Annotated in this window: 103 protein-coding genes (1 of these 103 only partly in view); 59 read left to right on the top strand and 44 right to left on the bottom strand. The window is 62.1% G+C overall.

Going from position 1 to position 104,620, the window contains the following annotated elements; translation table 11 throughout:
• From NKJ37_RS08540 to NKJ37_RS08550, 3 genes are all read right to left on the bottom strand, one after another.
• On the bottom strand, nucleotides 1–1,224 hold the 5' portion of the coding sequence (locus NKJ37_RS08540) for a CmpA/NrtA family ABC transporter substrate-binding protein (protein ID WP_031212563.1). It extends 15 nt beyond the left edge of the window; only the first 1,224 of its 1,239 coding nucleotides appear in the window; its start codon is at nucleotides 1,222–1,224; its stop codon lies beyond the left edge, outside the window.
• Between the two features lie 2 nt (nucleotides 1,225–1,226).
• Nucleotides 1,227–1,829: an ANTAR domain-containing response regulator gene (locus NKJ37_RS08545; protein ID WP_013530455.1), complete on the bottom strand. Its 603-nt coding sequence runs from the start codon at nucleotides 1,827–1,829 to the stop codon at nucleotides 1,227–1,229.
• 82 nt (nucleotides 1,830–1,911) lie between these two features.
• Nucleotides 1,912–3,981: an oxidoreductase gene (locus tag NKJ37_RS08550; RefSeq protein ID WP_023809421.1), complete on the bottom strand. Its 2,070-nt coding sequence runs from the start codon at nucleotides 3,979–3,981 to the stop codon at nucleotides 1,912–1,914.
• 279 nt (nucleotides 3,982–4,260) lie between these two features.
• On the opposite strand from NKJ37_RS08550, the gene argE reads away from it, so the two are divergent.
• Complete coding sequence (argE, locus tag NKJ37_RS08555) at nucleotides 4,261–5,421, top strand: acetylornithine deacetylase (protein ID WP_023809422.1); 1,161 nt, start codon at nucleotides 4,261–4,263, stop codon at nucleotides 5,419–5,421.
• 6 nt (nucleotides 5,422–5,427) lie between these two features.
• On the opposite strand, the gene NKJ37_RS08560 is transcribed toward argE, so the two are convergent.
• The 9 genes from NKJ37_RS08560 to NKJ37_RS08600 form a co-directional block, all read right to left on the bottom strand.
• Entirely contained in the window at nucleotides 5,428–6,384 is a 957-nt protein-coding gene (locus NKJ37_RS08560; protein WP_023809423.1) for a LysR family transcriptional regulator, read from the bottom strand.
• 151 nt (nucleotides 6,385–6,535) lie between these two features.
• A complete protein-coding gene (locus tag NKJ37_RS08565) occupies nucleotides 6,536–8,026 on the bottom strand; it encodes an aldehyde dehydrogenase (RefSeq protein ID WP_352773630.1) in 1,491 nt (496 codons plus the stop codon).
• A gap of 20 nt (nucleotides 8,027–8,046) precedes the next feature.
• Nucleotides 8,047–8,721 carry a DUF1028 domain-containing protein gene (locus tag NKJ37_RS08570; protein WP_023809425.1) on the bottom strand — a complete coding sequence of 225 codons (675 nt, stop codon included), beginning with the start codon at nucleotides 8,719–8,721 and terminating at the stop codon, nucleotides 8,047–8,049.
• 5 nt (nucleotides 8,722–8,726) lie between these two features.
• Entirely contained in the window at nucleotides 8,727–9,143 is a 417-nt protein-coding gene (locus NKJ37_RS08575; protein WP_023809426.1) for a RidA family protein, read from the bottom strand.
• A 42-nt stretch (nucleotides 9,144–9,185) separates the two neighbouring features.
• Entirely contained in the window at nucleotides 9,186–10,460 is a 1,275-nt protein-coding gene (locus NKJ37_RS08580) for a flavin-containing monooxygenase (RefSeq protein WP_023809427.1), read from the bottom strand.
• 203 nt (nucleotides 10,461–10,663) lie between these two features.
• Nucleotides 10,664–11,365, bottom strand: a complete 702-nt coding sequence (locus NKJ37_RS08585) for an ABC transporter ATP-binding protein (RefSeq protein ID WP_023809428.1) — start codon at nucleotides 11,363–11,365, stop codon at nucleotides 10,664–10,666.
• Nucleotides 11,358–12,143 carry an ABC transporter ATP-binding protein gene (locus tag NKJ37_RS08590; RefSeq protein WP_031212566.1) on the bottom strand — a complete coding sequence of 262 codons (786 nt, stop codon included), beginning with the start codon at nucleotides 12,141–12,143 and terminating at the stop codon, nucleotides 11,358–11,360. The genes NKJ37_RS08585 and NKJ37_RS08590 overlap by 8 nt, the downstream gene beginning before the upstream one ends.
• Entirely contained in the window at nucleotides 12,140–13,315 is a 1,176-nt protein-coding gene (locus tag NKJ37_RS08595; protein WP_023809430.1) for a branched-chain amino acid ABC transporter permease, read from the bottom strand. The genes NKJ37_RS08590 and NKJ37_RS08595 overlap by 4 nt, the downstream gene beginning before the upstream one ends.
• 1 nt (nucleotide 13,316) lies before the next feature.
• Nucleotides 13,317–14,234, bottom strand: a complete 918-nt coding sequence (locus tag NKJ37_RS08600; protein ID WP_023809431.1) for a branched-chain amino acid ABC transporter permease — start codon at nucleotides 14,232–14,234, stop codon at nucleotides 13,317–13,319.
• A 193-nt stretch (nucleotides 14,235–14,427) separates the two neighbouring features.
• On the opposite strand from NKJ37_RS08600, the gene NKJ37_RS08605 reads away from it, so the two are divergent.
• The 6 genes from NKJ37_RS08605 (at nucleotide 14,428) to NKJ37_RS08630 (ending at nucleotide 21,221) form a co-directional block, all read left to right on the top strand.
• Nucleotides 14,428–15,558, top strand: coding sequence for a branched-chain amino acid ABC transporter substrate-binding protein (locus NKJ37_RS08605; RefSeq protein WP_023809432.1), 1,131 nt, complete (start codon nucleotides 14,428–14,430; stop codon nucleotides 15,556–15,558).
• Between the two features lie 84 nt (nucleotides 15,559–15,642).
• Nucleotides 15,643–16,737 carry an ABC transporter ATP-binding protein gene (locus NKJ37_RS08610; RefSeq protein WP_352721134.1) on the top strand — a complete coding sequence of 365 codons (1,095 nt, stop codon included), beginning with the start codon at nucleotides 15,643–15,645 and terminating at the stop codon, nucleotides 16,735–16,737.
• The gene (locus tag NKJ37_RS08615) at nucleotides 16,734–17,633 is read left to right on the top strand and encodes an ABC transporter permease (RefSeq protein WP_352773635.1); all 900 of its coding nucleotides are present in this window, start codon (nucleotides 16,734–16,736) and stop codon (nucleotides 17,631–17,633) included. The genes NKJ37_RS08610 and NKJ37_RS08615 overlap by 4 nt, the downstream gene beginning before the upstream one ends.
• Nucleotides 17,630–18,418 carry an ABC transporter permease gene (locus NKJ37_RS08620; protein WP_352610896.1) on the top strand — a complete coding sequence of 263 codons (789 nt, stop codon included), beginning with the start codon at nucleotides 17,630–17,632 and terminating at the stop codon, nucleotides 18,416–18,418. The genes NKJ37_RS08615 and NKJ37_RS08620 overlap by 4 nt, the downstream gene beginning before the upstream one ends.
• A gap of 104 nt (nucleotides 18,419–18,522) precedes the next feature.
• The gene (locus NKJ37_RS08625) at nucleotides 18,523–19,554 is read left to right on the top strand and encodes an extracellular solute-binding protein (protein ID WP_352610898.1); all 1,032 of its coding nucleotides are present in this window, start codon (nucleotides 18,523–18,525) and stop codon (nucleotides 19,552–19,554) included.
• 56 nt (nucleotides 19,555–19,610) lie between these two features.
• Complete coding sequence (locus NKJ37_RS08630; RefSeq protein ID WP_352773638.1) at nucleotides 19,611–21,221, top strand: GMC family oxidoreductase; 1,611 nt, start codon at nucleotides 19,611–19,613, stop codon at nucleotides 21,219–21,221.
• A gap of 146 nt (nucleotides 21,222–21,367) precedes the next feature.
• Here NKJ37_RS08630 and NKJ37_RS08635 read toward each other — a convergent pair whose 3' ends face one another.
• Nucleotides 21,368–21,655, bottom strand: coding sequence for a hypothetical protein (locus NKJ37_RS08635; protein WP_352773641.1), 288 nt, complete (start codon nucleotides 21,653–21,655; stop codon nucleotides 21,368–21,370).
• Between the two features lie 215 nt (nucleotides 21,656–21,870).
• Between NKJ37_RS08635 and NKJ37_RS08640 the strand changes: the two genes are divergently transcribed.
• The gene (locus NKJ37_RS08640) at nucleotides 21,871–22,998 is read left to right on the top strand and encodes an NAD(P)/FAD-dependent oxidoreductase (protein WP_128303908.1); all 1,128 of its coding nucleotides are present in this window, start codon (nucleotides 21,871–21,873) and stop codon (nucleotides 22,996–22,998) included.
• Here NKJ37_RS08640 and NKJ37_RS08645 read toward each other — a convergent pair.
• The 6 genes from NKJ37_RS08645 to NKJ37_RS08670 form a co-directional block, all read right to left on the bottom strand.
• On the bottom strand, nucleotides 22,988–23,809 hold the full coding sequence (locus NKJ37_RS08645; protein ID WP_023809440.1) for a carbohydrate ABC transporter permease: 822 nt from the start codon (nucleotides 23,807–23,809) through the stop codon (nucleotides 22,988–22,990). The two genes, NKJ37_RS08640 and NKJ37_RS08645, sit on opposite strands and share 11 nt — an antisense overlap.
• Before the next feature lie 2 nt (nucleotides 23,810–23,811).
• Entirely contained in the window at nucleotides 23,812–24,678 is an 867-nt protein-coding gene (locus NKJ37_RS08650; RefSeq protein ID WP_023809441.1) for a carbohydrate ABC transporter permease, read from the bottom strand.
• A gap of 56 nt (nucleotides 24,679–24,734) precedes the next feature.
• A complete protein-coding gene (locus NKJ37_RS08655) occupies nucleotides 24,735–26,030 on the bottom strand; it encodes an ABC transporter substrate-binding protein (RefSeq protein ID WP_352610902.1) in 1,296 nt (431 codons plus the stop codon).
• 82 nt (nucleotides 26,031–26,112) lie between these two features.
• A complete protein-coding gene (locus NKJ37_RS08660; RefSeq protein WP_502901985.1) occupies nucleotides 26,113–27,627 on the bottom strand; it encodes a putative N-acetylmannosamine-6-phosphate 2-epimerase in 1,515 nt (504 codons plus the stop codon).
• A gap of 131 nt (nucleotides 27,628–27,758) precedes the next feature.
• A complete protein-coding gene (locus tag NKJ37_RS08665) occupies nucleotides 27,759–28,508 on the bottom strand; it encodes a GntR family transcriptional regulator (RefSeq protein WP_352610905.1) in 750 nt (249 codons plus the stop codon).
• Between the two features lie 129 nt (nucleotides 28,509–28,637).
• Nucleotides 28,638–29,423 (bottom strand): IclR family transcriptional regulator, encoded by a 786-nt coding sequence (locus NKJ37_RS08670; protein ID WP_352441979.1) that lies wholly within the window; start codon nucleotides 29,421–29,423, stop codon nucleotides 28,638–28,640.
• 95 nt (nucleotides 29,424–29,518) lie between these two features.
• On the opposite strand from NKJ37_RS08670, the gene NKJ37_RS08675 reads away from it, so the two are divergent.
• The 8 genes from NKJ37_RS08675 to NKJ37_RS08710 all read left to right on the top strand — a co-directional run bounded on the left by NKJ37_RS08675 (nucleotide 29,519) and on the right by NKJ37_RS08710 (nucleotide 39,737).
• Complete coding sequence (locus NKJ37_RS08675; RefSeq protein WP_352441978.1) at nucleotides 29,519–30,622, top strand: succinylglutamate desuccinylase/aspartoacylase family protein; 1,104 nt, start codon at nucleotides 29,519–29,521, stop codon at nucleotides 30,620–30,622.
• Nucleotides 30,612–31,550 carry a threonine ammonia-lyase gene (locus NKJ37_RS08680; RefSeq protein WP_352631312.1) on the top strand — a complete coding sequence of 313 codons (939 nt, stop codon included), beginning with the start codon at nucleotides 30,612–30,614 and terminating at the stop codon, nucleotides 31,548–31,550. The genes NKJ37_RS08675 and NKJ37_RS08680 overlap by 11 nt, the downstream gene beginning before the upstream one ends.
• A 159-nt stretch (nucleotides 31,551–31,709) precedes the next feature.
• Nucleotides 31,710–32,729: a sugar ABC transporter substrate-binding protein gene (locus NKJ37_RS08685; RefSeq protein ID WP_352773647.1), complete on the top strand. Its 1,020-nt coding sequence runs from the start codon at nucleotides 31,710–31,712 to the stop codon at nucleotides 32,727–32,729.
• A 116-nt stretch (nucleotides 32,730–32,845) separates the two neighbouring features.
• Nucleotides 32,846–35,389, top strand: a complete 2,544-nt coding sequence (locus NKJ37_RS08690; RefSeq protein WP_352773650.1) for an ATP-binding cassette domain-containing protein — start codon at nucleotides 32,846–32,848, stop codon at nucleotides 35,387–35,389.
• 11 nt (nucleotides 35,390–35,400) lie between these two features.
• Complete coding sequence (locus NKJ37_RS08695) at nucleotides 35,401–36,423, top strand: Gfo/Idh/MocA family protein (RefSeq protein ID WP_352773653.1); 1,023 nt, start codon at nucleotides 35,401–35,403, stop codon at nucleotides 36,421–36,423.
• 10 nt (nucleotides 36,424–36,433) lie between these two features.
• Entirely contained in the window at nucleotides 36,434–37,408 is a 975-nt protein-coding gene (locus tag NKJ37_RS08700) for an ABC transporter permease (RefSeq protein WP_352773656.1), read from the top strand.
• Nucleotides 37,405–38,211 (top strand): creatininase family protein, encoded by an 807-nt coding sequence (locus tag NKJ37_RS08705; RefSeq protein WP_352773659.1) that lies wholly within the window; start codon nucleotides 37,405–37,407, stop codon nucleotides 38,209–38,211. The genes NKJ37_RS08700 and NKJ37_RS08705 overlap by 4 nt, the downstream gene beginning before the upstream one ends.
• A complete protein-coding gene (locus NKJ37_RS08710) occupies nucleotides 38,211–39,737 on the top strand; it encodes an aldehyde dehydrogenase family protein (RefSeq protein ID WP_352773662.1) in 1,527 nt (508 codons plus the stop codon). The genes NKJ37_RS08705 and NKJ37_RS08710 overlap by 1 nt, the downstream gene beginning before the upstream one ends.
• Nucleotides 39,738–39,804: 67 nt before the next feature.
• Here NKJ37_RS08710 and NKJ37_RS08715 read toward each other — a convergent pair whose 3' ends face one another.
• A complete protein-coding gene (locus tag NKJ37_RS08715; RefSeq protein WP_352773665.1) occupies nucleotides 39,805–41,367 on the bottom strand; it encodes a GMC family oxidoreductase in 1,563 nt (520 codons plus the stop codon).
• Nucleotides 41,368–41,805: 438 nt separating this feature from the next.
• Here NKJ37_RS08715 and NKJ37_RS08720 point away from each other — a divergent pair, with 438 nt between their 5' ends.
• From NKJ37_RS08720 to NKJ37_RS08730, 3 genes are all read left to right on the top strand, one after another.
• Nucleotides 41,806–42,324 carry a YciE/YciF ferroxidase family protein gene (locus tag NKJ37_RS08720; RefSeq protein WP_013530428.1) on the top strand — a complete coding sequence of 173 codons (519 nt, stop codon included), beginning with the start codon at nucleotides 41,806–41,808 and terminating at the stop codon, nucleotides 42,322–42,324.
• Nucleotides 42,325–42,461: 137 nt separating this feature from the next.
• A complete protein-coding gene (locus tag NKJ37_RS08725) occupies nucleotides 42,462–43,310 on the top strand; it encodes a GNAT family N-acetyltransferase (protein WP_352773667.1) in 849 nt (282 codons plus the stop codon).
• A 352-nt stretch (nucleotides 43,311–43,662) separates the two neighbouring features.
• Nucleotides 43,663–43,989: a hypothetical protein gene (locus NKJ37_RS08730; protein ID WP_023809457.1), complete on the top strand. Its 327-nt coding sequence runs from the start codon at nucleotides 43,663–43,665 to the stop codon at nucleotides 43,987–43,989.
• A 31-nt stretch (nucleotides 43,990–44,020) separates the two neighbouring features.
• On the opposite strand, the gene NKJ37_RS08735 is transcribed toward NKJ37_RS08730, so the two are convergent.
• From NKJ37_RS08735 to NKJ37_RS08770, 8 genes are all read right to left on the bottom strand, one after another.
• Complete coding sequence (locus NKJ37_RS08735; protein WP_352551568.1) at nucleotides 44,021–44,353, bottom strand: hypothetical protein; 333 nt, start codon at nucleotides 44,351–44,353, stop codon at nucleotides 44,021–44,023.
• 2 nt (nucleotides 44,354–44,355) lie between these two features.
• Entirely contained in the window at nucleotides 44,356–44,715 is a 360-nt protein-coding gene (locus NKJ37_RS08740; RefSeq protein ID WP_352773670.1) for a hypothetical protein, read from the bottom strand.
• On the bottom strand, nucleotides 44,715–45,935 hold the full coding sequence (locus NKJ37_RS08745; protein WP_023809459.1) for an NRAMP family divalent metal transporter: 1,221 nt from the start codon (nucleotides 45,933–45,935) through the stop codon (nucleotides 44,715–44,717). The genes NKJ37_RS08740 and NKJ37_RS08745 overlap by 1 nt, the downstream gene beginning before the upstream one ends.
• Nucleotides 45,932–46,387 (bottom strand): hypothetical protein, encoded by a 456-nt coding sequence (locus tag NKJ37_RS08750; protein WP_352551570.1) that lies wholly within the window; start codon nucleotides 46,385–46,387, stop codon nucleotides 45,932–45,934. The genes NKJ37_RS08745 and NKJ37_RS08750 overlap by 4 nt, the downstream gene beginning before the upstream one ends.
• A 157-nt stretch (nucleotides 46,388–46,544) precedes the next feature.
• The gene (locus NKJ37_RS08755) at nucleotides 46,545–46,775 is read right to left on the bottom strand and encodes a hypothetical protein (RefSeq protein WP_031212583.1); all 231 of its coding nucleotides are present in this window, start codon (nucleotides 46,773–46,775) and stop codon (nucleotides 46,545–46,547) included.
• 84 nt (nucleotides 46,776–46,859) lie between these two features.
• Nucleotides 46,860–47,078, bottom strand: coding sequence for a hypothetical protein (locus NKJ37_RS08760; protein ID WP_352441966.1), 219 nt, complete (start codon nucleotides 47,076–47,078; stop codon nucleotides 46,860–46,862).
• Between the two features lie 4 nt (nucleotides 47,079–47,082).
• On the bottom strand, nucleotides 47,083–47,301 hold the full coding sequence (locus NKJ37_RS08765) for a hypothetical protein (protein ID WP_127255009.1): 219 nt from the start codon (nucleotides 47,299–47,301) through the stop codon (nucleotides 47,083–47,085).
• Nucleotides 47,298–47,564: a hypothetical protein gene (locus tag NKJ37_RS08770; RefSeq protein WP_023809464.1), complete on the bottom strand. Its 267-nt coding sequence runs from the start codon at nucleotides 47,562–47,564 to the stop codon at nucleotides 47,298–47,300. The genes NKJ37_RS08765 and NKJ37_RS08770 overlap by 4 nt, the downstream gene beginning before the upstream one ends.
• 330 nt (nucleotides 47,565–47,894) lie before the next feature.
• Here NKJ37_RS08770 and NKJ37_RS08775 point away from each other — a divergent pair, with 330 nt between their 5' ends.
• Nucleotides 47,895–48,680, top strand: a complete 786-nt coding sequence (locus NKJ37_RS08775; RefSeq protein WP_127292248.1) for an SDR family NAD(P)-dependent oxidoreductase — start codon at nucleotides 47,895–47,897, stop codon at nucleotides 48,678–48,680.
• A 76-nt stretch (nucleotides 48,681–48,756) separates the two neighbouring features.
• Nucleotides 48,757–49,935: a zinc-dependent alcohol dehydrogenase gene (locus NKJ37_RS08780; protein WP_023809466.1), complete on the top strand. Its 1,179-nt coding sequence runs from the start codon at nucleotides 48,757–48,759 to the stop codon at nucleotides 49,933–49,935.
• 427 nt (nucleotides 49,936–50,362) lie between these two features.
• Here NKJ37_RS08780 and NKJ37_RS08785 read toward each other — a convergent pair whose 3' ends face one another.
• Nucleotides 50,363–50,743 carry a response regulator gene (locus NKJ37_RS08785; RefSeq protein WP_023809467.1) on the bottom strand — a complete coding sequence of 127 codons (381 nt, stop codon included), beginning with the start codon at nucleotides 50,741–50,743 and terminating at the stop codon, nucleotides 50,363–50,365.
• Nucleotides 50,740–53,850 (bottom strand): CheR family methyltransferase, encoded by a 3,111-nt coding sequence (locus tag NKJ37_RS08790; RefSeq protein ID WP_352773673.1) that lies wholly within the window; start codon nucleotides 53,848–53,850, stop codon nucleotides 50,740–50,742. Before NKJ37_RS08790 ends, NKJ37_RS08785 begins: the two co-directional genes overlap by 4 nt.
• 332 nt (nucleotides 53,851–54,182) lie before the next feature.
• Between NKJ37_RS08790 and NKJ37_RS08795 the strand changes: the two genes are divergently transcribed.
• Nucleotides 54,183–54,776 (top strand): response regulator, encoded by a 594-nt coding sequence (locus NKJ37_RS08795; protein ID WP_023809469.1) that lies wholly within the window; start codon nucleotides 54,183–54,185, stop codon nucleotides 54,774–54,776.
• A 106-nt stretch (nucleotides 54,777–54,882) separates the two neighbouring features.
• On the opposite strand, the gene NKJ37_RS08800 is transcribed toward NKJ37_RS08795, so the two are convergent.
• On the bottom strand, nucleotides 54,883–55,155 hold the full coding sequence (locus tag NKJ37_RS08800; protein ID WP_023809470.1) for a hypothetical protein: 273 nt from the start codon (nucleotides 55,153–55,155) through the stop codon (nucleotides 54,883–54,885).
• A gap of 212 nt (nucleotides 55,156–55,367) precedes the next feature.
• Between NKJ37_RS08800 and NKJ37_RS08805 the strand changes: the two genes are divergently transcribed.
• The 9 genes from NKJ37_RS08805 (at nucleotide 55,368) to NKJ37_RS08845 (ending at nucleotide 64,592) form a co-directional block, all read left to right on the top strand.
• Nucleotides 55,368–56,474, top strand: coding sequence for an NAD-dependent epimerase/dehydratase family protein (locus tag NKJ37_RS08805; protein WP_352773675.1), 1,107 nt, complete (start codon nucleotides 55,368–55,370; stop codon nucleotides 56,472–56,474).
• Nucleotides 56,471–57,544 (top strand): NAD-dependent epimerase/dehydratase family protein, encoded by a 1,074-nt coding sequence (locus tag NKJ37_RS08810; protein WP_352773677.1) that lies wholly within the window; start codon nucleotides 56,471–56,473, stop codon nucleotides 57,542–57,544. Before NKJ37_RS08805 ends, NKJ37_RS08810 begins: the two co-directional genes overlap by 4 nt.
• Nucleotides 57,541–58,833, top strand: a complete 1,293-nt coding sequence (locus NKJ37_RS08815; RefSeq protein WP_352773679.1) for a TIGR04295 family B12-binding domain-containing radical SAM protein — start codon at nucleotides 57,541–57,543, stop codon at nucleotides 58,831–58,833. Before NKJ37_RS08810 ends, NKJ37_RS08815 begins: the two co-directional genes overlap by 4 nt.
• Nucleotides 58,818–59,918 carry a glycosyltransferase family 4 protein gene (locus tag NKJ37_RS08820; RefSeq protein WP_352773681.1) on the top strand — a complete coding sequence of 367 codons (1,101 nt, stop codon included), beginning with the start codon at nucleotides 58,818–58,820 and terminating at the stop codon, nucleotides 59,916–59,918. Before NKJ37_RS08815 ends, NKJ37_RS08820 begins: the two co-directional genes overlap by 16 nt.
• 2 nt (nucleotides 59,919–59,920) lie before the next feature.
• Nucleotides 59,921–61,051 (top strand): CgeB family protein, encoded by a 1,131-nt coding sequence (locus tag NKJ37_RS08825; protein WP_023809475.1) that lies wholly within the window; start codon nucleotides 59,921–59,923, stop codon nucleotides 61,049–61,051.
• Nucleotides 61,048–62,142, top strand: coding sequence for a CgeB family protein (locus NKJ37_RS08830; RefSeq protein ID WP_352773683.1), 1,095 nt, complete (start codon nucleotides 61,048–61,050; stop codon nucleotides 62,140–62,142). Before NKJ37_RS08825 ends, NKJ37_RS08830 begins: the two co-directional genes overlap by 4 nt.
• Complete coding sequence (locus NKJ37_RS08835; protein ID WP_352773685.1) at nucleotides 62,139–63,242, top strand: CgeB family protein; 1,104 nt, start codon at nucleotides 62,139–62,141, stop codon at nucleotides 63,240–63,242. Before NKJ37_RS08830 ends, NKJ37_RS08835 begins: the two co-directional genes overlap by 4 nt.
• Nucleotides 63,243–63,265: 23 nt before the next feature.
• Nucleotides 63,266–64,312 (top strand): UDP-glucuronic acid decarboxylase family protein, encoded by a 1,047-nt coding sequence (locus tag NKJ37_RS08840; protein ID WP_352773687.1) that lies wholly within the window; start codon nucleotides 63,266–63,268, stop codon nucleotides 64,310–64,312.
• Between the two features lie 94 nt (nucleotides 64,313–64,406).
• Complete coding sequence (locus NKJ37_RS08845) at nucleotides 64,407–64,592, top strand: hypothetical protein (protein WP_352441956.1); 186 nt, start codon at nucleotides 64,407–64,409, stop codon at nucleotides 64,590–64,592.
• Nucleotides 64,593–64,601: 9 nt separating this feature from the next.
• Here the strand turns inward: NKJ37_RS08845 and NKJ37_RS08850 are convergent, their stop codons facing one another.
• Nucleotides 64,602–66,344 (bottom strand): hypothetical protein, encoded by a 1,743-nt coding sequence (locus tag NKJ37_RS08850; protein ID WP_352773689.1) that lies wholly within the window; start codon nucleotides 66,342–66,344, stop codon nucleotides 64,602–64,604.
• 156 nt (nucleotides 66,345–66,500) lie between these two features.
• Between NKJ37_RS08850 and NKJ37_RS08855 the strand changes: the two genes are divergently transcribed.
• The 11 genes from NKJ37_RS08855 to NKJ37_RS08905 all read left to right on the top strand — a co-directional run bounded on the left by NKJ37_RS08855 (nucleotide 66,501) and on the right by NKJ37_RS08905 (nucleotide 75,495).
• Nucleotides 66,501–67,604: an inositol-3-phosphate synthase gene (locus NKJ37_RS08855; RefSeq protein ID WP_127292207.1), complete on the top strand. Its 1,104-nt coding sequence runs from the start codon at nucleotides 66,501–66,503 to the stop codon at nucleotides 67,602–67,604.
• Nucleotides 67,601–68,197, top strand: a complete 597-nt coding sequence (locus NKJ37_RS08860) for a histidine phosphatase family protein (protein ID WP_352773691.1) — start codon at nucleotides 67,601–67,603, stop codon at nucleotides 68,195–68,197. The genes NKJ37_RS08855 and NKJ37_RS08860 overlap by 4 nt, the downstream gene beginning before the upstream one ends.
• 14 nt (nucleotides 68,198–68,211) lie before the next feature.
• On the top strand, nucleotides 68,212–69,312 hold the full coding sequence (locus NKJ37_RS08865) for a CgeB family protein (protein WP_352773693.1): 1,101 nt from the start codon (nucleotides 68,212–68,214) through the stop codon (nucleotides 69,310–69,312).
• On the top strand, nucleotides 69,312–70,115 hold the full coding sequence (locus NKJ37_RS08870) for a sugar phosphate nucleotidyltransferase (protein ID WP_023809483.1): 804 nt from the start codon (nucleotides 69,312–69,314) through the stop codon (nucleotides 70,113–70,115). Before NKJ37_RS08865 ends, NKJ37_RS08870 begins: the two co-directional genes overlap by 1 nt.
• Nucleotides 70,116–70,117: 2 nt before the next feature.
• Nucleotides 70,118–70,879, top strand: coding sequence for a TIGR04290 family methyltransferase (locus NKJ37_RS08875; RefSeq protein WP_352773695.1), 762 nt, complete (start codon nucleotides 70,118–70,120; stop codon nucleotides 70,877–70,879).
• Nucleotides 70,872–71,804, top strand: a complete 933-nt coding sequence (locus NKJ37_RS08880; RefSeq protein WP_352773697.1) for a glycoside hydrolase 5 family protein — start codon at nucleotides 70,872–70,874, stop codon at nucleotides 71,802–71,804. Before NKJ37_RS08875 ends, NKJ37_RS08880 begins: the two co-directional genes overlap by 8 nt.
• A gap of 6 nt (nucleotides 71,805–71,810) precedes the next feature.
• On the top strand, nucleotides 71,811–72,959 hold the full coding sequence (locus NKJ37_RS08885; RefSeq protein WP_352773699.1) for a glycosyltransferase: 1,149 nt from the start codon (nucleotides 71,811–71,813) through the stop codon (nucleotides 72,957–72,959).
• Nucleotides 72,956–73,942 carry a GNAT family N-acetyltransferase gene (locus NKJ37_RS08890; RefSeq protein ID WP_352441954.1) on the top strand — a complete coding sequence of 329 codons (987 nt, stop codon included), beginning with the start codon at nucleotides 72,956–72,958 and terminating at the stop codon, nucleotides 73,940–73,942. Before NKJ37_RS08885 ends, NKJ37_RS08890 begins: the two co-directional genes overlap by 4 nt.
• Nucleotides 73,943–73,945: 3 nt before the next feature.
• Entirely contained in the window at nucleotides 73,946–74,860 is a 915-nt protein-coding gene (locus tag NKJ37_RS08895) for a class I SAM-dependent methyltransferase (RefSeq protein WP_352721182.1), read from the top strand.
• A gap of 81 nt (nucleotides 74,861–74,941) precedes the next feature.
• Nucleotides 74,942–75,157 (top strand): hypothetical protein, encoded by a 216-nt coding sequence (locus NKJ37_RS08900; protein ID WP_352773701.1) that lies wholly within the window; start codon nucleotides 74,942–74,944, stop codon nucleotides 75,155–75,157.
• Nucleotides 75,158–75,318: 161 nt separating this feature from the next.
• Nucleotides 75,319–75,495: a hypothetical protein gene (locus NKJ37_RS08905; protein WP_023809490.1), complete on the top strand. Its 177-nt coding sequence runs from the start codon at nucleotides 75,319–75,321 to the stop codon at nucleotides 75,493–75,495.
• Here NKJ37_RS08905 and NKJ37_RS08910 read toward each other — a convergent pair whose 3' ends face one another.
• On the bottom strand, nucleotides 75,496–76,059 hold the full coding sequence (locus NKJ37_RS08910; protein WP_023809491.1) for a sigma-70 family RNA polymerase sigma factor: 564 nt from the start codon (nucleotides 76,057–76,059) through the stop codon (nucleotides 75,496–75,498).
• Between the two features lie 291 nt (nucleotides 76,060–76,350).
• Between NKJ37_RS08910 and katE the strand changes: the two genes are divergently transcribed.
• A complete protein-coding gene (katE, locus tag NKJ37_RS08915; RefSeq protein ID WP_023809492.1) occupies nucleotides 76,351–78,462 on the top strand; it encodes a catalase in 2,112 nt (703 codons plus the stop codon).
• Nucleotides 78,463–78,534: 72 nt separating this feature from the next.
• Here katE and NKJ37_RS08920 read toward each other — a convergent pair whose 3' ends face one another.
• From NKJ37_RS08920 to NKJ37_RS08930, 3 genes are all read right to left on the bottom strand, one after another.
• Complete coding sequence (locus NKJ37_RS08920; protein ID WP_023809493.1) at nucleotides 78,535–79,029, bottom strand: hypothetical protein; 495 nt, start codon at nucleotides 79,027–79,029, stop codon at nucleotides 78,535–78,537.
• A gap of 87 nt (nucleotides 79,030–79,116) precedes the next feature.
• Nucleotides 79,117–80,496: an Nramp family divalent metal transporter gene (locus tag NKJ37_RS08925; RefSeq protein WP_348625573.1), complete on the bottom strand. Its 1,380-nt coding sequence runs from the start codon at nucleotides 80,494–80,496 to the stop codon at nucleotides 79,117–79,119.
• Nucleotides 80,497–80,743: 247 nt separating this feature from the next.
• Nucleotides 80,744–81,334 carry a LysE family translocator gene (locus NKJ37_RS08930; protein WP_050592649.1) on the bottom strand — a complete coding sequence of 197 codons (591 nt, stop codon included), beginning with the start codon at nucleotides 81,332–81,334 and terminating at the stop codon, nucleotides 80,744–80,746.
• A gap of 224 nt (nucleotides 81,335–81,558) precedes the next feature.
• Between NKJ37_RS08930 and NKJ37_RS08935 the strand changes: the two genes are divergently transcribed.
• The 8 genes from NKJ37_RS08935 (at nucleotide 81,559) to NKJ37_RS08970 (ending at nucleotide 90,996) form a co-directional block, all read left to right on the top strand.
• Nucleotides 81,559–82,569, top strand: a complete 1,011-nt coding sequence (locus NKJ37_RS08935) for an ATP-dependent DNA ligase (RefSeq protein ID WP_023809496.1) — start codon at nucleotides 81,559–81,561, stop codon at nucleotides 82,567–82,569.
• Between the two features lie 106 nt (nucleotides 82,570–82,675).
• The gene (locus NKJ37_RS08940; RefSeq protein ID WP_128303876.1) at nucleotides 82,676–84,430 is read left to right on the top strand and encodes a thiamine pyrophosphate-dependent enzyme; all 1,755 of its coding nucleotides are present in this window, start codon (nucleotides 82,676–82,678) and stop codon (nucleotides 84,428–84,430) included.
• A 95-nt stretch (nucleotides 84,431–84,525) separates the two neighbouring features.
• Nucleotides 84,526–85,407 (top strand): cytochrome c oxidase assembly protein, encoded by an 882-nt coding sequence (locus tag NKJ37_RS08945; RefSeq protein WP_352773703.1) that lies wholly within the window; start codon nucleotides 84,526–84,528, stop codon nucleotides 85,405–85,407.
• Between the two features lie 248 nt (nucleotides 85,408–85,655).
• On the top strand, nucleotides 85,656–86,636 hold the full coding sequence (gene coxB, locus NKJ37_RS08950) for a cytochrome c oxidase subunit II (protein ID WP_050592651.1): 981 nt from the start codon (nucleotides 85,656–85,658) through the stop codon (nucleotides 86,634–86,636).
• Complete coding sequence (gene ctaD, locus NKJ37_RS08955) at nucleotides 86,633–88,573, top strand: cytochrome c oxidase subunit I (protein WP_050592652.1); 1,941 nt, start codon at nucleotides 86,633–86,635, stop codon at nucleotides 88,571–88,573. Before coxB ends, ctaD begins: the two co-directional genes overlap by 4 nt.
• Entirely contained in the window at nucleotides 88,570–89,172 is a 603-nt protein-coding gene (locus NKJ37_RS08960) for a cytochrome c oxidase subunit 3 (protein ID WP_023809500.1), read from the top strand. The genes ctaD and NKJ37_RS08960 overlap by 4 nt, the downstream gene beginning before the upstream one ends.
• 1 nt (nucleotide 89,173) lies before the next feature.
• Complete coding sequence (locus NKJ37_RS08965) at nucleotides 89,174–89,515, top strand: hypothetical protein (protein ID WP_352441943.1); 342 nt, start codon at nucleotides 89,174–89,176, stop codon at nucleotides 89,513–89,515.
• 236 nt (nucleotides 89,516–89,751) lie between these two features.
• On the top strand, nucleotides 89,752–90,996 hold the full coding sequence (locus NKJ37_RS08970) for a c-type cytochrome (protein WP_352773705.1): 1,245 nt from the start codon (nucleotides 89,752–89,754) through the stop codon (nucleotides 90,994–90,996).
• Here the strand turns inward: NKJ37_RS08970 and NKJ37_RS08975 are convergent.
• Complete coding sequence (locus NKJ37_RS08975) at nucleotides 90,968–91,393, bottom strand: c-type cytochrome (protein WP_128303875.1); 426 nt, start codon at nucleotides 91,391–91,393, stop codon at nucleotides 90,968–90,970. The two genes, NKJ37_RS08970 and NKJ37_RS08975, sit on opposite strands and share 29 nt — an antisense overlap.
• Between NKJ37_RS08975 and NKJ37_RS08980 the strand changes: the two genes are divergently transcribed.
• Nucleotides 91,320–91,901, top strand: a complete 582-nt coding sequence (locus NKJ37_RS08980) for a hypothetical protein (protein WP_352773713.1) — start codon at nucleotides 91,320–91,322, stop codon at nucleotides 91,899–91,901. The two genes, NKJ37_RS08975 and NKJ37_RS08980, sit on opposite strands and share 74 nt — an antisense overlap.
• Nucleotides 91,902–92,327: 426 nt before the next feature.
• Here the strand turns inward: NKJ37_RS08980 and NKJ37_RS08985 are convergent, their stop codons facing one another.
• Nucleotides 92,328–92,531, bottom strand: coding sequence for a CsbD family protein (locus NKJ37_RS08985; protein ID WP_023809505.1), 204 nt, complete (start codon nucleotides 92,529–92,531; stop codon nucleotides 92,328–92,330).
• A 63-nt stretch (nucleotides 92,532–92,594) separates the two neighbouring features.
• Between NKJ37_RS08985 and NKJ37_RS08990 the strand changes: the two genes are divergently transcribed.
• On the top strand, nucleotides 92,595–93,020 hold the full coding sequence (locus NKJ37_RS08990) for a Rossmann-fold NAD(P)-binding domain-containing protein (protein WP_352610931.1): 426 nt from the start codon (nucleotides 92,595–92,597) through the stop codon (nucleotides 93,018–93,020).
• Between the two features lie 127 nt (nucleotides 93,021–93,147).
• On the opposite strand, the gene NKJ37_RS08995 is transcribed toward NKJ37_RS08990, so the two are convergent.
• From NKJ37_RS08995 to NKJ37_RS09020, 6 genes are all read right to left on the bottom strand, one after another.
• Entirely contained in the window at nucleotides 93,148–93,876 is a 729-nt protein-coding gene (locus tag NKJ37_RS08995; RefSeq protein WP_023809507.1) for an ABC transporter ATP-binding protein, read from the bottom strand.
• Nucleotides 93,876–94,640, bottom strand: coding sequence for an ABC transporter ATP-binding protein (locus NKJ37_RS09000; protein WP_352753467.1), 765 nt, complete (start codon nucleotides 94,638–94,640; stop codon nucleotides 93,876–93,878). Before NKJ37_RS09000 ends, NKJ37_RS08995 begins: the two co-directional genes overlap by 1 nt.
• Nucleotides 94,641–94,642: 2 nt before the next feature.
• Nucleotides 94,643–95,602 carry a branched-chain amino acid ABC transporter permease gene (locus NKJ37_RS09005; RefSeq protein WP_245273097.1) on the bottom strand — a complete coding sequence of 320 codons (960 nt, stop codon included), beginning with the start codon at nucleotides 95,600–95,602 and terminating at the stop codon, nucleotides 94,643–94,645.
• The gene (locus tag NKJ37_RS09010) at nucleotides 95,602–96,513 is read right to left on the bottom strand and encodes a branched-chain amino acid ABC transporter permease (protein ID WP_023809510.1); all 912 of its coding nucleotides are present in this window, start codon (nucleotides 96,511–96,513) and stop codon (nucleotides 95,602–95,604) included. Before NKJ37_RS09010 ends, NKJ37_RS09005 begins: the two co-directional genes overlap by 1 nt.
• A gap of 118 nt (nucleotides 96,514–96,631) precedes the next feature.
• Entirely contained in the window at nucleotides 96,632–97,750 is a 1,119-nt protein-coding gene (locus NKJ37_RS09015) for a branched-chain amino acid ABC transporter substrate-binding protein (RefSeq protein WP_245273099.1), read from the bottom strand.
• A gap of 147 nt (nucleotides 97,751–97,897) precedes the next feature.
• Nucleotides 97,898–98,533 carry an RraA family protein gene (locus NKJ37_RS09020; protein WP_023809512.1) on the bottom strand — a complete coding sequence of 212 codons (636 nt, stop codon included), beginning with the start codon at nucleotides 98,531–98,533 and terminating at the stop codon, nucleotides 97,898–97,900.
• A 238-nt stretch (nucleotides 98,534–98,771) separates the two neighbouring features.
• On the opposite strand from NKJ37_RS09020, the gene NKJ37_RS09025 reads away from it, so the two are divergent.
• From NKJ37_RS09025 to NKJ37_RS09050, 6 genes are read left to right on the top strand one after another with little or no spacing between them, the layout of a single operon-like run.
• Nucleotides 98,772–99,548 (top strand): SDR family NAD(P)-dependent oxidoreductase, encoded by a 777-nt coding sequence (locus NKJ37_RS09025; protein ID WP_023809514.1) that lies wholly within the window; start codon nucleotides 98,772–98,774, stop codon nucleotides 99,546–99,548.
• 6 nt (nucleotides 99,549–99,554) lie between these two features.
• Nucleotides 99,555–100,217 (top strand): 5-oxoprolinase subunit PxpB, encoded by a 663-nt coding sequence (pxpB, locus tag NKJ37_RS09030; RefSeq protein ID WP_352441939.1) that lies wholly within the window; start codon nucleotides 99,555–99,557, stop codon nucleotides 100,215–100,217.
• Nucleotides 100,214–101,194, top strand: a complete 981-nt coding sequence (locus NKJ37_RS09035) for a 5-oxoprolinase subunit C family protein (protein WP_023809516.1) — start codon at nucleotides 100,214–100,216, stop codon at nucleotides 101,192–101,194. Before pxpB ends, NKJ37_RS09035 begins: the two co-directional genes overlap by 4 nt.
• Entirely contained in the window at nucleotides 101,191–102,354 is a 1,164-nt protein-coding gene (locus NKJ37_RS09040; protein ID WP_023809517.1) for an epoxide hydrolase family protein, read from the top strand. The genes NKJ37_RS09035 and NKJ37_RS09040 overlap by 4 nt, the downstream gene beginning before the upstream one ends.
• 38 nt (nucleotides 102,355–102,392) lie before the next feature.
• Nucleotides 102,393–103,424, top strand: a complete 1,032-nt coding sequence (locus NKJ37_RS09045; protein WP_023809518.1) for an Ldh family oxidoreductase — start codon at nucleotides 102,393–102,395, stop codon at nucleotides 103,422–103,424.
• Between the two features lie 42 nt (nucleotides 103,425–103,466).
• Nucleotides 103,467–104,492 carry a proline racemase family protein gene (locus NKJ37_RS09050; protein ID WP_023809519.1) on the top strand — a complete coding sequence of 342 codons (1,026 nt, stop codon included), beginning with the start codon at nucleotides 103,467–103,469 and terminating at the stop codon, nucleotides 104,490–104,492.
• Nucleotides 104,493–104,620 lie beyond the last annotated feature (128 nt).

Here is a 104,620-nt window from a genome sequence, read left to right on the forward strand (position 1 = left end):
AGCCGATTTCTGGCCGGTAATGTACGCGTCGACCTCGTCCGGATCGAAGATCTGGCCGTCGAAGAAACCGTCCGGACCGAGCACAAGGCCGGCGCCTGTCGCGCCGACCGCGGTTGCAACTTGGAGCGCGCCCTCGACCTTCGAATTGGCGCCGGGAAGTGCGATGCCGAGCGGCTTCAGCGCCGAACGATAGAGATCGGGACGATAGCAATCCCGCGCGATGGCGAGGTTTTCAGGCGTATGCGCCACATGCCCCCAACGCACCATCTGCGTGTAGAACCACAGCGCATGGCTCTTCCACGGAAAGTTCGCCGCCTTGTCGAAGGGGAGGAAGAAGTCGTCGATGCTCCGCTCCGCGCCGCCGCCCAGTCGGAGATGGCCGGTCAGGATCGGCATCTGCACGGCCGGCGGCAGGCCGAGAAAGCCGGCCTGCGCCATGACGGCAGCCAATTCGCCATGGTTGGCCGGATCCTGGCACCAGCGTGCCGAGTGATGCAGCGCGCGCAGCAGCGCCGCCAAGGCCTCGGGGTTTTCGTCTGCCCAGGCCTTGCGCACGCCGATCACCTTCTCCGGGCTGTTACGCCATATCCGCGCCTTGACGGTGACGATATGCCCGGTGCCGGCGGCAACCGCAGCACTGTTCCAGGGTTCGCCTACGCAGTAGCCGTCGATGCGGCCGGCGGCCAGTGCATCGGCCATGAAGGGCGGCGGCACGATGACGATCTCGATTTCGCGCGTCGGATCGATGCCGCAGGCGGCGAGCCAATAGCGCAATTCGTAATTGTGCCCGGAATGCGGATGCACCACGGCGAAGCGCAGCGGGTCGCCACCGGCCGCAGCGCGCTCGCGAATGAGCGCGCGCAGCGCCGCACCGGCGCGCGCGGGGTCGAGATCGGCTTCGGCGCTGTGCGCCACCATTCCGGCCCACACAGTGTTGGAGACGGTGACGCAATTGCCTCCGAGTCCGAGCGAGAACGGCACGATGGTTTCCGAAGCGAGCGGCGTCAGCCCGAGATTGCAGGCGAGCGGCATCGGTCCCAGCATATGCGCCAGATGGAAGTGACCGATGGCGATGCGGTCGCGGATGTTAGCCCAGGACGTCTCGCGGTGCAGGGTGAGGTCGATGCCTTCTCGTGCGGCAAAGCCAAGCTCACCGGCCGCGACCAGCACGGCGCTGTCGAAAAGCGGCATGAAGCCAGCGGTGATCTGGTGCGCGGCGTCCATGCTCATTCGTCCTCCGCCGGTCCCAGCAACCCGGCGGCAGTCACCAGGCTCTGGGCGATGTCGCCGATCTTGCGGTTCTGGTTCATCGCCGTCTTGCGCAGCAGCGTGTAGGCGGCCTCTTCGGAGAGGCCGCGCGACTTCATCAATATGCCCTTGGCACGATCGATCACCTTACGGCTCTCGAGCTCGCCGCGAACCTCTTCCAGTTCGCGCGCCATGCGCGAAAAAGCGTTGAAGCGGCTGACCGCCATGTCGAGAATGGGTTTGACGCGCTCTTGCCGCAGACCGTCGACGACATAGGCCGAAACGCCGGCATCGACCGCCGCCTCGATCGAGGCCTGGTCCGAGCGGTCGACGAACATGGCGATCGGCCGTTTTACGGCACGCGAAAGCTGGAACATGTTTTCCAGCATGTCGCGATTCGGGTTTTCGAGATCGATGACGATGACATCGGGCTCGATCTCGGCGATCCGCCGCGCAATGCCGGTCACATCATGGATGACGGTGACCCGCTCATGGCCGGCCTCGCGCAACCCCGCCTCGATGATCGCGGCGCGGATGCGGTTTTCGTCGATCACCAGGACGGCGAGTGCGGTTCGAACCATGCCTGCATTGTGACCAAGCGAAGGAATTGTGCAATGCGGTATGGTTGAACAACCCGAGATTCGCTAACCGCGCCGCAGGCGCCTAATCCGCCGCCAGCGCCGTGACCTCGCGGCGGAAGGGCAGTGCGTCGCCGATATCGGCTTCGTCCAGCTCGCGCGCGAAGCGGTGGCCGGCGTAGGTTGCCCAGGCGATCGGACCCGGCGCCTCGGCATCGCCGATGATTTTGATCGAGCGGATGCCGCTGTCGGCCCACTCGTCGCGCCGCGCCTTCAGCTCGTGCCAGACGCTATCGTCCTGCTGGCGCGATGTCACCAGCACTACTGCGTCCACGGCGATGTCAAATTGGCTGCCCGTATAGGCGCAGGCCGTGGCAACACCGCCCGGTACGATGCGCGTCACGATCCGGTTCAACACGATCTCGACGCCGAGTTCGGCCAGCCGGCGGTGGATGGCGCCCTGCTCCAGCGTGTTGCGGGTCCAGTCGGACACATAGGCGGACGGCGTCACCAGCGTCACCTTCGCGCCCTGGCGCGCCATCAGCTCGGCCAAAACGCCGCCCATGTAATAGTGATCGTCATCGAACAGCACGACAGTGCCGGTCGGCACATTGCCGCCCATCAGATCGTCCGGCGTATAGACCGGCATGGCCGGGTCCGCCGGCATCGGCACGACATGCGCGCGCGCCACGCCGTCACGGCGCCATGTCGAGCCGGTGGCAAGCGCAATGTTCTGAAAGCCGAAGTCCAGTATCTCCTGCGCCGACAATCGGCTTTCGAAATAGACATCGACATTGGACATCTGGCTGATCTGGTACTGGCGGTAGTCGCGCACGCGTCCCCATGCCGAGAGACCGGGCAAGCGGCATTCGCGCGCCACGCGGCCGCCGAGCTCGGTGCCGGCTTCGGCGATGGCCACCTGATAGCCGCGCAGGCCGAGCGCACGCGCCGCCTCCAGCCCGGCCGGGCCGGCGCCGACGATCAGCACGCTGTCGCTATCGCCCTTGGCCTGCATGCGTTCGGGATGCCAGCCCTTGCGCCATTCCTCCATGAAGGTCGGGTTCTGCGTGCAGCGCGAGATCGACATGGTCATGTCGCCGGTGATGCAGATGTTGCAGCCGATGCATTCGCGAATGTCCTCGATTCGCCCCTCCTCCACCTTCTTCGGCAGGAAGGGATCGGCGATCGATGGCCGCGCGCAGCCGATGAAATCCAGCGTGCCGGACTTGATCATCTTCACCATCACATCCGGCGAGGTGAAGCGACCGACGCCGACGACCGGCTTCGAGGTCAGTTTCTTGATGCCGGACACCAGGCTCTCCTGCGCGCCCTCCTCCTTGAACCGCGACGGCCCCGAACAATCCTCCCAGGCGCCATGTGCCAGGTCCCAGAGGTCTGGCAGGTCGGCGTGCATCTCGATCATGTCGCGCACTTCGGAGTTGGCGAAGCCAAGCTCGCCGATCATCTCGTCCAGCGACAGCCGCAGCGTCAGGCCGCAAGTGCCGCCGATGGCATCCCTGCCCTCTTCGATCAACTCACGCATCAACCGCGAGCGGTTTTCCAGCGAGCCGCCATATTCGTCGCTGCGCTGGTTGGTGGCGGTGGACAGGAAGTGCTGGATGATGCCGAAGCCATGCGCGCCGTAGAGGCAGACCAGGTCGAAGCCCGCAAGCCTGGCACGCTTGAATGCATTGCGGTGCCAGCGGCGCAGGTCGCGTATATCTTGCTTGTCCATGGCGCGCGCCTGAACCGGATCGTTGGTGAAGGTACGGATCGGCAAGGCCGACGGCCCGCGCGGCACTTCCTTGGTGTAGAGGTTGGGACCGTTGATGCCTGAATAGGCCAGCTGGATACCGGCCAGCGCGCCATGCTGGTGCATGGCCTTGGCCATCTTCGCCAGTGCCGGGATATCGGCATCGTCCCACAGCCTGAGCTCGATGAAGGGCGTGATCTCCGAAGTATGGTGCATCTCGGTCTGCTCGGTGAAGATGACGCCCCAGCCGCCTTCCGACTTGATGCGGCGCATCTCGGCTGCGGCCGAAGGGTCGCGGTAGCCGCCGCCATTGCAATGCGGAACCTGGTAGAAGCGGTTCTTGGCGGTCACCGGACCGATCTTCACGGGCTCGAACAGAATGTCGTAGCGCGGATCGCGCATGGAACGTGCCTTCCTGCCAGCGTCGCCTTGCACATGCCCGATCATGGTTTCGAGCCAAGGTGCAAGCCGGCCAGCCCAGTGGGTTGATGCCGTGAGACCATTCATAAATTGCGACAAGCGCCGGGAAACAACAGATTTCTTCTGTGCCGGTTAGGACGCGCCTAATCGATCAGCACTGCCTGGATTAGCATCCGCTGAATCCCGGCTGAGCCAAATGCGACTTCAAGGCCGCGGCCGCGCGATGCTAGAAGTGCCGACGGCCAATGAGACACAAGACGCATGGACAGCATCCAGATCCTTGAAAAACTGATCGCGTTCCCGACGGTGAGCCGCGATTCGAACCTCGCCCTCGTCGGCTACGTGGCGGAGCTGCTGGACGCGCATGGCATTGCCAGCCAGATCATCCACAGCGAGGACGGCCACAAGGCCAACCTCTTTGCCACCATCGGACCGGCCGACGCTTCCGGCATCATGCTGTCCGGTCACACCGACGTCGTCCCCGTCGACGGCCAAGCCTGGACGCTGCCGCCCTTCGAGATGACGAGCCGAGACGGCAAGCTTTACGGACGTGGCACAGCCGACATGAAGGGTTTTGTGGCCTGCGCGCTCGCGGCGTGCCTGAAAGCCTCGAAAATGACGCTGCGCACGCCGCTGCATTTGGCACTCTCCTACGACGAGGAGATCGGCTGCATTGGTGTGCGCAGCCTGATCGACATGCTGCAAGCAGCCCCGCAGCGGCCCTTGCTGTGCATCGTCGGCGAGCCCACCGATATGCAGGTGGCGACGGGCCACAAGGGCAAGCTTGCCGCACGCGCGCTCTGCAAAGGCCGCGAAGGCCATTCGGCGCTGGCCCCGTTGGCGCTCAATGCCATCCATCTCGGCTGCGACTTCGTCGCCGCCTTGCGCCGCGAGCAGGATCGGCTGGTGCGCGATGGCGCCCGCGACGGCGACTACGACATTGCCTACACGACCGTCCATGTCGGCAAGATCAACGCCGGCGTGGCGCTGAACATCGTGCCGAACCTCTGCCAGGTCGACTTCGAGATCCGCAATGTCGCGGCCGACGATCCGCACGAGATTCTCGACCGTCTGCGCAAGGAGGCTGCTCATATTGCATCCGAAGCCTCGGCCACCGCCCCCGAGGCGGCGATCGACATAGACATCACCAACACCTATCCCGGCCTGGACACGCCGGCCAGTTCGCAAGCCGTCGCTTTCATCAAATCGCTGACCGGCGCCAACAACACCATCAAGGTTGCCTACGGTACGGAGGGCGGCCTGTTCAGCCGCGATCTCGGCACGCCGACGGTCGTGTGCGGACCGGGATCGATGGCGCAGGGACACAAGCCGGATGAGTTCGTCAGCGTCGAGCAGATGCGCCGCTGCGACGGCATGCTGGAAAAATTGCTGCAGCGGCTTGCCGACCAGCAGTTGGCTTAACCGGGGCTACTTCTGTGGAAGTGCTGCCTGGCCGACAGCCCGCTCGGCGCCGAACACGCCTTGCTCGACGACGAAATGCCGGCAGTGGTCGATGAACGCCTGGACGGTTTGCGTGCGGTGTTCGGAACTGGGCAAGGCGACGCCCATGGTCAGCGGCCGCAGATCGCCGTCCAACGGCACGAAGACCAGCGGCTTGCCGTCCGGCGCCAGCGTGTTGAGCGGCCGCATATTGGCGATGCCGTAGCCGAAGCCGTTGGCCACCATGGAACGCATGACGGCGATGTCGCCGGTGCGCTCGGCAATGTTGGGGCGGATCCCGCGCTGGTGGAATGCAGAAAGGAAATACTCGCGGCTGAACGGCAGGTCGAGCAGCACCATCGGCTCATCGGCCAATTCCTCCGTCGTGATCGACGCCTTTGCCGCGAAGCGATGCCCCGCCGGCAGCATGACATAGGCCGGCACCAGCATCAGCGGCTCGAAGGTCATGTCCTGCGACAGTTCGAGATCGTAGGTCAGTGCAAGATCGATTTCACCGCGCTGCAGCATCTCGAGCAATTGCCCCTGATTGCGCTCGAACTGGCGCACGCGCACATCGGGATAGGCGCGCTCGAACCGCATGCGCAGCGCCGGCAGCACGATCTGCGCAAACGTCAGCAGGCATCCTACCGCCAGCGGACCACGCACCTTTTCGGCAAAGTCGCCGGCGACGTCGTGCAAGGCGTCGGCATCGTTGAGCAGCCGGGCGGCTTCCTTGAGGAAGACGCGGCCGCCGGCCGTGAGCGAGAGACCGTGCGAATGCTTGCGGACAAAAAGCTGGACGCCGAACTCGGTTTCCAGTTGGGCGATGGAAGCCGAAATCGACGGCGGCGAGACATTGACCTGTTCGGCCGCCTTGGCGATGGAGCCGGCTTCGCCCACGGCGACGAAATATTCCAGCTGTCTGAGCGTGAAGCGTAGCGGCATGGCTGGCTATGTTGCCGGTTTGAGGGCTTCGATCAAGCCTAATGCATGTCGCGCAAAAGTGGCCCCGGTTTTGCGCAAACGACATGCATAGAGCAAAGGCCTAAAGCGCATCGCGTGAATCCGTTCAATCGCGATGCGCTTTAGGCGCCCATCAGTACTTGATCCATGTCGTTTTGAGCGCGGTGTATTTGTCGAGCGCATGCAGCGACAGGTCGCGGCCGAAGCCGGATTGCTTGAAACCGCCGAACGGCGTCATCGGGCTCAGCGCGTCGACCGTGTTGACGGAAACCGTGCCGGCATGCAGCCGGCCCGCGATACGATGCGCGCGCGACAGGCTGTCGGTCCACAGCGATGCGGCCAGCCCATAAGGGCTGTCATTGGCGATGCGGATCGCGTCGGCCTCGTCGTCGAAGGCGATGACCGAAAGCACCGGCCCGAAGATCTCGTCGCGGGCAATCGGATCGGCAGGCGCGACATCGTCGAAGATGGTCGGCTGGACAAAGCTGCCGCGCCCGTTGACCGTGACCAGGTCGCCGCCCGCGACCAGGCGCGCGGTTTTCTTGCCGGCCTCGACGAAGCGCATGACGTTGGCGGCGTGGCGACTATCGACCATCGCGCCCATTTTCGAAGCCGGATCGAGCGGATCGCCGGGCTGCGTGACCGCCGCACGTTGCACCAGTTTCTCCACCAGAGCATCCTTGATGCCGCGCTGGACGAGCAGGCGTGAATTGGCGGAACAGACCTCGCCCTGGTTGAAGAAGATGCCGAAGGCCGCCATGTCGGCTGCCGCGTCGAGATCGCCGCAATCGGCAAAAATGAGGTTCGGGCTCTTGCCACCGGTCTCCAGCCAGACCTGCTTCATGTTCGACTGGCCGGAATACTGCAGGAACATCTTGCCCACGGCGGTCGAACCGGTGAAGGCGAGGCAATCCACATCCATATGGCGGCCAAGCGCCTGGCCGGCGGTTTCGCCAAGGCCGGGCACGACATTGAGCACGCCTGCAGGCAGGCCCGCTTCCATTGCCAGTTCCGCCAGAAGCAGGGCCGACAAAGGCGACTGCTCGGCGGGTTTGAGCACCACCGAATTGCCTGCCGCCAGTGCCGGCGCGCATTTCCACGTCGCCATGTCGAGTGGGAAATTCCAAGGCACCACCGCGCCGACCACGCCAAGCGGTTCGCGCCGCACCAGCACCAGATCACCTTCGCCGGCCGGCGCCACTTCGCCATAGATCTTGTCGATGGCCTCGCCATACCATTGAAAGATCGCTGCCGAGCCGGGGACGTCGACCGCGGCCGCATCCCTGACCAGTTTGCCCATGTCGAGCGATTCCAGCAGGGCCAGTTCATGCAGGTTTTCGCGCAGCAATTGCGCCAGCCGCAGCAGAACCTCCTTACGGTGCGCCGGGCTGGTCCGCGACCAGACGCCGGTATTGAAGCTGCGCCGCGCTGCGGCAACCGCCAGATCGATGTCTTCCTCACCGCAGGACGCCACTTCGGCCAGCACCTCGCCAGTTGCCGGATTGACGCTGGCGAAGGTCCGGCCCGAACGCGCCGCAACCGTCTTGCCGTCGATGAACGCCTTGTCGCGAAAACGGATCGCGGACGCCTTGCCGATCCAGTCCTTGTGGCTGAGCTCGCTCATCGCAGGTGACCCTGTCTTGACTATTCGTCTCCCGGCACGCCGTAGCTCGGCGCATCGGATGGGTTTATGGCGCGGGTCACATAGGCATCGAGCTGCGGCTTGTAGAGTTCCCACAGCGTCGCCAGCTGCTCGATCGGGCAGTCATCGGTCCAGTCACAGCGCAAATCGGCGACCGGCCACGCAACCTCGCGCACCAGCTTCATGCCGGCGGAATGGACAGGACCAGCCTCGCCGCCCGCTTTGAGCGCGGCGCGCATGGTCCCGATGAGGCGGTCGCCGAGATGCCCCTCGGACGCCAGGAAGGCCTCGACCATGGCTTGCGGAACGCCGTCATGGGCCAGCATGTTGCCGCCGCAGGCGACATTTTCCGCACGCGCCTCCGCCCAGATGCCAAGAGCTTTGGGACCCGAATGGATCGCGGTCGTCCCGGCGGCGTCGACAGCCAGCACCTGCCGGTATTCGGGATAGGCGCCGGTGCGCTTCAATATGGCAATCGCCTCGGCGGCCGAAGCGCCGCGCGCCAGCAATTCGAGACCTCGCAGCCCCAGCGTCGGATCGGTGACGTTCTGGCTGGCAATGGCGCCGGCACCAGCCTGCGCATAGGCGCAGCGCGCGGCGACAGCAGGCGACGAGGAGGATACTGCGACTCCGAACATGCCGGTGTGGCTGCACCGCGCGACAATGGAAAAGGTCATCGCCGTCAGTCCGGGATAACTGCGGTGCCGTCGATCTCGACCAGCCAGTCCGGCCGCGCCAAGGCCTGCACGACAAGGCCGGTCGAAACCGGATGCACGCCTTTGATGTACTCGCCCATGGTGCGGTAGACGGCCTCGCGATGGCGCACATCGGTGATGTAGACCACCACCTTGACCAGGTGCTCCATGGTGCCGCCGCACTCCTCGATCAGCTGGCGGATGTTCTGCATGACCTTGTGCGTCTGCTCGACCGGATCATGGCTGTCGATATTCTTGGCCGTGTCGAGATCCTGCGGACACTGGCCGCGCAGGTAGACGGTCCTGCCGCCCCGCGTAACGACCGCCTGGCACAGATCATTGTCGAGTTTCTGCTCGGGATAGGTGTCCTTGGTGTTGAACTTGCGAATTCTTGTATGCGCCATCTTGGTCTCCGTCAGTCAGGCTCGAGGTCGGGACGTCCGTTTCTATGCTACCCTGGTCTCGCGCTTTGCGGACGCATGGTAGGCCAGGTACTTGCGCTGCGTGGAGATATGGTCTGCCACATGCTGTGCGTCGTGCCAGACGCCCCAGATGAAGCTCGACCCCCGCCGCGATTGCCACGGCAGGCCCAGGAAATAGATCCCCGGCTCGGTCGACACGCCGCGCTGGTGCTTCGGCTTGCCCTTTTCGTCAAACACATCGACTTTCAGCCAGTTGTAATCGACGGTGAATCCCGTTGCCCAGATGATCGAACCTATCCCGGCTTCCGCCAGGTTCAGCTCGAGAATGGGATCAGTCATGCATCGAGGGTCCGGTCCGATCTCGCGGGCCGCGGGCTCCTCGGGAAGGTCGAGGCCGTTGCGAGCGACATAGGCGTCGGCCTCGTCCAGCACCGACATGTAGTTCGCATCGCCGCGCGCGATATTTTTAGCCAGATCCGGAGCGAAGGTCATGACCCCTTCCTTGTAGGATTCCGTCCGGCCAACCAGCGTCATCCCTTGCGCGGCAAGACGCCGGAAGTCGATCGTCTGGCCGCCCCGCGCGCCGCTCACCGCGATGGTGACGTGTTCGGTGCCAGGCGCCGGCGCTTGGGCGTCCCATTTGCCCAAAACCCCCAGCCACCAGCAGAAGTCACGCTCGCGATAGGCCCGCGGCGGCCGATCATGCGGCCCGACCGAGAGGTAGACGCGCCGTCCCGCGCGCTGGAGTTCGTCGGCGATCTGCACCCCCGAGGACCCGGAGCCGACCACCAGCACCGCACCTTCGGGCAACTGGCCCGGATTGCGATAGGCGCTGGAATGGATCTGCATCGCTCCGGCATCCCCGGGGACAACCGCCGGAATGACCGGATGCTGGAAAGCCCCGGTAGCGGCAACCACGCTCCTGGCCTCGATCACGCCATCCGAGGTTTCGACCCGGAAGCCGGGACGGCCGACAAGCCTTTCCACGCTCCTGACCTCCACGCCGCAGCGGATGGGGGCAGCGATCATGCCGGCGTAAGCGACAAAATAGTCGGCGACCTTCTCCTTGCCGACAAAGGCGTCGGGACCGGCGTCCGGAAATTCCATGCCGGGAAAACGATCATGCCAGGCGGGACCATTGGCAACCAGCGAGTCCCATCTTTCGGTACGCCAGCGTTCGGCGATGCGGCTCCGCTCGAGCACGAGATGCGGCACCCCGCACTTGCTCAGATGCTCGCTCATGGCCAGCCCCGCCTGGCCGCCGCCAACAACAAGCGTGTCTACCGTTTCGACTGGCATTTAAGCGGCCCTTTCTGGCTCTCCCCGGGAGTGTCTGCGCATGCGGCGGAGATCTGATCGTTGGTTTACTGGAGGCACCGGGCAGCGAAAATTATGATTTCATGTGGCAGTGGTTAGCTTGTCCCTAAATGCCGGGAAGCATGGCCGAAGATGTGGAGCGCGGGGCGTGGATCATCACCGTCGAGACAGAAGAAACGGACGGCTCAGAGATAAAGGCTTCTGGCCGCCTTGGACGATAGCAACTCCTTTGCCGGCCCCTCCTGGGCGACCTTACCCTTGACCAGCACATAGCCGCGATCGGCGATGCCCAGCCCCATTTCGGCATTCTGTTCGATCAACAGGATGGTCGTGCCTTGGCGATGGATCTCCCTTGTAATCTCGAAATACTCGCCGATGAGTTTTGGCGAGAGACCGAGCGACGGCTCGTCCATGATCACCAGTCTGGGTTCGCCGATCAGGGCGCGCGCCAGCGCCACCATCGCCTGTTCGCCGCCGGACAGCGTGCCGGCGACTTGGCGCAAACGCTCATGGATGCGCGGGAACAGCTTGCACATCTTGTCCAGTTGCACCGCGAAATTGGGTCCCCTGCCCGACACCGCGTCATAGCCCAGGCGCAAATTCTCCATCACGGTCAGGCCGGGGAACAGCCGGCGCCCTTCAGGAATGAGGCCGACGCCGAGCGACGCGAGGTTTTCCGTGCCGAGCGTCGCCATGTCCCTGCCCATCACCTCGACCTTGCCGCGCTGCGCCCGCACGACGCCGCAGACGGTCATGAAGGTTGTCGTCTTGCCGGCGCCGTTCGGCCCCAGCAGGCAGACCAGTTCGCCGGGACGCACGCTCATCGCCACGCCGCGCAGCATCGGCACCGCGCCATAGGAAGTATCGACATCCCTGAGCTCAAGCATGGGCGACCGCCTTCCCGAGATAGGCTTCCTGGACGCGCGGCTCAGCGCGCACCGCCGCGAAGTCGCCCTCGGCGATCTTGCTGCCATAGTCGATGCAGGTGACATGCTGCGGGAACGCTTCGACCACCCGCATGTCGTGCTCGATCAGGATCACCGACAGAGCAGGGTTTTGTACGCGCAGCCGCGTGATGTCGGCCACCAGTGCGTCGGTTTCCATGTCGTCCATGCCGACCGAAGGTTCGTCGAGCAGCAAGAGCTTGGGCTGTGATGCGAGCGCGCGGGCAATTTCCAGCCGCCGCCTGTCGGCTTGGGCCAGCGTGCCCGCTGGCCGGTAGCGTTGTTCGAACAGGTCGCCGGAGCCGAGCTTGAGCAGGGTTTCGGCCTTTTCCACGCAGGCCGCCATCTCACGGCGCGACGCGCCGGGCCGAAACAGCGCGGTCAGCACGCCGGTCCTGGTGCGGGTGTGCATGCCGATGATTACGTTGTCGAGGACGCTGAGGTCGGAGAACAGACGCGACGACTGGAATGTGCGGGCGATGCCGCGGTCGACAACTTCGTAGGACGGGCGGTCGGTGATCTCGGCGCCGTCGAAGGTCACGCGACCGGAGGTTGGCCGGTAGACGCCGGTCACGACATTGAACAGCGTCGACTTGCCGGCGCCGTTCGGGCCGATGACGGCGAGCACCGCGCCCTTGTCGATCGACAGGCTGACATCGTTGAGCGCGACCAGGCCGCCGAAGCGCATCGTCAAATTCTCGACCTTGAGAAGCGCGCTCACGGCTCGCCTCCGTAGCGCCGCATGCGTTGCGGGAACAGACCTTGCGGCCGGATCATCAGGAAGCCGATGATGACGACGCCGAAGAACAGCAGGCGGTAGTCGGCGAACGCGCGCAATTTCTCCGGCAGGATGGTCAGCAGGAACGCACCGACGATGACACCGAAAATATTGTCCATGCCGCCGACGATGACCATGGTCATGATGGTGACGGAGACCAGGAAGGTGAAATTGTCGGGAGAAATGTAGGACACGTAGAAGGCGTAGATCGTGCCGGCAAAAGCGGCGAGAAAGGCATCGACCGCGAAGGCCAGCACCTTGAACCACGCCACGTTGATGCCTTGCGCCTTGGCGGCGATCTCGTCGGCGCGCAGCGCGTTCCAGGCCAACCCGATGCGCGAGCCGTGCAGCCGGTGCGCGGTGACGATGGCGACGACGACCAATGCAGCCGACAGATAATAGAAGTTCGCCTGGCTCGGCAGCTTCCAGCCGAAGATCACCAGCGGATCGGCAAAGGAATGGCCGAACAGGCTGGGCGCCGGAATGCCTACCAGTCCGTTCGGTCCGCCGGTCCAACTGAAATTGTTCAGCAATTGCTGGACCACGACACCGAAGGCGATGGTGACAAGCGCCAGATAAGTGTCGCGCGTGCGCATCGACGGGATGCCGATGATGAAACCGAACAAGGTCGCGGCCAGTGCCGCGACCGGCAACGTCAGCCAGAAGCTGACGCCGAAATTGATCGCCAGCAGCGCCGACACGTAGGCGCCGATGCCGTAGGAAGCGCCGGTGGCGAAGTTCGGGATGTTGGCGCTGCCGAGCTGGAAATTGAGCGCCAGCGCCAGCACGGCATAGAGCTCGGCGACGATCAGCAGATGAAGGATATAGGTGTTCGAACCGACGAAGAACGGAAAGGCCAGGACGATGACGGCCGCAGTGATCATCGCCACGAGCGGAACCCGGGCAAAGCTCGCCAACGCATAGTCGGCGATCCACGGCAGCCTCTCCAGCAGATAGAAACCGAGGCCGAGCAAGGCCAGCAGGCCGACTACCTGCCAGCCGCCGTCGACTCTGAGGATGAGGTACAGGAACGCTGCCCCGATGATTTGCGAGGCGATGGCGAAGACCGTGGCCGCAGCTATGCCCGGCACGTCGGGTGAAGCACGACCCTGCATGCTAGACTTTCTCCATGACGGTGCGCCCAAGCAGGCCGGCGGGGCGGAAGATGAGCACGGCGATGACCAGCAGGAAGACGAAGACCAGCCGGTAGGAAGCGCCGTCCGGCACGAATGTCTGCGCCAGCACTTCGATGCCGGCAATGATCAGTCCGCCCAATATGGCGCCCGGCATCGAGCCGAGGCCGCCGATCACCGCGGCTGAAAAGCCGAGCAGGCCGGCCATGACGCCGAAGTCGAACCGTGTCACGCCGGCATAGCTTGCGAACAAAAGTCCGGCGATGGCGCCGATAGCCGAGGCAATGAAGAATGTCGCACGGAAGACGCGTGCATCGCGGATGCCCATCATGCGCGCTACGACCCGGTCCTCCGAGGCCGCCCGGATGCGCAGTCCGAGCGGGGTCATGCGCAGGAAGACAAACAGCATGGCAACCAGCGCGACGGTCAGCACCACCACCAGCAGCGCGAACCAACTGATGGCAACGCCGGAGATTTCGAAAGCCATGCCCGACACCAGGCGCGGGAAGGCATGCGGGTTCGATCCCTGCGGATAGAGATGGCGGATCAGCTCGCGGATGACGATGCCGAGCGCCACCGTCGCCACCAGCGCCATCATGGCGGGCGCATCGCGGAAGCGCCTGATGACCACCTTGTCGAGCAGGACGCCGATTAAACCGACGGCGAGCACGGCGACCGGAACCGCAAGCACCAGCCAGGCGGGCCCCGAGGCGCCAAGAGCGGTCGCCAGCGCCTGGGCAAGCGCCAGCGTGATGAACGGCGCCGTCATCGCGACATCGCCATGCGAGAAATGAATGACGTTCAAGACACCGAAGATCAGGCTGAATCCGATCGCCAGCAAGGCATAGATGCAGCCAAGGGTTATCCAGTTCACCAGTTGCTGGACAAGCAGTTCCGCCATGCGGTCCGTCTCTCGATTGAAGCCGACAGGTATCAACCGCCATCCCGGGCGGACAGAACGAATCTCCGAACTCACGAGTCACAATTTCCGAATTTCGTCACTGAATACGCGCCCGTACACTGATGATCAGCCGACGATCACGATCGGCCGGGTCGCTACGACGGCGGCAGATAATTCTGTTTGAGGTGGAACCATGCAAAACAGGCGCAGTGCGCTTATCCGCGTATCGTCAATTCTGGCCGGCTCTCTGTTTGCCATCGCCCTGGGCGCCGCCCAGGCGCAGGCCGACCAGATCAAGCTCGGCTTCATCGGGCCGCTCTCCGGCGGCAACGCCCAGCAGGGCCTCGGCGCCCGCAACGGCTTCCTGCTCGCCATCGAGCAGGCCAATGCCAGCGGCTACCCGCACCAGGTGGAAGGCGTCGTGCTCGATGACGCCTCCGATCCGGCCGTCGGCGTTTCGGCGGCGCAGAAGCTGGTCAACGATCCCGCAATGGTCGCGGCAACGGGGCATTGGAACAGCTCGGTCGCGCTGGCGACGATCCCGGTCTTCAACCGCTCGCAGATGCCGTTCATCGTCTGGGGCGCGGTCAGCCCGAAGATCACCGAACAGAACTTCCCGAACGTGACCCGCGTGACGCCGACGCTGGTCAACGAGAACAAGCCGCTGGCCGAAGCCATCGCCAAGCAAGGCAAGATCAAGAAGATCGCCATCATCTCCGACACCACCGACTACGGTGCGGCCAACACCAAATGGTTCGGCGATTTCTTCAAGGCGGCCGGCGGCGAGGTCGTTTCTTCGGATGCCGCGGCTGTCGGCACGACCGATTTCCGCGCCATGCTGACTACCGCGAAGGCAGCGTCGCCCGACGCGGTCTATTTCGGCGGCGTCGTCACCGAAGCAGCGCTGGTGCGCAGCCAGATGGCCGACCTCGGCATGGGCAATCTGCCGATGTACGGAATTTCAGGCATCTACGACCCGAAATTCATCGAGATCGCGGGAGCTGCAGCCGAGGGCACCATCGCCGGAACTCCGGCCGTCCAGTCGAACCCCAAGCTCGAGGAATTCAACAAGGCCTATGAAACCAAGGCTTATCCCGATCCTGCCGGCTCCTATGCGAAATATGCCTACGAGGCGACGCAGATCCTGCTTCAGGTCATCAAGGAAAAAGGCCTCGACGACAAGGAAGCGCTGAGCAAGGCCATTCGTGACATCCACCACGACGGCATTCTGGGAGACGTCTCGTTCGATGCCAACGGACAGACCAACATGGCCATCGACATCGACATGTTCGTCGTTCGCAGCGGCAAATGGGAGAAGATGTAACTACCTGATCGACGCCGCCCGTTCTCGTGGCGCGGCGTCGATCACCGCCGAGCTCGCAAAAAGTCCTGACCGGAGCGCCTGACCATGAATGACGAGGCCGGCAACGGCGCACCTCGAAAGGCCGTCGAGATCAAGGGCGTCTCCAAGGTGTTCGGCACCTATCAGGCGCTGAAGCCTGTTTCCTTCGACATCTACGACAACGAGTTCTTCACGCTGCTCGGCCCGAGCGGCTGCGGCAAGACCACCCTGCTGCGCATGATCGCCGGTTTCGAGCGGCCGACGGCGGGGCAGATTTTCCTGCACGGCTCGGACATACAGGGACTTCCCCCTCATAAGCGGCGGGTCAACACCGTCTTCCAGAGCTACGCCCTGTTTCCGCATATGAGCGTCGAACAGAACATCGGCTTCGGGCTCGAAAACCTCGGCTGGTCAAAGGACCGCCGCGATACGCGCGTCGCCGATATGCTTCGTCTCGTCCATATGGAGGCCTTTGCCGGGCGCAAGCCGCAGCAATTGTCGGGCGGCCAGCGCCAGCGCGTCGCGCTCGCCCGCGCTCTGGCGCCGGAACCGGAAGTGCTGCTGCTCGACGAACCGCTCTCGGCACTCGACCTGAAGCTGCGCCAGGCCATGCGCGACGAACTGCGCATCCTGCAGCGCAAGACCGGCATCACCTTCGTCTTCGTCACCCACGACCAGGAAGAAGCGCTCGACATGTCGGATCGCATCTGCGTTCTCGGCGATGGCGAGATCCAGCAGCTTGGCACACCCGCGGCGATCTACGAGGAGCCGTCGAACCGCTTCGTCGCCGATTTCATCGGCGAGACCAACTTCCTCGATGCTGACGTGATTGCCGTGGACGGCGAGCAGGCAACCGTGAAAACGCAGCTCGGCATGACCTTGACGGCCTCTCACAAGAAAGCGGTCGCCGGGCAGAAGGCCTTCATCTCGATACGTCCGGAGAAAATCAGCCTGCCCGCCCAGGACAACCCGATCGCTATCGACGGCACGATCATGAGCACCAACTATCTCGGCGGCTACACATACTATCTGATTGAAGCGGGCGGCACCAAGCTGCGCATCTCCAAGCGCAACAGCGTCAGCCGCGGCCAGATGTTCGAAATCGGGCAATCGGTAAAAGTTGGCTTTGCCGCCGAATCCGTGCGGATCCTCGGCGCATGAAGGCACCCACAAAAACTCCTGACTGGAATGTCCTCGGCCTGCTGCCGGCCCATCTCATTATGCTGCTGACGCTGATCATCCCGATCGGTATCATCATCGTGGTGTCGTTCTCGACGCGCGGACCTTACGGCGGGTTCGAATATGTGTTCACCACCGCGCCCTACAAGCAGCTGCTGTTCAACGAAGGCTGGACCGGCGAGCTGGAGTTCAATCCGCAATATCTCATCGTCGTTGCCAGGACGCTGGTCCTGTCGGCCGTGACAACATCGATCTGCCTGCTTCTGAGCTTCCCGGTCGCCTATTTCATCGCGCTGCAGCGGCCGGCGATCAAAGTGCTGCTGATCTATCTCGTCACGCTGCCATTCTGGGTTTCAATGATCGTGCGCGTCTATTCCTGGATCATCATCCTTGGCAAGGATGGTGTCGTCGAAAAGACCCTTCGCGGTCTCGGCCTCGTCGACAACATGGACTCGCTGCTGTTCGGCAACACCGCCATGCTGCTCGGTCTCGTCTACAGCTACATTCCGCTGATGATCCTGCCGATCTTCGCCTCGATCGAAAAGCTCGACCCTGCGCTCTTCGAGGCGTCGCATGATCTCTATGGCAACCGCCTCACCACATTGCGCCGCGTTATCCTACCCCTCACCCGGCCCGGCATGATCGCCGGCGCGATCCTGGTGTTCGTTCCAAGCCTCGGCGCGGTCCTGGAGCCGACCCTGCTCGGCGGCGGCAAGACCATGATGATGGGCAATCTCATCCAGCTGCAGTTCGGTGGCGCCCGCAACTGGCCGCTCGGCGCCGCCATCGCCATCGTGCTGATGGCCGCGGTCATGGTCTTCCTGATTTTCCAGGGTCTGCGCTCGATGCGCACCGAAGGCCTGGAGCGTGCGGCATGAACGCGGACGATGATGTCAGGCGCTATCCGGGCTTCGGTCTCTTCAGCGCGATCTTCTTCGCCTATCTCTATTTGCCCATCGCCGTCGTGGTGTTCTACTCTTTCAATGCGAACCGGATCGTCTCCAATTGGGGCGGCTTCTCATTGCACTGGTACGCCACCGCTTTGTCCAACGCGAACCTGATGACGGCGGTGAAGACCTCCCTGCTCGTTGCCGCGGTCGCTACAGTCGCCTCGACGCTTGTCGCGTTGATGGCGGCATTGGTACTGGTGCGCGGCCGCGCTGTCCGGTTCCGCCGGATCTCCGAAGCGGTGGTGAACCTGCCGCTGCTCCTGCCCGAAATCGTCGTTGCTGTCGCCGTCCTGATCCTCTTCTCCGAGATCGGGCTCGCCAACGGAATGGTGAAGCTGATGATCGCCCACACCACTTTCTGCATCCCGTTCGCCTTCCTGCCGATACGCGCCCGCCTACAAGGGATGGACCTCGATCTGGAGGAAGCGGCCCGCGATCTCTATGCCACCGGCTGGGTCGCCTTTCGTCGCGTCACGCTGCCGCTCATCCTGCCCGGTGTGTTCGCCGGCGCCATGCTCGCCTTCGTCATCTCGATGGATGATTTCATCACCAGCAACCTGTTGAATTCCGGCGGCGCCACCACGCTGCCGGTCTACATTTTCTCGCTGATCAAGCAGGGCGTGTCGCCGCAGCTCAACGCAATCTCGACCTTGATCATGATTGTTTCGGTGGTGCTGGCGACCGTGGCCTTCCTGCTTCAGCGACGGCAGTAGCAGCGGCGTAGTTTTTCCTAATCAAGGCGTCGGGCAAATCGAATTTATCGAACCCGACGGTTTGTTATCGTCGCCCTTGGGAGAACAACAAACAGGGGAATGACATGACGACTAAAATTGCAGCGCTCGCCATGGCCGGTGCCATGAGCCTCGCCTTTAGCGTGCCCGCTCTCGCCGAGGGCAGCCTGGCCATCTACGCATGGGCGGATTCCATCTCGCCCGAGATGGTCACGAAATTCGAGAAGGAAACCGGCATAAAGGTCACGGTCGACGCCTTCTCATCCAACGAGGACCTGCTGACCAAGCTGCAGGCCGGCTCGTCGGGCTACGACATCGTCACGCCTTCGCAGCACTTCGTGAAGATCATGATCGATAGTGGGCTGCTCGAGGATTTCGGCGCCAGCTCGATGGCGGCCTACAGCCAAGTCCTGCCGGACTGGCAGAAACCGTGGTGGGATGCGACAGGCAATCATTCGATCCCGCTCGCCTTCGGCAATGCCGGCTACACCGTCAACCGCGACCTCTACAAAGGCCCGGTCGACAGCTGGAAGACCTATTTCGAGCCACCGGCGGAGCTGCGCGGCAAGATCGCCAGCCTGGCGCAGCCCGACGAAGTCATTCCGGCAGCGGAAAACTACCTCGGCATCAAATATTGCAGCGAAGACCCGCAGCAGATGAAGCGCGTGCTCGACCTCTTGCTGGCGCAGAAGCCATTCGTGGCGGCCTATTCCAGCGACAACATCGAAAACCGCATCGGCAGCGGCGAGGTTGCAGCCCATTTCTGGTGGGACGGCAACACCATGAGGCTTCGCCGCAACGACAAGGCCAATGTCGAATACGCGATGCCGAAAGAAGGTCTGGTCGGCTGGCTGGATTCCTATGTCGTGCCGAAGGGCGCGGCCAATATCGAGAACGCCAAGAAGTTCATCGATTTCATGACCCAGATCGACAACGCGACGGCGCAGTACAATTATTACGGCCACTCTTCGCCGGTGAAGATCGACGAGAGCAAGGCGCTCTACAACAAGGAGAACGCTCCGGAGCTGTTCCCGACCGTTCCCGTCAAGATGGGCCAGGCCTGCTCGCCGGCGGCGCAGGAACTCGTCACCAAGGTCTGGACGCAGCTTCTGCAATGAGCCGCTCAGCCGGGGCGCGCGCCGCCCCGGCATCTCCATTCTCAAAGGGGCTGGCCATGCAGACCGAAAATCTTGACTACGACTACATCGTCATCGGCGCAGGCTCGGCCGGTTGCGTCCTTGCCAATCGCCTGAGCGCCAACCCGTCCCACAAAGTGTGCCTGATCGAAGCCGGCGGCAGCGACAGCGGCCTGCGGGTCAAGGTGCCTGCCGGCATCCTCTCGCTCTACGGCAATCCGAACTATGACTACTGCTATGTCGGCGTGCCTCAGCCCAACCTCAACGACCGCAGGATTCCGGTCAATCGCGGCAAGGCGTTGGGCGGCTCCAGTTCGATCAACTCGATGGTCTACATCAGGGGCGCCGCGCAGGACTATGACGAGTGGTCGCGACTCGGCTGCGCAGGCTGGGCATTCAGCGACGTGCTTCCCGTCTTCAAGAAGCTCGAGCGCAACCTGCTTGGCCAAGACCCGCACTACCACGGTACAGGCGGGGAACTGCTGGTCGACAAGCCGCGCGATCCGAATGTGCTGTCGTCGATGTTCGTCAAGGCCGGCAACAATGCCGGTCTTCCGGCCAACAGCGACTTCAATGCCGAAAGCCAGTTCGGCCTCGGCATCTACAATGTCACCCAGGATCGCGGCCAGCGCTTCAGCAGTTTCACCGCCTTCATGCGCCCGGTGCTCGATCGCAAGAATCTCACAATCCTCAGCGAATGCGAAGTGATCGACCTCGATATAGCCGAGGGGCGCGCGACAGGGGTACGGGTGCGGCACAAGGGCGAGCAGAAGACGCTGTCGGCCCGCCGCGAAATCGTGCTTTCGGCCGGGGCCATCAATTCACCGAAGATCTTGCTGGCGTCCGGCATCGGCGCAGCCGCCGAGCTGCAGGCGATCGGCATAAAGCCGGTTGTCGATCTGCCGGGCGTGGGCAAGAACCTTCAGGACCATATCGACGGCATGATCACGGTCCGCTCCTCGAGCACGAAGACGCTCGGCCTGTCGCTGCCCAACTTGCCCCGCGTGCTGGCTGCGCCCTTCCGGTATTTTGCCGGTCGCAAGGGCATGCTCACCACCAACTATGTCGAAGCCGGCGGCTTTGCCCGGACGAAGTATGCGAACGGCATTCCCGACATCCAGTTCCACTTCGTGCCCGGCTATCGCAGCCATCGCGGCAGGCTGGTGGAGTACGGCCATGGCTACGCAATCCACACCTGCGTGCTCAGGCCCAAAAGCGTCGGCAAACTCAAACTGTCAGGCCAGGCATCGAACCGGGATGTGCTGATCGATCATCGCTTCTTCTCGAACGACGAGGACGCCAGGGTGTTGGTCGAAGGCATCAAGATCGCGCGTCAAATCTTTGCCGCATCCGAGTTCGACCCGATCAGGGGGACGGAGATGCTGCCGGGCAAGGATGTTCGCAGCGATGACGAGATCCTCGCCTATTTGCGTGCCGAAGCGCTCACCGTCTATCATCCGGTGGGGACGTGCAAGATGGGGACCGACGCGATGGCCGTCGTCGACCCGGCAACGCTCAAGGTGCGCGGCATCGGTGGCTTGCGGGTCGCGGATGCGTCCGTGATGCCGAAGCTGATCGGCGGCAACACCAATGCCCCCAGCATGATGATCGGGCAGCGGGCAGCGGAGATGATCCTGGGCCGGGGATAATTTCTGTAGCGCAACTCCAGGAAAGGCGTACAGCGGCCTTCCTTCAGTAGCCGCGCAAAAACAATGAGTTGGAACGGTTCAGTGAATCAAACAATGAACCGCTACCTTTTGCAGCTGGGCTGCGACGGGCACGCGCGCCGTCGAACTCAAGCGGCTTGATCGTCCCGCTCATCCGCCTCGCCGTTGATCTCGCGCAGCAGCCTTTCGATGTCGGCCTTCGCGAACCGCTGGCGAAACCGACGGTCGAAGGTCGTGAAGATGCCGACGAAGGAGTTGGCGCAGTGCTCCAGCATCGTGTCCGCCTCCTGCGCGGAGATGCCGAGTTGCCCTTGCAGAAAGACGATGAACTTTCGCCGTGCGTCTGGGTTCTGAAGCACGACCTTGGCAAGGCCGCCGAGATCGCGGTTGGCATCAATGCAACGGGACGCAAACAAATTGCGCTGCGTGCGCCACACAACGCAAGTTTGAATTAAACCCAGCAGCCGATGAACGGCATCGGTCTGGACATCTCGTTCTATTTGCTCGGCGGTGGAGTGACATGTCATGCTTGTGGTGACATCTCATGCTGGCGGTGCCTTCGGTGGGTCCGCAATTCTGGTGAGGCCTGCTTGCACGTCCTGCATTGTTCCCTAGGGTCTGGCGACTGACGATGGAGGTCCCCGACGAGAAAGTCGATTGCATCGTCATCGGCGCCGGCGTCGTCGGCCTGGCGATTGCGCGGCAGCTGGCGCTCGATGGACGCGAAGTTCTTGTCGTGGAGGCCGAGGACAGCCCCGGGCTGGGCACGTCGAGCCGCAACAGCGAGGTCATCCATGCCGGCATCTACTATCCGAAGGGCAGCCTGAAAGCGCAGCTATGCGTCGAAGGAAAGAACGCGCTTTACCGCTATTGCGAAGCGCGCGGGATTCCGCACAAACGCATCGGCAAGCTGATCGTCGCCGCCAGCGACGCGGAATTGCCGATTCTGGAGGGGATCCGGACCAAGGCTGCGGACAATGGTGTTGCGGACCTGGAGATGCTCAGCCGCTCGGATGTGGAACGCCTTGAGCCTGAACTGGACGTTGCCGGCGCGCTTTTGTCCCCAAGCACGGGGATCGTCGACAGCCGCGCGCTGATGCTGGGGCTACAGGGCGATGCCGAGAATGCCGGTGCCACCTTTGCGTTTCGCGCGCCGGTTCTCGGCGGGAGCGTCGACGAAACGGGCTGCGAGCTCCAGTTTGGCGGCGATATGGAAGGCTATAGGATCGCCGCAAATCTGGTCATCAATGCGGCCGGATTGTCAGCCCATCTCGTTGCCCGAAGCCTCGCGGGCGGGCATGGCGGCAAAATCCCAGATGTCACCTACGTCAAAGGCAATTATTTTGCGCTTGGACGCCGCCCGTCCTTCAACCATCTTGTTTATCCGGTTCCGGAACCAGGCGGCCTCGGAGTTCACCTGACGCTGGATATGGGCGGATCGGTTCGTTTCGGGCCGGACGTCGAGCCCGTCGATGAGGTCGGCTACGCGGTCGACCCAACTCGGGCCACGCCATTTTACGCGGCCATCCGACGCTATTGGCCGGGGCTGAGGGACGGGGAACTGGAGCCGAGCTATTGCGGGCTGCGGCCTAAAACGAACGGGTTGCAGTTCGGCGATTTCGACATTCTGGCAGATTCGTCCGGACGGCTGATCAGTCTTTTCGGAATCGAGTCACCTGGCCTGACAAGTGCGCTCGCCCTGTCGGATAGGGTTGTCCAACTAGTCAGAACGACGAACTCGTCTTGCCTTAGCCTTTGACCGCTCCAGCGGTCATGGATCCTGATATCTGCCGATACATCACAAGACCCAGCAAGGCCGGCGGCAAGGCGCCCAGCATCATGACCGCGGAAGCGGTTCCCCATTTTACGCCGCCGCCGCTTGCGGCGAAAAAAAACGATGCGCCGACCGTCATCGGGACGGCACGGCTGGTTGTCAGCATGAGGCCGAAGAGGAACTCGTTCCAGGCAGTGATGAAGCCGAAAATGAAGGTTGTGACGAGCGCCGGTCGGATGACGGGCCGGACGATCATCATCATCACCTGCAAGGAACTTGCGCCATCGACTTTCGCCGCCTCGTCGAGTTCGACCGGTACATCTGAAATCGCGTTCACCAGGATGACGAGCGCAAGCGGCGCGTTGACGATGGTCAGGATGAGCCCGAGCCCGATCCGCGTATCGAGCAGGCCCAGCCACTGGTACATCATGTAAAGCGGGATCGCGAAGATGATCAGCGGCACGGCGCGAAGGTTGATGACGATCGGCAGGACCAAGCGCTTTCCCGCCTCGCTACGCGCGATCGCATAGGCAGCCGGGAACGCGAGCGCGATCGCAAGGCCGGTTCCAATCAGCGCCGCCACGGTGCTGTTCAGCAGATAGGCATAGATGTTGAAGCGGCTGGTCTGCGTCAGGACCTCCAGATAGTTGTCGAGCGTCGGCTGGCTGATCCACAAACCGGGGTTCGTCGAAAGCTCGCGCTGGCTTTTGAGCGATGTGATCAGCGTCACGATAATGGGGAAATTCATCGCCAGCACGGCGATGGCAAAAACGATCCAGCGCAGTGCCCTGACCATCGTCAAAGCTTCCTGCGGCCGGCAAGCCGGTTAAGGCCGTGGAGAACGATGAACGAAGCCAGGAACAGCACAACCGAGGCGGCGACCGCCTTGCCGATAGCCCCTTCCTTGAAGAAAGCCTGATAGATGTAGATCGACAAGGACGTCGTTGAACCGCCAGCGCCACTGCCGGTCAGTGCGTAGACATTGTCGAACACCCTGAAACCGTCGATGAAACGGATGAAAAACGCGATGACCAGCGTCGGCTTCATCAACGGCAGGTCGATCCAGCGGACGATCTCAAACGGTGATGCGCCATCGAGCGAGGAGGCTTCGCGCACGTCGAGCGGTATGGCCGAATAGGCCATGTAGAAGAGCAGGAAGGCGAAAGGCGTCCATTGCAGCGTCTCCACGACGACAAGGGTGCGGAAGGCATTGTCGATGTCGAGGAAGGCCGGGCTGTCGCCGAACCATTCGAAGAGATAGTAGGGGACGGGGCCCGCGAATTCATGCAGCACCAGCCGGTACATGAGACCGACCATGGCCGGCGCGACCATCAGCGGCAGCATCAACGGCGCCATCAGGACTGGACGCTTGCTCAGAAGCGGCGCCAGGAAGATGGCAAGGAAAAGGCCGATCAGACATTCCGCCGATGCGGTAAGAATACCGAAGCGCAGAGAGAACCAGGCCGAGCTCCAGAATTCGCGGTCGTTCAACACCGCGACATAGTTACCGAAACCGCTCAACACCGGACTGCGCAACGTCTCGAATGTGACGGTCGAAACGGAATAGATCAGATTGACGATCGCCGGAAAGCCGAGAAACAGAAGCAGGAAGCCGACCAGCGGCGTCAGATACTTCCTGCCTTCGGCACGTGTCACAAGGGCCATGTCGATCCGCCAAACGCGCCGGATACCGGGCCTCGGCCCGGCGTCCAGCCAATAATTTATTTCTTCAGAAGGTCCTGCATGCCCACCTTGGTGTGGGCGAGCGCATCCTCGAGGCTCTGCTGGCCGGACCAGTAGCCAGTGAACTCCTTTGCCTGCAGCTCATAGACCGGAAGCGCATTCGCGGACGTCGCCCCGGTCATGACATAGCCGTACTTGCTGGCGAATTCGCCGAGCTTGACGAGGTCGGGACGTTCCTTCGCAATCTTGCCGACGACATCGGGAGACAATGCCGGCGAACCGCCGCTGCGCGCATAGAGCAAGGCCGCCTCCTCGGTGGCGAGCCACTTCAGGAACTTGACGGCGCCTTCCTTGTTCGTGGCGTTCTTGTTGAGGCCCAAACCAAGGCCGTGAATATGATCGGCGCGTCCGTCGGGACCTGTCGGCGGCGCGACGATCCCGGTCACCTCGGCGACGGCCGGGGATTTTTCGGTGCTGGTCAGATCCGACGCCGCGGCATTCCACTGCAGCGCCGTTGCGGCCTGGCCGGATGCGAAGGCGGCGTTGGTTTCCGCATATTCGTAGCTCAGCGAATCCTTGGGCGAAGACCCGGCATCATAGAGTTTCTTGTAGAGCTCAAGGCCGGCCTTGTAGGCATCGGAATCCACCGTGACATTGCCGTCCTTGTCCATCCAGTCGCCGCCGTAGGAGCGCGGCAGGGACTGGAAGACCATCATGTTGAACAGCAGGTTCTTCATCTGCAGGACCGTGCCATAACGCACCGGGCTGTCGGGGTTCACCCGCTTGGTGAAATAGAGGGCGGTGGCCCCCCAGTCGTCCCAGGTCCAGCTGTCCGGGTCTTTCGGCTGCAGCGGCTTGCCGAGATACGTCTGGGCGATTTCACCATAGGTCTTCCTGGCGGCGTCATCCCTGATCAAGGCGTCGATGAGATCCTTGCGGTAGTACATGAAGTGCAACGAAAGGTCTGTCGGCACGCCGTATTGCTTGCCGTCGAACTGCATCGTCTTGAGAACGGATTCGCCGAAAACCTTGGCCGCGTCCGCGCCAAGATCGATCGGCTCCATATAGGGCGCGTAGCGACCGAGCGAGTAGGTGGCGACGAGGTTCACGTCGAAGGCACTGGATCCGGCCGCCATGTCGGCCTGCAGCTTGTCGTAAAAGCCTTCGCGGTTGAAGAACAGCAACTCCACCTTGTCGGCATCACTGGCCTGCTTGTTGTAGGTTTCCACGGTTGCCCGCAGTGCGGTTTCCTCGGAGCCGCCAGGCCAGCCGAGCACGGTCACGGTTGCGTTGGCAGAGGTCGGCAAAGCCGTCCCCGCAAGGAGGGTGGCCATAAGCGCAAAAGACGTCCTGCTCAATTTCATGATCGTTCCCTTCTTTTTTGATGATTTTTGCATGACATGATCGGGCGCGCCGTTACCTTGCCCATTCGGCAAGATCGGCAACACCGATGACGCCGGCGTGGCCTCCGAGCTTCGCCGCTACGAGATCGGGGGAAAGGCGCGGCGGGACCTCGCTCAGATGTGCGCGCACCCGGTCGAGATAGCCTTCTGCAAGACCGATGCTGCCGCCGATGACGATCAATTTGGGATCGAACATCATCTGAATGTCCCGGCACAGCGTCGCGACCCGCGAGGCGCTCTGCGAGACGATGGCGCCGGCCCAGGCCTCGCCCTTCAGCGCACGCCCGAACACATCGGCGGCATCGGCCTTGAAGCCGGCCTTGAGGGCTTGCGAAGCGATCCAGCGACCGGAGGTGCCGTCTTCGAGCGGAGCCCGGTCTTCAGACAGACCACGGATCAGACCGAAGTGACCGGCAAGACCGGACAGCAATCGGCCGTTGCAAACGATGCCGCCGCCAATTCCGGTCGAGATGGTCAGAAAGACGATGTCGCGACCTTGCCCGGCGCCGAATTTGTATTCGCCCCAGGCAGCTGCCTGGGCATCGTTGAACGCACGGACCGGCTTGCCGAAAACCGCGGATGCCCTTTCGACCAGCGGGTAGTCATCGGGAATGCCAAGCGTCGCCGGATTCAACGCCGACCAGCGTCCATCCTCTACCAATCCGGTCACCGCAATGCCGATACGACTGAAGCGGCCGGACCAGGCCGACGTACTTTGCGCCAAGGATGCAAGCCAGGCGTCGGGTCCAGCCTCGCGCGCGGTCGGCACGATCTTGTCATCGATCACCGTGCCGCCGCCGACCAGCGCGGCCATGGTCTTGGTTCCCCCGATGTCGATGCCCAGGACGGATGGGCCCAGAACGGTTGAGCCCCGGACGGTTGGGCCCAGGACACTTGTGCCTAGGGGGGTTTGCGCGCCTCTCGCCGCATAGGCGTCGGAAATCGCCTGGTGGAACCACGAGGTGACGTGCTCGGTACGGGTGATCGCCGAGCCGACAACCACGGCACTGGCGCCGGCGCGCGCGGCGGCAGCCGCCTGCTCAGGCGACCGGATACGCCCTTCGGCGATGACGTAGGGGGTCAGGGTTCGCATTTGAGCGACGAGGGCGATGTCCGGATCCTCCGGCTCCGGCCCGCCGACATAGCCGGAAAGCGTCGTGCCGACGAAATCGACACCCGCGGCAAGGGCCCGGCGCGCATCGTCAAGGCAAGAGCAATCGGCCATGGTCAGCTTGTTCCTGGCCTTGACGGCTTTCACAAGCGCTTCGACAGGAACGGGACGGACACGGTCCGTCGCATCGAAAGCGATGATATCGGCGCCCGCCTCGGCCAGGGCCTCGACATCGGCCAGATAGGGTGTGATGCGCACGGGGCTGTCGGTGAGATCGCGCTTGACGATACCGATGATCGGCACGCGCACGGCCAGGCGGGCGGCCGCGACATAGGGCACGGATTCGATGCGCAGGGCCTTGGCTCCGGCTTCAACAGCGGCCTTGGCAAAGCCTGTCACGAATTGCGCACTATCCATCGGGCCGCCGGGAACCGGCTGGCAGGACACGATGAGACTGTTGGTGATGTCTTCCCGCTGCACGTCGGCACTCCCTTGTCGCCATCACGATAAATGGAAAATACCAGATTACAACCAGTTCATAACTGGTATTACCTTTGCAGCTCGAAGACGAAATCGTAGACGTCGCCCTTGTATCGTGTCTCGCAGTATTCCACGATTTGTCCGTCGGCGAGAAAGCAGCGGCGCTCGGTCATCAGCAGCGGTGCGCCCATCTCGCAATGAAGGTGTCTTGCATCCTCTAGCGATGCGCCGCGCGAGCGCATGCGCTGGATTGCCCTCTGAGGCAGGAAGCCGCGTGCATCAAGCGCTTCATAAAGCGAATCCTGAACCATCTCGGGCGAAGGAAGGAAGCGAACCGGCACGGCCGAGACTTCGACGGCAATCGGCGCGCCATCGGCCGTCCTCACACGACGCATGCGAACTACATTGGTATTGCCTGCAATACCCAAGGCCATCATTTCGGCTGGGGATGGGCGGCTTATCTGCTTGGAAAGCCATAGACATCCAGGCTTCAGGCCGCGCGCCAGAATGTCCTCCGAAAAGCTCGTCAGCGTCGAAAGCGATTTCTCGACCCGCGACCCGATCTCGGTTTTGGAACCGTGCCGGCGATTGAGCTGCCCTTCCTCTTCGAGCAGCGCCAGGGCCTTTCTCACAGTGACTCGCGAGATCGACAGGGCTTCCGCCAGAACCCGCTCGCCTGGCAGAACCGCGCCGGCCTTCAATGCATTGGAGCGGATCGCTGCCTCGATCGCCGATTTCAACCGCCTGTAAAGCGGCACATCGGACGCTGTCGCTTCCATTTCCCGACTGACAAGCCCGATCAGGTTCACGGTTGTCATTGCCTTTCCTCCGCGCGAGAAGCACCCTGGATCGGAACATTCCTGACTGGACCTATACTGGTATTACCAATCCGGTGCAAACGGCCAGCGGACGGTGCTTCGTCCGCGCCCCCGGCCCACCACGATCCCTCAGCGAACCCGCGGTGACAACTTCATGGAGATGCGATCGCAGGCCGCGCGCAGGACCTCCAGAGTAAAGGCATGGCGGCTTTCACGCGTATGGCGATTGATATAGGCGACGATAATGGAGGCGACGGCGCTGCCGTCCGGTCCGATGACCGGACAGCAGATATCGGTGATGCCGACGAAGTCGCGGCTTTCGCGCATCCAGTAGCCGTCCGCGCGGATGATCCGAAGCTGCTTTTCCAGCGCGTCACGATCCAGCGGCGCCGGGGAGTGCGCCTCACTTTCATCGATCATCCGCGCCGCGACCTTTGGCGGCTGGAAGGCAAGTATCACATGGCCGGAGGTCGCGTCGGTGGCCAGACGACCGTATCCAAGGCGAAGCGTGAACGCCATGTCCTCGCCCCCGGGAACGGCCGCGGTTACGACGGTCAAGCCGTGATTGAAGACGACCAGGTGCGGCGACTGATTTGAGTTCCCCGCAATCCGCGTCAGTTCGGGCATGGCGGCGGACATGAGATCCTGAGCGCTCGGCGTGTGCAGCCCCAGCTTGAAAAGCTTGTCGGTCAACGAATAGGCGTCGGTCTCGGCGTTGCGCTCGATGTATTGACGTTCCTGCAGCGCGATCAGCATCCGGAATATCTCATTCTTCGAACGGCCGAGGCCTTCCGCGATCTCCTTCATCGTCAAGGGCGCCCGCGCCTCCGCCAGCAGCTCCAGGACATCCAGGCCCTTGCTCAGCGCCGGGGCCGAATAGGTCGGTTTGCCACTCTCTTTTGCGTCATCTGACATTCGAAGAATCCCCGGTGGTCCGCGCACGATAGAGACAAGAAATCGGAATTGCCATTGGTTTCATATCCAAACTTGACACCATATATAAAACTGACATGATGGCCGGGACAATGAATTTCGAGGCCGACCCGATGACCGTACCGAGACTTGCAAACACTGTCCGCGCGACCATCACTCCCCGGAACAACAGTGTTTACACGTCGGTCGATTTCGATCGCGAGGGCAAGCAGATCGGCTTCTTCCATGTGCCCCAATCGCCGCACGACGATGCCTGGGGCACGGTCCGGGTTCCGCTCGCCGTCATCAAGAACGGAGACGGTCCGACGGTCCTGATCGAGGGCGGCAACCACGGCGATGAATATGAAGGGCCGATCGCGCTCGGCGAGCTTCTGCGCGAGATCGATCCACGGGATATTGCCGGTCGCATCATTGCGATTCCGGCCATCAACATTCGGGCTGTCGAGGCCGGCACCCGCACCTCCCCGGTCGACGGGTTGAATTTCAACCGCAGTTTTCCGGGCGATTTCAACGGCACGCTGACAAGCCAGATCGCGGCTTACGTGCATGACATCCTGTTTCCGATGGCCGACTACTTCCTGGATCTCCATTCCGGCGGTTCGTCCCTGATGATCCTGCCGAGCGCGATCATCGAGCCATCCCCGACCGCGCAAGGGCATCGCAAGAACATCAGGGCGACGCTCGCCTTCGGGGCGCCGACCGTTGTCATGGTCGACAATCTCGGTGAAACCCGGACCTCGACCGCGTCCGCCAACCACCAGGGGCTGATCGTCATCGGCAGTGAGATGGCCGGCGGCGGCCTTGTCAGTCCAGATGCGCTGGCCATCTGCCGCAGGGGCATCCGCAATGTGCTGAAACATGCAGGCGTCCTGAAGGGTGCGCCTGACATTGCCCCTGGCGCCAACGCACGCGTGCTCAAGGTGCCCGGAAGCGAAGGCTATCTGCTTTCCGAGGAGGACGGTGTCTTCGAGCCCTTGAGCCCGCTCGGCAGTGCCGTCAGCAAAGGCGACCTTGCCGGACGCATTCACTTCCTCCACACACCGTCCCGCGCGCCCATCGATCTCCTTCACCCCATCGACGGCATCGTTTTCGCCAAGCGTCAGCCCGGCCGCGTGCGTCCGGGGAATTGCTGCTTCGTGCTTGCCAACGAATATCCGGAGGCACTGACCGATGAGCCATGAGGACATCATTGCGGCTGCCCGGCGCATTGCCCCCTTCATACGGCGCACCCCGGTCGTCAAGCTCGACCATGCCGCGGGCGCAAACCTTCAAAATGATGTCTATCTGAAACTCGAGTGCCTCCAGGTGAGCGGCTCCTTCAAGATCCGGGGCGCCACGAACCGGGTGAAGACGCTCGAGCCGAGCCGGATCGAAAACGGACTGGTCGCCGCATCCGGCGGCAATCATGGCCTGGCCACCGCCTGTGTGGCTGCCCGGGCCGGCGTTCCCGCCACCATTTACCTGCCGAACAATGCAAGCCCGCTGAAGGCGGAAAAGCTGCGCAAATGGGGCGCTGACGTTCGCTTCGAAGGCAATGTCTGGGATGAAGCGCATGAGGCGGCATCGGCCGAGGCAAAGGCGCGCGGCGCCTTCTACATGCATCCATTCGCCGATGCGCAGATCGTGTCCGGTCAGGGAACCGTGGCGCTGGAGATGGTCGAACAGATTCCCGATGCCGACATCTACATCGTCGCGATCGGCGGTGGCGGCCTTATCAGTGGCATGTCCGAAGTCCTGAAGCACGTCAAACCTGAAGCCAGGATCATCGGTGTCGAGCCGACCGGTTCACCGACCCTTCACGCCTCCCTGGCTGCCGGCCGTGTCGTTCGCTTGCCCGAGATAACGACGAAGGTGGCGACCATGGCCTGCGGCCGCACGGATGAAAGCATCTACGCGATCGTCGCCAAGCACGTCGACGATATCGTCCTTGTCGAGGATGCGGACATGCAGAAGGCCGCTGAATTGCTCTGGTTCGAATTCGGCATCGCCGCCGACCTCAGCGGCGCGGCATCGCTGGCCGCGTTGACGAGCGGAGCTTTCAAGCCACCGCGCGGCGCCCGCATCGCCGGACTTGTCTGCGGCGCCGGTGTCGAGGGCCTGAATGGCTGAGGTCGAGCAAGGCCGGTCCACGCAGGGCGCGGCCCTGACATGGATATGGCACGAGTGCCGCGGAATACCGCCGGAATGCCTGTCGCTGGGACGGTCGTCGTGCGGGACATGAAAAAGAGGCGAAGAATCGCCCTGTCGCAACAAGAGGAGAACTGAAACATGCGCCTTTCCTTGAAAGCATCCATTGCCCTGCTCGCACTCGCCATCGCGACGCCCTCGCTTGCCGCGGAAAAGGTTCTTGGGCTTGCGGCAATCGACCTGCAGAATTCCTTCTTTGTCCGCATGAAGGAAGCGGGCGACGTGGCTGCCGCCGACTATGGGGTGAAATCCACCTGGCAGAGCGCCGAGGGCAGTCTGGAAAAACAGGTCAGCATCATCGAGAATTTCATCAATCAGGGCGTCAGCGCGATCCTGATCGATCCGATCGACAAGAACGCGGTCATTCCGGTCATCCAGAAAGCCACCGCCGCCGGCATTCCGGTGATCACCATGGGCAACAAGGTCGAGGCCGGCTCGAACTATTCGACGCTCTATCCGGACTACGACAACATGTCGATGGTTGCCCGCGCGCTCGGCAAGTCGCTTGGCGGCAAGGGCGAAGTCGCCCTGCTCGTCGGTTCGCGTGGCAACTTCGTGTCCGACACGCGCGAAAAAGGCTTTGTCGAAACCCTGAAAAAGGAGTTTCCGGATATCAAGGTTGTCGGCATCGAGCCGACCGGCTGGGACGCAGCCAAGGCAACCAATGCCGCCCAGACCTGGCTCACCACCTATCCGGATCTGAAGGCCATCGGCTGCATCTCCGACAGCCTTTGCCTGGCCGCCGATTCCGTTGCCAGCTCGATGGGAACCCAGCTGCTCTACGGCGGCTATGACGGCGACGCCGAGATGAAGCCGCTGATCGACGACGGCAAGATGGTGATGGACGTGCTGACCGGCGCCTATCGTGTCGGCTACTGGAACATCGCCGTTGCCGCTCGCCTGGCCAACGGCGAAAAGCTGCCGCAGGATCTCTACATGCCGACCTATTTCGTGACCTCGGATGCGACGGCGGCAAAGCTCAAGGCGGATCGCCTCACCTTCGAATACATCAACACCGACAAGGAGGCGGTGGAAGCCAAGAACTATACCGAGCAACTCGGTCCCAAGGTTCCGGCGACCGCCATGACCCTGGCAAAGTAACAGCCTAAAGCGGCTCAAGCGCCGGATGACATATCATCCGGCGTCCCCTTTTCCTGACGATCGCCGTCGCCGCTTCCGTGGTGACCGCGCATGATGCTCGATAAGAGGACCGACCCATGTTCCAGTCCTGGACCTCTCCGTTACTGCGGCGCAACGAACCGGTTCTCATCGCGGTGCTGCTGGTCGCCATCGCCGTCTTCGGCTGGATCGATCCGCGTTTTCTGTCGACCGGCAATCTTGTCAGTATCGCGCAGCAGAGTGCGGTCATCGCCCTCATCTCTTTTGCCATGACGGCCGTGATCATAGCGCGCGGCATTGATATTTCCGTCGGCAGCAATCTTGCCTGTTCCGGCATCGCCGCGGGCCTTGCCTACACGGCAACCGGCTCGGCGAGCTTGAGCCTTCTCGCCGCGATCGGTGGCGGTGCCGCAATCGGTCTGCTCAATGGAGCGCTGATCGGCTTTGCCGGCATCTCCCCATTCATCGCAACGCTCGCCACCATGGCGTTTGCGCGCGGCCTGGCGCTCAGTCTCTCCGGCGCATCGAGCATCGCGGTCGCCGATCCGGTCCTGCTTTTCGCGGGACGCGAGACGATCGGCCTTCTGCCGGTCTCCGTCATCATCGCCGCCATCTGCCTGGGCCTCTGGTGGTTCGTGCTCAATCGCACGGTGTACGGGCGCTGGATCTATGCGGTCGGCGGCAATGCGGGAGCAGCGCGGGCCTCACTGGTTCCCGTCGACCTCGTGCGCATCTCCGTCTACCTGATTGCCGGCGCAACGGCCGGGCTGGGCGCGATCCTCACCATCGGCCGCCTTGGTTCGGCACAGCCGCTTGCCGGCACCGGGCTTGAATTTACAGCCATCACAGCCGCCATCATCGGCGGCACGAAACTGTCCGGCGGCCAGGGCTCCATCTGGGGAACGGCGATCGGGGCGCTGCTGCTGGGCGTCATCAACACCGGCCTGTCCTTCCTGCAGGTACCACAGATCCTGATCTACTTCGTGACCGCGAGCCTCATTCTGGTGGCCGTTCTCACCAGCCAGCCGGAGAGTGTCGCCGCCCTGTTCAAAACCAGTGGCCGCAAGTCCACCCCGTCGCCCCGCAACACCGCCGCAACACCGGTCGGCAAACACAGCATCGCCTTGCGCGGGCTTGGCAAGTCTTTTCCGGGCGTCAAGGCACTCGACGGTGTCAGCTTTGCCGTCTCGGCCGGCGAGGTGGTAGGACTTGCCGGCGAGAACGGGGCCGGAAAATCGACGCTGGTGAAGTGCATTTCCGGTCTGCATCGTCCGGACGAGGGTGAGATCGTCATCGACGGCAACGCCGTCCAGTTCCACTCCCCCAGCGACGCCAAGGGCATCAGCGTCATCCATCAGCATTTCAGCCTTTCGCCGGACCTGACGGTGGCGGAGAATCTCTTCATCGGCCGCGAACCGCATACCCGCCTGGGATTTCTCGACCGGGCCCGGATGCGGCGCGATGCGAAATCCATCATGGACGAGCTGTCGCTCGATATCGACATTGGCGCGGAGCTGCGAACGCTTTCCGTCGGGCACCGGCAGATGGTGGAAATTGCCCGTGCCGTTCTGTCCGATGCCTGGTTCTTCATCATGGACGAGCCGACCAGCGCGCTCTCCAACCGCGAGCGCGACCAACTCTACGACCTGATCGACAGGCTGAGAGCTCGCGGCGCCGGCATCCTCTACATCTCGCACAAGATGGAAGAGATCTTCAGCCAGTGCGACCGCGTCGTCGTTCTGCGTGACGGACGCTTCATCGGCGAGCGCCAGACCCGCCAGACCAACGAGGCCGAGATCGTCTCCATGATGGTCGGGCGCGATGTCGGCGACATCTTCCCCTATCTCGAAGCGCAAGTCGGCGAAACCGCGATCGAGATCAGCAACATCTCCGATGGCAAGCTCTTGAAGTCGGCCACGCTCAGCGTGTGCAGGGGCGAAATCGTCGCGCTCGCCGGCCTGATGGGAAGCGGCCGCTCCGAGGTGCTCAGGCTGATTGCCGGCCTCGAGACCATGGATGGCGGCACGCTTAGAATTTTCGGCGGGCAGCAGACCGGCGGCGACACCAAGGCCGCCAATCGCGCCGGCATCGTCTACATACCCGAAGACCGGCATCTGGAAGGCTTCGTCGGCACGATGTCGATCAGGGACAATCTGTCCCTCGCCTGGATTCGCGACAACAGTCACTTCGGCCTGCTGAGACCTCGCCGCATCCTGGCACTCGCGCGCGATCTCATCGGCTCACTGGGCGTGCGGCCGGCCCAGCCCGACAAGATGACCATCGAGCTTTCGGGCGGCAATCAGCAGAAGGTCGTCATCGGCAAATGGCTTGCCACCAAGCCGAAGATCATCCTGCTCGACGAGCCGACACGCGGCGTCGACGTCGGCGCAAAATCCGAACTCCATCACCTGATCGCAAGATTGAAGGCCGAGGGCGCGGCGATCCTCATGGTGTCGAGCGAGTTGCCCGAGGTTCTCGGCGTTGCCGACCGCATCGTCGTCATGCGCGAAGGCCACTCTGTCGGCACGCTGGCTCGTGGGGCGACGGAAGAAGACGTGATGACGCTGGCCTTCGGTGATCGCACGATCACACCACCAGCTTGCGCACCCCGGCCAGCATCCAACCTTGCACCATGCCTGTAAGGAGAGACCCTTTGAGCAAGCTGAAAATCGCCATCGTCGGTGCCGGCTACATGGGTCTCCTGCATGCGCAGGTGGTTGCCGCGAGCCCTGTCGCGGAACTGTCGGCATTCCTTGATCCGAATGCTGCCACGGGGAGCAAGGCCGCGTCCGATTTCGGTGCCCGGCATTTCCGCGATGCCGCCACAGCGCTGGCCGCCAATGCCGCCGACGCCTATATCGTGGCGGCACCCGACACGCTGCATGAAGACGTCTGCCGCACGCTGCTCGATGCCGGCAAGCCGGTGCTGCTCGAAAAACCGATGGCTCACGATCTTTCCGCTGCCAAGGCGATTGCTAGAGCGGCGGAGAGAAACGGCGCGCGCCTGTTGGTCGGCCACATCCTGCGGTTCGACCCGCGCTATTGCGAGGCCGCGGCAGCGGTGAAATCCGGGCGGATCGGCGAGCCGATCCACGGCAGCAGCGGCCGTTTCACCAATCGCGAAGTCGGTCTTCGCATGAACGGAAACTCGAGCGTCTGCTTCTACCTCGGCGTGCACGACGTGGATGCGCTGCAATGGATCTCAGGTTCGGACATCATCGCCGTCTACTCCCGCCCGGTCGCCAAGCTCATGCCTTCGCTCGGAGTTCGATCCGAAGACGCGATCTTCTCCACCGTCGAACTGTCGAACGGAATGAGCGGACAGCTCTACTTCGGCTGGACGCTGCCACCGACCGTTCCGACCGGCATCTGGGCACGCACGGAAATCATCGGCACGGAAGGCATGATCGACCTCGACGTGCGCGACCACGGTCTACGCATCCTGTCGCGTGGACAGTGGTCGCAACCCGACGCCCTGCACTGGCCGACCGTCAATGGCCGTATCACCGGGGATCTCTTCGAGGAGGTCCACCATTTCATTTCGGCGGTTCGCGACGACACCCCTTTCGTGATGCCGGTCGGCGACGCCCTGCGCGCCGTCGCCGTCAATGATGCCATCCTGCGCAGCGTCAAATCAGGCCTGCGCGAACCGGTCGAAGATTGGCACATTCGATGAGAGGATCCTCATGAACCGCCAACAGAACATCTGGTGCAGGCGCTTTCTCGACCTCTCGCCGTTGATCCTGCTGGTCATCCTGCTGGCGATCTTCGCGCTCATCGACGCCCGCATCGTTTCAACCGCCAGCCTGATCAACATCGTCGCCCAGGCGACCCCGATCGCCATCCTGGCGCTTGGGGCTCTGATCGTTCTGCTGACGGCGGGCATCGACCTGTCCGCCGGCGTCGGCGTCGCCTTCTGCGCCGTCTTCATCGCCAGCCTGATCGACGGCGGCGCCGGCCTGCCGCTTGCCCTGCTTGTCGGCTTTGCCGTGATGGTGGTGATCGGCCTCGCGAACGGCGCCGTTATCGCACTGTTGAAAATACCGCCCTTCGTGACGACACTGGCCACAATGGTCGCGCTGCAGGGCGCAACGCTTGCCGTTGCCTCCAAAGGCGTCCTGATGCTGAAGGATCCGACGCTTCGCGCGGTCGGCATTGAGCGCAGCTTTGGCATTCCCAATGTCATCTTCGCAACGCTCCTGATCGTTGCCGTAGCAGCAATCCTGATGCGGCACAGCCGTTTCGGGCTGCGTACCTATGCGCTCGGGTCGGATGCCGGAGCCGCGGAACTTGCCGGCATCCCGGTGACGAAACACACGATCCTCGTCTATTGCGCCTCCAGCATCTTCGTCTTCCTGACGGCCGTGATCATGATCAGCCGGGTGCCTGTCGTGACGCCGAATATCGGCGGTACCTCGCTGCTTCTGGACGCGATCGCCGCTGCCGTGCTTGGAGGCACCAGTATCTTCGGCGGACGGGGAACGGTGTGGGGGGCGGTCGTCGGCGCCCTGATCGTCAGTCTGCTGACAACTGCGCTTCGGGTGTTCGGCACGGATCCTTCCAGCCTCGAACTCTACAAGGGTGCAATCATCATGGTCGCTCTCCTGGCCGATTCCGGCATGACCTACGCCAAGGCGCGGCTTGTCGAGGCAGCACGATGAGCGAGCCAGTTCCGGCCTTGCCGATCCCGCCCAGGTCCAGCTTTGCGCTGATGACCTCGCCGGATACGGAAAGACACGCGACAGCCGGCGTGCATAAACCCGTCGTCATTCTGCCGCTCGGCGCTGTCGAGCAACATGGCCCGCATCTGCCTCTCGGCGTCGATTGCTGGCTTGCGGAAGCAGTCGCTCTCGCCGCGGCGGAAGGACAGGCTTCCATGCGTGTCGCCGAACCTTTCGCCTATGGCTCGTCCGAGCATCATCGCTCCTTCTCCGGCACGATGAGCCTCAGTCCGCGGACCTTCATCGCCGTGCTCGTCGATCTCTGCACCTGCCTTGCCGAAGACGGCTTCCTGCCGGTCATGCTGAACGGCCATGGCGGAAACCGCGCCGCCATCCAGGTGGCGATCACCACCCTTGGCCAGCGTGGCATCGTCACCGCGGGTTTCTCGTATTTCGATCTCATCGCCGACGTGGCGGCGGAGGCCCTGCCCGATGCCGCCACGGGCACCGGTCACGCTTGCGCGCTTGAAACCTCGTTGATGATGCATGTGCTTGGCGACGGCGTTCGCCGCGATCTCATCCCGCCAGGAGGCACCCCGCCATCCTGGCCGGATCCTCACCTTTACGCGGCGCCGGCCGTCGCCGTCTGGCGCCGTTTCGAAGCCATCCGCGACAACGGCGTCGTCGGTACGCCATCGGAGGCGAGCGCGGAGGCCGGCTGCAGACTTTTCATCGCAGCCGTGGAGCGCAGCCGCGCCGCCATTTTGAACATCCAATCCGAATTCGGCCAAAGGAACGCATGATGACAGTCCATTTCAAATCTTCTCTCGAAGGCCCCAACCTGCGCGGCATGGCGATCGTCTCGGAGCCGGAAGCAACCGCCCGCATCGGCATCAACCGCATCGGCGGTGAGTGGATTGCGGGCAGCTCCGGCAAATTCCTGAAAATCGACAGTCCTTCGACGGGCGAGCATCTCGGCTATCTCTCCCTTTCCACCCGAGGCGATGTCAGTCGCGCGGTGAAAGCCGCCGAAGGCGCACGCGAGGCCATGCGCAAGATGGGAACCTTCGCGCGCGCTCAACTATGCATGCGCATTGCCGACGCGATCGACAGGCGCGCCGAGGAGCTTGCGCGCCTGCTCTGCCTGGAACAGGGTAAGCCGTTCCACAGCGAGGCAAAGGCCGAAGCGTCGGCGGCGGCTCTCGGCTTCCGCAATGCGGCAGAACAGATGAAGTGGCTGGAGACGGCGGCGTTTCCGCTTGCCGATGCCAACAAGCGCGCCTTCAGCTTCCTGCAGCCGAAGGGCGTCTTTGCCATCATCACACCCTGGAATTTCCCGCTCGCCCTGCCCTGCCTCTACTATCTCGGACCGGCCGTCGCAACGGGCAACACCGTCGTCTGGGTGCCCGCGCCGACGACGTCGCTGATTGCCACTGCACTTGTCGAATGCTTCATCGAGGCGGGCCTGCCGGACGGCGCCATCAATCTCGTTCTGGGTGACGGTGCGGAGGTGGGCGACGAGGCGGTCGTTCATCCGGGCACCCATGCCATCGGCTTCACCGGCAGTTCCGCCACCGGCGCGACGATCGCCCGGCGTGGCGCGGGCAAGCCGCTTCTGCTCGAAATGGGCGGCAACGGTCCGACCATCGTGCTGGCCGATGCCGATATCGACATGGCTGCCGCCCAGGTCGGGGCCGGCTGCTTTGCCAATGCCGGGCAGATCTGCACGGCCACCGAACGCGTGCTGGTGCATAAATCCGTCCATGACCGTTTCATCGAAGGTCTCGTGAAAGCGGCCGCGAAGGTGAAAATGGGCGACCCTTTCGATCCCGCGACGACGATGGGGCCGATCAACAATGCGGTGGCCGTCGACAAGGTGCTCAGCCACATTGCGGACGCCCGCTCACGTGGCGCCGAGATCGTCACCGGCGGCAATGTGGCGGCGGGCTTTGCCACCAATCTCTATTTCGAGCCGTCGATCGTCACAGGACTGACCCGGGAAAGCCTGCTCAATGTCGAGGAATCCTTCGGGCCGATTGCACCCGTGCTGACCTTCGAGACCGACGAGGAGGCGATGGAACTTGCGGCGTCCAGCCCCTACGGCCTGTCGGCCGCGGTCTTCACCAGCACCATCAAGAACGCCTTTGCCTTTGCTGAAAGCCTGAGGGTCGGCATCGTCAACATCAACGAGATGAGTTGCTATTGGGAGCCGCATATTCCTGCCGGCGGCGCCGCCGGGACGCAGAGCGGCCTCGGTCGCACCGGGGGTCGGCACACGCTGATGGAAATGTGCGACTTGAAGACGATTACCATGGATGTCACTCGCTGACATTCAAGGCCCGCGCCTTTTTGCGCGGGCCTGCCCTCGCGACCATATGCAGTTCGGCAGAGAGCTGTCAGGTGGACCGGCGCAGGCTGTCGGCCATTTTCTCGCCAATCATGATCGAGGTGAGATTGGTGTTTGCCTGGCAATCGAGCGGCATGATCGACGCATCGATAACCCGCAGTCCTTCCAAACCGTAGACCCGGCATTCCGGATCGACCACGGCCTCGCCGGGCCTTCCCATGCAACAGCCTCCGATCCCATGCTGCGCATCGGAAGACTGCGCCAGCAGGAAATTGTCGACCTCCTCGTCGCTTGCCGTTTCGAGCCATGACAAAGGCAGATCGGAATCCCCCAGCAGGACGCGCTCGGCGATCGCCTGGATCGGCGCCTGCCGGGCAATCTCGCCAAGGTGGCGATAGGCGATACGCATGCGCTGGAGATCCATTGGATCGTCCAGCATGTTCTCTTCCACGATCGGCTGGTCGAAAGGGTTGGCGGAACGCAGTTGCACGGTGCCGCGGCTCTTGGCCTCCATCAGGATCAGATTGACCATGGCCTCGCCGAACTGGGCGCTGTCGGACTCCACGCCGATACCGCCATGGTTCATGGCGACGTAGAGAATGTCGTCGCGCTCAGCGCCCGGCACGCCCGAACTCATCCGCACACAGCAGTTGGTATGCCGCGCGTCGACATCGGTCGCCTTGAATTCCGGCTTCAGCTTCAGTTCGATGCGGCAATAAGGATGGTCGAAAAAACCTTCGCCGACCGGCAGGTCGGCAAGCACCTCGATGTCCTTTCGATTCAAGAGAGCCGCCGGACCGATGCCCGAGCGCTGCAGGATGACCGGAGAGTGGATGGCGCCGGCCGAGAGGACGATCAGCGGCGCCTCGAATTTGCGAACCTGACCGGCCACGATGGCCAAAACGCCGATCGCTTTCCTGCCATCGAAAAGCACCTTGTCCACTGTCGCCTGCCCGATGATGGTGAGGTTCGGCCGGTCGCGGGCCGCTTCCAGATAGCCGTCATTGACCGACACGCGCTTGCCGGCTCGACTGTTGATGGGATAGGTGCAAGCCCCTTCGGCATCCGGAGCATTGAGATCGTCATGCCAAGGATGGCCGAGAGCCATCGCGCTTTGGCGCATGGCCTTGTCGACGCTTCCCCAGCTTTCGACAGGCGCGCGGTAGATCGGAATCGGGCCGCCGCTGCCGTGAAAATTGGCCGCGATCGGGTCGTCCTCCAGGCGGCAGAAGAAGGGCAGCACATCCGCTCCCGACCAGCCCTTGCATCCGATTTCCTCCCAGCGGTCGAATGCATGGAGCACGCCGCGAATGGCAATCTGCCCATTGACGGCCGTCGAACCGCCAAGCCCCTTGCCGCGCCAGTAGACCCGATGCTCCTGCCGCTTCGTGCGGCGAGCCATCAGGTCGGGATACATGTATTGCTGCTGAAAATGATCGGGAAGCAGCAGGTTGAAGGGATTTGGGCTCGTCATCTCGGCAGGTTGCTCGCCGCTCCGGTAGTCCGGCCCCGCTTCCAGCAAAAGCACGTTCGTGGCTGCATCCTCGGTTAGCCGGGCGGCAAGAACAGCCCCGGCTGCGCCGGCTCCGACAACGATGACATCAAAGGGCATGCCGCACTCCCTACATCCGATCAATGCACGGCTGACTCGCCCGCGACATCATGTTGATTTCATTTGTGCACGATCATCTGCTGGCATTCAGGCTCAGCGATGTACGCCGGAACCAACCACCTTAGCCGCGTTGCACGACTGCAAGATCATCATGATTTGTTTTATATGTAAATATGATTTTGTATATGAACCCATCGGAAGGGTTTCTTTTCACCATCTGCTCCATATCGCGCGAAGAACCCCGGTGCTCTCCGTCCCCTGCCGGCGGTTCTCACACCGTCATCATCCATCGCCTTTTGACAGCGATCGGTTTTCGACAAAAGCGGTGTTTGGCGTGCTGCCCTTCCGAGTCGCGCCCAGGGAACAACTGCTTCCATGGAAAGTTAGTCCATGGCTACACCGCCGGTGAGCTTTCACGACAATCCAGGGAGACAAATCATGGCGACTGCAAAAAGAGCGACGACAAAGGGACTGGAGGCTTTGTTCCTCGATGGGCTGAAGGACATTTACTACGCTGAAAAGAAGATACTCAAAGCCTTGCCGAAGATGGCAAAGGGCGCCGAATCCGAGGAGGTGGCCGCGGCCTTTGAGAAACATCGCATGGAAACCGAAGGCCAGGTCGATCGGCTCGAGCAAGTGTTCGAACTTATGGACAAACCGGCCCGCGGCAAGACCTGTCCGGCGATCGACGGCATTCTTGAGGAAGGGTCGGAAATTCTCGACGAATACAAGGGTGACCCGGCGCTGGATGCAGGGCTGGTCGGCGCGGCACAGGCCGTCGAGCATTATGAAATCGCGCGCTATGGCACGTTGGTCGCGTGGGCTGAACAGCTTGGCAAGAGCGACGTGGTCAAGCTCCTCAACGAGACATTGAAAGAGGAGGTCGCGACGGACGAAGCGCTTTCCGGGCTGGGCGAAGGCGGTGTCAATGAGCGCGCCCTGGAGCAAGCTGCCTGACTGGTTGTGCCCGGCGCCAAAGCCGCCGGGGCGACTTCGCGACCCGGCCTCTTCGTCGGTACCCCTTCAGATGCAATCAGACCCACCCCGATACTTCGGGGTGGGTCTGCTGAAATCAACCGCGATCAGCGGTTCTTGTGGCTTTGTTCGCCAGCTTTCACGTGCTGTTCGTGGGTTCCACCACGCATGCCGGATCCATCGCCCTGCTGCCGTTGACCACCACCAGCGGCCTGCTGTTGCTGACGGTTTTTATTGTCGGCGTTCTTGTGGCTCTGCTGGCCTGCCTTCACATGCTGTTCGTGACTACCACCTTGATTGGGCATTCTTCTTCTCCTTCAAAATCCACGAGGCGACAACCGCCTCGATTGCCTAAGAAGAGTCAGGCGCGAACGTTCCCTCACGTAACATTTTGTGAAGACCACAAAGCCCGCGGCGTTCGAAGGCGCCTGAGATGGCTGTCGGATTTATTTCTTGGCGTTGGCAACGAGTTCATCTTGGCCGTGACCGACGTTGCCGGCGGGTCTCATGCCTGTGCCCACCCAGGAGGAAAATGCATGTCATTCCGATCCGAGAGATTTACAACCGCTTTGACGTATAGCGAGGATGATAGAGCGCGGGCCGCCGCAGCGCTCTATCAATACAACATCGCACAGACCGGGATCGACGACCGAGCTGTCATCGGAGCGGAGCTTTGCGACCACTCAGGAAAAGTCTGGGGCGGGCTTTGGGGCAGAACGGAGCTCGGGCTCCTGTTTCTCGACATGTTCTTCCTGCCTGAGCAGTTGCGTGGCCAATCCTTTGGCTCACAACTTCTCAGGACTGTCGAGGAAGAAGCCATCCGGCGTGGCTGTAAGAAGGCCGTCGTGGAGACGAGCAGTTTCCAGGCACCGGTATTCTACATGCGCCATGGTTTCGAGGAATTTGGCAAAGTCGAATTCGGGATCCCTGGACATGCCCGCATCTTCCTTCGGAAAGATCTGCTGTGAAATTGATCGCGAACCTGCCGTCATGGCCTCAATCGCGAGGCAGCGACGGGTCGGTTCATTTTCCCGCAGCGAGCAGTGACTGTTCATATGATCTGCCAAGGCTGATCCAACGCCAATTTGCGACGCCATGCTCCACAGCCAAATTCTTGAGCGCCACAGCCTCGTGTGAACCGACTCAGGCCGTGGGTGTTGCTGCTTGGAACAAATCGGCGGCGGCAGAAGTTTGGCGTGCGCTACGAGGACCGCATGGCGAGCAAATCGACCGTGGTAGGCCGCTCCGGCGCACGCAAGCTTTGCTCTCGCCGCGCTCACAAGTGCAAGTCTGCCAGGGCGTGGTTGAAAGGGAGAAATCATGGCCAAGGTTTCAAGTCCGACCCCTGCCGCGGCCAGAGGCGAAGTTCAGGCAGGAGCGACGCAGGACAAGACGCCGGGGTTCGATCCCGCCATTGCCCCGCTTGAGACAGACGCAGAGGCCGCGGACACACAAAATCCGGTCGCTGGGACAAGTCCGCCGCGCAATCGTCCAGAATTCGAAAACGATGCCAGCTTTGCCAACGCCATGCGCCCGGTCGAAGGCGAGCCGGAACTGCGGCCTGGCGCCAACTGGCCGGTTTTGGTGATTGCAGCTGTCGTTTTGATAGCAGCCGTGGTTTTCCTGGCGGCAAGCATGCTGCGCTGAGAACGATCCCGACGATGCAGCACCCCACGGCCTATTCATGGAGGTCTGGTGCGCCCTTCATGCCTGAGAGTTCGGTCATTGGGCACAGCAGCCGCGGTCGCGCGGGATCGGAGATGTCGAGCTTGTCCCAAGGGATGCGGTATAGACCGTCGCGGCGGCGCAATCGGAAAAGATCCAGCACCGCCACGCCTATGGCCGAGGCCGAAAGACGCTCGAAAGCAGCGTAGACCCCGACATGGAATTCGGTGACGAGGAAATCGTCACCGTCCCGTTCGGCGTGGATCTCCTCGATATAACCGACATTCTTGCCGCGCTGCGAGAGTACTCGTCGCCCTGCCAGATGCTCGAGATTGACCGTGGTCATTATCAAGCTCCCGGAATGCGCCCGATGACATGGTCGCGCAACCAGTCCTGCCAGGCGAAGATCGACGTTTCTCGCACATCGATGTCGAACTCGACATCGATGCCGATATCTTTCACCTTGTGCCAGGCGATCCGATGGGGTTCGCCATGCTGCTTGCCACCCAGCTTGACCGCGAGCCGCGCCATCCAGCGCCCAGGCCGTGCGCCGAGGCGACGTGCCAGGGTGATGGAGCCGAGCTCGATGGCAATGATCCGAGGCGGCTTGCCAGGCCGCAACTCCGCCACCAGCCCGTCGACCTTGCCGATCTTGATCTGCTCGCGGTCGACCACCTGCTTGTCGAGGAGATCACGCAGCAACTTCATCATGTGCCCCCGAATATCTGCAGCGGGATGGTCACCACCGCCAGTACGAAGCCAAGCGCGATGATGAAGATGACGGCGGCATTCGACAAAAAGCCATTGCGATGCTCGCCGACATAACGTTTGTCGTTCAGCAGAAACAGGAAAGGAACGACCGTCAGCGGCAGGCTGGCTGCCGTCAGCGCCATGGAAAAGATGGTGAGCCTCAGCGGATCGAGACCAAGCGCGATGGGAATAGCCGCCAAAAGCAATGATATCGTGTAGGTGGCGCTGAAACCCGGATCGTCGCGCGGCTTGCGATCCTCGCCCCAATTCCAGCCGAAACCCTGGGCCACAAGATAGGCCTGTTGCAACCCGACCTCTAGTGCGGCGCCGAAGCAGGCAATGGCGAGGGAGGCAACAAACAGCACGAAGCCCCAGAAGCCGAATATGGATATCAGCATCAACGGCAATTGGTGATAGTCGTCCACCTGGGTGACGCCATGCGTGGCGAGCACGAGAGCGGCCACGATCAACACGCCGATCGAGATGGTCCCCCCGAAAGTCATGCCCAACCCCGCTATGGCCCGATTGGCTCCGAGATAGCTTTTGTCCCACCGGTCCTCGATGGCCCCCGAGGAATAGAACATGAAGAGGTAGGGCGATATCGAGGCGCCGAGAATGCTCACCGCCATGAACCAGTAATTGGCGGCATCGTGGACCGGCAGCGAAGGCACGGCGCCCCTTGCGACTGCCGTCCAATCGGGTCTCAGCATCACCGCTCCGACGACGAAACACAGCGTCACCAGACCGAGAATAGATACGCCCTTCTCGATGAAGCCGAAGGTGCCTTTCCAAAGCAGCAGCCACGCCAGCAAAGCCACCGGCAGTGCCCACCACTGGAAGCCTATGCCGGTGGCAAATTCGAGCGCAATGGCGACGCCGCCGATCTCGGCGGACAGCACCAGGAAATTGACCAGCAGGGCGGCCAGCAACGGCCATAGAAAGACGTTGAAGCCGAATCTCTCGCGGATGCCGTCGGAGATCGTGTGATGGCTCACGGCCGCGAACCGGCCGGACATTTCGACAAGGAAGATGATGCAGATGGTGCCTAGCACCACCGCCCAGATCAACTGGAAGCCAAACATCGCGCCTGCCTGCGCCGCCGTCGCCATGGACCCGACTTCGAGGAAGCCGCCGACGCTGGTGACGACGCCGAGGGATATTTCCATGAGCTTCTTCATGGCTTCGGCGCGAAATACTTGGCGTAGGCGGTAGCGAGCGAACGCGACGCCAGCCGTAGATCCTGTTGCGCGTCTTGGACTTCCGGCCGGTCGCCCGCCTGCAATCCGGCCTCTGCACGCGCCACCGCGACCGACAAATCGTAGACTGCCTTTGTCAGTGAAGCTTGCTCGGCGGGTTCACTGGTTTGCGCGGACCGGATTTGCGCCCCGGCGTCGGTAAGCGTCTCGCCGATCGATTGCAGCGTACCCACCGTGTATGCGGTCGGCGCCGCCCCTGCCGCCCAGGCGTCCAGCGCCATCAACACGGTCTGCGATGCGGAGGCCGCTGTTCGTGATTGCTGCTCGATCTGATCGGAAGATGAGCATGCCGACAACATCAGCAACAGCAAGCACAGGCAGTCGTGCCTGAGATAGCGGCGTCTAACGATCAAATCAGGCGTTTGGTGCGCCACCGAATAGTCTCCCCCGACCCAACAAAACCGTGGCCGGCGTAAATCTGATCTAGAGCACTCGTCGGGTCCGTCAACGACCGCGCCCGCCGATCCGGAGCACGAGGCGGCGAGCCAGGTCCCGATCGGTTTCAATTGCCGCATCAGCGTAAGCTGAAGGTCAGGCGGGGCGATCCCCGTTCGGCGCGTCTTGGATTCTGTATTCGTGAATGAGGCCGAGAACCTGAGTTCTGACTGTATCGCGCGCGTCGGGCTGGATGAAAAACATCAGCCGTTCGACCGCTTCCACGACTGCTTCCGGCAGATCCGAAACCGCATCGGTGAATTCGCTGCCATGCTCGTACATATTGTCCGTCAGCTTCTTGTCGAGGTCGGAAAGGATGCCCATCATCCACACTCCAGATCGGTGCTGTATTGAACTCAGTTCGGCAGGGTCACCGCGAGGTCGCCCTCTCCTGTTGCTGCCGGCCGTCGATCACTGTTGCCCCGGCATTTCCGTGTTTTCCCTGGGATTTTTCTGGACGCCCGCAGCCGGGGCGGTGTCCGCCGGGGCATTGCCGCCCTGGTTCTGCTCCGGCGCACGTTTCAGCGGGGAGGTCTGCCAGCCCATGTCAACGTAGAAAAAGCCGACGATGAAACCGACAATGATGACCGCCGCTATCACCAGCGAGATTATTGCGTTGCGTCGCTCCATAGGCCTAGCCGCCACTTGGCTTTGGAGATGCGGGCTGCGTTGGCTGCGTACCTTGCTGGTCGCCGCCGGTGCTGGTCTGCGGCGTCGGGTTGGTGTCCGTCGTGGGATTCTTGTCCACCGGCTGGCTGTTCGTAGTGTCCGTCTTGGACTTGGCCGGATCGGCATTGTCGTTGCACCCCGCCAAGGCGAGTAATGCCGCTGACATCAATAGCACTGCTCTCATGCCGATTTCTCCTGGCTGAGTTCGGGCGAAGCCGCCTGCCAATGACCTATTCGGTCGAACCGCACCGAAAGCCCCTGTTTGACCGCGCTTCTAGCCAGCAAATGGTCCAGTTCGGCGTCTTCGATCGGACTTCGTACGACTTGGCGAATGGCCTTGCAGGCAAGTTCCGTCGAGACGAAATCATATCTCCTGCTCCTGGCGACAACATATTGTTCGACCAGCATTTTCACGCGCCTGAGCGCGATTTCTTCGGCGTATTGCATTTTATTCCTCCTGCGCCCCGAACTGCCGAACGGGTTTGTTGTTCCAAAACATGATTGTCGAGGTGATTAGATGCTCGCGCTTTCCGATAGAAAGCGCGAGCGGATCAGGCTGAGGGGACCCGATCGTGCAGCATCAAACAAGGGGAGCAACGATGCTGCATGATATCGAACTCGCCCGGACCTGAGTTGTTCCACCTCTCCACGCCGCGTGTTCATTGAACTCAAGAACAAATCCTTGTCACGGCCTGCATACGGCCACGCATTCAACCTCTCCGTACGGAACAATCCGTCCCGACAGTAGTTCGGCCGAAGCGAAGCTCGGAGGACGAGATGACGAATGAAAAATTGGCCGTGGTGACGGGCGCCTCGAGCGGCATTGGGAAGGAACTCGCCAAACTGTGCGCCAAGGACGGCTACCACCTGATCCTAGCCGCCGACGAGCCCGCGATCCAGCAGGCAGCTGAGGCGCTCGGTTCGCATGGTGTGACTGTCGAAGCCATCGAGGCCGATCTGGCGACCGAGGAGGGTGTCGATCGTTTGATCGCCGGGATCGGCGATCGCGATGTCGACCTGTTGTTCCTGAATGCCGGACGTGGGCTCGGCCGTGGTTTCGTCGATCAGGATTGGAAAAAAGTACGCCGCATCATCGACACCAACATCACCGGGACAGTCTATCTCGCGCATCAACTCGGAGCCAGGATGGCACGCCGCGGCCGAGGCCGCATTCTCTTCACAGGATCGATCGCTGGTTTCATGCCGGGCACTTTCCAGGCGGTCTACAACGGCACCAAGGCTTTCATCGATTCCTTCTCGATCGCACTGCGTCATGAGTTGCAGGCCACAGGAGTCACAGTCACCGTGCTGATGCCCGGGGCAACGCAGACGCGGTTCTTCGAACGCGCCGAAATGATGGATACCAAGGTCGGCACCGATGAGAAGGACAATCCCGCCGATGTGGCCGAGGCCGGCTACGAGGCGATGATGGACGGTGAGGAACAAGTCATCAGCGGCTGGAAGAACAAGCTGCAGGTCGCCGCGGCACATGTGACGCCGGCAGGCACGCTGGCCGAACAGCACCGCAAGATGGCCGAGCCGGGTTCTGCCTCCAAAGGCTGACCTTCAGCCTTCACGCCAGAACCAAAATGTCGGGCAGACTCTTCTGCCGACCTTCTTCCAAGGCAGGAGCACCATCATGAAAGCGCTCACGTGGCACGGCAAAGGCGACATTCGATGCGACCAGGTGGCTGATCCCGCCATCGAGGATGATCGTGACGTCATCATCAAAGTCACCTGTTGCGCCATATGCGGCTCGGACCTGCATCTGATGAACGGATATATGCCGACGATGGAGTCGGGCGATGTGCTCGGACACGAGACGATGGGCGAGGTCGTGGAAGTCGGCAGCGGCCATTCGAAATTCAGAAAGGGCGACCGCATCGTGGTGCCTTTCAACATCTCATGCGGCGAATGCTGGTTTTGCCAGAAGGGGCTGTTCTCGCTTTGCGACAGGTCCAATCCCAATGCCAAACAGGCTGCCGAAGTGATGGGACAATCCCCGGCTGGCCTGTTCGGCTATTCGCATCTGGTCGGCGGCTATTGGGGAGGGCAAGCCGAATATCTGCGCGTTCCTTTCGCTGATGTCGGTCCGATAAAGGTGCCCGAGGGAATGGACGACGAACAGGTGCTGTTCCTCTCCGACATCTTTCCAACCGGCTATATGGCGGCTGAAAACGCCGGCATCGAGCCAGGCGAAACCGTCGCCATCTGGGGTTGCGGTCCGGTTGGTCAGTTCGCCATTCAGAGCGCATGGATGCTCGGCGCCGGCCGCGTCATTGCCATAGACAAGGTGCCGGAGCGGCTGGCGATGGCTCGCGAGCACGGCAAGGCCGAGACGCTCGACTTCAGCAACTCCGATATCTACGACGCCTTGATGGCGATGACCGATGGCCGCGGTCCGGATCGCTGCATAGACTGTGTCGGTACCGAGTCGGATCCCGGCGCCAGTGCCGACTCCATGCTCGACAAGGTCAAGGCTGCCGTCTATCTCGGCACCGATAGGCCGCATGTATTGCGCGAAGCAATTTACTCCTGCCGCAAAGGCGGCACCATCTCGGTGCCCGGCGTCTATATCGGCCTCGTCGATCATATTCCGTTCGGCGCCGCCATGAACAAGGGACTGACCTTCCGGATGGGTCAGACGCACACGCAACGCTATCTCGAACCGCTCCTGGCCATGGTACAGAAGGGCGACATCGATCCCTCCTTCGTGATCACGCACCGGGCAGACCTCGAAGCGGGACCGGACCTCTACAAGACGTTCCGTGACAAGCAGGATGGCTGCATCAAGGTGGTGATGCGACCGCATGGCTGAGATGTCGGTATCTTGCGCGGGGTCCACCTTGCGCGGATTCCCCGCCAAGGATAGCACCGACGCTGCCGAGGAACCTGGAACTTTCGACCGTGGCGGCGGTTGACCCGCAGAATAAACTCAGGGCGACGAGACTGTCGTGCCCGCCCGCTGCGAAGGAAGTTATCGCCATGAGCAATGAGAATCCCACATCGAAACCCAGCGTCCGGTCGCCAAACGCCGATGCTCTGCCGCACCCGAGACGGGACGCCAGTGACACAGATGCCGGTGCCAAGCCGCTGACGCCGAAAACCGCCGGCACATCCCGGCCATCGGCCCCGCCGCTGGACAATCCGGTTGCCAATCGAAACGCCGGGCGGCCGCGTCAGGCGAGCACCACGCCTAGGCCGACCGACAAGCCCCTGGACTGATCGAAACCGGCCTCTTGAAATCACAGCGAGTGTTTGTCGGGACGAAGCGATGCCAGGTCGGCCAGGGTGTTGAGAAGTGCAGCGTCGCCTGCCGGTTTCGGCACGAATTTGCAGTTTCGGAAGGGTGTGGGAACGTCGCGCGGCCCAAATCCGGTCATGAATGCGAAGGGGATGCCGCGAGCCAGCAATGTTTCGGCCACGGGCAGACTTGTTTCACCGTTCAATTGAATGTCCAGCAGCGCCACGTCGGCTTTGCCTGCATCGATAAGCTGACGAGCCGCGGCGACCGACGAGACCGGGCCGATCACCGGATAACCCGCCGCACGCAGGCGAGACGCGACGTCTTCGGCGATCAGCCATTCGTCCTCGACCACCAGAACGCGCGGCCTGTCGTCGCTCACGGCGCCTCCTTGTGATTTGCCGGAAACGCGATCTGGACGCTGAGGCCGTCCTTGTGGAACGCGGTCTCGACATGGCCGCCGAGCCTGTAACCGATTTCTCCTTGCAACAAGGTCAGGCCAAAGCCGTTGTCCAAGGGCGCCTCGACAAGAGGACCGTCCTTCTCTCGCCAGCCAAATGTGAAACTTTCATCCTCGATCGACCATTGCACACTGACCTTGCCGTCGGTTTTTGACAAAGCGCCATACTTGGCCGCGTTGGTGGCCAGTTCATGAATGGCCATGCTGAGGGAAAGCCCCTGTTGCGGGCCTAATTTCACGTCTGCGCCATCGAGTTCAACCCGCTCGATGCCGAAGGGTTCGAGCTCCTGCTGGAGCAATTCCCTGACCGAGGCTTCCTTCCATCTCTCCCGGGTCAGCAGGCCGTAGGCCCGCGACATGGCATGCAGGCGGCCGATCAGCGCATCCGCGAACTCCTCCTTCGTATCAGAACTTTCCCGCGTGCGGCTTGCAATGCTGGCGATCACCGCAAGCATGTTCTTGACCCGGTGGTTGAGTTCCGAGATGAGCACCTGCTGATGCTCTTCTGCCTGTGCCAGCGTGGTAACGTCGACAAGTGTCACCACCACGCCCTGGATCCTGTTGCCCTTGTCCCGATAGGGATTGATGCGGACCATGTGGAACAAGCCCCTGGCATCGCGCGCCAGATGGTGATTCAGGATCTCGCCTGTCTCGAACACCTTGTCGATGTGCTGCTTCAACTCTGGGTAGTCGAGTTGGCTCGACAAATCCGTCAGCGGCCGGCCAACATCGGAGGGGCGCAGGCTGAAGAAGGATGACGCCGCCGGCGTGAAGGTGCGGACCACAAGGCTGCGGTCGAGGAAAATGGTCGCGATGTCAGTGCTTTCGAACAGGTTGCGCAGATCGCCGTTAGCGTGATTGAGCTCTTCTATCTTGGCCGTCAACTCGGCATTGATCGTGTTGAGTTCCTCGTTGAGCGACTGCATCTCCTCCTTCGAGGCTTCGAGTTCCTCATTGGTGGATTGCGCCTCCTCATTGACGGAGACGAGTTCCTCGTTCGACGATTTCACCTCCTCCAGCGCGGTCTCGTATTCCTCGATCATCGATTGCAGGCGCTCTCTGGTATCGCGCAGTTCCCGCTCGAGATCGGCGGTGCTGTCACTGTCACGGCTGCCGCCGTCTTCCTCTGAGCGGGCCTGCGTCGGGCCCGACGGCTCGAAAAGGACAAGGTAAAGCGGCTCGCCGTTGCCGCGTTCCGCGAGCGGCTCGATCGTCAGCCTGATCGGCTGGACCCGTTCGTCGTCTTCCTCCACGGTGAGGTTTTCCCGCACCACTGTGCGGCGCGTGGTCGTCGCTTCGCGCAGTGCGGCGCGGAGATCCAGCCGCAGCCCACGCCTTGCCATCGTCAGCAACTGCCGGCTGGGAATCCCTTGTGGCGCTTCGAGATATCTGCCGGTCCTGGCCGAATAATAGACGACATCGCCCTCGGCGTTGACCAGGACATGCGGCGGCGCGAACCGTTCCAGCACCTGCGCCTCCACTGCCTGCCGCAAGGGATAGCCGACAAGTCCCTTCTTCGAGCCGGCGCTTTCGGATGGGAAGACGCTGGAATGACTTTCCCCGATCAAGGCCGGCAGTCTGATGTGCGGTGAGGCATGCTCCCGCGCATGGAAGATGCGATGTTTCTTGTCGACGGTGGCGAACAGATCGTCGTGCTGCCCGACGCTTTCGGAGGTGCCAAGGAAAAGGTAACCGCCGGGCTTCAGCGCATAATGGAAGACAGGGATGACGCGGTTTTGGATGATCGGGCCGAAATAGATCAGCAGATTGCGGCAGGAGACCAAGTCCATGCGCGAGAAGGGTGGATCGCGAATGACGCTGTGCGGCGAGAAGATGCACAGTTCGCGTATCGCATTGCTGATGACATAGCTTTCGCCATCGCCGTTGAAAAACCGCTGTTTGCGTTCGGGAGAAAGACCTTGCAGCAAGGCTTCCGGATAGCGTGCCGCCCGCGCCACCGCCAGCGCCGGCTCGTCGATGTCGGTGGCGAATATCTGGACGCGCGGAACGACCGTAAGCTTCTCCATGTGTTCGCGCAGCAGGATGCCGATGGAGAACACCTCCTCGCCCGTGGCGCATCCGGGAACCCAGACCCTGACGGTGTCGCTGGCGGTCTTGCCTTCGAACAGCTGCGGTATGATCTTTCGCTCGAGCAACTCGAAGGCATCGGGGTCGCGAAAGAAGTTGGTGACATTGATCAGCAGATCGCGAAAAAGGTTCATCACCTCGCGAGCATCCTTCTTCAGCCAGTCTATATAAGCGCTGATGGAATGGACCTGGGCGATCTGCATGCGCCGCTTCACGCGGCGCAGGAATGTCTTGGTCTTGTAGCCCGAGAAGTCGTGGCCGGAGTGGCTGCGCAGAATGGCGTATATCTGTTCTCGCACCTTATCGATGTCGGCCGTGTGGTCGCCATCTTCTTCCGCCAGCCCTTCCAGCGGGTCGAAGCCGCGGGCGAAAGCCTCCAGCTTCGCCCCGATCTCCTCGGCGGGCACAGCGACATCGACGAGTCCGCTGGCAATAGCGCTCTGCGGCATGTCGGGATTGCGCGGCCCGTAGCCGTCCGGCGCTTGCGCGACGGTAAACCCGCCCCGCTCCTTGATGGCCTTGGCGCCCAGGGTTCCATCGGAGTCGCCGCCCGACAGGATGACGCCAACGGCATATTCGCCCTGGTCTTCACCCAATGCGGCGAAGAAGATATCGATGGGCTTGCGCTCCTGGGTAAGCCCATTCGGCCGGCGGAGGTGCAGCACCCCCGATTCAATGGCCAATGTCACGTTTTGCGGCATCACATAGACGTGGTCAGGTTCAACCACCATGCCGTCCTCGATCACAATGACAGGCATGTCGGTGTAGCGGCTGATGACCTCGTGCAACAGGCTTTCGCGCTTGGGGCTGAGATGCGTGATGATGACGAAAGCCATACCAGGCTGACCGGCCACGCCTTTGAACAGACCTTCCATCGCGGGAATGCCGCCCGCGGACGCGCCTATGCCCACGATGGGAAACCTTTTCGGTTGGGCTGTCACGTCATGTCCCCCTTTCGCCGACCCGACCTGAAATCCCCTCAAGGCCGGCGGACAGGACACAACCATATAGCGCGCAAGACGGATGGAACAAGACGTCAGGGATGACGTTGAACCCGATATCAATGGTGGTTCAATGACAAAACGATCTGCTGACATAAAACTCCCGACGCCGGTGGTATCAGGGGAGCCTGGATCGCTTGGAAGTTCCCATGCTGGGGCCGTCCCTGATCGCATGCTGGCGCTTACGAGACGGTTGCAGGCGGCCTTGGACGACAGAATTCGGAAGGCAAATCCGCTGCATTCTAATCTCCGTTCCAAGAAAGGATGACGACGTGCGCGACCTGCGGGGGCTGCATATTCTGATAGTCGAAGACGAATGGGCGATGGCGGGAGATCTTGCGCGGTTTTTCAGCAATATGGGTGCCATCATCCTCGGTCCCGCTGCAACCGTCGAACAGGCATCCAAACACACCGGGACGGCTGAAGCTGCAATCCTCGACGTCAATCTCAATGGCCGACGCGTGTTTCCAATCGCCGATGAGTTGATGCGCCGGGGTGTCCCCTTCGTGTTCTTCAGTGGCGATGACGACATCGCCATTCCCGATCATCTCCGCTACGCCAGCAATTTGCGGAAATCCTCGGGCAGCCAGGCGGTGTTCAACGCGCTCTTTCCCCCGCAGGCATCTGGGCGAGCGGCCCCCGTGCCGGACCCCTCCGACGACGTCTTCGCGCTTTTGCCCAAACTGCGACTTGCGGCGCGCCTTTTGCTGGCAGACGTCGAGGCATCGGATCGGCTCGTCGAGAGGACGCTCGAGCAAGCGATCCGGGATGTCGACCGCAGACAGCTTGGTCAATCCACTGAAAACTGGCTCAACGACATCATGCAAGAGATGGCGAAAACCCGCGGCGCAAAACTGATGCATTAGTTTGTTTTCCAAGACCTCTCAGGCTGAAGTGCTAAGCCGCGGGGCCGTCATTGTTCACCACATCTCGAAAAATTGGCCGTACAGATAGGCCGCTTGACCGGCGTCATCAGCCCTTCTGATTGCGCTCGACGAACTTGTTGAAACGGCTGGCTTTCCCCTCACCGGTCTTGGCCTGATACAGAAAGGCCAGATCATTCTCGTCGAATATCCGGAAGAACTCGTCCCATTCGATGGGCTCGAATGCTTCCTCGGGCTCGCCGAAGTCAATCCGCAGGATACCGCCCTCGCCTTTGGTGCGCACCACCGCCGGCCGGCCGTCTCGCTCCTCGGCCCATTTGCGAATTTCGTCATGGTTGGTGGTCGTTTGCGACTGAGACATTGAAATCTCCTTTGATCATCGGCGTTGCCACATGGGACACGCGGGCTGTCGGGCGTCCTAACAGCACAAGCACGTCAATGTTCCAGAACCGCGCCGTGATCGCGCTGCGCCGGCTCCCAATGGGACCGGCCAAAGGAACTTTGTTGAAGCAAGGGAACAAACCTTTTGCCGAAAAGTTCGGGGCGCCGAGGTTACTTGTCTGAGGAGTCGTCGTGAAACGCATATTGGTTACAGGAGGCTGCGGCTTCATCGGCCGGCATGTCGCACAGGAACTCGTCGAGCAGGATTATTCGGTTCGCATCCTCGATGCGCTGCTGGAGCAGGTGCATGCGGGCGAAGCCGTCGCGCTTCCCGCCGGGACCGAACTGATCAAGGGCGACGTCCGCGACCGGGAGGCGGTCGCCAGGGCGCTGGAAGGTGTCGACGCGGTCATTCATCTGGCGGCGGAAGTCGGCGTCGGACAATCGATGTACGAGATCGCGCGCTATGTCGGCGCCAATGATCTCGGCACCGCAACGCTACTTGAAGCATTGATCAAGCACCCGGTCGAACGGATCGTCGTCGCCTCGTCGATGAGCGTCTATGGCGAAGGGCTCTATGCAACGCCAGACGGCCGGCGTGTCGACAATGCTCGGCGCAAGGCGAGCGACATCAGGAGCGGGCAATGGAACCCGCTGTCGCCAGAGGGAGACGCCCTCTCGCCGCTGCCGACGGACGAAGAAAAGCCGGTCGATCTCGCCTCCATCTATGCGCTGACAAAATACGCACAGGAACGCGCCGTGCTGATCTTCGGCGAAGCCTATGGCGTCGATGCGGTCGCGCTGCGCCTGTTCAATGTCTTCGGCGCCGGCCAGGCGTTATCCAATCCCTATACCGGCGTGCTTGCCAACTTCGCTTCGCGTCTCGCCAACGGCCAACGGCCAATGATCTTCGAGGATGGAGAACAGAAGCGCGATTTCGTCCATGTGCATGACGTCGCCCGTGCCTTTCGCCTTGCGCTGCAGCAACGCCAGGCAAGGGGTCATGTCATCAACATCGGCAGCGGCCGCGCCTATGCGATCAGCGAAGTCGCGCGATTGCTGGCCGAGGCCATGGGGACACCGAACCGCTCGCCGGAACTGCTTGGCAAAGCCCGCTCCGGCGATATCCGCAACTGCTTCGCCGATATCTCCAAGGCCCGTGAGCTGCTCGGTTTCGAGCCGGTGCGGCAACTGGAGAATTCGCTCGGCGAGTTCGTTTCCTGGGTGCGTAACACGTCTGCCGTCGATCGCGGCGCCGACATGAAACGCGAGCTCGAAGAACGTGGGCTGGTGTCATGAACACACGCAATCGACGCGACGCGCCGGTCGCCATCATCGGCGGCAGCGGCTTCATAGGATCGAACCTCGCCGACAGCCTGTTGTCGGGTGGCGAGCCGGTACTGGTGATCGACAATCTCAGCCGTCCGGGCGTCCAGCAGAACCTTGAATGGCTGGCGCAAAAACACGGTGGTCGCCTCACGGTGGAGACGATCGACGTGCGAGACGCCAACGCCCTGGCGCCTGTCTTGATGGTTTCCAAGGCAATTTTCCATCTGGCCGCGCAAACCGCCGTCACCACAAGCTTGGTCCAGCCGGGCGAGGATTTCGACATCAACCTTCGCGGGACGTTCAACGTTTTGGAGGCCGCGCGGCTGAGCGGTGAGCATATCCCTGTGATCTTTGCCAGCACCAACAAGGTCTATGGCAGCCTGCCCGACGTAGCGGTCCGCGAGGATGGCGATCGCTATGTGCCTTGCGACAGCGTCATCCAGGCGAACGGCATCGATGAGGCTCGGGGCCTGGACTTCTGCACGCCCTACGGTTGCTCCAAAGGCGCGGCGGATCAGTATGTGCTCGACTATGCCAAATCTTACGGCATGCCGACGGCGGTTCTGCGGATGAGCTGCATCTATGGACCGCGACAGTTCGGAACCGAGGACCAGGGCTGGGTCGCACACTTCCTGCTCAGCGCGCTGACGGGACGCCCAATCACCATTTACGGCGACGGCAGGCAAGTGCGCGATATCCTGCATGTCTCCGATGCCGTCGCCGCCTACAGGGCCGTGCTCGATCGCATCGAGACCACCAAAGGCCAGGCATTCAATCTTGGCGGCGGCCCGGAAAATGCGGTCAGCCTGCGCAGGCTGTTGAGCGAGATCCGTAGCCTGACCGGCCATGAGCTCTCGATTCGCCATGATGGGGAACGCACCGGCGACCAGCCCTTCTTCGTCGCCGACACCCGCAAGATCAAAACCGCGCTTGGCTGGATGGCCCATGTTTCATGGCGCGAAGGCATCCGCGACCTCGCCGACTGGCTGCGCCGCCATCGGCTCGAGCCTCGCCCTGAAGCCGTGAGGTACGTTGCATGAAAATCGCCCTGGTAAACCCGTCCTGGACGTATGACGACAGCATTTATTTCGGCTGCCGCCAACCGCATCTGCCGCTGGAACTCGGCTATTCGAAGGCCCTGCTCGAAGCCGCCGGACATCAGGTGCTGATGCTGGATGGCCAGTTGCAGAAGCTCGATAATTCCGGTCTCTGCGAGCGGGTGGCTGATTTCGCCCCGGCTATGACCGTCGTCAGTACCGCCCCGACCTATCTGTTCTGGCGCTGCGCACCGCCGGAATTGCGTGTGCCGGCCGATTTCCTCAACCGTCTGGCCGGGCGCGGTGGACGCACGGTCGCGGTCGGGCCGCACGGCTCTGCAACGCCGGCGCCGACCTTGCGCAAGCTCGGCGTCGACATCGTCGTGCGCGGCGAATGCGAAGAAGTCGTCGAGCAACTTGCCCGGCGCGACGATTGGAGCGCCGTGCCCTCAACCGCTTATCTGCGGGATGCCAGGGTTGTTTCGAACGGCGGCGTCCACGCCAGCTCGTTTGTCGATCATCCGCCACTCGAATGGCCAGCGGACTGGATCGCAGCCCATGCGCATCACCATCACAGGTTTGACGACAGTCAGGTCGGGTTCGGCGCGGAAGTGGAGGCATCGCGCGGCTGTCCCTACAATTGCAGCTTCTGCGCCAAGATCGATTTCCGTGATGCCTATCGCCGTCGAAACCACGAAGCGGTGGTAGCGGAGATCGATCGGCTGATTGCCCAAGGTGTCGGCTACGTCTACTTCATCGACGAGATCTTCCTGCCGCAAAAAGCGTTACTGGAAGCCTTGGTCGATCGCGACGTGAAATTCGGCGTACAGACCCGCATCGATCTGTGGAAGCCCGAGCTGCTGGAATTGCTGGGCGCCGCGGGCTGCGTCTCCATCGAGGCCGGGCTCGAAAGCCTGACCGTCGAAGGCCGGGCGATGCTGGCCAAGCGCTGCCGGCTGGGGACCGAGGAACTCGCCGCGCTGCTCGTCGATGCCAGACGTCACGTTCCATTTGTCCAGGCCAATCTGATCGGCGTGGTCGAAGATGATCCCGCCTTGGTCGAGCATTGGCGAACTCACCTGATCGACCACGGCGTATGGGCCAACGAACCTGTGCCGCTTTACCCGTATCCGAGTTCGCCCAGCTACCGCGAGATGTGGGGCGAACCCGACGACCTTGCCTGGGAGCGGGCCCATGATCACTACCTCGCGTCGTTCCAGAAATTCAGTGACATCCAGGAGAGGCGCCCGCGGCCGCTGGCGGAGCTGGAGGCGACATGTTGCGGACACTGACGCCGCGCTCGCGGCGCATCCTGATGACCGTCGATGCCGTGGGCGGCGTATGGCGCTATGCCCTCGATCTGGCACGGGAACTTGTGAACGGCGGCGACAGCGTGGTGCTTGCCGGCCTCGGTCCACAACCGTCGAGGCAGCAAGCTGCGGAGGCGGAGGCTTTCACGACGCTGATCTGGTTGAGTACGCCGCCGGATTGGATGACCCGCGACGGCGGCGACCTCGACGCGCTGCCGCGGGAATTGCTTGCGCCCATGCGCGACCACGCCATCGACCTTGTCCATTTCAACGCGCCGACGCAGGCATCGGGATTCGATGCGCCATGCCCAGCCGTGGTGGTCTCCCATTCCTGCGTGACGACATGGTTCCACGCCGTCAGGAAACAGACAGTGGATGGCGCATGGGCCTGGCAGAAGGAGCGCAACAGGCGCGGCTTGGATCGGGCCGACGCAGTCATCGCGCCGAGCCGCAGCCACGCCGACATGCTTGAGACCTGCTACGGCCCGATCGCGCGCCTGCACGTCGTGGCGAATAGCGCCCGCCCCGTCCCGAGAGCCGAAAAGCGTCAACCGCTCGTCTTCGCCGCCGCCCGTTGGTGGGACGAGGGCAAAAATGCGGCGGTGATCGACCAGGCCGCGTCACTGACGCAATGGCCCATCTTTGCCGCCGGTTCGATGCACGGTCCCAACGGCGGGCGTGCCGGCTTCAGCTATGCCGTTCCTCTGGGAGCACTGCCGTCTCACGAGGTGCGCTCCTTGATGGCGCGCGCCGGTATTTTCGTGTCGCCATCGATCTATGAGCCATTCGGTCTGGCCGCGCTGGAAGCTGCCATGTCGGCAACGCCACTGGTGCTTTCCGACATCGCAACCTATCGCGAACTATGGGACGGGGCCGCGATGTTCTTTGATGCGCGCAATCCGCACGACCTCACTGCCTGCCTCAATCGTCTCTCCAGCGACGCCGAATTCAGGCGGGAGCTCGGCCAGGCAGCCATGCGACGGAGCCGCCGGTTTACACTGGTCAGGCAAGCGGCTGCCATGCGAGGCGTCTACGACAAGGCGGCCCTGGCCATGGCGGGGCGCTGACCATGCGCTTTCTGTTCTACACCCACTCGGTCGTTTCCGACTGGAACCACGGCAATGCCCATTTCCTGCGCGGTATCATGCGGGAACTGGTCGCGCGCCGGCACCAGGCGGTCGCGCTAGAGCCCGCGGACGGCTGGAGCCGTTCGAACCTGCTGGCCGAGAAGGGATCCTTCGCTATCGAACGCTTCCGCAAGGATTTCCCAGAACTGATGCCGGTGACCTACGATGCCGGGTTCGATCACGAAGCGTGGATCGCTGAGGCCGACGTTGTGATCGTTCATGAGTGGACGGATCCGGAGCTTGTCGCACGCCTCGGCCGTGCCCGGGCCGCTGGCGGCAACTTCATCCTTCTGTTTCATGACACCCACCACCGGGCCGTATCGGCCACCGAGGCAATCTCGGCGCTGCGGTTGGAGCACTATGACGGCGTTCTCGCCTTTGGCGAGGCCTTGCGCGAGAGCTATCTGCGCGCCGGCTGGGGCAAGCGCGTCTTCACCTGGCATGAAGCCGCGGACGATCGCCTGTTCAAGCCGCACCCGGAGATCCACGTCACGTCCGATCTGGTCTGGATTGGAAACTGGGGCGACGATGAACGAACCGTCGAACTCAGGGAGTTTCTGATCAAGCCGGTCCGCGATCTCGGCCTCGAGGCCACGGTGCACGGCGTCCGCTATCCCAAGCCGGCGCTCACGGACCTAGCCGCCGCCGGACTGCGCTATGACGGATGGATCGCCAATGCCGACGTGCCGAAGGCGTTCGCCGCGCATCGTGTCACCGTCCACATCCCACGGCGCCCCTATCGTGAGGGTTTGCCCGGAATTCCGACGATCCGCATGTTCGAGGCGCTCGCCTGCGGCATTCCGCTGATTTCAGCACCATGGTCCGATGTCGAGCAGCTGTTCAGGCCCGGCGTCGACTTTCTGTTTGCCCACAATGGCTCGCAAATGCGGCAACACCTGCGGGCGGTATTGGCCGATGCGGATTTCGCGGCTTCCCTGGTGACTTCGGGTCTCGAGACCATCCGCTCGCGGCACACCTGCTCGCACCGCGTCGACGAGTTGTTCGGCGTGCTCACGGAATGCACAGCCGAACACACCATCAACAAGACCACCGCAAAGGAAGCCGCCGCATGAAGATGGCATTCTACGGATCGAGCCTCTTGTCGTCCTACTGGAACGGTGCCGCGACTTACTATCGCGGGTTGCTGAGGGCGCTTTCCCAATTGGGCTACGAAATCACCTTCTATGAGCCCGACGTCTACGACCGGCAGAAGAACCGCGACATCGAGGCGCCTGACTGGTGCACTGTGGTCGTATATGAAGCGACCCAGCACGCACTGATGCAGGTCGCGGCACGCGCCGCCAGCGCCGACATCGTCGTCAAGGCGAGTGGCGTCGGTTTCGAGGACGAGGCGCTGCTGCGCGCCGTCCTCGACCACGCCCGCAGCGACGCGCTGGTGGTATTCTGGGACGTGGACGCTCCAGCAACCCTTGCCCAGCTGCGCGACGAACCGGACCATCCGCTCCATGGCGCCCTGCAAGAAATCGACCTTGTGCTGACCTATGGCGGCGGCGACCCCGTCGTCTGGGCCTACCGTGCCATGGGGGCGAACGAATGCGTGCCGATCTACAATGCGCTCGATCCCCAAACGCATCACCCGGTCGCCAGCAATGCGCGTTTCGCTTGCGATCTGGCGTTCCTGGGCAACCGGCTGCCGGATCGTGAGGCACGCGTCGAAGCGTTCTTCCTCGATCCCGCAAGCCAGCTTCCGAAACAGCGTTTTCTGCTCGGCGGATCTGGCTGGGGGGACAAGCCGCTTCCCGCCAACGTCGGCTGGCTTGGTCACGTTGGCACCCGCGATCATAATGCCTTCAACGTCACACCCAAGGCAGTGCTGAACATCAGCCGCGACAGCATGGCCGTAAACGGTTTTTCACCGGCCACGCGTGTCTTCGAGGCGGCTGGCGCCGGTGCCTGCCTCATCACCGACGCATGGCTGGGCGTGGAACTGTTCCTGAAACCAGGCGAGGAGATCCTGGTGGCACGCGACGGCGGCGATGTCGCCGAGATCATGCGCTCGCTGACCTCCAGTCGTGCAAAAGCAATCGGCCAGGCCGCACTTTGCCGCGTGCTGGCCGACCATACCTACGCGCTGCGGGCGGACGTGGCCGATGCCGTCTTCAAACGTCATTTCGAGCAGGGGACCGTGGAGGCAGCGGAATGACCAAGCAATTGAACATCGTCTTTCTCGGCCTGTCGCTGTCCTCGTCCTGGGGAAACGGCCACGCCACGACGTTTCGAGGCCTGCTGAAAGGTCTGCACGAACTCGGCCACCGCGTGACCTTTCTGGAGCGCGACGTGCCGTGGTACGCCAACCACCGCGATCTGCGAGATCCGGATTTCTGCGCCTTGCGCTACTACGAAACCACTGCGGAGTTGCAACGCGACTACGCCCGGTGCCTGGAGCAGGCCGACATCGTCGTCATCGGCTCCTTCGTGCCGGAAGGGCGCGTGGTCATCGACATCGTCGCTTCATTTTGCAAGGGGCGCTTCTGCTTCTACGACATCGACACACCGGTGACCGTGGCGCAGCTTTCGGCCGATGATTGCGATTATCTGAGCTGGCGGCAGATTCCGTATTTCGATGTCTACTTCTCGTTCACCGGCGGGCCGATGCTTGGCCATCTGGTGGAGGAGTTCGGCGCGCGCCGAGCCGAACCGCTCTACTGCTCGGCCGACCCGGAACGGCATCACCGGACCGGCGATCCGATCCGCTGGGATCTCGGCTATCTCGGCACCTACAGCGCGGATCGGCAGGCAACGCTGAACGCGCTGCTGCTCGAACCCGCACGGCATATGCCGGACCGCCGTTTCGTCGTAGCGGGCTCGCAATACCCCTCCGACATCACCTGGCCGGACAATGTCGAACGCATCGAACATTTGCCGCCGGCCGATCATGCCGCGTTCTACAGCCGTCAGCGCTACACGCTGAACGTCACACGCAGTTCCATGATCGCTGCCGGATGGTCGCCCAGTGTGCGCCTGTTCGAAGCGGCTGCTTGCGGCACGCCCATCATCAGCGATCGCTGGCCAGGGCTCGACAGCTTCTTTCCCGCATCGGCTATCCACACCGCCGGAGAAACGGACGCTGTCGTCGAGATCCTCTTCGGCGAGTCCGAGCGCACACGCCGGGCCATGGCCCGCCGGGCCCGCGAACGCGTCCTCGCATCCCACACCGGTGCGGCCAGGGCCCGCGAATTCGTGGCGGCGTTGACAGAGCCAAGGGCGGCGGCCCTCGAATTCGACATCGGAAGCGCAGCATGACCGGCATACAGGAGAAAACGACGATGCGACAAAAAAGAAACGCGCAAAGGGCAAAGGCAGTGCTTGTTGCCGGCGGTGCGGGATTCCTCGGTTCGCATCTTTGCGAAACATTGCTCCGCGACGGCTGGCGCGTGATCTGCGCCGACAATTTCCTGACTGGACGCATGGAGAACATCCTCTCGATCATGGACCATCCGGATTTCCGGTTGATCGAGCAGGACATCTGCCGGCCATTGGATCTCGGCGAGCCCGTGGAGCGTATCTTCAATCTGGCATGCGCTGCCTCGCCGCCGCGTTACCAGGCCGACCCGATCCACACCACGCGAACCTGTGTGATCGGCACGCTCAACCTGCTTGAACTCGCTGCCCACAATAACGCGCGGCTGCTACAGGCCTCGACGAGCGAAGTGTATGGCGATCCGGAGCAACATCCTCAGAAGGAGGACTATGTTGGCCATGTGAACTGCACCGGCCCACGCGCCTGCTACGACGAGGGCAAGCGCACCGCCGAAACGCTTTGCTTCGACTATCTTAGAGCCGGCAAAGCCGACGTGCGCGTCGCGCGCATCTTCAACACCTACGGTCCGAGAATGGATCCGGCGGACGGCCGCATCGTCTCGAACCTGATCATGCAGGCGCTCGAGAAACGTCCTCTGACGATCTTCGGCGACGGCTTGCAGACGCGATCCTTCTGCTACGTCTCCGATCAGATCGATGGATTGAGGCGACTGATGGATATCGATCCCAATCCGGGCAAGCCGGTCAACCTGGGCAATCCCGGAGAATTCAGCATCGTGCGACTGGCGGCGTTGGTAAAGGCGATGACCGGCACCAAATCGGATCTGAGATTTCTGCCGCTGCCGCAAGACGATCCTCGGCGCAGGCAGCCCGATATTTCGCGTGCAAAAGCGCTGCTCGGCTGGACACCGAAGGTGCCCCTCAACGAAGGGCTCAAGCTGACGATCGATTATTTCGCGGCGCTCGAAGGCAGTCGCATCGGCGATCAGATGACAGGCTTTGCCAAAAGGGCGAGACCCGCATCCGGCGGGCTGCAGAACCTTCCGGCATGATGCGAGCCGGCGGTCGAATCTTTCCCGAGATCGTGCGGAACATCCGCCCAAGCTTGTGGTTTGGCGGGAGGACCCGATACGGAGGATCATCCTCATGCGACCCAAGCGACCCGCGAGAGAGATCGACCAGATGGCCGAACGTGAGACGGCTGCCTATCTGCGGCGCGCCTCGATCACCTATCTCGAGTGCTGCGTCAGCCTGATGATGACGCATCTCCAGCGGGAGGAAGTGGCCACTATTCTCGAGCAGGAAGCGGACATGTTGCGAAAGCTGGACTGATCGGAACGATCATGGCCGGCATTCGTCCAGGAACCGTATCAGTCGCATCCTATATCGGTCTGCCGTCGCGGCCAGCCTTGCTTTTTCCCGGCCATTTTCGGATTGCGCAGCCGTGCTCCAGAGCCCGAGCTGGAATGCCAAATAGCACGGTTCGAAAAAGCCGATGTGGCCGTTGTCGATGGCAAGCTTCATTCCTTGGACCAGGGTCCTCACATCGCTGTCGGATAGCCCGTACTCGACACGGGCGCCGGCAATGTCCCACTCAATCGGCTGGCAGCCGATCAAATTGTGTGCCCGGCAATGGTCGACAGCATCTGTCTTGAGCACCCTGCCGTCGGCACGAACGAGAAATTCCCACGGTTGGAGCTTGCCGTCGATTTCAACCCGCTGAAGCACATGCGCGGGAGTTTTTTTCGCGAGCCAACCGCGCAACGTCGCCGCGCGTTTTTCGCCCAGGGCTTCCGACGCATTGGAAATAGCCATCTCCGTGAGTGCAAGAAATGATGCACCCGGTTCGCAAGTTCGAAGATTAACCGCACGCCAGGCCAGGTAATTTGTGAACTCTGCGATCCGTCTTTCCCTGGGCAGCGGCGCCTGATCCATCGTGGTGCCGTCAATCCACCGTTCAACCAGAAAGCCATGGCAAAGCGCGACAACTTGCGATCCGAACCCGGCTTCATACAACATCCCCGCGGCTCGTGTCTTGCGCAGTCCGGTTTCGCCGAGGCCGGCAAATTTGACTAGCCAGCGGTCACGCCCGGCGGACGCCAGGAATTTGCGCCGCTCGTTACCGCGTGGGCTCGGCGGCCAGCGCCCTTCATCGGCGTAGTGGGCGGCCCGCCACTCGCCGCCAGATAGCTCGGTCAGGCTTAATTCCGGCCTGCCGACCGCCTCGGCCACCCAGTCGCGCAACGTGGGAATTTTCGAGCTTTCGGAGAAGGTGCATTCAAACGCCGTCGCCACATGCTTCGGACAGCGCGACCATGTCTCCCGAGCCTCCCGCGACGCTTCGATGCCCGGGCCGCCTGAATGGCTGGGAAACAGGTGAATGCGGTCCGTATCGATACCCAGTTCACGCAGCCACACGATAACGGCATGCATCGAACTGCCGGACAGGCCAGGACCCTCGTCGACAACGGCGAAACGCGCCGATGGATTGTTCATCCAAGTGGCGATCGACCGCGGATCGGCGTTGATATGCCTGCGGAAGGGATGGCCGATCGGGCGAACGCTGAATGGTGCCGGCGCACCAATCGAGGCCGCCACCATAGCTGCCAGCCCGAGGCCAATGCTGCGGACGCCGATCACGCATGTGTTCGCATCGAGACCCGACTTCTGCGCCGCGTCCAAATAGCTTTCGGGATAAAGCGCATAATGCGCATAACCCTCGGCAGAGACGGTCAGAACCTCGGCCTGGCAGTCGAGCCCGGCCAGCAGTTTGAAAAGTCCCGGGTCGATGCCACCGCCGACGCCGAAACCGCTTTGCCACGACTTCGCCACCTCTGCCGCAAGTCCGACCAGCAACCTGGCGCCTTGCTGTTGTCGTGGCGAAAAGATGTCGATGCCGCTAGTTTCGAAATCGACATCGGCAAGCGCCTGAACCAGCTCCGACACGCTGATGAACAGTCCGACCAATGCAGCATGGCGTTGGATGCCATGAGACATCCGATCCAGGCTTTCGGCCATTTCGCTTGCTGCTTCGCGAAGCTGTTGTGCGTTCTGCGTCTGCTTGTGGTCGCCGTAGACGATCATCGATCGGTTTTCCAATGCTTGCCGTGCGGCAACGCATCGAATGCAGCTTCGATCCATGCTGTCTCGCGCAATTTTTCGATGGGCGGAGGAACATTCCGGCACGCTGATGGTTCGGCGCCAGGAACTTACCTTTGAACAACATAGGGTGGCGGTTTCGTGGGATCGAAAAAGGTTCGTGTTGGTATCGTTGGTGTCGGCAACTGCGCATCCTCCCTCGTGCAGGGCCTCTCCTTTTACCGTCACGCGAAAAGCAACGAACCAATCCCTGGGCTGATGCATGCCGACCTCGGCGGCTACCATGTCGACGACATCGAGATTGTCTGCGCATTCGATGTCGCCAGGAGCAAAGTTGGCCTCGACGTCGCGGAAGCGATCTACGCCGCCCCCAACAACACGTTCCGCTTTGCCGACGCGTTGACAACCGGCGTTCGCGTCGAGCGCGGACCGACGCTGGACGGGATCGGCAAATATTTGCGTGACGAGATTGAAGAAGCTCCGGAGCCGGTTGCCAATGTCAGCGAGATCCTGCGCGACAGCAACGCTGACGTGCTGGTTTCCTATCTGCCGGTGGGTTCCGAGGAGGCGACCTGCTTCTATGCCGAATGCGCACTCGAGGCCGGCTGCGCCTTCGTCAATTGTATACCCGTTTTCATCGCCTCACGTCCGGAATGGCGCCGGCGCTTTGAGCAGCGAGGACTGCCGCTGGTCGGCGACGATATCAAGAGCCAGGTCGGCGCGACCATCGTGCACCGGTTGCTGGCCAATCTCTTTCGCGAACGCGGCGTGCGCATCGACCGCACCTATCAGCTAAATTTCGGCGGCAACACCGATTTTCTCAACATGCTGGAACGCGAGCGGCTGGAATCGAAGAAAATCTCGAAGACACAGTCCGTGGCCAGCCAGTTCGATGTCCCCCTGGAACCAGGTAACATCCATGTCGGCCCCAGCGACCATGTGCCTTGGCTCACCGATCGCAAGTGGGCTTACATAAGGGTGGAAGGCACGACTTTCGGCGGCGTGCCGCTCAATGCCGAACTCAAGCTTGAAGTCTGGGATTCGCCCAACTCGGCCGGTGTGGTGATCGATGCGGTGCGCTGCGCCAAGCTGGCGTTGGACCGCGGCATTGCCGGAGCGCTCACCGGCCCCTGCAGCTATTTCATGAAGTCGCCTCCTGAACAATTCACCGACGCTGAAGCGCGGCAGCGCACGCTTGCGTTCATCGCCGGCAAGGACGAGCCTTTGCTCGATGCCGCAGAATGACGACGACCTTCTTTCTGATCCGCCATGCGGCGCACGACAATGTCGGCTCCTATCTCGCAGGACGGATGGATGGGGTTTGCCTTGGCGATGCCGGCAAGGCGCAGGCAGCGCAGCTTGGCGGCCGCATGGCTCGCGAGCCGATTGCCGCGATCTTGTGCAGCCCGCGTGAGCGTACGCAAGAGACGGCGCTGCCGATTGCGCTCGCCTGCGGTGTCGGGGAAATCGCTATCTGCGCCGAACTCGACGAGATCGACTTCGGCGACTGGTCGGGAAAGACGTTCGATGAGCTGAATGGCGACGCCAGTTGGCGAGCGTGGAATGACCAGCGGCAGGAGGCAAGGACACCGAGTGGCGAGACCATGCAGGATGTCCAGCAACGCATTGTGTCGCTGATGGCCGCGGTCCGCGAGCGGCATCAGAACCAATGCGTCGCCCTGGTCAGCCATGCCGATGTGATCAAGGTCGCCGTCTGCACCGTCCTTGGCTTGCCGGCTGGTGACTGCTTTCGCTTCGACATCGATCCCGCCTCGATCACGACGATCGTGTCGGGGGACTGGGGGGCGAAGCTGATCCGATTGAACGAAGTTGCCTGACGAGGATTTGCCGGATGCAGATGGTCATTTTCGGTCTTACCGTCACGTCTTCATGGGGTAACGGCCATGCCACCCTATGGAGGGGACTGATCAGAGCCCTCGCCCGGCGCGGCTGGTCCATTACCTTCTTCGAACGCGACACACCCTACTATGCCGGAGCGCGCGATCTTGATCATCTGGACGGCGGCAACGTCGTGCTCTACCCGGACTGGGAGGACATCCGCCGGGTCGCGGAGCAAACGATCAAACGATCGGATGTCGTGATCGTCACCTCTTATTGTCCCGACGCCGTCGACGCCTCGCGGCTGGCGCAGCAGGCAGGCCGCGGAGTGCGTGTCTTCTACGATCTGGACACTCCGGTCACGCTTGCCCGCATCGAACAAGGTGAGCGTCCACCCTATTTCGGCCCCGAGGGTCTTGCGGATTTCGATCTCGTTCTGAGTTACACAGGCGGCCCGGCGATCGACGCGCTGAAGTCGGTGCTGGGTGCGCGCCACGTGGTGCCGCTCTATGGGCATGTCGATCCCGACCAACACCGGCCGGCAGCGCCGCGAGCCGATTTCAGGGCCGATTTGTCCTATCTCGGAACCTATGCGCCAGATCGCCAGGCGGCGGTCGAAAATCTGCTGGTTCGCCCAGCTGCGCGCTTGCCGGACCAGCGCTTCGTCATCGGCGGCGCACAATACCCGCAGGAATTCCCGTGGAGCGACAACATCTTCTTCGTCAGGCACCTTCCGCCGGCCGATCATCCGGCGTTTTTCTCATCCTCTCGTCTGACGCTGAATGTCACCCGCGAGGCGATGGCGCAAAAAGGCTGGTGCCCTTCAGGTCGGTTGTTTGAAGCAGCGGCATGTGGAGTGCCGATCATAACCGACACCTGGCCGGGCCTAAGCAGCTTCTTCGAACCCGGCAGCGAGATCCTGCTGGCCCACGACACCGATGACGTGGTCGCGGCGCTCGCCTTACCCGCAGGAGAACTCGATGTCATCAAAACCCGAGCGCGCGAACGGGTTCTCGACGAACACACCTCTGCCCGGCGCGCGGCGGAGCTGGACCACATTCTAAACGACGCCCTTCAAAGATCTCCCGGCGAACCGATGATGGAAGCAGTCTGATGTTGGGCATTGTGCCCGCTGCCGGGCGCGGCAGCCGCATTCAGCCGCTCGGCTTCTCCAAAGAGCTGCTGCCGGTCGGCAGTCGGATCGATGGGCAGACCGAGCGTCCCTGCGCCGTGAGCGAGTATCTGGTGCGGCGGATGGTGCGCGCCGGCGTCGACAAGATCTGTTTCATCATTGGATCGGGCAAATCCGACATTCTCGAATATTACGCCGCCGGCTATGGTGACGCCGCGGCTCTCTTCGTGGTGCAGCCCAATCCGGTTGGGCTTTGCGATGCGATTTTTCGGGCAGCTCCTCTCGTCGCGCCCAATGAGGTCGTCCTGGTCGGCCTTCCCGACACGATCTGGTTTCCCGAGGACGGCTTCTGTCATTTGCCTGACGATCAGCTTTCATTTCTGCTCTTCCCGGTGGATCGTCCGGAATTCTTCGACGCCGTCATTGTCGATGACCACGAGCGCGTGATCGAAATCCAGGTCAAGCAACAGGATGCCGGCACGAACTGGGTTTGGGGTGCGTTCAAGATGCCGGGCCAGATCCTGCATCAGCTTGCGGCACTCTGGCGCGAGCGGGAATGCCGTGACGAATATATCGGCACGTTGGTCAACGCCTACCTTGCGGCCGGAGGTCAAGCCTCCGGCGTCAAGGCTGGGTCCGCCTATGTCGATGTCGGCACGTTCAATGGCTATCGCACGGCTCTGCGGCTGCTCGAGGACGGCGCCGCACCCGTCCATCACCAAACCGCCACGATTATGCCAGGTGCCCGTTCGCATGTGCCTGTCGTTCCCGGCGAAGGAGCCTGACCATGCTGCATTCCCATGCCGAAATCCGCCGCCGTATCGATGCTCTCGGCCCATGGTTCCACAACATGGAACTGGCGGGTGTCGAAACCGCTCCCAACCATTTTCTCGGCAATTATCCGCTAATCAAATGGCGCAAATTCGCCGAGGCCATTCCCGCGGATCTGACAGGCAAGACGGTGTTGGATATCGGCTGCAATGCCGGTTTCTATTCCATCGAGATGAAACGGCGAGGTGCTGCCCGTGTCCTCGGCATCGATTTCGATGAGGCCTATCTGGCGCAGGCCCGCTTTGCCGCCGAGATCGCCAATTGCGAAATCGAATTCCAGAAACTTTCGGTCTACGACGTCGGCGCCCTGCGCGAAACATTCGATATCGTGCTGTTCATGGGAGTGCTTTATCACTTGCGCCACCCCTTGCTCGCGCTCGACCTTATCCGTGAGCATGTCGCCGGTGACCTGATGATCTTCCAGTCTATGCAGCGCGGCAGCACAGATCTGCCGGAGATGGAAGAGAACTATCATTTCTGGACGCATGACCTGTTCGACCGGCCGGAATTTCCCAAGCTCCATTTCATCGAGCACCGCTATGCCGATGACCCGACCAACTGGTGGATACCCAACCGCGCCTGCACCGAAGCGATGCTGCGCAGCGCCGGATTTGAAATCGTCCTGCATCCGGAGCAGGAGGTCTATTTCTGCCGCGCCGCCGGCCACCCGGCCAGTGGCGGTCCCGTCTACCCCTCGAAAGGACAGCGCCATGATTGAAGCCGCGATGATCTGGAACGAGCCCAACAACAAATCGCATTGGGATCCCGAGCTCGACCCTGATTGGAGCCGCTTTGCCAGGATGGCGATCCTGTCGGCGGACGCAATCGCATCTGAAAACCCGGCTTTGACCAAAGTGCTCGGCGGCATCTCGCCGATAGATCCGGGGTTCATCACCCGGATGAAGGAATTCGGCGTGCTGGACCATGTCGACGCCGTCGCCGTGCACGGCTTTCCCCTCGACTGGAACCTGTGGCAGATCCAGGAATGGCCGCAGAAGATCGGCGAGATCGCGACCGTCACCGACCTTCCCATCTGGGTCAGCGAAGTCGGCGTATCGACCTTCGGCGCCGAGGAAATCCAAGTCTGGGGGCTCAAGCGCACAGCTGAATTGCTGCTCGGCAACGCACCACGCATCCAGTGGTACAGCCTCTATGATCTTCCGCGTGAATGGGAAGCAACGACGCGGCACCGCGAAGCCGAGGGCTCGTCTTATTACCGGCATTTCCATATGGGGCTGCTGCGCCAGGACGGCACGCCAAAGCCCGCGCTGGAGGAATTCCTGCGCCATACACCCGCAATGGGCCTGGTGCAGTGGTTTCATTTCGAAGACCCGCGGCTGGACGATGCCGTCGCCTGGATGAAGCGGCTGGGTGTCACCAATATGCGTACCGGGCTTTCCTGGGCGGACAGCTTTCGGCCGAATGCGCTGGACTGGTTCGACCGGCAGATGGAAGCACTCGCCGATTTCGATGTGACGGTCACCTTCTGCTTCACACCTCAGCACCGCGGAATGATGCCCCACCACACCAGCCCCCCCCTGGTGCCGGAGGAGTTCGCGGAATTCTGTTCAACCATGATCCGCCGCTATGCGCCTGGCATGACATCCGCCTCGCTCCCCACGCAGCGGGCTTCGGCCGCGTGAAATGTCATGGTGCCCATGCATCAGATGCCGGGCTCCACGACGCCGTTGACAGGTGGAGATGCGGCGCAGGGCAACGAGACGCGACCGGCCGCGACGCTCACCGTCCTCAATGTCGCCTACCCTCTCGCACCCGTCGGCCCCGACGCTGTCGGTGGTGCCGAACAGGTTCTGTCGATGCTCGATCGGGCACTGGTTCAGGCCGGTCATCGATCTATCGTCATTGGCTGCCGAGGCTCCAGAACGAGCGGCACGCTTGTGGAAATACCGGCCGAAAACGGCGTACTCGACGAGGCGGCGAAGAGCCGCGCGCAACAGGCCCATCGCGACGCGATCGCGGCTGCCCGCGCCCGATGGCCCATCGACGTGGTTCATCTGCACGGCATTGATTTCGACGCTTATCTGCCCGACGATGGTCCGACCTTGGTGACCCTCCACCTGCCATTGGATTGGTATCCGGCCGCGGCATTGCGCCCGACGCGCGGTGACCTCTGGCTCCATGCGGTCTCGCCCAACCAGCAGAAAACCGCGCCATCAGGCGCCAGGCTGTCGGCGCCGATTCCAAACGGCGTTGACATCGAAGCACTGACCCTGCTGCAGCCGAAGCGCGACTTTGCCCTTGTTCTAAGCCGGGTTTGCCCGGAAAAGGGCGTCCACCTGGCGCTCGACGCAGCCAAACAGGCAGATGTGCCGCTGGTCATCGGCGGCAAGGTCTATCCCTATGAAACGCATACGCGGTACTTTCGCGATGAGGTCCAATCTCGCCTCGATGGCCGCCGCCGCTTCCTTGGCCCGCTCGGCTTCACCGCCAAGCGACGCATTCTCAACGCAGCGCGCTGTCTGGTCATTCCGAGCCTCGCAGCCGAGACCAGCTCGCTTGTGGCCATGGAGGCCCTCGCCTGCGGTACCCCGGTGGTCGCCTTTCCAAATGGTGCGCTTCCCGATGTCATAGAGCACGGCAGGACGGGCTTTCTCGTCGACACGGTCGATGAGATGGCCCAAGCCATTCTTGCGGCGTCCAGCTTGGATGCCGAGACATGCAGGGCCGAAGCGCGACGGCGGTTTTCGCTGGAACGGATGATCTCGTCTTACATGGACGCCTATCAGGCGCTGGCACAGCTTGGCAGTGGTCGCCGGCGCTTCGCCGCGGTGCCGTGAGTAAAGCTGTGCTGCGCAGCGAAATCATCGGTGACCTCGCACAATTCGACGCCTTGACGCCGCACTGGTGGAAACTGTGGCAGCAGAGTCCCTCGGCGACGCCGTTTCAATCTCCCGCCTGGCTGGTGCCGTGGTGGCACGCATTCGCACCCGGTGAACTGGCGACGGTCGCGGTATGGCGCGGCGGCGATCTGGTCGGGCTGGCGCCGCTCTATCTCGAGCATGGGACCGCCGGTTCGAAGCTGCTTCCGGTCGGCATTTCGCTCAGCGACTACCTGGACATTCTGGCTGTCCCTGGGATCGAAGCCGAGGTCGTCGCCATTGTCGCCGAGTCGATCCTCTCGATCGGGTGGGTGCAATGGATCTTGTCGGACTTGCCGCAGGACAGCGTCGCCCTTGCGATGACGCATCCCGAGATGGATTGGCCGACCGCTCATGCCGCCTGCCCCGTGCTCGCCCTCGCCGGCGACGAAACGCTTGCAGGCTGCGTCCCCGCAAGACGCAGACGCCAGTTGCGTCGGGCGCGTCAAGCCGCATCAAGATGCGGCCGGATCGCGATGTCGTCGGCGAGCGGCAGTCCGCAAACCTTCCTCGATCAGTTGATCCGGCTGCACAATATGCGCTGGGCCGAACAAGGAGGCGGTGTGTTGGCCAACGCCGCCGTCGAGCAATTCCATCGGCTCTCACTTCCCGTGCTCGATGCTCACGGTCTGGTGCGATGCTGGCTGTTCGCGATCGATGGCGGGACCGTCGGCGCCTATTACGGATTTCACCACCGCGGCCGTGCCTATGCTTACCTCGGTGGCTTCGACCCTGCTTATGCCGAGGAGAGCCCAGGCGCGATCCTGATTGGCCACGCAATCGCGGAAGCGATCCGCGAAGATGCGCGCGAGTTCGATTTCCTGCGCGGCCAGGAGGCCTATAAATATGGCTGGGGCGCCGTCGACAGGTGGACGATGCGCAGGGTCTGGACGCGGAGTTGATGCATGAGTGTAACCGCACCGAAAGCCGCCCGGCGCCTGACATCGGTCGGGCTGGCGGTTGAAGACTGCGTGGCCGATGGCATTTGCGCCGAAGGCGTTCTCGTCAGACTGGCGCTCCACCTGCCGCCCACAATTGGAGCGGCGGAATTGGCGGAGGTCGTGCTGAAGGTCCAGCCGGCGGATGCCGGCGACGCAGCAAGGCTGCGAAAGGTCGCCGGACTGCTGCGCTGCAAGCCAGACGTCTTCGCCATGTTGCAGGCAGCGGGTGGCGCCGTTCGGCATGAGCGCAATGAGGATGAGACGAATGTCGCTGTCGTCAGGCGGCTGGCCTCCAGCTTCGATGCCGCGGCAGCGATTTCGGGAGCCGCGAGTGTCCAACTGGCATCCCTCGGCGATGAGGCAAGGCTCACAGCCACGACCAACGAAATCGTTGCATGGCTGGAAGCGCGAGAATTCACCGGAAGGGAACGGAGCATCCTCGACATCGGTTGCGGCATCGGCCGTTTCGAGCGTGCGCTGTGCAAATCCTTCAAGCGGATGGTCGGCATCGACATATCGCCGCGGATGATCTCCATCGCCTCCGAGCAATGCGCCGCACTCGGCAATGTCGAGTTGCGACAAACCTCCGGTCTCGATCTGTCCGAATTCGCCGATGCCAGTTTCGATTGCGTGCTGGCGGTGGACAGCTTTCCCTATCTGGTTCTGGCCGGCATGGCTGATCGGCATTTCGACGAAATTGCGCGCGTTCTGAAACGGCCGGGCTGGCTCGCCTTGCTGAACTATTCCTATCGCGGATCACTTCTCTCAGACCGCGATGATATCGGCCGTCTGGCGCAAACTCATCAATTGCGGGTCCTCATCGACGGCGAGAAGCCGTTTCGGTCGTGGGATGGCGACGCCTTTCTGCTCGCTGGGTGAAGCGGAACATTACAGCCCGATGCCAGTTCGGACGTCGAACAACGGGCACCGACGAGTGTCCCCGATTCGAAGGAGGATATCATGGCATCCGGCGGTAAAACATTTCGGCCGCAGCAGCCGGGCAAGAGTGCCGGCGCCGGCGCGGTGACCTCCCCGGAGAAGGACGAGATCGAAGAAAACGCGGTCTTGTCGAATCGCGACAAGAAGCAGCATGGCCAGGAGCGCGGGCAGGACGGCAATCGGATCAAGTCCGATCAATATCCGGGTCGCGCCGCTGACCGATTGCCTAAGGACTGAACGCCACCGCAGCGCGTCCATGGCCCGCGGCGACGAAGGAGCGGCAAGGAAATAAACCTGTGCAAGGGGCCGCTGGTGAGCTTCTTGGCGGTGACACCGCCTTGTAATGCAAGGCGCTTACCACCACACTAGGATCAAGGGACCGCTATCAAGAGAATGTGATGTCTCGTTCGAGCGACGATACCGCGGATCCGCATGTCGAGATGGCTGTGGATCAGGAGATTGCTTCCCTGCTGGCCGCCATAGAGCAGGAAAAAATTCCAGATCGCCTGACCGAGCTGGCGATCGAATTGCAAAACGCGCTCGTCGAGAAACGTCGACGCGACGTGAAGAACTGACTATCTGCGGCCGTCGACCTCGACATCGAGCTGACCATCCGACAGCTGGTTTCGTCTTTCCATCAATGTCTGCAGCGAACTCTCCCCCAGGAATTCAAGGATGTTGGCGCGCGCACGGTTCAGGCGGCTTTTGACCGTCCCGACCGCGCAACCGCATATGTCAGCGGTTTCCTCGTAGCTCACTCCCAAAACGCCGATCAGCATCAGGACCTCGCGTTGGTGTTCAGGCAGCCTTTGAATGGCGCCGTGAACTTCCCTGCTCTGAACCGTCCATTCCTGGGTAGCTTCCGAAATTGGCCTCGAAGACGCGCAATCGAGCAGGCCGGGCGCCTCCCGGGCAGCGATCTTGACCCGGGTGTAATAAGTGTTGCGCATGATGGTGAAGAGCCACGACTTCATGCGCGTACCGGGTTCGAACTTGTCGATGTTGGCGAGACCCTTGGTCAGTGTCTCCTGCACGAGATCGTCGGCGTCGTCGGGGACGCGGCAGAAGGTGCGCGCGAATGCCCGCAGGGCAGGTATCAGGTCAACGATGGAAACTTCACTGGTTTCCTGGTCGGCCAAAAGGCAGCCTCCGGATGACAATGGTCCAGCTCCCAGAAGAAAGAGTGTGTGAACGCAGCCCCAGCTAAATGCATGGAAGTTTGGTTCGTTCCTCGTGCTGGAGACAACTCTTCATAAATTCTGCGCAGGCGGAGATATCTGTCATCCGATCGGCGCGCACCATCGCCGCAGCAGTCACGGCTCCTCCGACAGCGGTGTCTCCAGCGTCCATTTTTTACGGGAACAAAGCCGCTCACCGGCAGTTTGATGGCTTGACCACTTCAACCTTCCGGTATCGATCGAGGACCTGTCATGGCCAAATCCGCTCGCCCCTCCGCTCGCCAATCGGCAAGTGGACTGGATCAGAATAGCGCGCGCGGAAATGGCGGCGAGTTGCACCAGATCGCGGGGGACGAAACGCCTGCCCTTACGACGGCGCTCGGAACGCCTGTCTCCGACGACCAAAACACATTGCGGATCGGTGAGCGCGGACCATCGCTGATCGAGGACTTTCACTTTCGCGAGAAGATTTTCCACTTCGACCACGAACGCATCCCGGAAAGGGTCGTTCATGCCCGCGGCTACGGTGCGCATGGTTTTTTCGAGACCTACGAGTCACTTGCCAAATACACACGTGCCGACATTTTCCAGCGAGTTGGTGAGAAGACGCCGGCATTCGTTCGTTTCTCGACGGTTGCCGGCAACAAGGGCTCGTTCGATCTCGCCCGCGACGTGCGCGGCTTCGCGGTCAAGCTCTACACCAAGGAAGGCAATTGGGACCTGGTCGGCAACAACATCCCGGTCTTCTTCATCCAGGACGCCATCAAGTTTCCCGACCTGATCCACGCTGCCAAACAGGAGCCCGACCGTGCCTTTCCGCAGGCACAGACGGCGCACGACAATTTCTGGGACTTTATCAGCCTGATGCCGGAATCGATGCACATGGTGATGTGGATCATGTCGGATCGCGCGATCCCGCGTTCCTTCCGCTTCATGCAGGGCTTTGGTGTGCACACGTTCCGCCTCGTCAACGCGAAGGACGAATCCACCTTCGTCAAGTTCATCTGGAAACCCAAGCTCGGCATGCAATCGGTGGTCTGGAACGAGGCGGTCAAGATCAATGGCGCCGATCCCGACTTCCATCGCCGCGATCTGTGGGAGGCCATACAGGCCGGCAATTTCCCGGAATGGGAGTTGACGGTGCAACTGTTCGATCAGGCGTTTGCCGACAGTTTCGACTTCGATATCCTGGATGCAACGAAGATCATTCCCGAAGAGGTCCTCGAACCAATTCCGGTCGGTCGGCTGGTGCTCGACCGGATGCCGGATAATTTCTTCGCCGAGACCGAGCAGGTGGCGTTCATGACGCAGAATGTGCCGCCCGGAATCGATTTCTCCAACGATCCGCTTCTGCAAGGCCGCAACTTCTCTTATCTCGATACCCAATTGAAACGGCTGGGCAGCCCGAACTTTACCCATCTGCCGATCAATGCGCCGAAGTGCCCGTTCGCCCATTTTCAACAGGACGGGCACATGGCCATGCGCAACCCGGCCGGTCGCGCCAATTATGAGCCGAACTCATGGGGACTGGGACCGCGCGAGGATCCGCAGCGTGGCTTCCGTTCTTTCGCCGATGCCGAAGAAGGGCAGAAAGTACGTCTGCGCGCGGAGAGCTTCGCCGATCACTACAGCCAGGCCCGGCAATTCTTCAACAGCCAGACACCACCGGAGCAGCGTCACATCGCGATGGCGCTGACATTTGAACTGAGCAAGGTCCAGGCACCGGCGATCCGCGAGCGCATGGTTTCGCATTTGTTGAACATCGATGAAACGCTGGCGACCACGGTCGCCGACAAGCTCGGCGTCCGTGACCTGCCCGAACCTGCCGAAGCCGCCGTTACGCCGCGTGATGACTTGCCGCCGTCGCCGGCGCTCAGCATCATTCAAAATGGGCCTGATAGTTTTGAAGGCCGCAAAGTCGGTGTCATGCTTAGCGATGGAGCCGATGTCGCGCTGTTCGAGGAACTTCGTTCCGCCATCGAAGCGGAAGGCGCGGTGATGGAGGTGGTTGCGCCCAAGGTGGGCGGCGTCGAAACCGCCGACGGCACTCACATCGAGGCAAGGCACATGATCGACGGCGGTCCATCCGTATTGTTCGACGCGGTGGTGCTGCTCCTCTCCGAGGCGGGCGCCGAGTTGCTGGTCAAGGAGGCCGCTGCGAAGGATTTCGTGTCTGATGCGTTTGCGCACTGCAAGTTCATCGGCTTCACCACAGGGGCCGAGCCGCTCCTGATCAAAGCAGGCGTCGCTCCCGATGCCGATGAGGGGTTGACGCGGCTGGATTCGGCAGCTTCGGTAACTGCGTTTGTGCAGTCATGCCGCAAACTGCGGCTCTGGGCGCGGGAGGCGGCTGTCAAGCTTTGATGCGATGGCGCCAGCTGTTCCGTTGGCGTGTCCGCAGGCCTTGGTTGCCGCCACACCAGCCGCCACCGCGATCTACGAGCGGCCTTCCTTGCTGGACGCTTGTTGCCGCTGCTTTTCCAGGACCTCGTCGGTCCCGACCAGCTTCTTTGCTCCGCCTGAAATGGTCGTGGACACCACCGAGGGCGGATCGCTCGCCGGAAAGGAATCCTCCAACCCCGCCTGCAGTTGGTCCTCGAGCGTCTGTGGTTCTTCGGAACGGCCGGGCGTTCTGCGCGTGTCTATCTTCTCAAGTGCCTGTTTCTTTTTTGGCGAATCGTTGGCGTTCCGGACCAGGGCGTAAAGCTGCTCGATCGCGAATTCCTTGATCGATTCGAAATCGGCCCGATCGTCCTTTGCTGCCTCGATTTGATCAACCATGGCTTTCTCGAAGCGGTCGAGGCTGTCGGCTCCGCAGGCATGGGAAAGGCGCAACAGGGCCTCGTTCAGCATCAACGGAGCGAAATGTGCTGAAGCTTCAAGCCTGAGTTGCCTTAAACGATCCGGAGTGGCGGCCTGCAACTTTGACATGGACAACCTTCTTTCTCCCACAAACGTCTTAACGACATTTGACCGCCGATGTTCCACCAGGCCTGAACATCCTTCACGCCCGGCGAGCTACAGGAACCAGCTTGCTACCAGCCCCGCCGACGCCGCAAGAATCGCCAGGATCGTCACCCCACCCAGGATGTTCGTACTTGTGCTGTTGACCTTGTCACCCATGATCTTGCGGTTGTTGGTCATGATGAGAATGAGAAGCAGCAGCGGCGGCGTTGAAAATCCTTGCACGATGCCGGACCAGACCAGCGCTTTCATCGGGTTGAAGCCGAAGAAATTGAGGCCCACCGCCACCAGCGTTATGACCCCGATCACGATGTAGAATTTGGGAGCCTGCCGGGGTTTGGCATGCAAGCTATTCTTCCATCCCATCGCCTGAGCGAAATCGAAAGCAGCGCCAGCGGTCATGATCGGCACGGCCAGAAAGCCGACGCCAATTACACCGGCCGCAAAGAGAATGCCGGCAGCGTCGCCGGCAAGCGGCCGCAGCGCTTCGGCCGCCTGTGCCGCTGTCTCGATCTGCGTCTGCCCGGCCTTGTAGAGCGTCGACCCTGTCGAAAGGATGATGAAATACATGATCAGATTGGAAAACGTCATGCCGATCAGGATATCGCGGCGGGATCGGCGCAGCTCGCCCTCGGTGGCTCCTTTGCGCTCTTCGAGGCTCGTTCGACCCTTGGCGATCTCCTCCTCCACCTCCTGATTGGACTGCCACGTGTAAAGGTATGCGGAGAGCGTGGTCCCGACGATGGCGACGAGGATGGACAGGTATTCGCGGCTGAACTCGATTTTTGGCAACAGCGTGCCACGCAGAACGGAGGCGGCATCCGGTTTGGCAAGCACCGCGGAGACCACATAGGCAAGCAGAGCCAGAGCCAGCCACCGGAACACATTTCGGATCAATTTATACGATCCGAACACCTGCAGGGCAAAAATGACGATCGCGACGACAATGACGACCAACGGAGCAGGCAGCGGAACAAACAGCACAATGGCCGCCGACATGGCGCCAAGGTCGGCGGCTGCCTCGATCGTGTTGCCAATCAGTACGCCCACCAGCACAGACCATAGCAGCCAACGCGGATAGAAGTCCGATATGACCTTGAAAAGCCCGCGACCCGAAACCTGGCCAAGTTTGGATGAAAGATAGACGACGAGATACATCATCGGCAGCGTGACAGGTGCCGTCCACAGCAGGTCGGGCCCGAACCGCGCTCCGGCGCTCGCGTAGGTACCGATAGCCGAGCAGTCGTCATCGGCCGCGCCGGTGATCAGACCAAGCCCGAGAGCCCGAACGACGCCGCCTTTTTTTGGCTCTCTTGCCCTTTGGCCCTCTTCAGGTGGCTTGTTCATTGAAGGCGCGTCTTTACCGGGGCCACGCAAGAAATCATGACGAACATTCCAATCGGATGCCGATGAAGCAGCCGTTTCAAGCTGCATTGAGATCGAGTTCGAACCTCTGGTCAGGCTTTTTGTTCCTGGACACAGTCCCGGTCCGCGACGGCGATTCATCCCATGCGGGTTCTTTCGGCGGAGCCGAACATCGAAGCGAATGCTCCGTTCCCCTGAAGAAGAGAATGCTTGTGTCGAAGCCTGTCATTCAGGCGACGTGGCACAAAATTATTCTTTGAAGGAATGTCCAGCGGCGCCAAAGTCGAGTGTGGGGCCCGGCTGTTCATCCGCTTCGTCAGCGGCTCGTACCGCCGCCGATCACCATCCGCACGCCGAGGCCGATGATGAGACAGCCGGCGAGCCGCTGCTGCCAAAGCCTTGCGCGAGGGTGCCGCATGACCCATGCGCCGGCCGCGCCCGATGCCAAGGCGTAGGCTCCCAGCACCAGCACACCGGTTATCTTCTGTGTTGCGCCAAGCAGCACCAGCTGCAACGTGACGGAGCCCCTATGCGGATCGACAAATTGCGGCAGGAACGCAACCATGAACATCAAAGGCCAGGGATTGCTCAGATTGGCGATCATTCCTTCCCGGGCGGCGGCGAGCGGCCGCAGGGCCTTGAGGTCACCCGTGGGAATGGTTGCCGAGGATGAAAGCAGCAGCCGGATACCGAGCCAGACGATGTAGGCCGCCCCGGCCCATCGAAGCAGATTGAACGCCAGGGGCGAGGCGTGGACAAGCGAGGACAGGCCGAATGCAATCAGCGGAAGCTGCACAAGTCCGGCGCCCAGCGTCATGCCGAGCACCGTGAACAGCGCCACGTCGCGCCCCTGCCCGATGCCGCGTGCCATCACCAGCATGCTGTCGGGGCCTGGCGGCATCTGCATCAGAATGACGGTTCCGACAAAAGCTATCCACAATGAGGGATCGATGGGACATCTCCGCTCGCGTTGCCGATGACATCAAAGCGACCAGCCGTCATCCGGGTTCCGCGGCAAATGAAAATGTCCCATCGCGAAGAACCAGGCAGAACCGTCAGATGGAACGCGGTGCCAGTCCTGGAAGTTGAAAAGCCGGAGCCGTTCCTGAACCGGTTTTGGAGGCCTGACCCGTGCATGAACCGATAAACGCCTTCCCGCTCCCGCTGGACACTCCTCCGATGGAGGCCAGGCTTGCCGATGAAATCCCCAGGGACGGGAACCGCTGGCAGTACGAGCCCAAATGGGACGGATTTCGCTGCCTGGCTTTCAAGAGCGACAACGCCGTTGACCTGCGCGCCAAATCCGGCAAGCCGCTCGGCCGCTATTTTCCAGAAATCACGGAGATTTTGCGTGACCTCAAGCGCGGGCACTTCGTCATCGACGGCGAGATTGTCATTGAGGTTGACGGTGAGCTTTCCTTCGAAGCGCTGCAGATGCGCCTTCACCCAGCACAAAGCAGAATCCGCAAACTGAGTTCGCAGACGCCTGCCAGTCTGATCCTCTTCGACATGCTTGCCAGGCCGGGCGGCGAGGTCATCACGGGCAAGCCACTTGTCGAAAGGCGGCGAGCGATCGAGGACTTCGCGACCTCCTCGAACAGTCCAGATCTTCGCCTGTCGAAGTGCGCTTATGATGCAGCCACGGCGGCTCGATGGCTAAACGGCTCCGGCCATGCATCGACCGACGGCATCGTGGCCAAAGTGCTCGATGAGCATTATCTGTGCGGCGAACGTGCGATGGTGAAGGTAAAGCCGAGGCGCACCGCCGATTGCGTTGTCGGCGGTTTCCGCTATCTCGCGGACAGTCGTGAGGTCGGCTCGCTGCTCCTCGGCCTCTACAATGACGACGGCAAGCTCGATCACGTCGGCTTCACGTCGACCATCGCCAGGACCGACAGAGGAGCGCTCACGCGCCGGCTGGAAGGGCTGCGGTCAGAGCCCGGATTCACCGGCAAGGCGCCCGGCGGCCCGAGCCGCTGGAGCACGGAGCGCAGCGGACAATGGGAACCCTTGGAACCTGAACTGGTGGTGGAGGTCCGCTTCGACCACGTTACCGGCAATCGGTTTCGCCACGGCACCAAACTGCTGCGCTGGCGCCCCGACAAGGCGCCACGGCAATGCACGTTCGAGCAGATCGAATAGACCGCTCCGGGGAGATCGCTTCCAGAAACCTGTCACGATTTATTGTGACGAAGGAACCAACTCGGGATTCACCGGTTCGGACACCATCCGCCGGAGCTACCCTGACATGCCAAATGCAGCAGAAATTCTCATCGATACGCTCGTCGCCTGGGACGTGGAGGTGGTGTTCGGCTTGCCGGGAGACGGCATAAACGGCGTCATGGAAGCGTTGCGGACGCGGCGCGACAAGATTGCCTTCGTTCAGGTCCGGCATGAAGAATCGGCTGCCTTCATGGCATGTGCGTATGCCAAGTGGACAGGTAAGCTGGGCGTGTGCCTTGCGACGTCCGGTCCCGGCGGAACACATCTTCTGACCGGCCTCTATGACGCCAAGCTCGACCAGGCTCCGGTGCTGGCGATTACGGGCATGCAGTTCCACGATCTGATCGAGACGTTCACGCAACAGGATGTCGATCTGACGCGCGTGTTCAATGATGTCTCCGTTTATAACGCCCATGTTGCCGATGCCGCGCATATGGAAAACGTCGCCAGCCTTGCCTGCCGAACCGCGCTGGCGCGCAAGGGCGTCGCACATCTTTCGATTGCCAGCGACATCCAGGAGCAGGAGCGCGATCCGTCGAAGCGCTCCAAGCGCAATCGCCCGGCGCACACGCCGCAGGATATGTTCGCCGCTCACAGCGTACCGCTGGACGTTGAGCTCGACAAAGCCGCCGACATTCTCAATGACGCTTCGCGGGTTGCGATCCTGGCCGGACGCGGCGCCATCGGCGCGGCCGCCGAACTCGAACACACGGCGCGCCTGCTGCAGGCGCCTGTCGCGAAGGCCTTGCTGGGCAAGGCGGTGCTGCCGGACGACCATCCCTACACCACCGGCGGGATCGGCATTCTTGGAACCCTGGCTTCGCAAGAGGCGATGGAGAGCTGTGACGCGGTGCTGATTGTCGGTTCGACCTTTCCCTATATCGAATACTACCCGCAGCCCGGGCAGGCCCGTGGCGTCCAGATCGACTGCGATGCGCAGCGGATCGGCTTGCGCTTTCCAGTCGAAGCCGGCCTTGTCGGCGACGCGGCCGAGACATTGCGCGCGCTCAACCAACGTCTGACGCAGAAGCCCTCCGATGAGTTCCTGCACCGTTCCCAAGAGACCATGAGAAAATGGCGCGAGATGATGCGGCAGTCGGAAGACATGCAGGCGCAACCCTTGAAGCCACAGGCGATTGCCCGGGCGTTCGGACAACGGTTGGCCGACGACACGGTGCTGGCCACGGATTCCGGTCAGAACACGGAACTGGCCGCCCGCCATGTCGATCTTCGCAGCGGCCAGGCATTTGGGGTGTCCGGATCGCTGGCGTCGATGGCTTGCGGTCTCGCCTACGCCATCGCTGCCGGCATAGCATTCCCCGGTCGCCCGATTGCCGCCATCGTCGGCGATGGCGGCTTTGCCATGCAGCTCGGCGAATTCTCGACGGCGGTGCGCTACAAGATCCCGCTGAAGGTTCTGGTGATCAAGAACAACATGCTCAATCAGATCGCCTGGGAGCAGATGATGTTTCTGGGGAATCCGCAATTCGGCTGCGAATTGCAGCCGATCGATTTTGCCATGGCGGCGGAAGCAATGGGCGCCAAGGGTTTTCGCATCGAGCGGACCGATCAGATCGAGACGGTTCTCGACCAGGCTTTCGCCACGGAAGGCCCTGTCGTGATCGAAGCGCTGGTCGATGCCTATGAGCCGCTGATGCCGCCCAAAATGCCGGCAGACTATGCCAAGAACTTCCGCCAGGCCCTGCCGCGAACACCGGGACACGAACGCATAGAAGAAAATATCGCCCGGGAGCCGGCGAAATCGATGATGGACGCCTAGAGGCGGCGCAAGGAGGTGGGAACAGCGCGCCTCCTTGGCTTCATTCTGGATCTTTCCAGATGAACCGGTGCTCTTCCGGGTGACGGATGCGGATCATGAGCTTCGACGCGCTTTTTTCGACCTCCATCTGCTACGGTAACGGCGCTCCGCAGGCCGGTTGGACTCTGGCGCTCCCCATCACATTGCCACTGGCGGCAATCCTTTTGCTGTATGTTGCCGGCGCCAACCGACTGTGGCGACGGAGCGGACGCGGACGTCGCTTGCGATCACGGCAGGCCTTCCAGTTTGCTGCCGGCTGGGCCGTCCTGGCGTTCGCCCTTGTAAGCCCGATCCATGCGTTGGGCGAACATGTGTTTGCGGCGCACATGATCGAGCATGAATTGCTGATGGTGGTCGCAGCGCCTCTGCTGGTTACCTCCCGCCCGACAGCGGCGATGATGTGGGCACTGCCGGTACAACTGCGCCAGATATTCGGAGCGGCCGGACATGCAAATACGCTTCGGGCGATCTGGGCGTTCATCAGCCGCCCTGTGGTCGCGACCGTCCTGCACGGAGCCGCGATATGGATTTGGCATCTCCCGGCGCTGTTCGAGGCTGCCCTCCAGCAGGGTTTCCTGCACTATGCCCAGCACGCGAGCTTCCTCGGCACCGGGCTTTTGTTCTGGTGGGTGCTGCTGCCTCGCCCTTGCCGCGAGCACGCTCGCGGCAATGCGGTGATGCATCTCTTCTTCACCTCGCTCCACACCGGGCTGCTCGGGGCTTTGCTCGTTGTCTCGCCAAAGCTGTGGTATCCGGCCAACGCCGTCGGCTCGGATCTGTGGGGGCTCAGCCCGCTCGAGGACCAGCAACTTGCAGGCTTGATCATGTGGATTCCCGCTGGCCTGATCTATGGCGGAGCCGCACTGCTCTTGGTCGCTTTCTGGATTCAAACGAGCAGTCGGCGGCATCAGGCTCCCCAGGAGTTGCGCATCGTCTAACCCGCACCGCTTCACGTCGGTTTTCGCCGGGGCGGTGTTGCCAAGCATCCTTTTTCAGTCAGCTGCGTTATGGCCTTGGCAACGATGGTGGATCCTTCATGGCGAGGTGCATGAGTCCGTTGGCCGGCTCTCGCAGGCGGACACGACCGCGAATGTCGCTTGCCTTTACATGTCCAACGCAAATCCTGACTGACATTGTTCCGGGAAAGGCCGCGCAACAGCGTTTGAGGTGGGTCAGCGCAGCGCCGATGTTGGTATTGGCAGGATGCGGCGATCGGCAGTCGGCCCTCCATGCACACGGTGCGAACGCCCGGAGAATCCTTGATCTGATCTGGTCTTTCAGCGCAGTCGCGGTGGCCACGTGGCTGCTTGTCATGCTGGTCTTGGCGGCAGCGCTTTTGCATCGCCGCCTGTCCGAGACAACGCGCTCGCCGCTCGAGATCGATTCACATCAGGAGCGCCGATTTACCCGCGCTGTCGGCAGCGCCATTGCGTTGACCGTTCTGGTGCTCGTCATGATGACGATAGCGAGTTTTTTCGCCGGCAAATCCATTGCTTCGCTGAGCGGAACGGAAACGCTTGCCGTGCGGATCACGGGGCACCAATGGTGGTGGGAGGTCCGGTATGCCGGTAATGATCCCTCGCAATCGATCGTCACGGCAAATGAAATCCATGTCCCGGTTGGCGAACCGGTCAAGGTCGAACTCGATTCGCTCGATGTCATTCATAGCTTCTGGGTGCCGAACCTTGCCGGTAAGCGCGATCTCATTCCGGGCCGGCTAAGCCAGCTTACCCTCATCGCCGATAAGCCCGGCATCTATCGTGGCCAGTGTGCCGAATTCTGCGGCTATCAGCACGCCCATATGGCCATCACCGTCATCGCGGAAAGCCGCGAAGCGTTCGAAGCATGGCAATCCAGGCAAAACGCCGTCGCATCGGCGCCTGGCGGCGAGGAAGAACGCCGCGGCCAACAGGCATTTCTTTCCACCGGCTGTGCGCTCTGCCATACGATAAGAGGCACGCCTGCCAGCGGAACGGTCGGACCTGATCTTACCCATCTCGCCAGCCGACGTGCACTGGCCGCGGATACGCTGGCCATGACCCCTGGCGCACTCGCCGCCTGGATTGCCGATCCACAGTCGATAAAGCCTGGCGCCAAGATGCCGCGCATTGCCCTTAGCGCCGACGATCTCAACGCGGTCGTCACCTATCTCGGAAGCCTCGAATGAGCGGCATTGCGGGAAAGCCGGCCGAGCATACCGAGCAGGGCTTGAAAGGCATCCGTGACACCGGCCTCGAAGAGGTGAGACTGCGCGCTTTTCTGGCGCATGCCTGGCGAACGCCGAAAGGCTTCTACGGCTGGCTGGTCACGGTCGATCACAAGCTGATCGGACGGCGCTATATCGTGACGGCTTTCCTGTTTCTCATCCTTGCGGGTCTATCAGCGCTCGCCATGCGTTTCCAGCTTGCCCAGCCTGAGGCCGGCCACATCGGCCCCGATCTCTACAACCAGCTGTTCACCATGCATGGCACGACGATGATGTTTCTGTTCGCCGTGCCGGTGATGGAAGCTTTCGCCATTTACCTGGTGCCGCTGATGATCGGCACTCGCAATGTCGCCTTTCCGCGGCTCAATGCATTCAGCTACTGGGTCTATCTTTCCGGCGGGCTGATGATCTGGATCGCCTTTGCCTTCGAAACCGGTGCGGATGCCGGCTGGTTTTCCTACGTACCGCTCGCCGGACCCGAATATGGCATCGGCAAGCGCCCCGATTTTTGGGCGCAGATGGTGACCTACACTGAAGTGTCCGCGCTCGCGGTAGCGGTCGAGATCATCGCGACAGTGTTCAAACAACGTGCTCCCGGCATGTCGCTCGACCGCATCCCGCTCTATGTCTGGTCCGTCCTCGTTACGGCTTTCGTCATCCTGTTCGCCATGCCGGCCGTGATGGTCTCGAGTACAATGCTGATCCTGGACCGCCTGGTCGGCACGAAATTTTTCGATCCCGCAGCAGGCGGCGATGCACTGCTGTGGCAGCATCTGTTCTGGTTCTTCGGCCATCCCGAGGTCTACATAATCTTCATTCCGGCGACCGGCTTCGTCTCCGCGATCCTGCCGACCTTCGTTCGCCGCCCGATCTTCGGCTATCTCGGCATCGTCCTGTCGTTGATCTCGATCGGTTTTCTTTCCTTCGGCCTGTGGGTGCACCACATGTTCGCTACCGGCCTGCCGCAGCTCGGCGAAAGCTTCTTTACCGCTTCCTCGATGATGATCGCCATTCCGAGCGGCATTCAGATCTTCTGCTGGATTGCGACGATCTGGGGCGGCCGGCCGATCTTCGCCACGCCCATGCTTTTCGTGCTCGGCTTCATCTTCACCTTTGTGATCGGCGGCCTGACCGGGGTCATGGTCGCCTCGGTGCCGCTCGACCTGCAGGTGCACGACACCTATTTCGTGGTTGCCCATTTCCACTATGTGCTGGTCGGGGGCGCCGTCTTCCCCCTGCTCGGCGCCGTTTATTACTGGTTTCCCAAGATCACCGGACGCATGCTGTCGGAGAGGCTCGGCCGCTGGAATTTCTGGCTCGTCTTCCTCGGGTTCAATCTCACCTTCTTCCCCATGCATATTCTCGGTCTGCAAGGCATGCCGCGCCGCGTTTATACGTATCCGCCGGCGAGCGGCTGGGGCGAGATGAACCTCCTCATCAGCCTCTCTTCACTGGTGGTGTTCGCCGGCTTTGCGCTTTTCTTCCTGAACCTCCTGCTCAGCCTTCGCAACGGCCGCATTGCCGGAGACAATCCCTGGGGCGCGAGCACGCTCGAATGGGCGACGACGTCGCCGCCGCCCTCCTACGATTTTTCGCGGCTGCCCGTGGTAACTCACCGCGAACCGCTTTGGGCCGAGCCCGATACGCTTCCCGTGGTCGAGGGTCTGCGTGTCGACGCACGCGAGGTGCTCGCCGGCACGGTCGCCGATGCGGTGCCGCAACTAAGGGTGCCATCGGCTGACAACTCGATCTGGCCGCTGCTGTCGGCCATTGCGGTGGGCGGCGCATTTCTCGGTTCGATATACACGCCATGGGCGGTGGTCTGGGGAGCGATCCCGGTTTCGATCGGCTTCATCTGTTGGTTCTGGCCGAAAGGCGAGCCGGAGGACGAGGAATGAGGCACCGTCCCGTCGCCGACGTCAGCCACCTGCCCACATATGATTTCGGGTCGGCGAGCCCGATGTGGTGGGGAACCCTTGCCTTCATTGCTCTCGAGGCAACAGGTTTTGCCTTGGCGATAGGCACCTACTTCTATCTGGCTGTGCTGGCCCGGCATTGGCCCATCGGAGCCCCGGCGCCAGATTTGCTGCCGGGCACGGCAGCGTTGATTATTCTGGTTGCGAGCGTCGTGCCCAACCACCTGATCGAGTTTTGGGCGCGTCGCCAGGACCTCGCGAAAGTTCGCCTTGGCATGGTCGTCATGTCGATCGTCGGGATTCTTCCGCTGATCGTTCGCATCTGGGAATTTCCGGCTCTGCGGATTTCCTGGGATCAGAACGCTTACGGATCGATCGTGTGGTTCCTGCTTGGACTGCATACGACGCATCTTCTTACCGATGTCGGCGACACGATCGTCCTGGCGGTTCTCATGTTCACGCAAAAAGGCAAGGCGGGCCGCCGCTTCAGCGACGTCTCGGACAATGCGTTCTACTGGGACTTCGTCGTCGTCTCATGGGTCGTGCTCTATCTTGTTATTTATTGGGCTCCGAGGATGTGAGATGCAGGCGATCCGTACCGGCGTTTCCTGGGCAGGCCTGGTCAGCGGGCCAGTTGCGTGGGCAATAGCCCTGCAGCTCGATTACTCCATTGCATCCTGGCAGTGCCATGCCGGCTTTCGTCCCACTGCCTTGTTCTCATTGATAGGCGCCGCTGTCGCCCTGGCAGGCACGCTGCTGTCGTGGCACGCCGTTCATGACCGCGGACATGGTACGATCCCGCCCCGGAGGGCGCGCACGCGTGCGTTCCTTGCCAGGACTTCGGTGGGCGTCGGGGCGCTGTTCACGCTCATCTTGCTGGCGCAAGTGGTGGCAGGGCTGATCTTCAGCGGGTGCGAACTGTGACGACGCCAAAGACGCGGAGATTGGCCATCCACCGCCGGTACGCGCTTTGGCCTGCCACGGGCATTCCATTCCCACCCGTCATTTCTCGGGCGGTCGTACTCGTCTTGTCGTCGTTGGCGCTTTGCACCGAGCTGCGGGCGAGCGAAATCCAGAGGGGTGAATATCTCACGCGAGCGGCCGACTGCATCGGCTGCCACACGTCCAATCCGAGCCGCCCCTTCGCTGGAGGCTATCGCGTGCCGACACCGTTCGGCGATGTATACTCGACCAACATCACACCAGATCTCGAAACGGGCATCGGACGCTATTCCGCGGACGAGTTCGTGCGAGCCGTCAAGAAAGGTATCAGGCGCGACGGAGCCGATCTCTACCCCGCCATGCCCTATGACAGCTTCGCCGCAATGAGCCGCGAGGACGTGCTTGCAATTCGGGCCTATATCCTTGCGCAGCCGCCGATTTCCCAGCCGCGGCCGCGAAACATTCTGCCTTTTCCATTCAACCAGCGCTGGACGGTTGCGCTGTGGAAGCTCGCGAATCTCCAAACCGGCAGTTTCACGCCTGATCGGAGCCGGACCGCCGCATGGAACAGGGGAGCCTACCTTGTCGAGGTGCTCGGCCACTGCGGTGCCTGCCACACGCCAAGGAATGCGACGTTCGGCATGGATGAAGACCACAAGCTTGCCGGCGGCACCGCCGGCATCTGGCACGCCTTCAACATCACCAGCGACAAGATCGCAGGCGTCGGCGGCTGGAGCAACGAAGAGCTGTCTCGATTTCTCAAAACCGGCGCCGTGCCCGGGAAGGCCTACGCGGGCGGGCCGATGGCGGAAACGGTCATGAACAGCCTGCAGCATCTTTCCGACGACGACATCCAGGCTATTGTCGCCTATCTCAGGGACGTGCCCACCCAACCGGGAGACGAGAAGCAGCCGCGTTTCTCATGGGGTAACGCGGCCGCCGCCGCGGCCGACGGCGATGCTGGAACCGAGGGGATGACGCAAGGCAGCGGGACCGCAACCGGCGATGATCTCTATCGATCGCTCTGTTCGACGTGCCATGGGGCGAACGGAGGCGGATCGCCCGACGGATACTATCCGTCCTTGACCCGCAACAGCACCCCCGGCGCGGCCACGCCCGAGGATGTCGTCATGACCATCCTTGAAGGCGTCAAAGCTGGTGACGTGGCCGGGCGTCAATCGATGGCGGCCTTCGGCGGCTGGCTGGACGATGGCCAGGTGGCAGCTCTTGCAAATTACGTCACCGCGCGGTTCGGAAATCCCGACCTCAGCGTCACCGCGGCCGATGTACGCCAGATGCGAGCAGGAACGACAACCAGCCAGACAATCATGATTCTGGCGGCTCAATCACTTGTAGCGGGCGCCGCCGTGTTGATGCTTGGCCTGCTGCTTTTGCTGGCAAGACGCCTGCGCCGTGGGGCGACTTCAGCGCGCCTCATGTTCGCGCATAGAGATAGGCGGTAATGTCGCGCGCCTCTTGAAGCGACAGATTTGTATTGGGCATGGCCGCCTTCGGGTCTACATCCCGCGCCCTGCTGATCCAGCGCATCATCGCATCCGGGGTGGCTCGCGACGCCCCGATATATCCTCTTTCGACGACGCCTTGCAGGGACGGACCGACGGTGCCATGGGCGCCGGGTACCCCCGGGATTTCGTGACATCCGCCACAGCCGTGGCGGATCATTGCCGGGACGGCCCGGTCAGGGTCGCCACCGATGGCCTGTGCAATGGTGGTTTCCCGGAGATTGTCGCCGCGGACCAAGTTGACGGCGCAAACTACCGGAATAATGACGATTGCCGCGGATACGCCTGCCACCCAGGGCAGCGCGGATGGCATCAGCCTGACGGGTTGTCGGCTCATCCGCGCATGCCATCGCAGTCGCAAAACGCGGCCCGATCGCAGCCCCAGGGAAAGGAGCAATGTCCGGCAGCGCTCCGAGGCACCAATCTATTTGTTGCAGTTCTGCACATTCGACGTTGTCGTGCCGGAGGCGGTGTTTGTGTCGGTATCATTGCCCGCGGCGTCCTTGCAGCGGTCGCTCATGCCGTTCGGGGTGGTTGTCGAATTTGTTGCGTTCGGGTCAACGGGGGTTGTCGAAGTACCGGAACCGGAACCGGCGGTACCATTGGCATCATTCGTGGTTCCGGGCGTCGTGCCCGAACCGCTGTTGGAGCTTGAACCGTTCGACTGCGCCATTGCCGATGTGGCCAATGTGAGCGCGAGCACAGCGGTGGAGCGAAGTTTGACAATCATGGTGGATCTCCTGGTTGTGTACCGCCACCAAACCAATCCTTTGCTGATAGTTCCCGGCGAAATCGTGTTCAGCGAAATTCCTGTGAAACGGTTTCAGGCTAACGCAGACTGTTAGCCGCGCGACGGCAGTCGGTATAAGCGCCGCTTGTTGCGCCGTCCGGCCGCGGAAGCAGCGCCAGCCGCATATCCTCGCCAAACACATCGTCGCTCACTGGTGGCCGCTGCAAGCGCCCTCAAACGCCCGATCATCCCTGGATCGTGCAGGAAACAGCTCAATCATCGCAACGAAAATCACACCAACGGGCCGAACACGAATGTAGCAAGCAGAACAAGGAAAATCACAGCGATAACTGCGACCGCCCACATGACAATCCTTCTTGTCCCCCGTTGCTCTTGCTTGCGAGAGATATCTTCTGACACAGTACGAAATCCTTGCTGCAAAATTCAACTGACGATAAGGCTCGGCGCCTGCATGGCCCGGACCTGCCGAATTGGCACCCGGGCCGCGTCTTGGAGTTGGCCGCAGCCGGGGCTCACACGCCTACCAGCCCTGCCGACCGTACCAGTCATCGATATCGCGCCGCACACGGTCCTTTTCGAGGCCGTAACGCTCCTGGATCTTGCCTTCGAGTTGATCGCGCTTGCCGGCGATGCGGTCAAGGTCATCATCCGTGAGTTTACCCCACTGCTCCTTGACCTTGCCTTTCACCTGTTTCCAGTTTCCTTCCACGCGGTTCCAGTCCATGACACCGTTCTCCTTCGGTTTGAAAACGTCTAACCTCGGAGAGCAAACGCAAATCAACGACGGATGTTCCTGGAACTCGACAGCAAGGCGCTTGTCTTGCTCTCACAGGCCGCGATCCATTCCTTTACGCTCAGTCTGCGTCATCAATTGAGGTCGAGCGGAATTCGGGTGGTGGAGATGGCTCCGCCAATTGTCGATACCGGTCTCGTTGGCAGCACCCGCAGCGGAGGAACAGCCAACCGTATGATGGTCAGTCCGGACGAATTCGCCACCGAGGCGCTGCGCATTCGAAGCGGACAAGGACGAGGTGCTTGTCGGTATTTTGGCCCATACGCGCCGGATGGGCGAAGCTTTGTTCGAGCGGATGAACAATCACTCCTGAGCCATTATGGGATCGCCGTCGCGGTTGCGGCAATCCGCTGGTTTCCGTGCGTCCCTCGAGGTTTTGTCAGCTATGTCCCCGGGGTCGGAACACAGACTGGATGGTAGGCCCGGAAGGTCAACGTTTCTACAGAATCAACTCGTTGTGGCTGATCCCACTCCTGCAAGGCGGGCAAATCATGGACTGGAGCGGCGGCCTCATTCTGTAAAATCCGGGCGTTGGCAGCTTTGCCAGCTAAGCAGCGACGCCACCTAAATAGGCGCTGATAACCGCTTCATTGCTCGCGAGATCGCTGCCTGGTCCCTCAAGAACAACGCGTCCGGCCTTGAGAACGTAGCCGTAGTCGGCGAATTTCAAGGCGACTTTGCTATTCTGCTCCACAAGCAGAATGGTCACGCCTTCACGATTGAGGCGCTGCACGATGTTCATGACTTCCTTGATCAGTTGCGGCGCCAGACCCATGGAAGGCTCATCGAGCAACAGCACCTTGGGCGCGGCCATGAGGGCTCTGCCGATCGCCAGCATCTGCTGCTCGCCTCCCGAGAGGTTCCTTGCATCGCCATTCTGTCTGCGCGCCAGGATGGGGAAGAGCTCAAAAACATGATCCAGCCGCCGCCGGCGCTCGACGTCGTCGGCAAGCGTGAACGAGCCCAGGTCGAGGTTCTCCCTGATCGTCATGTCGCCGAAAATACGCCTTCCCTCCGGGACGTGGACGAGCCCGCGATGCGGCAGGCGATGGGCAGGGACTTTGGTTATGTCCTCGCCCAGGAAGCGGACACATCCGGAGGATGCGGCAACAAGGCCGGACAGCGTGCGCAGGGTGGTGCTCTTGCCCGCACCATTCGCGCCAAGCAGGGCGACGATCTGGCCGCGCTTGACCGAAAGGCTGACACCATGAAGGGCTTCGATGCCGTCATAGCGTGCGACGATGCGGTCCGCGGAAAGAACGATTTCGGCGTCCATCAGTCCTCCGTACCGAGATAGGCTTCGATGACCCTGGGGTCTTTTCGCACGGCCTCCGGCGGTCCGTCGGCGATCTTCTGCCCATAGTCGAACACCACGATCTTCTCCGACACCTGCATGACCAGGCCCATATCGTGCTCGATCAGCAGGACGGTGACACCGGTTTCGTCACGGATGCGGCGGATCAGGTGAGCAAGGTCCAGCTTCTCGCGCTCGTTCAGGCCGGCGGCGGGCTCGTCCAGCAGGATGAGCTCGGGCGCCGACGCCAGGGCTCTTGCGAGTTCGAGCCGCCGTTGATCGCCATAGGAAAGACCACCGGCACGGCGATGCGCATGCTGCTCGATGCCGACAAAATCGAGCCAGCGCATGCCAGCCGCGCGGATCGTCTCCTCCTCGCGCCGCTGTGCCGGCAAGTGCAGGATCGCCGACATGATGCCGTGGCGGCTGCGGCAATGCTGGCCGGACATGGCGTTTTCCAGAACGGTCATTTCCTTGAACAGCCGGATGTTCTGGAACGTGCGGGCGAGGCCGAGCGCGGTGATGCGATGCGGCGGCAAGCCGGTGATTGGCCGGCCGCCCAGACTGATCGAGCCGCCCTTCGGCTTGTAGAAGCCGGTCAGGCAATTGAAGAGTGATGTCTTGCCGGCCCCGTTCGGCCCGATAAGACTGTTGATGGCGCCTTTCTCAACCGAGAACGAAATGTCGTGAAGGACTTTCAGTCCTCCGAAACTGAGACGCAGGTCGCGGACTTCCAGCAGCGCCATGGTCAAACTCGCTTGTCCGGCCACAGCCCGTTCGGCCTGAAGAGCATGATTGCCAGCAGCGCAACCGCGGTCACCAGGGGACGATAGGTTCCCGCGCCGCGCAGCACCTCCGGAAGCAGGGCCACGAGAACAGCACCAAGGACGACGCCGGGAATGCGGCCCATGCCGCCCAGGACGACGCCGAGAAGGATGAGCAGCGATTGGTTGAAGGTGAAACTCTCCGGCGAGATGGCCGTCATCTTGGCTGCGTAGAGGCATCCGGCCACGGAAGCGATCACAGCGCCCATCATATAGGCTTGCAGCTTGGCCGTGACACGGTTGATGCCGATGCCAGCGGCGGCGTCCTCATCGTAGCGAACGTAGAACCAGGCTCGTCCCATTCGCGATCGCTCGACGCTCAGACAGACGAAGGCGGTGAGAAGCGCAAGCACCAGGAACGCATAGTAGAAGTGCTGCACCTGCATCAGCCTGAAGCCGAATATCTCCGGGCGCTCGATGCCGATGAGTCCGCTCGCGCCACCGGTGATGTCGAGGTTGCGGGCGATGATGCGCACGATTTCGCCGAAGCCCAGCGTCACGATCGCCAGATAGTCGCTGCGCAATCTCAATGTCGGAGCCCCGATGATGATGCCGGCCACGCAGGCGGCGACCATGGCGACCGGGATGGTAAGCCAGAAATTGAACCCGAATTCCGCGGTCAGGATGCCTGATGTGTAGGCGCCGACCGCGAAGAAGGCGGCGTAGCCGAGATCGAGCAGGCCTGCATAGCCGACGACAACGTTGAGGCCGAGGCACAGAACGACATAGAGCAGCGCCGTGGTTGCCACCTCCGTCACATAGGCGTTGGCGAATTGCGGCAACACCAGCGCGCAGGTGAGCGCCGCCAGGCCGGGCAGCACGACGGACCAGCGCATCAATTGCGGTTGCCCGGCGGTCGGCATGGTTCTCACTTCGTCGGTCATCACACCCGCTCCACGACAGAGCGTCCAAGAAGGCCGGTCGGCTTGAACACAAGGAACAGGATCAGGGTCCCGAACACGAAGACGTCACGCCACTCCGAGCCGACGAAGGGCAAGGACGAACCGAAAGCTTCGAGCAGGCCGAGCAGCAATCCGCCGAGCATGGCGCCCGGCACGCTGCCGATCCCACCTATGACCGCGGCGGTGAAGGCCTTGAGCCCCATGATGAAGCCCATGAAGAAATGGACACTGCCATAATAGGCGCCGGCCATGACCCCGCCGCCGGCAGCGAGCGCCGAGCCCATGAAGAAGGTCAAGGCGATCACCCGGTCGACATCGATGCCCATCAGGCGGCTCGCCCCCATGTCGATGGACACGGCGCGCATCGCCTTGCCGTACATGGTGCGTGAGACAAAGGCCTGCATGCCGGCCATAAGAGCGATGGAGGCGGCCACCAGCACCATCTGCGTGTAGGTGATGTGAACGGTGGAAATATCCACGCCGGCAAAACCGAGGTCCGTGTTGAAGGCGTAATGCCGCCCGCCTGTCAGGGCGAGTGCCGTGCCGTTCAGCACCATCGACGCGCCGAGCGCCGTGATGAGGATGGAGAGGCGCGGCGCATTGCGCATCGGCCTGTAGGCGAAGCGTTCGATGATGACGCCGAGCAAGCCGACAGCCAGCATCGACACAAGCAGGGCGCAGACCACGCCCAGCCAGCCATTGCCGACCCATATGCCGACGAAGGAGAACACGATGAGGCCGACGAAGGCGCCGTTCATGTAGATGTCGCCATGGGCGAAATTCAGGAGCTTGATGACGCCGAAGACCATGCTGTAGCCAAGCGCGATCAGGGCATAGAACGAGCCGACGATAAGACCGTTCACCAGTTGCTGAATAAGCAGGTCGAGCGTCATTGATGCTCCAGGGCAGAATTGAAAAAGTCTTGTCTGAGCGCAGCGTCGGCACACCAGACAATCGGCGGTGACGCCGAGGCCGCCACAAGGCCTGCCTCGGCGTCAATCCGGTTGGCCTTTATTCGGCTACCCACTTGCCGCCCTTGGCGATCACCGGGCGGAAATTCGAGGTCTGGAGCGTGTTCTTGTCGGTGAACTTGATTTCACCAGCAAGGCCCTTGAAGTCGCTCGCCTTGAGCGCCTCGATGATCGCTTTCTGATCCGCCGACTTGGCCCGCGTGATCGCATCGACGATCAGGTCGCCCACATCGTGGGAGAGCGCCGCATAGGCGCCGGCGTCGCGGCCATAGGTTTCCTTGTACTTGGCCTTGAAGTCGGCGGCGCCGGACAAGAGGTCGACAGTCGGGGGAGACAACAGGTACACGCCCTCACCGGCCGACCCGGCGATCTCCAGATATTCCGGTGAATTGTTGCCGTCGCCCAGCACAATGCCGCCCTGGAACCCGGCCTGCCGGAGCTGCTTGGTGAGCAGGGCGCCACCGGCATGATATGCGGTCCAGAAGACAGCGTCGGCGCCGCTCGATTTGATCTTGGTGACGACCGCCGAATAGTCCTGCTCGCCGGCCGTGGTGGTCTCCTTGGCGGCAATTTCGCCGCCTGCGCTCTTGAAGGCTTCGGCGGTCAGCTTGGCCAAGTCGGACGAATAGGCATCGCCTTCGTCCACGACCGCGATCTTCTTGTAGCCGTTCTTCTTGAAGAGCTCGACGGCTGTCGTCGCCTGCATGTCACCGGTTGAATTGGCTAGGAAGGCATTGCCCTGATTGGCGGCGACCAGCTTGGTCGAGTTCGCTCCGATGATGACGAATGGAATGCCGGCGTCACCATAGATCTTCAATGTCGGCAAGACGGCGCCCGAGCAGTAGCCGCCGACGATGGCGGTCACGCCTTCCGAGACAAGCTTGCTGCCTGCGGTCACCGCCTGCTGCGGATCGCAGGCGTCGTCGGCGGTAGTGGTGATGATCTTGTCGCCGTTGACGCCGCCTTTGGCGTTGACGGCATCGATCGCCATCTTCACGGCGTTCTCCATATCCTGCCCCTCACTGGCCAGTTGGCCAGTCATGGGGGCCACAATGCCGATCTTGATGTCGGCAGCCGCGGCCATCGTGGTCATAGCCAGCCCGGCAAGGGCGGTGGCACAAGCAAGCCTCTTGGCAAGCCTCTTGAAGGAAACAACCATTAATTCTCTCCATTTCCCCTGTTGGCGCATCCAGGCGGCGTGCCCGAAATGCATTGTTTCGCCCCTCGGTTAGCTGCGGAGCGGTTATGTTGAGCAAGATCGCTAGCCGGCCACGCGATTTGTCACCCGCAGGCTCTGATCCGCCGATCAGTGACTGCCGCCGGCAGCCCGGGCATAGGCTCCCTGGTAGCGGTTCTCCCGGATGCTCTGCATGATCTCGGCCTCACGCGCTTCTTGCGCCCTGACGGCGGCCAGCAAAGCCGCGGCATCTTCGATTGGAAATGCCACGACGCCATCCTCGTCACCCACGACGATGTCGCCGGGACCGACGACCATGCCGCCTATGCAGACGGGAACATTTATGGCTCCCGGACCATCCTTGTAAGGTCCGAGATGGATGGCCGACCGTGCGAAGCATGGAAACGGATTGCGGCCGATGGCACCGGCATCGCGAATGGCGCCGTCGATGACAATGCCTGCGGCGCCGCGCGACGCCGCGACACTTGTCATGATCTCGCCGACCAGCGCGCGTCCTTCATACCCGCCGCCATCGACGACGATGACGTCTCCGGGCTGCAACAGATCGAGCGCACGATGGATGAACTGGTTGTCGCCGGGGCGGGTCCTGACCGTCAGCGCCCTCCCCGCCATGACGCCGCCCACCCGGTGAAATGGCCGCAACCCGACAGCCCCGGGGACACGGGCGAGATTGTCGCTGATCAACGGCGTCGCCAGAGCGCGGAACGCGTCGATCAGTTCGCTTTCCTGTGATCCATCCGCCATCGTCTGCACTCCCCGTCGTCGGCACCTTTATGAATATAGTATCCAATCACAATTAATTCAGTGGAGTCAACCGGCTTGCAATGGTCGGCAGAAAAAAGCCAAAGCAGCCCATAAACGCCGCCACTCGGGCAAACATGACCGCAAAGGCCCACCCGTCCGGGCTTGCAATGGCGGCAAAGTTCAAGATAGATTGGATAACATATCCATAAAAGCCATGATTGTAAAAAGGGAATTGGCTGTGAAGCATGCAGGAAAAGTCGTGATCGTTACCGGGGCGGCACAAGGCCTGGGCCTTGCCTGCGCCGAGCGCTTTCATGCCGATGGCGCCAAGGTTGTGCTTGTCGACGTGCAGGCCGATCGCGGGCGCGAGCATGCCGAACGTCTTGGTGAGCGTGCCGCCTGGCTATCGGCGGATCTCTCCGAATGCACGCAGGAAATGGCAGCCGATGTTGTTGCCAAGGCCACAGAGCGATTCGGCGGTGTCGACGTCCTCATCAACAATGCCGGCATCATCCATCTGGACGATTTCGTCGACTTCCCCGAGGAAGCCTTCGACCTGGTTCAGCGCGTCAATCTCAAGGCGCCCTTCCTTCTCGGGCAGGCCGCGGCAAGGGCCATGATCGCGCAGGGACGCGGCGGCTCGATCATCAACATGTCGTCGATCAACGCCATCCTGGCCATTCCCAATTCCGTCGCCTATGCCGTGTCCAAGGGTGGCATCAAGCAATTGACGGCGGTGATGGCCGTCGGATTGATCCCGCATAACATCCGCGTCAACGCCATCGGCCCCGGCACCATCCTGACCGACATGGTCAAGAGTTCGGTCATGGCCAGCGAAGCGCAGCGCCAGACCATCCTGTCGCGCACGCCGAGCGGCCGCTGTGGCGAACCTTCGGAGATCGCCAGCGTCGCATCCTTCCTGGCCAGCGACGACGCTTCCTACATCGTCGGCCAGACCATCTATCCGGATGGCGGTCGCCTGATCCTGAACTATACGGTGCCGGTGAAGGACTGACCGCCCATGGTTGTCGGTACGCCTCACATCAGTCTTGCGGGATCGGGCGCGCTGCTGCTCGATGGCGTGCAGGGGGCTTTCAGCGATGCCACCCAGGAACTGGTCTGGGCGGTGGCGAATGCCGCGCTGCGCCTAGAGGGGGTGCGCGAGGCCGTTCCCGGCATGAACAACCTGCTGGTGGTGTTTGACCCACTCGCTACGGACGCCCACAGCGTCACGGGTCAGCTGATGTCGCTCTGGGCTTGCACCGATGCCCACGCGGTGACCGGCACGCATCATACCATTCCCGTCAGTTATGGCGGCGCGCGCGGCGAGGATCTCGCCGGCTGGGCCGCACATTGCGGCATGTCTGTCGACGAGACCGTCAGCCGCCACGCGGCGGCCACCTACACCGTCGCCGCCATCGGCGCCATGCCGGGCTTTCCCTATCTGTCCGGTCTCGACCCGCTGCTTGCCTGGGCAAGGCGCAGCACGCCTCGCCTCAAAGTCACTGAGGGCGCCGTCATCATTGGTGGCGCGCAGGCGGGTATCATGCCGATGACTGCGCCTTCCGGATGGCACATAATCGGCCATACCGACGTGAAGCTGTTCAAGGCCGAAGCGGAATTGCCCGTGCTGCTCAGGCCCGGAGACAAAATCCGATTCGCAATCGCAGAGATCGAGGCATGATCGAGATCCTCACCACCGGCTTGCCGAACACGGTCCAGGATCTCGGCCGGCCCGGTCATCTGGCGCTGGGGGTCAGCCATGGCGGCGCCATGGACAGGCAGGCGCTGGCGATCGCCAATCTCATGCTGGGCAATGACCCCTCGGCTGCCGGGATCGAGGTCGCGCTTCATCCGTTCCGGCTGCGCGTGCATATCGACACCGCCGTCGCCATCACCGGCGCGGATTGCGCCGTCAGCGTCGGCGATCGGCCCTGTCCACCCTGGTGGGCCATGACGATCCGCGCCGGCGAGACCCTAGTCCTCGAAACCCCGCGCATCGGTGCTCGTTCCTACATCGCCTTTGCCGGCGGGCTCGATCTGCCGTCCGTCATGGGGTCGCGCGCGACGGATGTGAAAGGCGGTTTCGGCGGTTTCGCCGGACGCGGTCTGTCCCGCGGTGACCGGCTTGCGCTCAACCCTGCGCAATGCCGCCTTCCCGCGGGCGGCATCGGCGCAGCGCTGGAAGAGCGGCGAGGCGCGGCGGACGGCTTGGCCTCGGCAATCGAATTGCGGGTTTTGCCGGCCGCCGAGTTCGACGCCTTCAGGCCGGAGGCCCAGGCGGCTTTCACCGGCAGCGAATGGAGCATCACCAACGACGCCAACCGTATGGGATATCGCCTTGCCGGGGCGACGCTTTCCCTCCTCTCGCCGCTGGAATTGCTGTCCCACGGCATCGTGCCGGGAACTGTTCAAGTGCCGCCGTCCGGCCAGCCGATCATCCAACTTGCCGATGCCAACACCTGCGGCGGCTATCCGAAGATCGCCACGGTGATCGAAGCCGATTTCTGGCGGCTGGCGCAAGCGCCGGTCGGCGCTCGCCTACGTTTCTTGCCGGTCTCGATCGAAGCGTCGACAGAAGCGCTTCGCGCGAACCGGCAGCAAAGTCACGACTTTATCGCCGCCCGAAACCTTATGGCCGGCGAGCAGAGGGCTCCATGAAAATTCGCCCCTTCACCATCGAGATTGCCCAGTCTGAAATCGACGATTTGAAGAAGCGCATCTCGATCTGGCGCGAGCCGGACCAGTTGCAGGCAATAGGCTGGACGCAGGGAACGGAGCACGAGCAACTGCGCCGACTAATGCAACACTGGCGCACTGGCTTCGATTGGCGCAAGCAGGAAGCCGCCTGGAACATCCATCCGCACTACCAGACGGATATCGGCGGCGAAACCCTCCATTTCATCCATGCGCGCGCCGCTGTCGCAACCGGCAGAACGGTCATACTCACCCATGGCTGGCCAGGCAGCGTCTTCGAATTTCATGAGTTGATCCCGCTTCTGACCGACCCGCTTTCGCATGGCGGAAGACAGGAGGACGCCTTCAACGTCGTGGTCCCCTCGATTCCCGGCTATGGCTTTTCAAGCCGACCGACCAGGCCTGGTCTCAACCTGTTCACCGTCGCCGACCTTTGGGCCGAGTTGATGAGCCGTCTCGGCTACAAACGATATCTCGCGCAAGGTGGCGATCTGGGCGCCGGCGTGTCGACCTGCCTGGCGCACGCGCATCCAGACAGTCTCGCCGGGGTGCATCTGAACTTCATCCCCGGCTCATACTCACCTCCTCACGATCCAGGCCCGGATGGCGACCTAAGCTTGGAAGAACGCGCCTTCCTGGAACGGAAAGCCGAATGGGCGGATATTCATGGCGCCTATGCTCATATTCAAGCGACGCGCCCGCAAACGCTTGCCTATGGGCTGACGGATTCGCCGGTCGGACTGGCAGCGTGGATGATCGAGAAGTTCCGCGACTGGAGCGATTGCGATGGCGATCTGCCCAACGCCGCATTTTCGCGCGACGACATGCTCGCCAACATCTCGCTTTACTGGTTCACCCGGACCGTCGCTTCGTCGATGCGACTCTATTGGGAAACGCGCGCCCGTCCGCTTGCATTCGCGTCCGGCACAGCGATCAACGTCCCGCTTGCAGTGGCTTTGTTCCCCAAAGAGCTGCCGATGCCGCCCAGGAGTTGGGTCGAGCGCGTCTTCAAGGACATCCGCCAGTGGACAGCGATGCCGCGCGGTGGTCATTTCGCAGCCCTCGAGCAGCCCGCTTTGCTTGCACAGAATATAAGAGCCTTTGCCGGCGGTCTGGATTTTTAAAGGCAGCGTTTGCGCGCAGCCAAACCCGAAGGCCAGAAATGAACAATACCGCCCTCACCATCGATGCCTTGCATAAGCGCGTCGATGCAATTTTCCGCAAGGCCGGACTGAACCCCATCCAGGCCAGCGCCATCACACGGGTCATCGTCGCGGCGGAGCGCGATGCCTGCAAATCGCATGGTATCTACCGGATCGAAGGCGCGCTGCGAACGATCAAGGCAGGGAAGGTAAACCCAGACGCGGTGCCCGAACTGTTGCCGCAAGACGCTCCCGCCATTGTGAAAGTGGATGCGAAGCACGGCTTCGCCAACCCGGCCTTCGAACTGGGCCTGCCGGTGCTGGTCGAGCGGGCACGCTCCTGCGGCATCGCCGCGCTAGCGATCAACGATGCCGTGCATTTTTCCGCCCTTTGGGTGGAAGTCGAAGCCTTGACCCAGGCAGGCCTTGCCGGCCTGGCCATGTGCCCGAGCTATGCCACCGTCGCTCCGACCGGTGGCAACGGACCGTTGCTGGGCACCAATCCTTTTGCCTTTGGCTGGCCGCGTAAAGAGCAGCCTCCCTACGTTTTCGACTTCGCGACCTCGGTTGCCGCGCGCGGCGAGATCGAGCTCCACCGCCGGGCAGGCAAGAAGCTGCCGGAAGGCTGGGCCATGGATTCGGACGGCAGGCCAACGACCGATCCCGAAGCTGCCCTGGCGGGCGCCATGCTTCCCTTCGGCGGGCACAAAGGCTCCGCCATCGCGACGATGATCGAACTGCTCGCCGGGATCATGATCGGCGACCTGACCAGCCCCGGGGCGCTCGAGCTGCTTGGCACCACGACGCTTTATCCGTCGCACGGAGAGTTGGTCATCGCTTTCTCGCCGAAAGCCTTCGCCGCCGGCCGGCCCGGCAATCCGCTGGGCCGTGCTGAAGCGCTGTTCGAGGCGATCTTGGGCCAAGGTGCGCGCCTACCCTCGCAAAGGCGGTTCCTAGCCCGCGAGACGTCGGAGCGCGACGGTATCGTCCTCTCGCACCAGGAAATGGAACAACTCGATCGTTTTCTCGAACGGGGGCTCGACACGGTCTGAATCGGTATCGCCAGGGCCAAGATCAATCACTGGAGGAGAAAAATGCGCTGGACGAAAACATTCACGGTCGTCGGCTGCCATGCCGAGGGCGAAGTCGGCAATGTGATCACCGGAGGCGTCAAGGACGTTCCGGGCAAGACCATGTTCGAAAAGAAGGAGTATCTCGAAGCGCATATGGACGACATTCGTGGGCTGCTCTTGTTCGAGCCGCGCGGTGCGCCCTACGTCAACGGCAACATCATCCTGCCGCCTTGCGATCCCTCGGCGGATCTCGGTTACGTCATAATTGAAAGCACCGAATACCCGCCCATGTCGGGCTCCAACACCATCTGCGTCGCCACCGTGGCGCTGGAAACGGGCATGGTGCCGATGAAGGAACCCGAGACGCGGCTGCGCATGGAGGCGCCGGCCGGCATGATCGAGGTGCGCTGCCTCTGCGAGAACGGCAAGGTGAAGCAGGTGGAGTTCACCAATGTGCCGGCTTTCGCGTTCCACCTCGACACACCTGTCGAAGTCGAGGGGCTCGGCACGATCACCGTCGACACCTCCTATGGCGGCATGACTTTCGCCCATGTGAACGCGCGCGCACTGGGCTTTTCCATAACACCCGACGAGGCACACCAGATGTCGCTGATGGGCCAACGTATCAAGAAGGCGGCCAACGAACAGCTCGTTGTCGTGCATCCGGAGAACGCTAAGATCCGCGACGTGTCCAACGTGATTTTCGAAGGCCCGATCAAGCGCGTCGACGGTCGCGTGGAAAGCGTCAACGGCACGGTGTGTCTGCATGGCAGGCTCGACCGCTCGCCTACGGGCACCGGCACCACCGGGCGGCTGGCGGTGATGTCGGCAAAGGGGCAGATCGCCAAGGGAGAGCTGTTCCGCAACAAGTCGATCATCGGGACCCATTTCGATTCCCGGGTGATCGCCAATGCGCGCGTCGGCGATCGCGACGCTGTCGTGGTCACCATTGCCGGGCAGGCCTGGATTACCAGCATTGGCCAGTACGGCCTCGACCCGACAGACCCTTATCCACGAGGGCATCGCCTCAGCGACGTCTGGTTCTGAAACGGACGCGGGGGGGGGGGGGGGGGGGGGACCGCGGCCCGGCGGGGGGGGGGGAGGATCGGACGGGGGAGCAGGCACCCACAAGCACACCATCAGGCGGCCCAACAACGGCGCGGGGGGGGAGGCGG

This window comes from Mesorhizobium sp. M0140 (assembly GCF_040322475.1).
In the GTDB taxonomy this organism is placed as follows: domain Bacteria; phylum Pseudomonadota; class Alphaproteobacteria; order Rhizobiales; family Rhizobiaceae; genus Mesorhizobium.

Coding starts and splice junctions, on each gene's coding strand:
- NKJ37_RS08545 (WP_013530455.1), bottom strand. CDS start 1,829: ATGGTTCGAACCGCACTCGCCGTCCTGGTGATCGACGAAAACCGCATC.
- NKJ37_RS08550 (WP_023809421.1), bottom strand. CDS start 3,981: ATGCGCGATCCGCGCTACGACATTCTGTTCGAGCCCGTGAAGATCGGT.
- argE (WP_023809422.1), top strand. CDS start 4,261: ATGGACAGCATCCAGATCCTTGAAAAACTGATCGCGTTCCCGACGGTG.
- NKJ37_RS08560 (WP_023809423.1), bottom strand. CDS start 6,384: ATGCCGCTACGCTTCACGCTCAGACAGCTGGAATATTTCGTCGCCGTG.
- NKJ37_RS08565 (WP_352773630.1), bottom strand. CDS start 8,026: ATGAGCGAGCTCAGCCACAAGGACTGGATCGGCAAGGCGTCCGCGATC.
- NKJ37_RS08570 (WP_023809425.1), bottom strand. CDS start 8,721: ATGACCTTTTCCATTGTCGCGCGGTGCAGCCACACCGGCATGTTCGGA.
- NKJ37_RS08575 (WP_023809426.1), bottom strand. CDS start 9,143: ATGGCGCATACAAGAATTCGCAAGTTCAACACCAAGGACACCTATCCC.
- NKJ37_RS08580 (WP_023809427.1), bottom strand. CDS start 10,460: ATGCCAGTCGAAACGGTAGACACGCTTGTTGTTGGCGGCGGCCAGGCG.
- NKJ37_RS08585 (WP_023809428.1), bottom strand. CDS start 11,365: ATGCTTGAGCTCAGGGATGTCGATACTTCCTATGGCGCGGTGCCGATG.
- NKJ37_RS08595 (WP_023809430.1), bottom strand. CDS start 13,315: ATGCAGGGTCGTGCTTCACCCGACGTGCCGGGCATAGCTGCGGCCACG.
- NKJ37_RS08600 (WP_023809431.1), bottom strand. CDS start 14,234: ATGGCGGAACTGCTTGTCCAGCAACTGGTGAACTGGATAACCCTTGGC.
- NKJ37_RS08605 (WP_023809432.1), top strand. CDS start 14,428: ATGCAAAACAGGCGCAGTGCGCTTATCCGCGTATCGTCAATTCTGGCC.
- NKJ37_RS08610 (WP_352721134.1), top strand. CDS start 15,643: ATGAATGACGAGGCCGGCAACGGCGCACCTCGAAAGGCCGTCGAGATC.
- NKJ37_RS08615 (WP_352773635.1), top strand. CDS start 16,734: ATGAAGGCACCCACAAAAACTCCTGACTGGAATGTCCTCGGCCTGCTG.
- NKJ37_RS08620 (WP_352610896.1), top strand. CDS start 17,630: ATGAACGCGGACGATGATGTCAGGCGCTATCCGGGCTTCGGTCTCTTC.
- NKJ37_RS08625 (WP_352610898.1), top strand. CDS start 18,523: ATGACGACTAAAATTGCAGCGCTCGCCATGGCCGGTGCCATGAGCCTC.
- NKJ37_RS08630 (WP_352773638.1), top strand. CDS start 19,611: ATGCAGACCGAAAATCTTGACTACGACTACATCGTCATCGGCGCAGGC.
- NKJ37_RS08640 (WP_128303908.1), top strand. CDS start 21,871: ATGGAGGTCCCCGACGAGAAAGTCGATTGCATCGTCATCGGCGCCGGC.
- NKJ37_RS08645 (WP_023809440.1), bottom strand. CDS start 23,809: ATGGTCAGGGCACTGCGCTGGATCGTTTTTGCCATCGCCGTGCTGGCG.
- NKJ37_RS08650 (WP_023809441.1), bottom strand. CDS start 24,678: ATGGCCCTTGTGACACGTGCCGAAGGCAGGAAGTATCTGACGCCGCTG.
- NKJ37_RS08655 (WP_352610902.1), bottom strand. CDS start 26,030: ATGGCCACCCTCCTTGCGGGGACGGCTTTGCCGACCTCTGCCAACGCA.
- NKJ37_RS08660 (WP_502901985.1), bottom strand. CDS start 27,627: ATGGATAGTGCGCAATTCGTGACAGGCTTTGCCAAGGCCGCTGTTGAA.
- NKJ37_RS08665 (WP_352610905.1), bottom strand. CDS start 28,508: ATGACAACCGTGAACCTGATCGGGCTTGTCAGTCGGGAAATGGAAGCG.
- NKJ37_RS08670 (WP_352441979.1), bottom strand. CDS start 29,423: ATGTCAGATGACGCAAAAGAGAGTGGCAAACCGACCTATTCGGCCCCG.
- NKJ37_RS08675 (WP_352441978.1), top strand. CDS start 29,519: ATGATGGCCGGGACAATGAATTTCGAGGCCGACCCGATGACCGTACCG.
- NKJ37_RS08680 (WP_352631312.1), top strand. CDS start 30,612: ATGAGCCATGAGGACATCATTGCGGCTGCCCGGCGCATTGCCCCCTTC.
- NKJ37_RS08685 (WP_352773647.1), top strand. CDS start 31,710: ATGCGCCTTTCCTTGAAAGCATCCATTGCCCTGCTCGCACTCGCCATC.
- NKJ37_RS08690 (WP_352773650.1), top strand. CDS start 32,846: ATGTTCCAGTCCTGGACCTCTCCGTTACTGCGGCGCAACGAACCGGTT.
- NKJ37_RS08700 (WP_352773656.1), top strand. CDS start 36,434: ATGAACCGCCAACAGAACATCTGGTGCAGGCGCTTTCTCGACCTCTCG.
- NKJ37_RS08705 (WP_352773659.1), top strand. CDS start 37,405: ATGAGCGAGCCAGTTCCGGCCTTGCCGATCCCGCCCAGGTCCAGCTTT.
- NKJ37_RS08710 (WP_352773662.1), top strand. CDS start 38,211: ATGACAGTCCATTTCAAATCTTCTCTCGAAGGCCCCAACCTGCGCGGC.
- NKJ37_RS08715 (WP_352773665.1), bottom strand. CDS start 41,367: ATGCCCTTTGATGTCATCGTTGTCGGAGCCGGCGCAGCCGGGGCTGTT.
- NKJ37_RS08720 (WP_013530428.1), top strand. CDS start 41,806: ATGGCGACTGCAAAAAGAGCGACGACAAAGGGACTGGAGGCTTTGTTC.
- NKJ37_RS08730 (WP_023809457.1), top strand. CDS start 43,663: ATGGCCAAGGTTTCAAGTCCGACCCCTGCCGCGGCCAGAGGCGAAGTT.
- NKJ37_RS08735 (WP_352551568.1), bottom strand. CDS start 44,353: ATGACCACGGTCAATCTCGAGCATCTGGCAGGGCGACGAGTACTCTCG.
- NKJ37_RS08740 (WP_352773670.1), bottom strand. CDS start 44,715: ATGAAGTTGCTGCGTGATCTCCTCGACAAGCAGGTGGTCGACCGCGAG.
- NKJ37_RS08745 (WP_023809459.1), bottom strand. CDS start 45,935: ATGAAGAAGCTCATGGAAATATCCCTCGGCGTCGTCACCAGCGTCGGC.
- NKJ37_RS08755 (WP_031212583.1), bottom strand. CDS start 46,775: ATGATGGGCATCCTTTCCGACCTCGACAAGAAGCTGACGGACAATATG.
- NKJ37_RS08760 (WP_352441966.1), bottom strand. CDS start 47,078: ATGGAGCGACGCAACGCAATAATCTCGCTGGTGATAGCGGCGGTCATC.
- NKJ37_RS08765 (WP_127255009.1), bottom strand. CDS start 47,301: ATGAGAGCAGTGCTATTGATGTCAGCGGCATTACTCGCCTTGGCGGGG.
- NKJ37_RS08770 (WP_023809464.1), bottom strand. CDS start 47,564: ATGCAATACGCCGAAGAAATCGCGCTCAGGCGCGTGAAAATGCTGGTC.
- NKJ37_RS08775 (WP_127292248.1), top strand. CDS start 47,895: ATGACGAATGAAAAATTGGCCGTGGTGACGGGCGCCTCGAGCGGCATT.
- NKJ37_RS08780 (WP_023809466.1), top strand. CDS start 48,757: ATGAAAGCGCTCACGTGGCACGGCAAAGGCGACATTCGATGCGACCAG.
- NKJ37_RS08800 (WP_023809470.1), bottom strand. CDS start 55,155: ATGTCTCAGTCGCAAACGACCACCAACCATGACGAAATTCGCAAATGG.
- NKJ37_RS08810 (WP_352773677.1), top strand. CDS start 56,471: ATGAACACACGCAATCGACGCGACGCGCCGGTCGCCATCATCGGCGGC.
- NKJ37_RS08815 (WP_352773679.1), top strand. CDS start 57,541: ATGAAAATCGCCCTGGTAAACCCGTCCTGGACGTATGACGACAGCATT.
- NKJ37_RS08820 (WP_352773681.1), top strand. CDS start 58,818: ATGTTGCGGACACTGACGCCGCGCTCGCGGCGCATCCTGATGACCGTC.
- NKJ37_RS08825 (WP_023809475.1), top strand. CDS start 59,921: ATGCGCTTTCTGTTCTACACCCACTCGGTCGTTTCCGACTGGAACCAC.
- NKJ37_RS08830 (WP_352773683.1), top strand. CDS start 61,048: ATGAAGATGGCATTCTACGGATCGAGCCTCTTGTCGTCCTACTGGAAC.
- NKJ37_RS08835 (WP_352773685.1), top strand. CDS start 62,139: ATGACCAAGCAATTGAACATCGTCTTTCTCGGCCTGTCGCTGTCCTCG.
- NKJ37_RS08840 (WP_352773687.1), top strand. CDS start 63,266: ATGCGACAAAAAAGAAACGCGCAAAGGGCAAAGGCAGTGCTTGTTGCC.
- NKJ37_RS08845 (WP_352441956.1), top strand. CDS start 64,407: ATGCGACCCAAGCGACCCGCGAGAGAGATCGACCAGATGGCCGAACGT.
- NKJ37_RS08850 (WP_352773689.1), bottom strand. CDS start 66,344: ATGATCGTCTACGGCGACCACAAGCAGACGCAGAACGCACAACAGCTT.
- NKJ37_RS08860 (WP_352773691.1), top strand. CDS start 67,601: ATGACGACGACCTTCTTTCTGATCCGCCATGCGGCGCACGACAATGTC.
- NKJ37_RS08865 (WP_352773693.1), top strand. CDS start 68,212: ATGCAGATGGTCATTTTCGGTCTTACCGTCACGTCTTCATGGGGTAAC.
- NKJ37_RS08870 (WP_023809483.1), top strand. CDS start 69,312: ATGTTGGGCATTGTGCCCGCTGCCGGGCGCGGCAGCCGCATTCAGCCG.
- NKJ37_RS08875 (WP_352773695.1), top strand. CDS start 70,118: ATGCTGCATTCCCATGCCGAAATCCGCCGCCGTATCGATGCTCTCGGC.
- NKJ37_RS08880 (WP_352773697.1), top strand. CDS start 70,872: ATGATTGAAGCCGCGATGATCTGGAACGAGCCCAACAACAAATCGCAT.
- NKJ37_RS08885 (WP_352773699.1), top strand. CDS start 71,811: ATGGTGCCCATGCATCAGATGCCGGGCTCCACGACGCCGTTGACAGGT.
- NKJ37_RS08895 (WP_352721182.1), top strand. CDS start 73,946: ATGAGTGTAACCGCACCGAAAGCCGCCCGGCGCCTGACATCGGTCGGG.
- NKJ37_RS08900 (WP_352773701.1), top strand. CDS start 74,942: ATGGCATCCGGCGGTAAAACATTTCGGCCGCAGCAGCCGGGCAAGAGT.
- NKJ37_RS08905 (WP_023809490.1), top strand. CDS start 75,319: ATGTCTCGTTCGAGCGACGATACCGCGGATCCGCATGTCGAGATGGCT.
- katE (WP_023809492.1), top strand. CDS start 76,351: ATGGCCAAATCCGCTCGCCCCTCCGCTCGCCAATCGGCAAGTGGACTG.
- NKJ37_RS08920 (WP_023809493.1), bottom strand. CDS start 79,029: ATGTCAAAGTTGCAGGCCGCCACTCCGGATCGTTTAAGGCAACTCAGG.
- NKJ37_RS08925 (WP_348625573.1), bottom strand. CDS start 80,496: ATGCAGCTTGAAACGGCTGCTTCATCGGCATCCGATTGGAATGTTCGT.
- NKJ37_RS08930 (WP_050592649.1), bottom strand. CDS start 81,334: ATGCAGATGCCGCCAGGCCCCGACAGCATGCTGGTGATGGCACGCGGC.
- NKJ37_RS08940 (WP_128303876.1), top strand. CDS start 82,676: ATGCCAAATGCAGCAGAAATTCTCATCGATACGCTCGTCGCCTGGGAC.
- NKJ37_RS08945 (WP_352773703.1), top strand. CDS start 84,526: ATGAGCTTCGACGCGCTTTTTTCGACCTCCATCTGCTACGGTAACGGC.
- coxB (WP_050592651.1), top strand. CDS start 85,656: ATGTTGGTATTGGCAGGATGCGGCGATCGGCAGTCGGCCCTCCATGCA.
- ctaD (WP_050592652.1), top strand. CDS start 86,633: ATGAGCGGCATTGCGGGAAAGCCGGCCGAGCATACCGAGCAGGGCTTG.
- NKJ37_RS08960 (WP_023809500.1), top strand. CDS start 88,570: ATGAGGCACCGTCCCGTCGCCGACGTCAGCCACCTGCCCACATATGAT.
- NKJ37_RS08965 (WP_352441943.1), top strand. CDS start 89,174: ATGCAGGCGATCCGTACCGGCGTTTCCTGGGCAGGCCTGGTCAGCGGG.
- NKJ37_RS08980 (WP_352773713.1), top strand. CDS start 91,320: ATGACGATTGCCGCGGATACGCCTGCCACCCAGGGCAGCGCGGATGGC.
- NKJ37_RS08975 (WP_128303875.1), bottom strand. CDS start 91,393: ATGAGCCGACAACCCGTCAGGCTGATGCCATCCGCGCTGCCCTGGGTG.
- NKJ37_RS08985 (WP_023809505.1), bottom strand. CDS start 92,531: ATGGACTGGAACCGCGTGGAAGGAAACTGGAAACAGGTGAAAGGCAAG.
- NKJ37_RS08990 (WP_352610931.1), top strand. CDS start 92,595: ATGTTCCTGGAACTCGACAGCAAGGCGCTTGTCTTGCTCTCACAGGCC.
- NKJ37_RS08995 (WP_023809507.1), bottom strand. CDS start 93,876: ATGGACGCCGAAATCGTTCTTTCCGCGGACCGCATCGTCGCACGCTAT.
- NKJ37_RS09000 (WP_352753467.1), bottom strand. CDS start 94,640: ATGGCGCTGCTGGAAGTCCGCGACCTGCGTCTCAGTTTCGGAGGACTG.
- NKJ37_RS09005 (WP_245273097.1), bottom strand. CDS start 95,602: ATGACCGACGAAGTGAGAACCATGCCGACCGCCGGGCAACCGCAATTG.
- NKJ37_RS09010 (WP_023809510.1), bottom strand. CDS start 96,513: ATGACGCTCGACCTGCTTATTCAGCAACTGGTGAACGGTCTTATCGTC.
- NKJ37_RS09015 (WP_245273099.1), bottom strand. CDS start 97,750: ATGGTTGTTTCCTTCAAGAGGCTTGCCAAGAGGCTTGCTTGTGCCACC.
- NKJ37_RS09020 (WP_023809512.1), bottom strand. CDS start 98,533: ATGGCGGATGGATCACAGGAAAGCGAACTGATCGACGCGTTCCGCGCT.
- pxpB (WP_352441939.1), top strand. CDS start 99,555: ATGGTTGTCGGTACGCCTCACATCAGTCTTGCGGGATCGGGCGCGCTG.
- NKJ37_RS09035 (WP_023809516.1), top strand. CDS start 100,214: ATGATCGAGATCCTCACCACCGGCTTGCCGAACACGGTCCAGGATCTC.
- NKJ37_RS09040 (WP_023809517.1), top strand. CDS start 101,191: ATGAAAATTCGCCCCTTCACCATCGAGATTGCCCAGTCTGAAATCGAC.
- NKJ37_RS09045 (WP_023809518.1), top strand. CDS start 102,393: ATGAACAATACCGCCCTCACCATCGATGCCTTGCATAAGCGCGTCGAT.
- NKJ37_RS09050 (WP_023809519.1), top strand. CDS start 103,467: ATGCGCTGGACGAAAACATTCACGGTCGTCGGCTGCCATGCCGAGGGC.